Origin of the sequence: Nonomuraea sp. NPDC049709, assembly GCF_040674815.1 — a bacterium.
In the GTDB taxonomy this organism is placed as follows: Bacteria; Actinomycetota; Actinomycetes; order Streptosporangiales; family Streptosporangiaceae; genus Nonomuraea.
Genome location: NZ_JBFANM010000015.1, coordinates 57,672 through 168,575, shown reverse-complemented (window position 1 = coordinate 168,575; position 110,904 = coordinate 57,672). Strand labels below are relative to the sequence as shown.

Genomic DNA, 110,904 nt, shown 5'->3' with positions numbered 1-110,904 from the left:
AGGGCGGTCGCGGAGGCGAAGGACTTGAAGCCGCGCAGGGTGAGGGTCTTCAAATACAAGCGCGACCCCCTTCTCCCTGAACGGACTTCGGAAAAGCCTACTGGTCATCACTGCCCCACGTGGGCATCTACAGTCGCGACCACGCTTGACCAGGAATTTCCGTTTCAGGGCAAATAACAAGGGACGCCTCTCAGAGACGTCCCTGGGTCTTGCGCTCCGATCACTCTCAGGTGAGTGCCGGCTCGCGCTCTTGCATGCGGCTTAGCGCCTCGTCGCGGGTTTGCGCCGCAAGAGCGTCATTGGTGGCCTGAAGTCGGATGAGTTCTGCCTCCAGATCCCGGATACGCTGCTGCAGGCGGCGCATCTCCGAGACCATTCGAGGGTCAGGACCGCCGACGTGGCCGAGTAGAGCCTTCGCCATGGTAAAGGGTCCTCCACGCTGAGTGACCAGACTGGTTCGCGCACTTCTATTCCGCGGGAGGGGTGCGCGTGGTACCTAACAAGAGTCGCACCGGCAGTGTGGGCGGTCAAGTCGAACGAACCGCTGCGCCCTACTGATGGGCACTCCCGACATACAACTATACCCTATTTGGGCGGTTTAACGAAAGCGGCTACCTCTCTACAAAACCGGCCAAACTACCTCGTGGTTCGCTCCAGCGTTCCACTACTCCATCCACCCTGCCCGGCGTGTCGCAACCTCTGAGCAGCTCCAGCAGCTTGACGCACGACTCACGCGGCCCCTCCGCGACCACCTCGACGCGGCCGTCGGTGGTGTTGCGGGCCCACCCGGTCAGGCCGAGCTCCAGCGCCCGCGCCCGGGTCCACCAGCGGAAGCCCACCCCCTGGACCCGGCCCCGCACCCAGGCGGTCAGCCGGGCACTCTCCCCGTCGCTCTCCGGCATCTCGTCTCCTCACGCCACCAGGGCCTCGACCGTGGCCGCCTGCCCGACGGCCGCCTCGTTGAACGCCCGGACGGCGGCCGTCTCCCGGCCCTTGACCCAGGCCAGCCCGAAGATCGACGCGGGCAGCCCGGTGACGGGCACGAACCTGATGTCGGGCCGGCTGTGCTGGGCCGCCGTGGGCGTGCAGAACAGCATGCCACCCCTGTTCAGCGCCACCTGGGTCAGGCCCTCCTGAGTGGTGGCCACCCGACCGGCCAGCGGAATCGGGCGTCCCGAAGGGGTCACGGAGGGTGCGATCCGCTCCTGCCACGAACGCGGCGCCGGGCCGTCCAGCCCGATCAGGGGTACGGAGGCCAGCTCCTCCACCCCGATGCCCGCCCGGCCCGCCAGGGGATGGCGGACGGACAGGCCGAGCCGGTGGGAGACGTGGTTCAGGCCCCCGCCCGTCGCCAGGTCGGGCTCGTCCACCGGCAGCAGCGTGAACGCGATGTCCACCTGCCCCGCCCGCAGCCTGCTGAAGGGGTCGGCGAGCGGGATCTCCACCAGCTCGACCGCGCAGCCGGGGTTGCGGCGCTCGAACGCGCGTACGCTGCCCGTGACGACGTCGGTCGGCGTGGCCAGGAACCCGACCCTGATCACCCCGGTCACCTCGCGGGCGGCCGCCTTGGCCCGGCTCACGGCGCCCGCCAGGCCGTCGTAGGAGGGGCGCAGGTCAGCCAGGAAACGTTCGCCGAGCGGGGTGAGCCGCACCCGCCTGCTCGTCCGGTCGAAGAGCCGCCCGCCGATCCTGGTCTCCAGGGAGCGCATGAGCTGGCTCACGCGGCCGGGCGACAGGTAGAGGCGCTCGGCCGTACGCGCGAAGTGCAGCTCCTCGCTGAGCACGATGAAGCACTCCAGCTCCCTGAACTCCATTCCCGCCTCCGGCTCGATCGCTTAGCTCACCTAAACCAAGCCTTCGGCCTTCGCCATTGTTCCCGCGCGGGCGCCGGCCAGAGGCTGGGCCGCATGACCATGACTGACGTTTCCAGCCCCGTACGGGCGCGCTGGCTCGCCGTGACCTCGGTCGCGGTGGGCACCTTCACCGTTGTGACCAGCGAGATGCTGCCGGTGGGCCTGCTCACCTCGATCGCCTCGGATCTCGGGGTGTCGGCCGGCACGGCCGGGCTGTCCATGTCGGCCCCCGGGCTGGTGGCCGCCGTCTCCGCGCCCGCGCTGGCGGTCACCGCGCGCCGGCTCGACCGGCGCGTCCTCCTGCTGGGGCTGATGGCGCTGCTGGCGGTGGCCAACCTGGCCGCCGCGCTCGCTCCGAACCACCCCGTCATGCTGGCCGCCAGGGTGCTGACCGGGGTGAGCATCGGCGGGTTCTGGGCCTTCGCGGCCGGGATCGGGACGCGGCTGGTGCCCGGGCGGTCCGTGGGGCGGGCCACGTCGATCATCCTGGCCGGGGTGTCGGTGGCGTCGGTGCTGGGGGTGCCGTCGGCGACGTTCGTGTCGTCGTTCGCGGGGTGGCGCAGCGCGTTCGCGGCCACGGGGGTGCTGGCGCTCGCCCTGCTCGCGCTGCTGGCGGCCACGCTGCCGCCGCTGAGGCCGTCGTCCGGGCCCGAATCGTCCCCCGCGCCGGAAAAGCGCTTCTCGTGGCTCTCAGGGCCGCTCAAGGTCGTCCTCGTCCTGACCACCCTGACCGTCTCCGGCCACTTCGCGGCCTACACCTACGTGCGCCCCTTCCTGGAGCAGGTCTCGCACGCCGGCCCCGCCCTCGTCGGCACCGCGCTCCTCCTGTACGGCGCCGCGGGCGTGGCGGGCAACTTCGCCGCCGGGGCGCGGGCGGCCAGGAGCCCCCGGGCCACGCTGATCGTGCTGGCCACGCTCATGGCGCTGGCCACGGCCGCCCTCGCGCTGACCGGCCTGCCGCCCCTGGCCGCGCTCGTGGTGTGGGGGCTGGGCTACGGGGGCGTCGGGGTGACCCTGCAGCTGTGGATCATGCGGGCGGGCGGGGGCGAGCTCGCCACCGCGCTCTTCGTCGGCGCCTTCAACGTCTCCATCGCGCTGGGCGCCTTCGCCGGGGGCCGGATCGTGGACGGCGTGTCGATCTCCGCCGTCATGTGGACGGGCGCCGGGCTCGCGGTGCTCAGCGCGGCCGTCGCTGGCATCTGGGGCAGGAGTAGGACGACCGGTTCATGAACGCCTCGCGCATGATGGCCGTGCCGCAGCGGGAGCAGGGCAGGTCGCGGCGGCCGTACACCTCCAGCGAGCGCTCGAAGTATCCGCTCTCGCCGTTGACGTTGACGTACAGGCTGTCGAACGACGTGCCCCCCTGCTCCAGCGCGGCCGCCATGACCGTGCGTACGGCGGCGAGCAGCTCGGCCACCTTGGGCCGGGTGAGCGTCTCGGTGGGGCGGGCCCAGTGCAGCCTGGCGATCCACAGGGCCTCGTCGGCGTAGATGTTGCCGACGCCGCTGATCAGGGACTGGTCGAGCAGTGCCCGCTTGATCTCGGTGCGCTTCGCCCTGAGCCTGCGGGTGAACTCGGCCTCGTCGAACACCGCCTCGAACGGGTCGGGCGCGATGTGCGCGATCGGCTCCGGCACGCCGTCCACCAGGGGGCTGAGCATGACGTGGCCGAACGTGCGCTGGTCGATGAAGCGCAGGTCGGGGCCGCCGTCCTCGAAGCGCAGGCGTACCCGCAGGTGTTTCTCCAGCGGCGAGTCGGAGTCCACGACCAGGAGCTGGCCGCTCATCCCCAGGTGAGCCATGAGCGCGTCCTCGCCGCCGGACAGGGGGAGCCACAGGTATTTGCCGCGGCGCTCCGCGGACAACACCGCGCGGCCCTTGAGCCGCGCGGTGAACTCCTCGGGACCGGGCACGTGACGCCTGATGGCGCGGGGGTGCAGGACCTCCGCCACGGCGATCTCGCGCCCGACCACCCATTGCGCGAGGCCGCGCCTGACGACCTCGACCTCAGGCAGCTCAGGCACTTCGGACCTCGCCCTCTGAAGAACTCTGGGGGAACCTAAATCTCACCTTTTGGACAACGTTCGGCGGCCTTCCCCGCTTCCGGGACACGCGTCCCGGGCGATGCCTCCAGGACCGGCCGGAAGGCCCTTGCCGGACACTTCCGGACCGCTGTCTCCGCGGCTTCGATGGCTGTCCGGCCGAAGGGATCGCGCAGAGTCTCCGGGCGTCTCCGGGCGGGCGTTCAGCCCGCCGGCTGGCTCTCGCGCTGCTCCCGGCGGGCCCGGATGCGGGTCCACGCCGCCTCGGCCGCCTGCTGCTCGGCCTCTTTCTTGCTGCGGCCGGTGCCGGAGCCGTAGGACTCGCCACCGACCCGCACCATCGCCGTGAACGACTTGGCGTGGTCGGGGCCGCTCTCCTCGACGTGGTATTCGGGCACGCCGAGCGCCTCGGAGGCGGTCAGCTCCTGCAGCGAGGTCTTCCAGTCGAGCCCGGCGCCGAGCGAGGCGGAGCGCACGATCAGCGGGTCGAACAGCACGTGCACCACCCGGAACGCCTCGTCGAGGCCCTTGTCGACGTAGATCGCGCCGATCAGCGCCTCGAGGGTGTCGGCCAGGATGGAGGACTTGTCGCGCCCGCCGGTGCCCTCCTCGCCTCTGCCCAGCCGCAGGAACCGGCCCAGGCCCAGGTCTCTGGCCACGTCGGCCAGCGCACGCATGTTGACCACCGCGGCGCGCAGCTTCGCCAGCTGGCCCTCGGGCAGGTCGGGGTGGTTGCGGTAGAGAGTGTCGGTGACCACCAGGCCCAGCACCGAGTCGCCGAGGAACTCCAGGCGCTCGTTGGTGGGCAGGCCACCGTTCTCGTACGCGTAGGAGCGGTGCGTCAGCGCCCGCTCGAGGATGTCGGAGTCCAGGCCGACTGACAGGACCCGCTCCAACTCGTCTCTGGCGACCTCGACGGCCACCGGCTTAGGACCTGCGCCCACGTGCTTCCTCCTCGGACATCTTCACATGGCGCGTCGGCTGCGAATGATGCCCGAAAACGTGGTGGGCGTCGGGGTAACGCGTAGCCCCGGCGTCCACCACGACCGCGGGCGAACCGCCGCCGCACGCATCTGAGACGGTAACGCCGACCGAGGCACTTTGGCACCCGGTCGGCATCACGTCAACTGGCGGATCAGGCGGACGGCTCGATGACCTGACGACGGTTGTAGGTGCCGCAGGTGGGGCACGCGATGTGCGGCTGCTTGGGCGAACGGCACTGCGGGCAGCTCACCAGGGCGACAGCAGTCGTCTTCCACTGGGAGCGACGGGCGCGGGTGTTGCTCCGCGACATCTTTCGCTTCGGGACGGCCACGTCACTTCTCCTGATCGTTATCTTTGTCGGAAATCAGACCCTGCAACGACGCCCAGCGGGCGTCGATCTTCTCGTGCCGGTGGTCTTCGCCGGCCTCGGCCAGCTTGACCCCGCATTCCGTGCAGAGCCCCGCGCATTCCTCTCGGCACACGGGACTCAGCGGCAGTGCGAGCACCACCGCGTCGCGGAACGTCGGCTCGAGGTCGAGCAGCTCACCGTCGAGCAGTGAGTCCTCCTCCGAGGCGTCCTCGTCGGAGTAGAAGAACAGCTCCTGCAGGTCGACCTCGATCTCCGAGGTGACCGGGTCGAGACACCGCGCGCACTCCCCGGCGAGCGGGGCCTGCGCCGTGCCTGACACGAGCACGCCTTCCATCACTGCTTCGAGCCGGAGATCCAGCTCGACTTCGGCATCCTTGGGGACACCGATCATGTCGACGCCGAGATCCGCCGGTGCCGGGAGGGTCAGGGTCATCTGCCGCATCGTCCCCGGCCGCTTTCCCAGGTCGTGAGTCGAGATCACCCAAGGGGAGCGGGGGTCGAGGTGCTGAGTCATCCTGCTCTCGCTAGGCATGGCGAAAACGATCGCCGTCTTACAAGGCCGAAATGAAAGGATAGCAGGTCGCGCTCAGCCCCTGAGCCGCTCGATGAGCAGCTTGTGGACGAGATCGGGCACGAGGCCCGAGACGTCCCCACCGTATCGGGCGATCTCTTTCACCCGGGAGGAGGAGAGGAACGAGTATTCGGGGTTCGTGGGCATGAACAGCGTCTCCACCCCGGACAGGCGGTAGTTGAGCTGCGCCATCTGCAGCTCGTAGTCGAAGTCGCTGACCACCCTGATGCCCTTGACGATGGCGGGGATGCCGTTCTGCCTGCAGAAATCGACCAGCAGGCCGTGGAACTTCCGGACCTTGACGTTCGGAAATTCCTTGGTCACGGTCTGCAGGATCTCGATCCGTTCGTCCACCGTGAACAAGCTGCTCTTCTCGACGTTGATGAGGACTGCCACGGTCACCTCGTCGTACAGCCGTGCTGATCGGCCGATGATGTCGAGGTGGCCATTGGTGATGGGGTCGAACGACCCCGGGCAGACTACGCGGCGCAAGACGCCTCCCAGGTCTACGGGTTCCCGGCGGCGCGACCGTACCAAACGGACGCTTCGCCATATCGACGGACCCTCTCCTCAACGTACCCTTCGGGCCACATCAGCGGCTTTCCCCTGCTTTCCCTCTCGAACGCCACCAAGCCCCCATCAACCAGCCACCCGTTGTCCCGCAGCAGCTCAAGCGCCCTCTGGACCTCGTCGTCGGACACGGCGTAGGGCGGATCGGCGAAAACGATGTCGTACGGCGCGTCGGGCGCCTTCACGAGCATCCGCTCGACCTTGTCGGCCACCACGCGGGCGCCTTCGAGGGCGAGCGACTGGACGTTGGCCTTGATCGTGCGGACCGCCTTGGGGTCCGACTCGACCAGCACGGCCTCGGCCGCGCCCCGCGACAGCGCCTCCAGGCCGATCGCGCCCGAGCCGGCGTACAGGTCGAGGACGCGGGTCCCGTGGAGTCCGTACAGCGAGTCGAGCGTCAAGAAGATGCCTTCTCGCGCCCTGTCGCTGGTAGGTCTCGTGCCGCGCCCCGGTGGCACGGCCAACCGCCGCCCACCCGCCGTGCCTGCGATGATCCGCGTCATGTGACCCATTGTTCCGCATGTTCGCGCAGGTCAAGAGTGGACAAGTGTCTGCCTCGACTACGCAAGGGTGATTCACATCGGGCCGGTGGGCCCGCATGATGAGTCTGCGGCCTTCAAGGTGACCCACATGAAGGCCGACCGGCGTGATCGTGAGCCCTTCCGCACGCCGGTTCCCTCGGCACCTGACCCGAGGGTGGGCCCAGCCGGGGACGGCATTCGGGGGGAGGCCGTCCCCGCGGCTGGGGCCCATTTTTCTTTCTTCCGTCACGCGCTGCCGTGGCCGGCCACCCGCCGCACTTCGGCTGATGGCCCTCCAGGAAACGGCCGCTGACCCTTCACCGGCCGAGCGCCGTTACGCGAGCCCACCTTGACCGGCCACGTGGTTCATCCCGCATCCGCCGTAAGGTCCCGGCGCTCCGCCTCACCCGTCAGGTCTTCTCCAGGTATTCCGCCCGCTCGTCCTCCAGCAGCCGGTCGATCTCCGCCCGCAGTCCCGCGTTGCCGGTCAGCTCCGGGTCCTCGGCCAGGAGCTCCGCCGCCTCGTCCCGGGCCGTGGCGATCACGTCCTCGTCGCGGAGGAGTTGCAGCAGCTTCAGCGACGACCGCTTGCCCGACTGCGCCGCCCCCAGCACGTCGCCCTCGCGCCGCTGCTCCAGGTCCACCCGCGACAGCTCGAACCCGTCCAGCGTGGCGGCCACCGCGTCCAGGCGGGCCCGGGCCGGGGTGCCCTCGGGGAAGTCGGAGACCAGGAGGCAGAGGCCGGGCAGGCCGCCGCGGCCCACGCGGCCGCGGAGCTGGTGGAGCTGGGAGACCCCGAAGCGGTCGGCGTCCATGATGATCATCACGGAGGAGTTGGGGACGTCCACGCCGACCTCGATCACCGTCGTGGCCACCAGGACGTCGAGCTCGCCCCGCGTGAACGAGCGCATGATCGCGTCCTTCTCCTCCGGCGGGAGCTTGCCGTGCAGCGTGCCCACCCGCAGGTCGTGGAAGGGGCCCTGGGTCAGCAGGTCAGCCACGTCGAGGACGGCCAGCGGCGGCCGGCGCTCCTCGCCCGCCGTCGTCTCCGAGGCCGCCGCCAGGTCGCCCTCGTCGCCCTCCAGGTCGCCGATGCGGGGGCACACGATGTACGCCTGCCGGCCCAGCGCCACCTCCTCCCTGACCCGCTGCCAGGTGCGCTCCAGGTAGTGCGGCTTCTCGGCGGCCGGGACGACGTGGGTGGTGATGGGCGCGCGGCCCGACGGGAGCTGGGACAGCGTCGAGACCTCCAGGTCGCCGAACACCGTCATGGCGACCGTGCGCGGGATCGGGGTGGCGGTCATGACCAGGACGTGCGGCCGGCCCCCGCCCGCCTTCTCGCGCAGCGCGTCACGCTGCTCCACCCCGAACCGGTGCTGCTCGTCCACCACGACCAGCCCCAGGTCGGCGAACTGCACGTGCTCCTGCAGCAGCGCGTGCGTGCCGACGACGATGCCCGCGGTGCCCGACGCCGCGTCGAGCAGGGCCGAGCGGCGGGCGGCGGCGCCCATCGAGCCGGTCAGCAGCGTGACCGCCGTGCCCCCGAACATGCCTCCCTGCGCCAGGTCGCCCAGCATGTTCGTGATCGAGCGGTGGTGCTGCTGGGCCAGCACCTCCGTGGGCGCCAGCAGCGCCGCCTGACCTCCGGCGTCGACCACCTGGAGCATCGCGCGCAGCGCCACCACCGTCTTGCCCGCGCCGACCTCGCCCTGCAGCAGCCGGTGCATCGGGTGCTCGAGAGCCAGGTCGGCGGCGATCTCCTCGCCCACCTGTGCCTGCCCCTCGGTCAGCGAGAACGGCAGGCGCGTGTCGAAGTCGGCCAGCATCCCGTCGGAGCGCCGGGGACGGGCCTTGGCGGGCCAGGCGGTGGCGGCCTGTCGGCGCTGGAGCAGCACGGCCTGCAGCACGAACGCCTCGTCGAACTTCAGCCGCCGGCGCGCCCGCCCCACCTCCGCGAAGTCCTTCGGCCGGTGGATGGCCACCAGCGCCTCGCCCAGATCCTGCAGCCCGTGGCGGGCCCGCAGGTCCGCGGGCAGCGGATCGTCCAGGGGCCCGAGCGTGTCGAGCACGACGCCGACCGCGCGCCTGATCGCCCACGGCGTCAGGTCCTTGCCCGCCGGGTAGATCGGCACCGGCGCCGACGCGAACTCCTCCGCGCTCGCCTCGCTCTCCTCGAACAGCTCGAACTCCGGGTGCGCGAGCTGCCAGCGCGGGCTGGTGCGCGACCCGAACAGCCCCACCTTCCCGGCGAACATCCCGCGCCGCCCCGGCTTGAGCCGTGACTCGGCCACGTGGGAGCCCTTGCCGAAGAACGACAGGTAGATCTTGTTGCGGTTGCCGTCGACGACCTCGACCTCCAGCCAGGTGCCGCCGCGGTTGCGCATGGGTTTGCGCATGAGCCTGGTGACCTCGCCGACCACGGTGACGTGCTCGTCGACCTCCAGCGCGTCCAGCGAGGTCAGCTCGCCGCGCTCGGCGTAGCGCCGCGGGTAGTGGCGCAGCAGGTCGCCGACCGTCTCCAGGTCGAGCACGCTGTGCAGCAGCTTGGCGGTCTTCGGGTCGAGCGCCTTCGTCAGAGGCTCGTCGAAACGGCTCACGGCAATAAGTTCTACCGCCTGCGGCCGACAGGAATCCCCGATGACGCCGCCGGTGTCGCTCCGGGCCGCTCAAGAGCGGGTGGCGGCGGCTCAGCAGCCACGGCTCATGGGGGTGGGCGCCGTCACTCCACGCCGATCAGGAGCGGGTAACCGCCCTGCTCGCCGTCGTACACGACCAGGTCCACGTCCGGCCGCGTACGCCCGAGGTGCTCCTCCACGAGACCCGCCAGCCCCTCCGGGGCCTTCGCCCCCGTGACCAGCGTGACCATCTCGCCCCCGCCCGCCAGCATCCGGTCCACCACCATGACGGCCACGCCGTCGACCGATCCGCCGATCAGCGCCACATCCCCGTCGATCATGCCCAGCACGTCACCCGGCCGGCACACCCCGGCGCTCGTGAACGCGGCCCTGTCCGCCACCGTCACATGCCCGTACCGCGTGTGCCCGGCCGCGTCCGTCATCGCCACCACGTCGTCGTCGAAGCGGCGCAGCGGGTCGTGCACGGCCAGGGCGGCCAGGCCCTGCACGGTCGCCTTCGTGGGCAGCACGCTGACCGCCACCCCGTCCTCACGGGCGACCTCCGCCGCCGCGGCGGCGACCGAGCGGACGCCCTCGTCGTTCGGCAGGACCGCGACCTCGGTGCCCGCCTGCCTGATCGCGACCAGCATGGCGGGGAGCGTGGGACGGGTGCCGGGCGCGCGCCGTACGACGACCGCGCCGCATTCCTCGAACAGCGCCGCGATCCCGTCCCCCGCGGCCACCGCCACCACGCCCCGGCCCGCGCTCGCCCGGTGGGTGCGCTCGGCCAGGTACGTGATCCTGATCCGGTGCGGCCGGCCCGCCCGGATCCCCGCCTCGACGGCCGGACCCGCCTCGGGGACGTGGACGTGCACGTTCCACAGCCCCTCGCCGCCGACCACGACCAGCGAGTCGCCCATGGCGTCGAGCTCGTCGCGCAGCCCCGCCACCGCCCGGTCGTCGGCGTCCAGCAGGTACATCACCTCGTAGCCCGCCCCCACCTCGGTCATCGGCGAGACCCGCGCGGTCGGCGCGGGCACGTCGTAGTGGCCGACGCCGGAGCCGGTGATCACCGCGGCCAGGGTCTCCAGCACGATCGCCGCCCCGGCGCCGCCCGCGTCCACGACGCCGCTGCGGGCCAGCACCTCCAACTGGTCGGGCGTACGGCGCAGCGCCGCCCGCGCCTCCCCCGCCGCCTGCCGCGCCACCTCGGGCAGGTCGCCCTCCACCTCCTGCACGGCCCGCGCCGCCGACTCCAGCACGCTCAGCACCGTGCCCTCGACCGGCCTGGCGACGGCCTCCCTGGCCAGCAGCGCCGCCCTGAGCAGCCCGGCCCGCAGGTCCTGGCCGTCCTTCAGCACCTCGGCGAGGCCGCGCAGCGCCTGGCTGACGATCACCCCGGAGTTGCCGCGCGCGCCCACCAGCGCCCCGTACGAGAGCGTCTGCCACACCACGGCGACGTCCACGTCCTCGGGCAGCGACTCGACGGCCTCGGCCGCGGACAGCATGGTCAGGTGCAGGTTGGTGCCGGTGTCGCCGTCGGCCACCGGGAAGACGTTGAGTGCGTCGATCTCCGTCCTGGCCTGGCCGAGCGCGTCGGCGGCCAGGCGGGCCCAGCGCCGCACGGCGGGTGGGTCGAGGATCTTCATCTGCGCCCTCCGACTGTCTCCCCGACCGAACCGGGCCAACCGGGCCGACCGAACTCCAGCCCCGGATGCGCTACCGTTGTCCGAGGAGGATATCCCCGCTCGGGGCCCGGTCCAGGTGCTCTGGTTCGCGCCCATCGGGGTGGATCAGATATTCTCGTCTGGCTGGCCGGTTGTCCCGGCATGCCCTCCGCCCGGAAAGCATCAGCGGACAGGGCTACATCGACTGTTTTAAGGAGCGATACCGTGGCTTCCGTCTGCGATGTCTGCCGCAAGGGGCCGACCTTCGGCAACAACGTTTCCCACTCGCACCGCCGCACCCGCCGTCGTTGGAACCCCAACATCCAGACGGTTCGCGCGGTCGTCGGCGGCACGCCGAAGAAGCTGAACGTGTGCACCTCGTGCATCAAGGCGGGCAAGGTCACCCGCTAGTTCTCACTTCCACGAAGGCCCGCCTCCCCTAGGGAGTGCCGGGCCTTCGTCATGCCCGGAGGCTCCTCGCTCCCCCACCGAATTCCGGTGCAGGTCCTTGGCGAAAGGGACGGCCGATGGACCACAAGCGGCCGGGTTCCCTGGCGCCGGCTGCTCACCGTGGTGGCCCGGGGCCGTTGGGGCCAGCGCCAGGCGTGGTCCACCGGGCCGATGCGGGTCAGCGCCAGCGCCAGGCGTGGTCCACCGGGCCGATGCCGGCGCCCAGGGGGAAGCCTCTGGCGATCGCGCCCGTCACGTACTCCTTGGCCTTGCCCACCGCCTCCGGTACGTCGTCACCCTGGGCGAGGCGGGAGGCGATGGCCGAGGCGAGCGTGCAGCCCGTGCCGTGGGTGTGGCGGTTGTCGAGGCGGTCGGCGGCGAAGCGGTATTCGCTGGTGCCGTCCGTGAGCAGGTCGACCGGCGGTCCCGGCAGGTGCCCGCCCTTGATGAGCGCCCACGCCGGCCCCAGCTCCAGCACGGCGTCCGCGGCCCGCCTCAGGTCGTCCTCGCCCTCCACCTTCACCGACGTGAGCTGCTCGACCTCCCACAGGTTCGGCGTCACCACGGTGGCCAGGGGCAGCAGGCGGGTCCGTACGGTCTCGACGGCCTCGGGGGCGAGCAGCGAGTCACCGTGCTTGGACACCCCGACCGGATCCACGACCAGCGGAGCCGCGTACGAGGCCAGCACGTCGGCGACCGTCTCCACGAGCGCGGGCGAGGCCAGCATGCCGGTCTTCACCGCCTGCGCGCCGATGTCGCCGAGCACCGAGTCGAGCTGCGCGCGCACGGCCTCGGGCGGCAGCTCCCAGTAGCCCTGGACGCCCAGCGAGTTCTGCGCCGTCACCGCGGCGATGACGCTCATGCCGTGGACACCCATGGCCAGCATGGTCTTCAGATCAGCCTGGATGCCCGCGCCGCCCCCTGAGTCGGAGCCGGCGACGGTCAGCACGCGTGGAGGGGTCGAAACCGTCATGTACCCCATCCAACCACTCAGACGACGGCGCACTCCCCGCTGACCAGCCCGCAGTTCTGGGCCTTGGAGCCCCTCCCCGTGGCCGTGAACGTGACCTGGACCGAGTCCCCGGCCGCCACCGGCGCCGTGAGGTCCAGGATCAGCAGATCACCGTCCTGCGTCCATTCGGCGCCGTCCACGTCCACGACCGTGCCGTCCACGGGCACGGAGACCGTCGGGGCCGGCAGGGTCTCGGCGGAGGTGTTCGAGAGCGTGATGTCGGCCTTGTAGGTCGTCAGGCGCTGCCGGATCGTCTGCTTGACGTTGACGGAGGCGCCGCTCGCCGACTCGATCGTGCCCGTGGCGGTGGGGACCGGGGTGGGCTCGGTGCCCGATGCGCCGCCCGTGTCGTCCTCGTCCAGCGTCGAGGCCTCCTCGCTCGGCGCCTCCGACGCGGTCTGGTCGGCCGGCGGCTCGTCCGTCGGGTCCTCCGTGGGCTCCGCCTGCTTCTTCGCCCGGGTCTTGGTGGGCGTCGGCGTGGCGGAGGCGGTACGGCTCGGCTGGCGGGCGCTGAACGTGGGCGTCGGCGTCGGGGTCTCGGCTGCGGGGTCGCCCTCGCCTTCATCCGACGGCTCCTCCTCGGGGGCGGCCTCCGCCTCCTCCTCGGCGGGGTCGGAGACGCTGGGGCCGGGCTGGCTGGTGGTGGCCTGTACGGCCGCGCAGCTCGTGCCCTCGCACTTGGCGGGCTCGCCGGAGCTCATGAACTTGACTCCGGCCACGGTGCCGCCGAGCACGACGGCCACGGCGGCGACCGAGAGCAGCGCCACCCGGCCCTTGCCGGCTCCCGAGGGAGCGGCCAGCACGTCGTCGCCGCCTCCGCCGCCGCCACGTCCCGACCTGCGGCGGCCGCGGCGGCCCCGGGGCTCGTCCGGCTCGTCCGCACCGTCGTTCGACCAGCCGGAGCCGAGGAAGCCGGTCTCGGCGTCCGCCCAGGCCGGGGCCTGCACGGCCGTGGGCTCGCCGGCCACCTTGATGTCGCCCGGCTCGGGCGGCACGCCGTGGACGGGGTTGGGGCCGGAGGGGGCGTCGAACCTCGCGGTACGGTCCGCGGGCCCGTCAAAGGGGTCCGGGCGGCCGAACGGGTCGCCGAGGGGCTCCTGGCGGCCGAAGGGCGCGTCGAACCGCGCTGTGCCGTCGGCGGGCCCGTCGAACCGCGCCGTCTGATCGGCGGGCCCGTCGAACCGTGCCGTCTGGTCCGCGGGTCCGTCGTACGGCCCGCGCCGGCCCGGCTCGTCGAACAGCCCACGGTCGCCCGGCCCGTCGAAGGCTCCGGGACGATCGGCAGGGCGATCGGCAGGGCCGCCGAAGAAGCCCGTCTGGTCGGCGGGGCCGTCGAAGAAGCTGTTGTGGGGCGCGGGGCCGTTGAAGGGGCCCGGTTCGCCGAAGGGGCGGTCCGAGGGCTGGTCCCACTCGGGCGGGCGGGCGAACGCGCCCGTCGTCTCGAACGGCCCGACCTCAGGACCCCTGGGAGCCGGTGGTGGCGGGAAGGCGCCCGCTGGGTCGTTGGCCGGTGGAAAGCCGCTGGCGGAGTCGGTGGGCAGCGCGAAGGCCCCGGTGGTCTCGTACGGCTCCGACTGCGGCGCGCGCGGCGGCGGCCCGTCGGTGCGCCGTGGCATGGGAGCCCACTGGCCCGTCACCTCGGGCCGGTCGGGCAGCGAAGGCCAGCCCGGTGCCTCGTCCGGCTCGTCAGGACCCCAGAATGCGCTGCCGTTCCCCCGTTCATCCCCGTCGTCGGATCCACCTGTGCCGTGGCGGCCCATGGCTGCCCTTTCTGCCGGTTACAGTGGCCGCCAATCTTCATAACACCTTTGCTACGCCGTTGTCACAGCAATCCCACTAGTCATACCCCAAACGGGGAAAATATCACGTAAATCGGGACATCTCATCACCGAAAGTGATCCCATCCGCGTTGCCCGATTTCGCGCCCATACACCACAACGCCCGCACCTTCGACCACGCGGCCCACCACCTGCCAGGTCGCCGGCAGCCGTACCTCCGCAGGGAACACGGCCGCCAGGGCGTGATCCTCGCCACCCGTGAGCACCCACTCCAGCGGGTCGGCCCCCAGCTCCTTGGCCGCCGCCGCCACCGGCTCCCCCACCGCGAACGCCTGGGGATCCAGCTCCACGCGTACGCCGCTGGCCTCGGCGATGTGGCCGAGGTCCTGCAGCAGCCCGTCGCTGACGTCCAGCATCGCGCTCGCGCCCAGCTCGGCCGCCGCGGGCCCCATCGCGTACGGCGGGCACGGCCGCCGGTGCCCGGCCACGGCCTCCTGGAGCGCGGGGGTCTCCACCGGCACGCCGGCCTCCAGCAGCGCCCATCCGGCGGCGGCGTACCCCAGCCGGCCCGCCACCGCCACCACGTGCCCCGGCCTGGCCCCGGAGCGTTTGACGGGAGCCCGCCCGCCCAGGTCGCCCAGCGCGGTCACCCCGATGACGACCAGGTCGCAGCGGGTGACGTCGCCCCCGGCCACGCTCGCGCCGACCGTCGCGCACTCGTCCCTGAACCCGTCCGTCAGCGCGTCCAGCCAGTCCAGCGGCAGGTCGGCCGGAACGCCGAGCCCGACCACGATGGACGTGGGCGCCGCGCCCATGGCCGCCACGTCGGACAGGTTCTGGGCGGCGGCCTTGCGGCCCACGTCATAACCGCTGGACCAATCGCGGCGGAAGTGCCTACCCTCGATCAGCAAGTCCGTTGAGACCACCACGCGCCCGTCGGGCGCGCCGATCAGGGCGGCGTCGTCACCCGGGCCGAGCATTACCGCGGCGCCTTGGGGCAGACGTCCGGTAATACGATTTACCACACCGAATTCGCCGAGATCTCCGACTGTGATGACGCACCTCCTGACGCACACAGGGTACGGTGGCCCTTCGGCGTGATCGAATCGCCCGGGAGGACGTGATGGTGCAGGCCTACATCCTTATCCAGACCGAGGTCGGCAAGGCCGCTGCCGTGGCCCGCGAGATCTCCGGGATTCCGGGGGTCACACAGGCGGAAGACGTGACGGGGCCCTACGACGTCATCGTGCGCGCGGAGGCCAACAACGTCGATGAGCTGGGCAAGCTGGTCGTCGCGCAGATTCAGGCGGTGGAGGGGATCACGCGTACTCTTACGTGTCCGATCGTCCACATTTAAAGGTAGTCGTCGCATGCGTGCCGCCGCCGTCCTGCTCGTTCTCCTAGCACTCGCCGGTTGCGGCGGCACCGTACAGGTCGATCCGCCCGTCCCGCAGGGCGAGGCGGTCGCGGCCTGCGACAAGCTGGCCACCTTGCTGCCCTCGACGCTCGACGGCGACGAGCGTGGGACGTCCACGCCCGAGTCGCCGTACGTGGCCGTCTGGGGCTCCGGCACCATCGCGCTGCGCTGCGGGGTGGGCCGTCCGGTCAGGATGGCGCCCACCGACACCCTCCAGGAGATCAGCGGCGTGGGATGGTTCGCCGACCCCGACAGGCCCGCGCTGTTCACGGCCGTGACCGACACCGCCTACGTGGAGGTCACGGTCGGCGGCGAGCACGTCGCCGCCGAGGTGCTGGCCGACCTGTCGAAGCCGATCGCCGAGATCTCACCGCAGACCCGGTGACCGCCGCAGCGCGAGCTGGACGAGCCGGTCCACCAGCGCCGGGTAGGACAGGCCGGAGGCCGCCCACAACTGCGGGGCCACCGACAGCGACGTGAACCCCGGCATGGTGTTGATCTCGTTGAAGATCACCTTGCCGTCGGGCGTGTAGAAGAAGTCCACCCGGGCGAGGCCCTCGCATTCGAGCGCCTCGAACGCGCGCACGGCCATCGCCCGCAGCTCCTCGGCCGTCTCCTGCGGGATGTCGGCGGGCACGGTGAGCGACATCTGGTCGGGGTAGTACTTCGCCTCGAAGTCGAAGAACTCCTGCCCGCCCTCGACCTTCACCTCGCCGGGCATCGACGCGGTCGCAGGCTCGTCGCCGAGCGACTCCAGCACCGCGCACTCGATCTCGCGGCCGACGATCGCGGCCTCGATGAGCACTTTGGGGTCGTGCTGCCTGGCGAAGTCCACGGCCGCCTCCAGCTCGGCGCGGTCAGAGGCCTTGGAGATGCCCTGCGAGGAGCCCGCCCTGGCCGGCTTGACGAACACCGGGTAGCCGAGCTCCTCGGCCTCCTTGACCACGCACTCGCGGTTGAGCCGCCAGTCGCGGTCGCGTACGACGACGTAGCGGCCCGTCGGCAGCCCCGCGGCGGCCATGACGGTCTTCATGTGGGCCTTGTCCATGCCCACGGCGCTGGCCAGCACGCCGGAGCCGACGTAGCGCACCCCGGCCATCTCCAGCAGCCCCTGGATGGTGCCGTCCTCCGCGAACGGCCCGTGCATCACGGGGAACACCACGTCCACCGAGCCGAGCTCCACCGGGATGCTGCCGGGGTCGTAGGCCACCAGCGAGCTGCCGCCCGAGGGCAGCGCCAGCGCCGCGCCCGTGGTGTCGACGACCGGCAGCTCGCCTTCCTCGATGGCGAACCGCTGGTCGGAAGCGGCCAGCACCCACCTGCCGTCCTGGGCGATCCCGATGGGGATCACCTCGTACTTGCTCCTGTCGATCGCATCCAGCACGCTGCCCGCGCCCATCAAGGACACGGCGTGCTCCGAATTGCGACCTCCGAAAACGACGGCGACGCGTGGCTTGCTCATGGTGTCCGAATCTACCGGGGTGTCCCTGTCAACAGCGAGTCGAGCACGCCGTATTCAGGTCTTTCTCACAACCCGTACCGCTCGGGTTTGGGCGAGCGGGACATGAGCAGCATGCCCGCTTCCGACGGAGACATGCCGTCGTGCACGACTCCGACGACGACCTCGGTGATCGGCATCTCGACGTCGTGTTTCCTGGCCAGTTCGAGCACCGACTCGCAGGACTTCACGCCCTCGGCGGTCTGCTTGGTCGCGGCGACGACCTCGGCCAGGGTCATGCCCCTGCCCAGGTTCTCCCCGAACGTACGGTTGCGCGACAGCGGGGACGTGCACGTCGCCACCAGGTCGCCCATGCCCGCCAGCCCCGCGAACGTGTGCGGATCGGCCCCCAGAGCCGCGCCCAGGCGGGAGATCTCGGCCAGGCCCCTGGTGATGAGCATGGCGCTGACGTTGTCGCCCATGCCCATGCCCGCGGAGACGCCCACGGCCAGGGCGATCACGTTCTTCACCGCGCCGCCCAGCTCGACCCCGACCACGTCGGGGTTGGTGTACGGGCGGAACCACGGCGGCAGATGACAGATCGCCTGCAGCCGCTCGGCGACCGACGCGTCGGTGGCGGCCACCACGGTCGCGGCGGGCTGGCGCTGGGCGATCTCCAGGACCAGGTTCGGCCCCGAGACGACCGCCACCCGCTGCTCGGGCACCTCCGCCACCTCGCGGATCACCTCGCTCATCCGCTTGGTGGTGCCGAGCTCGATGCCCTTCATCAGGCTCACCAGCACCGCCTCGGACGGGATCAGCTCCCGCCAGGCCCCCAGGTTGGTGCGCAGCGTCTGGGACGGCACGGCGAGCACCACGAAGTCGGCCCCGTCGAGGGCCTCGGCCGGGTCGGTCGTCGCCCGCAGGCCGGCCGGCAGCACCACGCCGGGTAGGTAGTCGGGATTGGTGTTCGCGTCGTTGATCGCGTCCACCACCTCCTGCCTCCGGCCCCACAGCGTGGTCCGGTTGCCCGCCTCCGTGAGGATCATGGCGAACGTGGTGCCCCACGAGCCCGCACCGAAAACGGCCACCTTTGTCATGCCATCACCGTCCGGCGGGGTCGTAGGGAGTCTCCGGGGCCTTCTCGCCCCGCAGCTCGGCGAGCTGTTCGGTGACCGCCGCCATGATGTCGGCGGTCGCCTCGCGCAGCACGTCGCCGTGCGGCGGCCGGCCCGCGTATTTCGACAGGTTCACCGGCGGCCCCACGGTCACGTGGAACGTCTTGCGCGGGAACAGCCTGGGCTTCTTCTCACCGTACGGCAGCAGCTCCTGTGCCCCCCAGTGGGCCACCGGGATGACCGGCGCGCCGCTCTCCAGCGCCAGCCGGGCCGCGCCCGTCTTGCCCACCATCGGCCACAGGCGGGGATCGCGGGTGCAGGTGCCCTCGGGGTAGAACAGGATCGCGCATCCGTCGTCGAGCCGCTCGGCCGAGATGCGCAGCGACTTGGCGGCCTCGCTGCTGCCCCGGTCGACCGGGATCGCCAGCAGGCTCGACACGGCTCGGCCCAGGAAGGGCACCCTGAACAGGGCCGACTTCGCCAGGATCACCGGCCAGCGGCCGTTGTTGTACAGGAAGTGCGACAGCAGGACGGGGTCGGCCCAGGACAGGTGGTTGGCTGCGATGATCACCCCGCCGGTGCGGGGGATGCGGTCCCCGTTGCGCCAGTCCTTCTTCACCAGGAGCCGGGACAGCGGCTTCACCACCGCTACTGCGAAGGTTTCCCAGGAACGCGATGGTCGCGTGGGGCGGCTCATGGTCTCCTCCAACACGTACGGGATGCGCCCCAAGTCTCCCGGTTGGCCGCATGGGATGTCGAGGCGCGATGCTTACCCTATGAGCATCCGCTGGTCCCTGGTCATTCCGGTGAAGACGCTGGTCGCGGCGAAGACCCGGCTGGCCGCCGCCACCGGCCCCCATCGCACCCGGCTGGCCGTGGCCGTGGCCGGTGACACCGTGGCGGCCGCGCTCTCCTGCCCCCGGGTCGCGCGGGTAATCGTGGTGACGGCCGACCCGGCCGCCGCGGGGCCGCTGTCCGCCCTGGGCGCCGACGTGGTGCCCGACCCCGACCGGGGCCTGAACACGGCCCTGCGTACGGGGGCCGCGCATGCCGTACGCCTGGCGCCCGGCGACGCCGTGGGCGCTCTCCAGGCGGACCTGCCCGCCCTGCGGCCGGCCGAGCTGGCCCGCGCGCTGGAGGCGGCGGCCGAGTTCGACCAGTCGTTCGTGCCCGACGCGCTGGACGTGGGGACGACGTTCTACGGGGTGTTGCCCGGGAGGCCGTTCGCCCCGAGGTTCGGCGGCGAGTCGCGGGCCAAGCACCTGGCCGGCGGGGCCAAGGAGCTGTGCGTGCCGGGGATCGACTCGGTCAGGCGCGACGTGGACACCCCCGACGACCTGCGCGCGGCCATCACGCTGGGGCTCGGCCCGCACACGGCCGCCGTGGTCAGGGAGCTGTGGCCGGACACGTGAGCGTCAGCCGCTCCGCGTGCGGCTGAGGCGGGGAGCCGTGATGACCGCGAGGTACGACAGTCCGAGCGTGGCGACGCCGGCGGCGAAGGCCCCGTAGCCGCCCAGCCACTCCCCCAGCAGCCCGCCCGCCAGCCCGCCCAGCGGCATCGCGCCCCACATCAGGAAGCGCATGCTGGCGTTGACGCGGCCCAGCAGGCGCTCCGGGGTGACGCGCTGGCGGTAGCTGAGCTGGGCCACGTTGAAGACCGTCCCGGCGGCGGCCGCCAGGGCCGAGGCGGCCGGGAAGGCCAGCAGCCGCCATCCGGGGCCGGTGGCCAGGGCGGGCAGTTGCAGGGCGGCGGTGAGCAGCGCCGAGCCGTACAGGGTGGGGCCGAGCCCGTGGCGCGCCGCCACCCGCGCCGCCACCACCGCCCCGGCCAGCGCGCCGACCGCGGACGCCGACAGCAGCAGGCCGTAGCGGGTGGCGTCGAGGCCCAGGTCCACGACGAGGTAGAGCGGGTAGCCGACGGCGCAGACGCCCAGGGCCACCCGGGTGAGCGCGCCGCCGATCGCGACCCGGCGCAGCACCGGATCGCGTACCACGAAGCCGATCCCCTCCCCCGCCTCCGCCCGCCATCGCCCCCGGCCGGCCGGCGCGGCAGGCCGCTCCCCGGCCCGGACGCCGGCCAGGAGCAGGCCCGAGGCGAGGTAGGCCACGGCGTCGGCCAGCAGCGCGAACGGCGCCGTGAACCCGGTCACCAGCCAGCCGCCCAGCCCGGGCCCGGCCAGTACGGACACCTGCCGGGTGACCTCCAGCCGCCCGTTGGCCCGCTCCAGCCGCTCCTTGGGCACGATCACGGGCAGGAGGCTCATCTGGGCCACGTCGAAGAACACGGTGCCCACGCCCAGCACCAGCGCGACCGCGTACAGGTGGGGCATGGTGAGCACGCCCAGCCAGGCGGCGACGGGGACCGTCAGCAGGGCCGCGCCCCTGACCAGGTCGGCCCCGACGAGGATCGGGCGGCGGCGCCACCGGTCCACCCAGACCCCGGCGGGCAGGCCGATCACCAGGAACGCGGCCATCTGGACGGCGGACAGCACCCCGAGCTGGAAGGCGCCCGCCTGCAAGGTCAGCACGGCGGTCAGCGGCAGGGCGACGACCGTGACCTGGGTGCCGAGCTGGGTGATGCCGTTCGCCCAGGCGAAGCGCCAGAAATCCCTCCGCGGGCCCATGACGTGATCGTGCGCTCTCGTCCGGCGCGCGGCAAACGGTTTAGGCTGGTCGCGTGCAGGCGACGGTACGCAGCTTCGACGAGGGCACTCGCTCGGGCACGGTCTTCCTCGACGACGGGACCGTGCTGGAGTTCGGCACCTCCGCCTTCGACGCGGGCCCGCTGCGGCTGCTGCGCACGGGCCAGCGGGTCAATCTCGGCATGTCCGGCGGGGAAATCAGCTACATCACGCTGTCGACTTTCCCGGTGCCGGACGCCTGAAATGCGGACGCCCGGGCCGTGGCCCGGGCGCACTGGTCCGCTGCGTTTACTTCTTCTTGCCGATTTTCTTGCCGCCCTCGTTCACCAGCTCTTTGAAATCGGAGCCGGGACGGAACTTGGGCGCCCAGCTCTCGGCGACGTTGATTTCCGCACCGGTCGACGGATTCCTGGCCGTGCGAGCGGGCTTGTTCACCATCTCGAACGCGCCGAAGCCCGTGATCGAGACCTTGTCGCCGCCGGCCACGGCCTTCTGGATGGCGTCGATGACCGCGTTGACGGCCTCGGTGGCCGTCTTCCTGTCGCCCACCCGATCCGCGATGGCCTCGACGAGTTCTCGCTTGTTCATGAAAGTCCTGCTCCCCCAGTTACGGCACGGGGTTCCAGCTCACGACTTCGACGTAGAAACCCCTTACGCGCTCGAAAGTAGGCGGGATCGCGGGGGAACTCAATCACCCAGCGTGTTTTCCTCCTTTCGTGGCGTGTCGAAGGCGTCGTCAAGGGAGGCCAGAAACGCCTGGAGACGTACCGCCGCTCTTTCCGGATCGCGTTTGGCCAGGTCACAGATCGCAAGATAGCGGCGCGAAAGGCGTTCCTTCTCGGTGGCGGGGAGCATGCGGACGCGGCGGTGCGCCTCGCGCAACCGCCGCGCCAGTTCGTCGTCTTCTAGACGGTCGTCGGCAGCCATGGCTGCCGACCATTCTCGTACGCCGCCACATCCTCGGCGTGACGCAGGGTCAGGCCGATGTCGTCGAGGCCCTCCATGAGCCGCCAGCGCGTGTAGTCGTCGATCTCGAACGGGATGACCTCATCGGCCCACCGGACCTGGCGTTCGGCCAGGTCGACGGTCACTTCCAGCTTCGGGTCCGCCTCGACGGCCGCCTGCAGGGCCTCGACCTTGTCAGCGGGCAGGACGACCGGCAGCAGGCCCATCTTGGTGGAGTTGTTGCGGAAGATGTCGCCGAAGCGGGCGGCGATCACGGCGCGGAACCCGTACTGCTGCAGCGCCCACACGGCGTGCTCGCGCGAGGAGCCGGTGCCGAAGTCGGGGCCGGAGACCAGGATCGAGCCGCCCTCGTAGGCGGGGTCGTTCAGGACGAAGGTCGGGTCCTCGCGCCAGGCGGCGAACAGGCCCTTCTCGAAACCGGTGCGGCTGACCTGCTTGAGCCAGACGGCCGGGATGATCTGGTCGGTGTCGACGTTGCTGCGGCGCAGCGGCACCGCCGTACCGGTGTGGGTGGTGAAGGCTTCCATCTGCGTTGTCTCCTTACAGGTCGGCATAGGGCGATCACGTCGGTGCGGCGGCCTGGCCGCCTCACCGTGACCGCGCTAGAGGTCCGCGGGGGCGGTGAGGCGGCCGGTGACGGCGGTCGCGGCGGCGACCTGCGGCGACACCAGGTGGGTGCGGCCACCCTTGCCCTGGCGGCCCTCGAAGTTGCGGTTGGAGGTGGAGGCGCTGCGCTCGCCCGGCTGGAGCGTGTCGGGGTTCATGCCCAGGCACATCGAGCAGCCGGCCTCGCGCCACTCGGCGCCCGCGGCCTTGAACACCTCGTGCAGGCCCTCCTGCTCGGCCTGCAGCTTGACCAGCATCGAGCCGGGCACGATCAGCGTGCGGGTCCTGACCTGGCGGCCGCGCAGGATCTCGGCGGCCGAGCGCAGGTCCTCGATGCGGCCGTTGGTGCACGAGCCGACGAACACCGTGTCGACCTCGATCTCGCGCAGCGGCGTGCCGGCGGTCAGGCCCATGTACTCCAGTGCCCGCTCGGCGGCCGAGCGCGCGACCGGGTCGGCGAAGGACTCGGGGCTCGGGACGGACTCGCCCAGCGGCAGGCCCTGGCCGGGGTTGGTGCCCCACGTGACGTAGGGGGTCAGCGTCGAGGCGTCGATCTCGACGACCTTGTCGAACACGGCGTCGTCATCGGTGCGCAGCGACTTCCAGTATTCGACCGCCTGGTCCCAGGCGTCGCCCTGCGGCGCGTGCGGGCGGCCCTTCAGGTATTCGAACGTGATCTCGTCCGGGGCGATCATGCCGGCCCGCGCACCCGCCTCGATCGACATGTTGCAGACGGTCATGCGGCCCTCCATGGAGAGCTTGCGCACCGCCTCACCGCGGTATTCCACGATGTAGCCCTGGCCGCCGCCCGTGCCGATCTGGGCGATGATCGCCAGGATCAGGTCCTTGGCCGTGACGCCCGGGGGCAGCTCGCCGGAGACCTCGATGGCCATCGTCTTGGGACGGTAGGCCGGCAGCGTCTGCGTGGCCAGCACGTGCTCGACCTCGGAGGTGCCGATGCCGAACGCGATGCCGCCGAACGCGCCGTGCGTGGAGGTGTGAGAGTCGCCGCAGACGATCGTCATGCCGGGCTGCGTCAGGCCGAACTGCGGGCCGATGATGTGCACCACGCCCTGGCCGGCGTCACCCATCGGGTGCAGCCGGATGCCGAACTCGGCGGCGTTCTTGCGCAGCGTCTCGACCTGCGTCTTGGACACCGGGTCGGAGATCGGGCCGAGCACGGTCGGGACGTTGTGGTCCTCGGTGGCGATGGTGAGATCGGGTCGTCGCACCTTCCGGCCGGCGAGCCGCAGCCCGTCGAACGCCTGCGGGCTGGTCACCTCGTGAATGAGGTGCAGGTCGATGTAGAGCAGGTCCGGTTCACCCTCCGCGCGACGGACTACGTGTTGCTCCCAGACCTTCTCGGCCAGTGTGCGACCCATGATCTCCTCCTTGAGAATCCTCCGACTTGCTTTCTCATATGTCGAGACTGCAGTATCGGTGTATGGACAACTCTAGCGGAGTCGGAGTACTCGACAAGGCAGTTCTTGTACTCAATGCCCTCGAAGCGGGACCCGCTTCACTTGCCCAGCTCGTCCAGGCGACCGGCCTGGCCCGGCCCACGGCCCATCGGCTGGCCGTCGCCCTCGAGCATCACCGAATTGTGAGTCGTGACACGCAGGGCCGGTTCGTGCTGGGCCCGCGGCTTTCCGAGTTGTCCACCGCGGCCGGCGAGGACCGGCTGCTGGCGGTGGCCGCACCCGTGCTGATGCAGCTCAGAGACCTTACCGGCGAGAGTGCGCAACTCTACCGCCGCCAGGGCGACGAACGCGTGTGCGTGGCCGCGGCGGAGCGGGCCAGCGGCCTGCGTGACACGGTTCCCGTCGGATCGGCGCTGCCAATGACGGCTGGTTCGGCGGCGCAGATCCTGCTGGCGTGGGAGGAGCCCGACCGGCTGCACCGCGGGTTGCGAGGGGCCAAGTTCACCGCCGCCACGCTGGCCTCCGTACGCCGCCGGGGCTGGGCCCACAGCGTGGGCGAGCGCGAGCAGGGGGTGGCCAGCGTCTCCGCGCCGATAAGGGGCAGCGGTGGCAAGGTGATCGCGGCCGTGTCCGTCTCCGGGCCGATCGAACGGCTGACGAGGGCCCCCGGGCGGCTGCACGCGGTGCCCGTCATGGCGGCGGCCGAACGGATCACCGAGGCGATGCGTCGCACGTCATGATCAGCAAAAGGATGTATTTGGGGAGCCGAGTGCCTCGCGGGCGCACTAGCCTGAGTGCGTGACAGATCGCATCGAGGTAGCCGCCACTGAGCTGCGACCCCTGCTCGAAGAGTTCATCATGTGGGCGCGTGCGAACGCCCCCGGAAGCGACCCCGAGCTCGTGGGGCCCGCCGCCCTGTGGCACCGTCTCGCCTTCTCGCAGGACCTCGGCACGTGGAAGCGCGCCGACCTGCGTAACCTGCTGCTCGACCGCATGCCCAAGGTCGTGGAGGATCCCGACGCCGCCGCCGACGGGATGCTCCCGGCCGTCGACGCGTACCTGACGTTCCTCTCCCAGACCGGCCGGCTGGCCAACGGCTCGGACTCCCTCGCCGATCTGCAGGCCGAGCTCGACGACGTCGAGGACGAGTTCGTCGATCTCATGGAGGAGTTGCTGGACGACGCTGACGGCGACGAGGAGGAGGACGAGACCGGCGACCTCGGCGATTTCGAGCAGTTCGCCGAGGAGCTGGCCGAGCTCGACACGATCAGGTTGCGCCCCGACTCGGAGCTCGCCGCGGCGGCCCGCCAGGTGCCGCTGGTCGCCAAGGCCCGCGATCTGGCCGTGTGGGTCGGCTCCGGCCGGCGGGTGGGCGAGGACACGCTGCTCACCGACGCCGAGGTGGAGGAGGCGCTGACGGCCACCGGGCTGCCCAGGCCCGAGACCGACGGGCCCGTCTCCGAGGCCGTGCCCCAGCTCTGGAACGTCTGGAACCTGGCCGTCGACCTGGAGTTCCTGGAGCCGGGCGAGGGCGGCACGGTGGCGGTGCAGGACGACACCGCCGAGTGGCCGTTCGACGACGACGAGGACGTGCTCGACGCCTGGATGCTCGGGCTGCACTCGGTCGACTACGGCGACCCGGAGCTGGACGACGACGACCTGACGATGGCCCTGGCGGGCCTGACCCGGGGCCTGCTCGTCCGGCTGCTGCTCGCGGGCGGCTCGCGCGACCTCGCCGAGCTGGCGCAGGAGCTGTCCGAGGCCGCCGCCGACCTCGACGAGCTGGGAGCCGACGCGTGGGAGGCGGCGGGCGACCCGCTGGCGTCCTCGATCGACTGGCTGACCGGCTACGGCATGGTCGAGGTCGAGGACGGCACCATCCGCCTCACCCCGCTCGGCACCGAGGGCGTCGTCCACCTGGTCGACGACGCCGACATCGAGGTCGACGCCCGCCCGGCGATCGAATCCATGAGCGCCCACGAGCTGCTCGCGCTGAGCGCCGAGCTGCCCGAGGACGAGGCCGACGCGGAGTTCGCGGCATGGATGCGGCTGCGGGAGCCGAGCAAGGCCGCCGAGGAGCTGCTGGACGCCGCCGCCGAGGACGAGAGCGACGCGCTGATCAGGGTGCAGGCGGCCAGCGTGGTCGGCACGCTGGGCGAGGCCGCCGTCCCGGCCTGGCAGGCGGCGCTCAAGCAGGCGTCGCTGCGGCCGTACGCGGCGACGCATCTGAGCCAGCTCGGGGTGGAGGGCGCGCCCGAGCCGACGCAGGACGACACGCACTGGCTGATCCTCGACATGTGGACGATCTCGGCGGGGCTGGGGCGCTCGGAGTTCGTGAGCAGCCTGCGGGACATCGGGCCGGACATGGTCAACAGCCTGCTCGAGGTGATCTGGAAGATCCCGCACGCGCATGTGGAGGAGCTGCTCGACCTGATCTCGCAGGTGCACCCGGACAAGCAGGTGGCCAAGGCCGCCCGCCGAGCCCTGTTCAAGGCCCGCTCGATGTGACACGCCCGCGCGGCGGCGCATTGGCTCGCTTGGGTGTTTTGAAGCGCTTTAGGTGCTTTGAAGCGCTTGGGCGCGTTGGATCGCCGGGTCTGGCGCGGGAGTCGGGGCGCCGGATGTGGGACGCCCCCGCCGTTCGTGGCGGGGGCGTCCAGCTTTTACGCTGGCGGCGGGCGACCCCACCCGCCGCACATGGCCGGGCCCCGTCCAGGGAAACGCTCCTCCGGTTCACGGGGCCGGGCGCCGTTACGTGCGCATCGCCGGCCGACGACGTGAGAGTCGGGAACCAGCGAGAAACGAGAGCGCTGTTACCCGATGGGCGACACGAGGGCCGACTACAGGCGGGAAAACCGGAGATTCGGCAACCACCGGAAAACCCGGAAAATCAGCACCCGGCGAGCAACGGAAGTCCCAGCACCCGCGGAAAAGCAAAACGCTCCGGGGCGCTGAGCGCTCCGGAGCGGCAGTTGCAGACGTAGTCCCGACCGGATTCGAACCGGCGCTACCGCCTTGAGAGGGCGGCGTCCTGGGCCACTAGACGACGGGACCTTCACACGCTTGTGACAGTGGTAGTCCCGACCGGATTCGAACCGGCGCTACCGCCTTGAGAGGGCGGCGTCCTGGGCCACTAGACGACGGGACCCTGTCCACAAGCTGGTGTGCCGGGCCTCCCCGGCAACGCAGGTAACTCTACCGCACCCGGAAGACCACACCAAACCGCTTATCAGCCCACCAGATCGGCTCTGTAGCGACGTACCCAGTCCCCCATCGGCCCGCGTTCCCAGAGCGGATCGAACTCCCCGAGCGGGATCGCCACCTCCGGCCTGCCGGTGGCGGGGTCCACGGGCACGCGGGCCATGCGGTTGCGCATCCAGCCGGGGATCCGGGGCGGCACCGTACGCTCGCCCCAGCCGATGAGGCCCACGGAGCGCGACGGCTGAACGCGCGCCCGCACCCCACCCGGCCGGCCGAGGCGGCGGGGGTTGGCGAGCTGGGTGTCCACGACGTCGACCCTGGTGATGTCGGGCCAGCGGAGGCGGACGCGGAAGCCGTACGAGTCGGTCAGCTCGACACCGTCGGCGGAGAAGCGGATGACGGTGCCCGAGGCCAGGCGGCGGTGCTTGGCGGCCAGAACGGCCACCAGGACGCCGGTGGCCAGCGCACCGAGGACGGCGCCCAGCGGGGTGCTACCGGTGAAGATGGCGCCCAGGAGGAGGCAGACGGCGAAGAACAGGACGAGCGGGGCGAGGAACGGGGCGAGGAAGCGCGGGAAGCTGCCCGCGCGAATACGGAATTCAGCCATAAGTGCGGCGGGACTCTACCCGATACCCCGGCCCTCAGGCAGGGGCGCACCCCCAGGCGAGCGGCATCCGACAGGCGACCAGCCTCAAGCTCCCAGCCTCAGGCGGGCGACCTCAAGCGGAGGGCGACCTCAACCGGCGGGCGATCTCAACCGGCGGGCGATCTCAGCCACGCGGCATCCGACGGGCGACCCCCTCAGGCGGGCGACCTCAAGACCGGTGGAGCCAACTGCTGGAGCCAGCGGGCGGACTCGGGTGAGCAGGCTCGGCTGGCAATCCCAGGTGGCCGGGCGGAAGGCTGGGGTCAGTCGGTGAGGAGGCCGCGGCGGTAGGCCTCGCCGACGGCGGCGGCGCGGTCGCGGACGTCGAGTTTGGTGTAGATGTGCAGCAGATGTGTCTTGATGCTGGCCTCGCTGATGAACAGGCTGGCCGCCGCCTCCTTGTTCGTGGCTCCTCCGGCCACCAGGCGCAGCACCTCCAGCTCGCGCTTGCTCAGCCTGCCCCTGGCGGGCCTGCGCAGGTGGTCGGCCAGGCGGCCGGCTACGGCGGGGGCGAGGACGGTCTCGCCGCGGTGGGTGGCGCGCACGGCGCTGACCAGTTCCTCCGGCCGGGCGTCCTTGAGCAGGTAGCCGCTGGCGCCCGCTTCGAGCGCGGGCAGGACGTCGGTGTCGAACGTGGTCAGCACCAGCACTCGCGGGCCGGTGCCGCTGAGCCGGCGGATGGCGCTCACCCCGTCCAGGCCGGGCATGCGCAGGTCCATGAGGACGATGTCGGGGGTGAGCTCGGCGGCCAGGCGCACGGCTTCCTCCCCGTCGGCCGCCTCTCCGACGACCTCGATGTCCGGCTCGCCGTCGAGGGCCGCGCGCAGGCCGTCGCGCACGATCGGGTGATCGTCGGCTATCAGGAGCCGTAGTGGCATCGAGCCTTCCCCTCTGAACGAACCTTCCGCCTCTGAGCGGGCCTCCTCGTCAGGACCGGGCCCTCCTCTTTGCGCGGGTCTTCCCCTCGGGCGAACCCCCGGGCCGGTCTCCGCCTTGGGCGAGTCCCCCTCGGGCGGGTCCCCTTCCGAGCGGGTCTTCCCTTCGGACGGGCGTCCCTCTGCACTCCTCAGGACGGGTGTCCCTCTGAACGGACGTCCCCTCAGAACGGGATCGTCTCATTCCTCGTCGTCCACGGGGATCGCGGGTACGGCGGCGGCGATGGTGGTGCCGTGGCCCGGCTCGGACTCGATCTCCAGGGTGCCGCCGACGCTGCGGAGTCGTCGGCGCATGCCGTCCAGGCCGAAGCCGTCAGCGGGCTCCTGCGGGGCGAAGCCGGCTCCGTCATCCCGAATGTCGAGAAGGAGGTCTTCGTCCGTGTACGACAGGGTGAGCGCCGTCCTGGTGGCTCTGGCGTGCTTGGCGACGTTGGCCAGTGCCTCCTGGGCCACGCGGAAGAGGGCGGTCTCCACGTCGGCGGACAGGGCGACCGGGGTGCCGGTGATCTCGAGCCGGAGTTCCACGCCGGCCGCCTCGGCCCACGATCGGGCCATGTGGCCGATCGCCTCCGGCAGTCTGGCGTCCTCCAGCGGCCGGGGGCGCAGCGCGCGTACGGATCGGCGGGTCTCGGCCAGGCCGCGGCGGGCCAGTTCGGCGGCGCGGTCGAGGTGGCCGCGGCGGGACTCGTCCCGGGTGGCGCGGCCGGCGGCGTCGAGTTGGCCGATCAGCGCCACGAGGTCCTGCGCGACCGTGTCGTGGATCTCGCCGGCCACGCGGTGCCGCTCGTCGAGTACGCCCGCGCGCCTGGCCTGGTCGAGGAGCCTGGCGTTGAGGTCGGCGTTCTCGTCCATGGCGGTGCGCAGCCGCTGGACCAGGCGGCGGCGCTTGTCGTGCTCGGCGGAGACGTACCAGCCGGCCACGATCAGCGGCAGGGCGACACCGGCGATCACGGTGAGCAGGGCCGTGCGGTCTCCGGGGGCGGACTGGGCGGCCACGTTGACGATGGCGGTGACCGTCACGCCGGCCATGACCAGCCGGGCGGGGAGCATGGCGATGGCGAGCGGGTAGCCGACCGAGGCGAACACGATGAAGGCCGCGTTCTCGGCGGTCAGGGCGCCGGCGAGGGCGATGAGGACGAGGTAGTGGGCCACGACCAGCACGCTTCGGGTGTCGCGGCGTGGGTGGAGCCAGACGATCGGGGCCAGCCATAGGGTGGCGGCCGCGGCGAATACGGGCCAGGGCAGGCCGGTGATCAGCGAAACGATCCCCGCAACGGGTCCCGCCTCATGCCCCGTGCCGGGTCCCGTGGCGGGTCCCGTGGCGGGTTGCGAAGTAGGCCCGGTGGCGGGTCCCGTGGTGGGGCCGGTCAGCCAGGTGATGATCGGGTCGGCCAGGCTGCGCAGCGCGGCGGGGCCGCCCCCGTCGATGAGGGCGGCGGCGATCGAGGAGACCGCGAGCAGGGCGTAGGCGAGTCCCAGGAAGGCCCAGCGTTCGCGGCCGTCGAGCCGGCTCATGGGGTCCAGCCTGGCACGGCATCCACCGATCGGTTGATGTCCGGTGTCAACCGCTTCTCCGTCCGGGCGGGCGATGTGGGGCGACCCCGGGCTCGGCGAGCATCGAGGCATGAACGAACTGACCCGCAGAACCGCCTTCCAACTCGCCGCCGCCGGAGCCGCCGGCACAGTCACCGCAGGCGGAGTCGCCGGTGCCGCCACGGCCGCCGCCAAGCGGAAGGACGTGACCACGTTCGTCTTCGTGACCGGCTCGAACGGCGTGGCCACCGGGGACTCGGAGCTGTCGCTGCGCGGCCACCGCACCGTGGGCGTGAGCCTGCCGGGGCACGGCCCCGAGGAGCAACTCCACCGGGCCTACCAGGCGCCGCAGGACCTGGCGAAGCTCGCCGCGCTCCCCTCCCCGATGGCCGGGGTGACGCTGGACGACTACGTGGAGGCCACGGTGGACGTCGTGCGCCGGGTCTCCCGGTACGGCCCGGTCATCCTCGTGGGCGGCAGCCTGGGCGGCTCGACGATCACCAAGGCGGCCGACGAGGTGCCCGACCTGATCGACCGCCTGGTCTACGTGGGCGCCTACTGCTGCACGAAGCTGAGCTCGCCGGCCGCGTACCTGGAGACGCCGGAGGGCAGGACGAGCCTCGGGAGCGCCATCCTGCCGGGTGTCGTCGGCGATCCGAGGGTGCTCAGGGCGATCCGGATCAACTGGCGTACCAACGACAAGAAGTTCCTGGACGCCGCCAAGGCGGCGTTCATGGCAGAGGGGACCGACGGGGAGTTTCTCGCGATGCTCAACTCGTCGCTGCCGGACGAGAGCCTGCAGGTCTCCAGCGCGGACGCCCGGGGCCGCAAGGACGCCTGGGGTCGGGTGCGGCGGGTGTACGTCAGGCAGACGCTGGACCGGGTGATCCCGCCGGCCCTGCAGGATCGCATGATCAGGGAGGCGGACGAGGCGACGCCGGAGAACAGGTTCAAGGTCTTCACGGTGGAGGGCCCGCACGCGCCGACCCCCAGGACCTATCGGCAGATCACCGAAATCCTCGACCGGCTGGCGAAATGAAAAAACGGACGCCTCCATGAGGAGACATCCGTTCAATGCTGGGGTACCAGGACTCGAACCTAGACTAACTGAACCAGAATCAGTCGTGCTGCCAATTACACCATACCCCACCGTTGCGAGCTCCTCGCGGAGCGCGCTTGGCGACGTCCGAAAGAATAGCCCAGCTCGGGGGGTAAGACCAAAACGATTGCCCAACCCGCCCTCCGCCGCGTCAGGGAGGCACTCGGTCGTGCCAAGCTGAAGGGGACAAAACACCACGTGGAGGAGCCCGAGCGTTGGCCGAGAATCCGTTCTTCGCACCAAGCGACCTGCCGTACGAGCTGCCCCCCTTCGCGGACGTCCGCGAAGAGCACTACCTGCCGGCGTTCCAGCGCGGCATGGCCGAGCAGCTGGCCGAGGTCGACGCGATCGCGAGCGGCACGGAGCCGCCGACGTTCGCCAACACGATCGCCGCACTGGAGCGATCCGGCCGGATCCTCGACCGCACGGCCACGGTCTTCTTCAGCATCGCCGCGTCCGACTCGACCGACGGCATCATGGAGATCGAGAAGGAGATCTCACCCCAGCTGACCCGGCACAGCGACGCGATCCGGCTGAACCGGGCGCTGTGGGCCCGGATCAAACAGGTGACCACCGAGGACGCCGAGGAGTCGTGGCTGCTGGAGAAGTACCGCGACGACTTCATCAGGGCCGGCGCCGACCTGTCCGAGCCGGAGCAGGAGCGGCTGCGCGCGCTCAACGAGGAGCTGTCGAAGCTCTCCACCGAGTTCGCGCAGAGCCTGCTGAAGGCGTCCACCGAGTCGGCGCTGGTGGTGACGGACCCGAAGGAGCTCGACGGCTTCGACGAGGCCAAGATCGAGTCGCTGCGCAAGGACGACGGCACGTACGTCCTGCCGCTGCTGAACTACACCGCCCAGCCGGGCCTGGCCCAGCTGACCGACCGTGACGTGCGCCGCCGGCTGTACGAGCTGAGCGTCGGCCGGGCGCCCGGCAACTTCGACCTGGCGGCCAGAATGGCGATGCTGCGGGCCGAGCGGGCGGCGCTGCTCGGGTTCCCCAGCCACGCGGCCTACTCGGTGGCCGACCAGACGGCCAAGACCGTCGAGGCGGTCGAGGAGATGCTCGGCCAGCTCGTCGGCCCCGCCGTGCGCAACGCCGAGAAGGAGGCCGAGGCGCTGGCGGAGCAGGCCGGGTTCGCGATCGAGCCGTGGGACTGGTCCTACTACTCCGAGAAGGTGCGCCAGGCCCGCTACGAGTTCGACGGCTCCGCGATGCGGCCGTACTTCGAGCTGAACCGGGTCTACCGCGACGGCGTGTTCTTCGCGGCCACCAAGCTGTACGGGATCACCTTCGCCGAGCGGCCCGACCTGGGCGGCTACCACCCCGACGTGACCGTGTTCGAGGTGTTCGACGAGGACGGGAGCCGGCTGGGGCTGTTCGTGCTCGACCCGTACGCCAGGGACACCAAGCGCGGCGGGGCGTGGATGAACAACCTGGTCGACCAGTCGTTCCTGTTCGGGCTGCGGCCGGTGGTGATGAACAACCTCAACGTCACCAAGCCGGCCTCCGGGCCGACGCTGCTGACGTACGACGAGGTGAACACGGCCTTCCACGAGTTCGGCCACGCGCTGCACGGGCTGTTCTCGCAGGTGCGCTACCCGCGCGTGTCGGGCACCAGCGTGCCGCGCGACTTCGTCGAGTACCCGTCGCAGGTCAACGAGATGTGGGTGACCTGGCCGGAGATCCTGGCCAACTACGCCAAGCACCACGAGACGGGCGAGCCGATGCCCGCCGAGCTGGTGGAGAAGCTGCAGGCGGCCGAGAAGTTCAACCAGGGCTTCCAGACCGTCGAATACCTGGCCGCGACGCTGCTCGACTGGGCCTGGCACAAGCTGGCCCCAGGAGAGACCGTGGCCGACCCCGAGGCGTTCGAGGCGACCGCTCTCGAGGCCGCCCGGATCGCCTTCCCGCTGGTCAGGCCGCGCTACCGGACCAACTACTTCGCGCACATCTTCTCCGGCGGCTACAGCGCCGGCTACTACTCCTACATCTGGAGCGAGGTGCTCGACGCGGAGAGCGTGGAGTGGTTCAAGGAGAACGGCGGGCTCACCAGGGAGAACGGCGACCACTTCCGCCGTGAGCTGCTCTCCCGAGGCGGCAGCATCGACCCGCTGACGGCCTTCCGCAACTTCCGGGGGCGTGAGGCGAGCATCCAGCCGCTGCTCGCCCGCCGCGGCCTCATCTGAATCCTGTACGGCCTCAGCTGGTCCTTCAGCGGCCTCAGCTGAACCGGTCGACGTGTTCGGCGGCCCACTGCGCGAAAGTGCGCGGTGGCCGCCCCGTCACCTGCTCGACCGTGGGCGTGACCCGGTAGGCGTCCGCGGGCACGTTGCCGAAGACGTCGATCTGGAACTCGATCATCTCCTCCGGCACGCCCTGCGCGCGGTAGCGCTCGCGCATCTCGTCCACGGTGAGCTCGACGAAGGCGATCTCGCGGCCGATCGCCTCGGACAGGATCCTGACCTTGGCCGGCACGTCGAGCAGCTCGGGGCCGGTGAGGCCGTAGGAGTGGCCGCGGTGGCCGTCCTCGGTGAGGGCGGTGGCGACGACGGCGCCGATGTCGGCCTCGTGCACCATCGCGGTCCTGGTGGCGCCGAAGGGCTCCTCGACCACACCCCGCGTACGCACCGGCTCGGCCCAGGCCAGGGCGTTGGCCATGAACTCGGTCGGCTGCACGTACGTCCAGTCGAGGTCGCTCCCGATCACGGCCGGCTCCAGCGTGCCCGCCGACCAGCCGCTGAGCAGCGTCACCTTGCGCACGCCCGCGTCCCGGACCAGCTCGACGATCTCCCGGCCGTTCTGGAGCGGCGCGTACGCGGAGTCGGCGACGTCGATCAGGTGCACGCCCGTGACGCCCCGGAGGGCGGGGACGAGGGTGTCGGTACGGGCGAGGTCACCCCGGACGACCTCGACCTCCCGGGGCAGCCGGGCCCTGCCGGGATCCCGGGTCAGGGCGCGTACCCGGTGGCCCGCCCGCAGGAGGTGGGCGACGACGTGCCTGCCTACGGAGCCGGTGGCTCCCGTCACCAAGTAAGTCATGACGGTGACGTTAGGAGCCATCGCGGAACGTCCGGTTCCGCGATGGCTCGGCGATCGAAAGTCAGCCGCGCAGGCGGGCCAGGGCGGCGCGCAGGCGGTCCTGGGCCCGCTCGCGGCCCAGCACCTCGATCGACTCGAACAGCGGCAGGCCGACCGTCCGGCCGGTGATCGCCACCCGCACCGGGGCCTGGGCCTTGCCGAGCTTGAGCCCGTGGGCCGTGCCGACCTCCTCCAGCGCCTCCTTGAGCGACTCCGGGTCCCAGCTCACGGCCTCGATGCGCTCGAGGTAGCCGGAGAGGATCTCCTCCGGGGCGTTCTTCATCGCCTTGTCCCAGGACGCCTGGTCGAAGACCGGCTCGTCCAGGAAGAGGAAGTCGACGTTCTGCCGGATCTCCGACAGCACCGCGATGCGGGTCTGGGCCAGCGCCGCGACCTTGCTGAACAGCTCGTGGTCCCAGGAGGGGTCGAGGTAGGGGGTGCAGCGCTCCTCGAACGTCTCCAGCGGCAGCGCCCGGATGTATTCGCCGTTGAACGCGCGCAGCTTCTTCTCGTCGAAGAACGCGTTGGACGGGTTGACGTCCTCCAGCCTGAACAGCGGCACCATCTCCGACCACGGCAGGATCTCGCGGTCCTCGCCGGGGCCCCAGCCGAGCAGCATGAGGTAGTTGACCATGGCCTCGGGCAGGTAGCCCTCCGCGCGGTAGTCCTCCAGCGCCACCTTGTCGCGGCGCTTGGACAGCTTCTTGCGCTGCTCGTTGACGATCACCGGCAGGTGCGCCCAGACCGGCGGGGTCGCGCCCAGCGCGGGCCAGAGCAGCTCCTGCCTGGCGGCGTTGGGCAGGTGCTCCTCGCCGCGGGCCACGTGGGTGATGCCCTGGGTGATGTCGTCGACGGCGTTGGCCAGCACGTAGAGGGGCGAGCCGTCGCTGCGCGCGATGACGAAGTCCTCCTGCGCGTTGTTGGGGAACTCCACCCGGCCGCGCACGAGGTCCTCGACCACCGTGACGCCCTCGTCGGGCGTGCGGAAGCGGACGGCGCCCGCGCTCAGCCCGCGCTCGCGGCAGTGACCGTCGTAGCCCTTGTCCTTCGAGCCGGTGCGCTCCTGGACCTGCTCGCGGGTGCAGTCGCAGTAGTAGGCCTTGCCGTCGGCCAGCAGCTTGGCCACGGCCTCGCGGTGCTGCGGCTCATAGGCCGACTGGAAGTAGGGGCCCTCGAACACCGGGTTGGTGCCGTTGATGCCGATCCAGTCGAGCGCCGAGATGATGCCCTCGGTCCACTCGGGCCGGTTGCGGGTGGCATCGGTGTCCTCGATGCGCAGGATGAACCGTCCCTTGGACTGCTCGGCCACAGCCCAGTTGAACAGCGCGGCGCGGGCGCTGCCCACGTGGAACATGCCGGTTGGAGACGGGGCGAACCGCACCCGTACGTCAGTCACGGGAGACCACCTTGTTCGTGAGTGTGCCGATGCCTTCGATGCCGACGCTGACCTCGTCGCCGATCTCGAGCGGGCCCACGCCCGCCGGGGTGCCGGTCAGGATGACGTCGCCGGGGATCAGCGTCATGACCGCGCTGACGTGGGCGACCAGCGCGGGGATGTCGTGGATGAGCTGGCTCGTGCGTCCGCTCTGCCGGATCTCGCCGTTGACCGTGGTCGTCAGCGCCAGGTCGCTCGCGTCGAGATCGGTCTGGATCCACGGCCCCAGCGGGCAGAACGTGTCGAACCCCTTGGCCCGGGTGAACTGCACGTCCTTCTTCTGCAGGTCGCGCGCCGTGACGTCGTTGGCGCACGTGTAGCCGAAGATGACGTCCTTGACCCGCTCGACCGGCACCTCCCGGCAGAGCCTGCCGATCACCACGGCCAGCTCCCCCTCGTAGTCGACGCGGTCGGACAGCGACGTGGGGTAGGCGATGTTCTCGCCGTGGCCGATCACCGTGGTGGACGGCTTCATGAAGATGAGCGGCTCCTCGGGCACCTCGTTGCCCAGCTCGGCCGCGTGCTCGGCGTAGTTTCTGCCGATGGCGATCACCTTGCTCGGCAACATCGGGGCCAGCAGCTTCACCTGGGACAGCGGGAACCGCTCGCCCGTGAACTGCACCTGGCCGAACGGGTGACCGGAGACCGTGGAGATGAACTCCTCGCCGGGGCCGCCCTCGACCACGCCGAACGAGACGCCTTCGCCTGTGGAGAACCTCGCTATACGCACCCGACAAGGCTATCGCCGCCGCCGGAACGGTCCGCCCACCTCTGGCACCCCCTGCCCCGGACAAGTCAGGAACCGTCCATTAATGAACCTAGAGTCCGTTTTGTTGGGCTTCAGTCGTTTAGCAGCGGTTATCTGCCTTCTAGTGAGACATCTAGGGGGTGACGGATCGTGTCGGACACGATGTCTAATCGGCCCACGGGAGCCGGTGCGACGGGAACCGTGCCACGGGCCAGGACCCAGGAGGGCGTCGGCTCGGCGACCTCGCTGGTCACGGACAAGGGCACCACGAGCATCGACGACGGGGTCGTCGCCAAGATCGCCGGGCTGGCGGCCCGGGAGGTGTCCGGCGTGTACGCCATGGGCGCGGGCGCGGCGCGGGCGCTCGGCAGCATGCGCGGCATCGTCGGCGGGGACCCGAGCGTCTCCCAGGGCGTGACGGTCGAGGTGGGCGAGCGGCAGGCCGCCGTCGACCTCGATCTGGTGGCCGAGTACGGGACCGCGATCCCGGACCTGGCCGCCGCCGTACGGAAGAACGTGATCGGGGCGGTCGAGCGGATGTGCGGCCTTGAGGTGACCGAGGTCAACATCCGGGTGGACGACGTCCACCTGCCCGACCAGGACCGGGACAGAGACAGGGGGCACGACGGGCAGAGGACGGACGCGGGGCAGGAGCCCCGGGTCCAATGACAGGCGGCCCGGCCGACGCCGGCGCCCCACCCGGCGCCGGGGGGCCGTCCCATGTCGGGGGGCCATCCCACACAGGCGGGCCGTCCCACACTGGCGGGCCCTCCCACACAGGCGGGCAGGCCCACGCCGGAGGGGCGTCCCGCGCTGGGGGGCGGTCGCGCGCCGGTGGGCCGGCCGGGGCCGTGGGTGAGGCGCGGCTGATCGCCGAGCGGGCGCGGGGGTGTCCGGGGGTGGCCGGGCTGTCCGGCGGGCCGTTCGGGACGGTGGCCACGTACCTGCCGGGCGAACGGCTCACGGGCGTGTCCGTGGACGAGCGCGAGGTGGAGATCGCCATCGTCGCGACGCTGGCCCGCCCGCTGCCGGAGACCGCCGAGGGCGTCCGGCGGGCCGTGGCGGACCTGGCCGGGGACCGCCCGGTGAACGTGCGCATCGACGACATCATCGACGGCGCCATCGACATCGTGGAGGGATCATGAACAACATCCAGTGGACGCCGCTGATCGGGATGGCCGTCGGCATCGTGCTCGGGCTGGTCGGGGCGTTCGGCGGGCTGGGCCCGTTCCTGCTCGTCCTCGTGCTCGGCGCGATCGGCTTCCTGGTCGGACGCATCGCCGAGACCGGCGAGGTCAACCTGTCGGGCCTGTCCGTGAGGCGGAAATGACCGCCCTGTCCACGGTTCCCGCGCAGCGCCCCGCTCCCCTGCCGGCTCCCGAGGGACGCGGGCGCACCGAGGTCGCCGACCGGGTGGTCACGAAGATCGCCTGCTGTGCCGCCAGGGAGGTGCCCGAGGTGCGTGAGGTGAACCTGCGCGGGCTGCCGTGGGCGCCCGCGTCGAGCGGCGAGGTGCACGGCGGGCAGGCCGTGGTCCGGCTCAACGTACGCGTGGCCTACCCGGCGCCGCTGCGCGCGGTGGCGGGGCGGCTCAGGGAGCACGTGATGCGGCGCGTCGCCCTCCAGACCGGCCTGCGCGTCACCCGCCTGGACATCACCATGACCGACCTGGACGTCACCACGTCCGGCCAAGGCGTCGTCCCCACCGGCCCGGACCGCACCCCGGTCGATCAAGGCGCGACCGATCGAGGCGCGACCGATCGAGGCACCGCCGATCGAGGCGCCGCTGCCGATCTGGACAGCGCCGCGGCCGGCCGGGGTGTCGTCGTGAGCGATCCCGGCCGGGAGTTGCCATGAGCGCGCAGGAGGTGTGCGCGGTGCCGCCTGAGCCGTCGGGCGCGCATCGGGCCGTGGTCGAGCCACCGCGTTCGAGGGCCGCCGACCGGGCCGCGATGCGGGCGTTCCGGCCGCAGCGGAGGACGCCGGCGATCATCGTCGCCGCCCTGCTCGCGCTGCTCGGCCTGCTCGTGGCCGCCGAGACGATCTCGGCGCTGGCCGGCCGGCCGCTGCGCTGGATCCCGTACGACGCCCTGCTGTCCTGGGCCTCCTCGACGCTGTGGTCGGACCCGCTGGCCCTGCTGGGCTCGCTGGTGGTGACGCTGGTGGGGCTGGCCCTGCTGCTGACCGCGCTGGTGCCGGGGCGGCCGAGCATGGTGCCGGTACGCAGCGGCGACCCGGACCTGATCATCGGCCTGCGCCCGAAGAGCGTCACCCGGGCCCTGGCGCACGCGGCCGAGGAGGTGCCCGGCGTGCGCTCGGCACGGGCCACCATGCGCGGCCACACGGTCGCCGTCACGCCCACCACGTACGGGCACGACCCCGACGGGTTCGGCCACGACGTACGCGGTGCCGTGCTGGCCCGGCTGGCCGGGCTGGACCTCGTGGAGCCGTACCGGGTGGCGGTGAACGTGAAGGAGCGGACGCGATGAACAGGAAGACGGGCCGGGGCAACCGGTGGGGGCTGGCCCTGGTCGGCCTGGTGCTGACGCTCCTGGGAGGCTCCGCCCTGGCCCGCGGGCTGGGCGCGTTCCCGCAGGACTGGGCCGCCGCGCGGACCACAGTTGTGGACGGCAACGTGGTGGGGTTCTTCGCCCGCAACAGCCCCTGGATCTGGTGGCTGGCGGCCCTGGTGTCGCTGGTCGTCGCGCTGCTGGCGCTGCGCTGGCTGTTCGTGCAGGGGCGCAGGCAGACGCGCAGGACGCTGCGCGTCGAGGACGGCCCGACCGGCGTCACGGAGGTGTCGGCGGGCGGCATGGCGCAGGCGGTGGCCGCCGACGTGGAGTCGAGCCCCGCCGTGCTGAGCGCCGACGCGAACCTGGTGGGCCCGCAAACCCGCCCCGAGGTACGGCTGCGCGTGGTCGCCGACGAGTCGGTGCCGATCGGCGAGCTCAGCCGGCACCTGTCCACGGTGGCGCTGCCGCACATGCGGGACGCGCTGGACCGGGATCAGGTCCCGGCGGTGGCCCGCGTTAGCCTGGAGCCCGCACCTTCACCGCACCGAGCCGTGCGCTGACGAGAGGGGTCCTCTGTTGTCCGTCGTGAAGATCAACGTGCTGACCGTGCCCGCCGGGATGCGCGAGGAGCTCGAGAAGCGCTTCTCCAACCGGGCCGGGATGGTCGAGTCGGCCGACGGGTTCGAGTGGTTCGAGCTGCTGCGCCCGGTGGAGGGCACCGAGCGCTACCTCGTCTACACGCGCTGGCGCAGCGAGGCGGACTTCCAGAAGTGGCAGGAGGGCGAGGCCTTCCGGCGCGGCCATGCGCAGGCCGCCCAGGCCGCCGGCGCGCAGGGTCACGGGCACGGGCAGGGGCCCGCGGCGACGGGCTCGGAGGTGTGGACCTTCGAGGTCGCCGAGAGCACCGGCCCGAAGGAGTAGCGGCCTCAGCCGTCGAGCGGGTTGCGCAGGATGCGGTCGACGATGCCGTCGCGTACGAACGCGGCCGCGAAACTCGACTCCTTGCGCGCGCCCTGGTCGGCGATGCACACGCTGAACTCCTTGACGATGTCCAGCCGCGGATAGCGCTCCAGCACCTCCTCCCGCACGAGGGCGGGGAGCTCGTCGGTGCGGCGGCCGGAGATGTCCATGCCGGTCGAGAGCTCCAGCAGGTGGCCTTCGGGGTCCTCCTCCAGGGGGACCTCCTCCCACATGTGCCTGATGATCACCTCGCAGGCGCGTGACCGCCGCTCGGGCGACCAGCCGGCCCCGGCGCAGAACGCCCAGGCCACGTGCCCCCCGGCCTCCTCGTAGGGCACCGTGTGGCTGTCGAACTCGGGCACCAGCCCGATGTCGTGCAGCATGGCCGACACGTACAGCAGCTCCGCGTCGAACGCGATGCCGTTGTCCTGCGCGTACGCCACCGCCCACAGGTAGGCGCGGATCGAGTGGTTGAGCAGCGAAGGCGTGTGGTAGCGGGTGGCCACTTCGAGCGCGCCCCGGCAGGCGGGCGTGTCGGGGATCACCAGGTCGTCGAATCTCACGAGTACCAGCATGTCGCGGCGGGCACGCCCTCGCCAGCCGGGGTGCGGCACAGCATCGGGCGGCTAACGAATCGGGAACTCAACTTGACCAGTTGATCGCGATTCCGAAAGCATGTCCCGCCCTCGTCTTTTTGTCCCGGAAGGAACTGGCGTGCGCCGGCTTGCGATTCCTCTTGCCCTCACGCTCGCACTCGGCGCTTTCGTGAGCCCCGCGCAGGCCGACAAGGTGGCCCGCACCGCGGAGTGCCAGGGCGACTGGCTGCCCGGCACGCCGACGGCCGAGGACGTCATGAAAGGCGAGATCTCGCTGGTGGGGCTGCCGGCGTACAAGTTGGGCAAAGACATCAACTGGGCTGCGAGCCCGTACAAGAACCGGTCGTGGGAGTTCGTGTTCCAGTCGCTGCGCTGGATGGGCACGCTCGTCGTCGAGTACGAGAACACCGGCGAGCGCCGCTACCTCGACCGCGCCGCCGAGATCGCCAAGGACTGGGTGGCCGGCAACAAGTACGGCGCCCGCGGCACGCAGCCGTACGTCTGGAAGGACCACCCGGTCTCGCTGCGCACGCAACCGCTGCTCTGCCTGAGCAGGCACGTGAACGAGGGCTGGCTCAAGGACAGCCTGGCCGTGCACGCCAAGCTCCTCTCGGACGCCCGCCTGTACAAGAAGGGCCACAACCACGGCATCGACCAGGACATCGCGCTCATGGGCATCGGCTGCCGGTACGGCCGCAAGGACTGGGCTAACCTGGCCTCCAGCCGGTTGACCGGCACGGTGAAGCTGGACGTGGACGCGCAGGGCGCGCTGATGGAGCAGGCCCCCCGCTACGCCGTCTACGTGTACGGCCGGCTCCAGGTCGCCATGACCAACATGAAGGCGTGCGATCGCAAGGTGCCCGGTGAGATCGCCGAGCGCGCCGAGGCCCTCAAGGACTTCATCGCCCACTCGACCATGCCCAACGGCTACATGGTGCCCATCGGCGACGGCAGCGCCGAGACCGAGCCGAAGATGGACACGGGCACGCCGAAGGAGGAGGTCAAGGCCTACCGGGCCGGGTACGTCTTCGGGCGCACCGCGTGGGGCAAGCCCGAGTCGGCCTACTACTCGATCAGGTTCGGGCCGGGCATGAAGTTCCACGGTCACGAGGACCACCTGGGCGTGACGTACTACGCGCAGGGGCGCGACATCCTGGTGGACGGCGGGTTCCACTCCTACGAGAAGAGCTCCTACCGCTACTGGACGCTCTCGCCCGAGGCGCACAACGTGCCGACCGTGGTGGGGGCCACGTTCAGGCCGCGCACGGCCAGCAAGCTCGTCGAGACCGACTACGGCAAGGGTCGGCAGGCGTTCAAGGTGACCGACAAGGCGTACGGGGTGAGCCGTACCAGGTCGGTGCTGGTGAACCACGGCGAGGACCTGATGGCGGTGCTGGACACGGCGTCGGGCGGCAAGAAGGTCCGGAACGTGTGGCGGTTCGCCCCGTCGCTCAAGGTCGTCTCCAAGGGCGGCGGCAAGGTGGTCCTGGCGGACGGGAAGTTCAAGGTCACGCTGCTGCAGCTCGCGTCGTGCGACCGGGCCGGCGGGCAGAAGGTGGAGCGGGGCGGCAAGCTGGGCTGGGTGTCGCCGACGTACCTGTCGAAGCAGGCGACCAACGTGGTGGTGTCCCCGGCGGCGAAGTCGCTGCTGACGATCATCGTGCCGGGGACGGACTCGCCCAAGGTGTCGTGCTCGGGCGGGAAGGTCACGGTGGACGGCGTGACGTTCTCCGCCGGGCTGATCTAGCCGCAGTCTCGGCCGGCGCGGAGCAGGCCGTACGTGACCGCCTGCTCCAGGGCCTGCCACGACGCGTCGATGATGTTCTCCGCGACCCCGACCGTGGCCCACTCCGTGGTCTCGTCGCTGGAGGTGATGAGGACCCTGGTGATGGCGTCGGTGCCGTGCGTGCCCTCGAGTATGCGGACCTTGTAGTCCACCAGCTCCAGCTTCGCCAGCTCGGGGTAGAGCTTCTCCAGCGCCAGGCGTACGGCCTTGTCCAGGGCGTTCACCGGCCCGTTGCCCTCGCCGGTGGCGACGATGCGCTCACCCTTGGCGTGCAGCTTGACCGTGGCCTCGCTGACCAGCTCGCCGCCCTTCGTGCGCTCCACGATGACGCGCCAGGACTCGACCTCGAAGTGGCGCCTGCGCTCGCCCTCAACGGTGTCGCGCAGCAGCAGCTCGAAGGAGGCGTCGGCGGCCTCGAACGTGAAGCCCCTGGACTCCAGGTCCTTGACCCGCTCCACCAGCGTCTTGGTGTGCTCGGGGGTCAGCTCGTAACCCAGCTCGCGGCCCTTGAGCTCCACCGACGCGCGGCCCGCCATGTCGGAGACCAGCATGCGCATGTCATTGCCCACCCGGGCGGGGTCGATGTGCTGGTAGAGGTTGGGGTCGACCTTGATGGCGCTGGCGTGCAGGCCGGCCTTGTGGGCGAAGGCGGACATGCCGACGTAGGGGGCGTGGGAGTTGGGGGTGACGTTGGTGACCTCGGTGATCGCGTGGGCGATGCGGGTCATGTCGGCCAGCGCGTCCTGGGGCACGAGGTCGAAGCCGCGCTTGAGCTGCAGGTTCGCCACGACCGTGAAGAGGTTGGCGTTGCCCGAGCGCTCGCCGTAGCCGTTGGCGCAGCCCTGTACGTGCGTGGCGCCCGCCTTGACGGCGGCCAGCGTGTTGGCCACGGCGCAGCCCGTGTCGTCGTGGCAGTGGATGCCGACCCGGGCGCTGGTGCGTACGGCGTCGAGGACGATCTCGGCCAGCTCGTCGGGGAGCATGCCGCCGTTCGTGTCGCACAAGGCGATGACGTCGGCCCCGGCTTCCGCCGCGGTCCTGAGGACCTCCAGCGCGTAGGCTGGGTTGGACTTGTAACCGTCGAAGAAGTGCTCGGCGTCGAGGAAGACTCGCTGTCCCTCCGCACGAAGGTGGGAGACCGTGTCGCGGATCATCGCGAGGTTCTCCTGGAGAGTCGTGCGGAGGGCCAGCTCCACGTGCCGGTCGTGACTCTTGGCGACAAGGGTCACGACCGGCGCGCCGGATTCGCGCAACGCGGCTACCAATGGGTCGTCGGCTGCCTTGACACCTGCCCGGCGGGTCGCGCCGAACGCGGCTAGTTGCGCGTGCTTCAGATCGAGCTCTGTTCGAGCTCGTCTGAAGAACTCTGTGTCCTTGGGGTTGGCGCCCGGCCAGCCCCCTTCGATGAAGCCGACGCCCAGGCTGTCCAGGTGACGCGCGACGGCGAGCTTGTCGGCGACCGTGAGGTTGAGGCCCTCTTGTTGTGCGCCGTCACGCAGCGTCGTGTCGTATACGTGGAAGCGGTCGTCGGCCATGAGTCTCTCTTCTCTCTGGAAGAAGGTTTGTGGTGTCCGGGAAAACAAAAAGACCCCTCACGGACGTGAGAGGTCTGCGCGCTGGCGGTGTCCCTGTGTCAGCCAGCGCGCCTGCCGATAATGAGCAGACCGTAGAACATGGTGCCGCCCAGTCTGCCACATGAATTCACCATTCGGCACACCGGTCTCACGTCCTGGGACACCGCACGTCACACCTGGGCCTCAGACCTGGACCCCGTCGCCTCCCGTGATGGCCTGCTCGAGCGCCACCGGGTCGAACGCCTCGTTGCCCAGCAACTGCCCGTCGAGCAGCACGGTCGGCGTGCCCTCCAACCGGATCTTGGCCGTCTCCGCCACGTGCGCCTTCGCGTACGACTGCGACGTCACGCACGAGTCCACCGAGGCCCCGGCCTTCCTGGCGGCCCTGGCCAGCTCCTCGACGGTGAACCCGGAGGCCTCGCCGTGCGGCGCGGGCTGCATGGCGTACACCTCGTCCCTGAACGCCAGCCAGTTCGCCTCCGGGACGCAGCGGGCGGCCGCCGCGGCGCGGATGGAGTTGGAGCGCATGGGCTCGTCCTGGAAGATCGTCACGGTGTGGAAGACGACCTTCACCTTTCCCTCCCGCGCCAGCTTCTGGATCGTGCCGTCCACCTTGGCATGCATGTCCTTGCAAATGGGACAGTCGAAGTCCTCGAACACGTCCAGCACGGGAGCCTCGCTCGCCAGGTCGGCCAGGATCATCGAACCGTCCGCCTGCCGGGTCAGCGTCACCCCCTCGGACGACACACCGGTCCCCGAGAAGAACGACAGCGCCCCGAGCACGACGATCGCCACGAACGCCGCCGCCACCGCCATCAACCGCTTCATCATCAGCCCACTCTCACCTCGTCGATCGCGCAGACCCTATCCGAAGGGGAAACAATGGCCGCATGAAGGCATACCTCCTTGACCCTGCCGTAGCGAGATACGTGTTCGAGCACACCACTCCGCCCGACCCTCTGCTGGAGGAGCTGGAGAAGGAGACGGCCGAGATCGCGGGCGAGAACGCGGCCATGCAGATCTCCCCCGACCAGGGCCGATTCCTCACCATGATCACGCAGCTCATGGCGCCCCAGGTGGTCGTGGAGGTGGGCACGTTCACCGGATACTCGTCCGTGTGCATCGCCCGCGGGCTGTCCGGCGGCACCCTGCACTGCTTCGACATCAGCGAGCGGTGGACGTCCGTGGCCCGCCGCTACTGGCACGAGGCGGGGGTGGCCGACCGGGTGACGCTCACGATCGGGCCCGCCAAGGAGACGCTCGCCACCTTCGACCAGACGGTCGACCTGGCCTTCCTCGACGCCGACAAGGGCAACTACCCCGCCTACTACGAGCTGCTGATGGACCGGCTGCGGCCGGGCGGGCTGCTGCTGGCGGACAACACGCTGCGCCGGGGCTGGGTGGCCGACCCGGCGCACGAGGAGACCACGACGGTCGAGATACGGCAGTTCAACGACCTGGTGATCGCGGATCCCCGGGTGAGCGTGCTGATGCTGCCCGTGGCCGACGGGATGACGATGATCAGGAAGAACTAGCGCGGGCCCTCGGGGCGGGCCCGCCGCCCCGGGGGAACACGATCAGACGATCTTGTGGACCCAGTTGTGGGCGTCGGGGCGGGCGCCGTACTGGATGCCCACCAGCTCCTCGCGCACCCGCATCGTGACCGGGCCGGGCGTGCCGTCGGCGACGGTCCAGGAGCGGTCGGCGCCCTTCACCACGCCCACCGGCGTCACCACGGCGGCCGTGCCGCACGCGAACACCTCCGTGAGCTCGCCCGACTCGCACGCGGACTGCCACTCGTCCACCGAGATGAGGCGCTCCTCGGTCTCCAGGCCCAGGTCGCCGGCCAGCTCCAGGATGGAGTCCCTGGTGATGCCGGGCAGCAGCGTGCCGGTGAGCTCCGGGGTGACGAGCTTGTTGCCGAAGACGAAGAACAGGTTCATCCCGCCCATCTCCTCGACGTACTTGTGCTCGCCCGCGTCCAGCCACACCACCTGGTCGCAGCCGTTCTCCACCGCCTGCCGCTGCGCGACGAACGCCGCGGCGTAGTTGCCGCCGCACTTGGCGAAGCCGGTGCCGCCCGGGGCGGCCCGCGTGTACTCGGTGGACAGCCAGACGGAGACGGGCTTGATCCCGCCGGTGAAGTAGGAGGCCGCCGGCGAGGCGATGACCATGTACTTGTACGTCTTCGACGGGTAGTTGACCCCGAGCCCCGCCTGGGTGGCGATCATGAAGGGGCGCAGGTAGAGGCTGTGACCCTCGGTGGTGGGCACCCACTCCTTGTCGGTCTCGACGAGGAGTTCCAGCGAGTCGACGAACGTCTCCTCGGGCAGCTCGGGCATGGCCATGCGCAGGGCCGAGCGGTTGAAGCGGGAGGCGTTCGCGTACGGTCGGAACGTCACGATCGAGCCGCTGATCTGGCGGTAGGCCTTCAGGCCCTCGAACAGCTCCTGCGCGTAGTGGAAGACCGAGGTTGCCGGGTCGAGCGAGAGCGGCCCGTACGGCATGAGCCTGGCGTCGTGCCAGCCCTGCCCCTCGGTGTAGTCGATCGAGATCATGTGATCCGTGAAGGTCTGCCCGAAACCGGGGTTCGCCAGTACCTGCTCCCGCTCGGCCGCGGTGCGAGCGTGGTCGGATAGCTGCACGTCGAAGCTGAGCTTCTGAGCGATGGTCATGACGGAGGTCCTTCTCTCTGCGATCTACCGAAATCTACCGGAATCTGCCCACTGTCTGCGGATCTGCGAGCCGGTGGCGGTGAGCAGCCGTGGCCGGGAGGGCAGTCCGTACTTCCTATTGTCTCGCCATATGGGATGGCAAGCGGCCAATGGGGGTGATAAGCCCATTCCACGGCCGGAACGCGGACGCGAAAAAGCGCCTGGCGAGTCCTCTCGGACCGCCAGGCGCTTCTTCGGGGCTAGGCGGTCCTAGCCGGATACTCGCGCGGTGATGTCGTCGCCGATCTCGGTCGTGGTGCGGCCGGCCCAGCCGGCGAGGCGCTCCACGATGTCGTCGGCGACCGCCTGCTCGACCTTGGCCGCCTCGGCGTGCAGGCCCAGGTGGTCGAGGAGCATGGCGACGGACAGGATGGTCGCGGTGGGGTCGGCCTTGCCCTGGCCGGCGATGTCGGGCGCGCTGCCGTGGACCGGCTCGAACATGCTGGGCGTGGTCCGCTCAGGGTTGATGTTGCCGCTGGCGGCCAGGCCGATGCCGCCCGCGACGGCCGCGCCGAGGTCGGTGATGATGTCGCCGAACAGGTTGTCGGTGACGACCACGTCGAAGCGCTCCGGCTGGGTGACGAAGAACATCGAGGCCGCGTCGATGTGGCTGTAGTCGGTGGTGACCTCGGGGTATTCCTCGGCCACCCGGTTGACCGTGCGCTGCCACAGGTCACCGGCGTAGGTGAGGACGTTGGTCTTGTGGACGAGGGTCAGCTTTCTGCGCGGCCGCGACTTGGCCTTCTCGAACGCGTAACGCACCACGCGCTCGACACCGTGGGCGGTGTTGAGCGACTCCTGGGTGGCGATCTCGTGCGGCGTGCCGCGCCGCATGGTGCCACCGGTGCCCGCGTAGAGGCCCTCGGTGCCCTCGCGGACGACGATCATGTCGATGTCCTCGGCGGGCGTGTCGGCCAGCGGGGTCTCGACGCCGGGGAACAGCTTGACCGGCCGCAGGTTGACGTAGTGGTCGAACTCGAACCGGAGCCGCAGCAGCAGGTCGCGCTCGAGGATGCCCGGCGGCACGCTGGGGTCGCCGATGGCGCCGAGCAGGATCGCGTCGTAGCCGCGCAGCTCGTCGAGCACCGCGTCCGGCAGCGTCTCGCCGGTGCGGTGATAGCGTGCGGCGCCCAGGTCGTAGTGCGTGGGCTCGATCTTCGTGCCTACGGCCTCCAGGACCTTGAGTCCTTCGGTTACGACCTCGGTGCCGATGCCATCCCCGGGGATGACGGCCAAGCGGATGTTACGCGACTCCATGGGCGGTACCTTACCGGCTCGTCTCGTCTGACGAACACATCATCTCATTTTTCGGACGTCCAGTTTTGAGCCATTTGCGACCTTTTGACCGTTTCGTTAGAGTCCGTCGGGCCTAATCCACGCAGCCGCTGCGTGGAGCCGGGGACCCAACTTTCCCCCAGGGGCGAATCGGCACCGCCGTAGGGCCGTCTTCCAGGCCCGAGCCCGTCAGCTAACCCGGTCGGCCGCATGGAAGGACAGTGTTCTGTCTCGCATCGCCATTGCCCTGGCGGCCGGTGTCGCCGGGCTCATCCTGGCCACCCCAGCCGCCCAGGCCGCCACCGACGAGGCCCGGGCCACCACGGACAAAGACACCACCACCCTGACCGGCGCCGAGATCAAGCGCATCCAGGAGGCGCAGGCCCCCACGCCCGCCTGGAAGGTCGCCCTCGACTACGCCATGGACAAACGCGGCACCCCGTACGTATGGGGCGGGACCAGCAGGAGCGGGTACGACTGCTCCGGGCTCATGCTCAGGTCCTACGAAGCCGCGGGCATCGAACTGCCGCGCACCGCCCGCGAACAGTACGGGGCATTTTCCAGGAAAATCGCATGGAACGATCTAAAGCCAGGTGACCTGGTGTTCTTCAGCAACCTGGGTCACGTGGGAATGATCTCGAAGCCCGGCTACATGGTGCATGCGCCGCGCACGGGCGACGTCGTGAAGGAGGAGAAGCTCTCGACCTGGCGCAGACAGGCGTTCGTGGGAGCGGTCCGGCCGGATCCCAAGGGCGTGCGCCAGTGGACCGAGGTGCTGAAGCAGCGCCGGTCCTCCGCCCCGGCCACGCTCACCGCCACCCTCTGAGAAGCCGAGAGCGGCCCCGCGAGCCCGGGGCCGCTCTCTTTCAGGTCGCCTCAGGGGCTCTCTTCCAGGTCGTCAGGGCACGATCGGGGCGGCCAGGCGCTCCACGAAGCAGGGGTTCGGGTACTGCTCGGCGAGGTCCAGCGGCTCGCCGTGGAAATGACCGTGGATCTGGACCTCGACGGGGTCGAAGATCCGCGGGCACGGCACGTTCGGGCGGAACCGGATCTGGTCGAGGTCACCGCCGATCTCGCGCAGCCTGTCGCAGCCGGCGAACGGGTCGGGGTGGTTGCCGTCGTCCGGGTCGCAGGTCAGGACCCAGCGCTGGGCCACACCGCCGTGGTACTTGGTGATGGTCAGCTCGGCCGCCTGCGCGTGGGCGGGAGCGGCGAGCAGGGCCGCGGTGGCCAGCGCGGGGACGGCGACGGCGGCGGCGCGGCGGATCGCGGTCAGGGAAGCGTGCATGGGGGGACCTCCTCATGGAATGGATACGGAGCGCGACGTTATCAGCACTCTCCGTATCCATAACGGCAGGTCTCCGTACCCCCTGCCCCAGGCGTAGCGTGGCGGCGGATCGGCCACGACTTCACCAGGCGGGCATCGGACCCGGCGGTACCAAGGCCGTGGCGCTCAGGGCCCGCTTCATCGACAGGTGGGCCGGCGAGTTCCTTGACGCCCGCCCCGGGGCCACCGTGCTGCACCTGGGCTGCGGGCTCGACACCCGCGTCCACCGGATGGACCCGCCGCCGTCGGTCCGCTGGTACGACGTGGACTACCCGGAGGTCATCGAACTGCGCGGCAGGCTGTTCCCCGGGCGCGCAGGTTGCGCCACGATCGGGTCATCGGTCACCGATCTGGCGTGGCTGGAGCGGGTCCCCGGCGACGCTCCCGCGCTGGTGGTCGCCGAGGGCCTGCTCTACTACCTCGACCCGACCGGGGGCGCGGCGGCCTGTCGATCACGCACCGCATCTCGGCCTGGATCGTCGGCGCCCTGCCGGCGATGAGGCGGACGGCCGTGTGCTACCGGCTGGAGTTCTGAGGGGCGCCGCCGTTGTCGCGGCGGTCCAGCGCGGTCTGGACGGCCTCGGCCGCCTCGTCGTCGTGGTCTTCGGCACGGTTCCAGGCATACATCTCGTACATGGGACCCATCTCTTCTCGCGGGCGCGTTCCAGAATTTCCTGAAGGGGGAAGCCGGACTCCGGTCGCGAATCCGACCGGGCCTGATCTCGTGGTCCGGGTCACGGACCGGACGAAGGGACTTAGTGGCCGACGCCAACGCCGCTCTCCGCGGCGGGTCGTCGACCTGCCCTAACAGGCCCCGCCGCGGCAGGTAATGAGTACGAGAACCTGGCGCATTACTCGACACAGTACCCGAGCATGCTGCTTGGATGTCCTACTATCTCGCATCGTGAGACGCAAAAGGGCCGCCACCCAAGACGGGTGACGGCCCCTCGGCCGGTGTGGGAGGTCAGTCCTCCAGGTCCACCGAACGGCCGCTCTCGGCGCCGATCTCGGCCCCGATCTGCTCGACGACCTCGGCGGGGATGGCGGAGTCGACGGTCAGCGCGATGAGCGCCTTGCCGCCCTTGACGTCACGGGCCACCTGCATCGAGGCGATGTTGATGTTGTACTCGCCGAGCAGCCTGCCCACCACGCCGACGATGCCGGGGCGGTCGGTGTAGGTGTAGAAGCACAGGTGGGCTGTCGGCTCGATCTCCATCTCGTAGCCGTTGACCTCGACGATCTTGGTGATCTGGCGCGGCCCGGAGAGCGTGCCGGAGACCGAGACCGTACGGCCGTCGGCGAGCACGCCGCGCACGGTCACCACGTTGCGCCAGTCGGGGCTCTCGGAGCTGGTCACCAGCTCGACGGTGATGCCGCGGTCCTTGGCCAGCAGCGGGGCGTTGACGTAGGTGACCTGCTCCTCGATCACGTCGGCGAACACGCCCTTGAGGGCGGCCAGCTCGATCACCCGCACGTCCTGGGAGGCGATCTCGCCGCGCACCTCGACGTCGAGCTTGGTGGCGACCTCGCCGGCCAGCGCGGTGAAGACCCGGCCGAGCTTCTCGGCCAGCGGCAGGCCCGGCTTGACGTCCTCGGCGACCGCCCCGCCCTGGACGTTGACGGCGTCCGGCACGAACTCGCCCGCCAGCGCCAGCTTCACGCTCCGCGCGACCTGGGTGCCGGCCTTCTCCTGGGCCTCGTGCGTGGAGGCGCCCAGGTGCGGCGTGGCGACGACCTGGTCCAGCTCGAACAGCGGGCTGTCGGTGCACGGCTCCTTGGCGAACACGTCCAGGCCGGCCCCCGCGACCCGGCCCTCCTTGATCGCCGAGTAGAGCGCGCCCTCGTCCACGATCCCGCCGCGCGCGACGTTGATGATCCGGACGGACGGCTTGACCTGGTGCAGCTCCCGGTCGCCGATGAGCCCGAGCGTCTCCTTGGACTTGGGCAGGTGAACGGTGATGAAGTCGGCCTGCTTGAGCACCTCTTCGAGGCTGAGCAGCTTGACGCCCATCTGCGCGGCGCGGGCCGGCGGCAGATAGGGGTCGTAGGCGATCAGCTCGACGCCGAACGGCTGCAGCCGCTGCGCCACGAGCTGGCCGATCTTGCCCAGGCCCAGGATGCCGATGACCTTCTCGTCGAGCTCGACACCGGTGTACTTGGAGCGCTTCCACTCCCCGTTCTTCAGCGCGGCGTGGGCCTGTGCCGTGTTGCGGGCGCTGGCCAGGATGAGGGCGATGGTCTGCTCGGCGGCGCTGGTGATGTTGGAGGTCGGCGCGTTGACGACCATGACACCGGCCTTGGTGGCCGCCTCGACGTCGACGTTGTCGAGGCCGACGCCGGCGCGCGCGACCACGCGCAGCTTGGGCGCCGCGGCGATGGCCTCGGCGTCGACCTGCGTGGCGGAGCGGACGATCAGCGCGTCCACGTCGGCGAGGGCGGGCAGCAGCTGGGAACGGTCGGCGCCGTCGGTGTGGCGGACCTCGAAATCAGCTCCGAGTACGGCGAGGCCAGCCTCGGACAGCTCCTCTGCGACCAGAACGACGGGCTTGTTCACTGGTGTGGATCCTTAAGGCACGGCGGGCTTGGGGGGGACACGTCCACGGATCCCCCCGGCGGTCCCACTGAGTCTATCCGGCGCTTGTGAACGCGTTCACGAGGGACTCACGATGTGAGACGAGGACCGCCGTACCCAGCGCTCGGCAAACTCATCCACTCTGCGCACATCTTTGTCTTGATCGGGAGATTTATTCGCCATTAGCCTGATAAGCCGTGGCCGACTACCTATGGTTCGTCATATGAGCATCGGGAATCCTGCGCTTGCCGACGTGCTCGCTCAGCATGGCACGCCGCACCGCCTGCTGGGCGCACTTGCCGACGGTGGAGTCCTGGTGGCAGTGCGACCAGATCGTTCCGTCGTCCTGGGGACGACCCAGGCCGGTGACCGGGTGCTGCTCGGATACACCGGCCCCGCTACCTATGCCAGGCACCGCGGCAGCCATTCCCTGTCGGCCTGCGACGCCGACACCATCCTGGACATCCAGCGCGTCACCGGGGTGCGCGAGATCGTGATCGACGCGGCCGGACCAGCCGCCGCGGCCGTGCCGATCGACGATCTGCAGCGCTTCCTCACCACGACGCGCACGGGGCCCACGCCCGTCCTGTCGGGGGCGGTGCCCGCCGCCTACGCGACGGGGGCGATGGCCACCGTGTCGCGCGGTGCCGCGCTGGCCCAGGTGGCTCCCCCGGCTCCGGAGGCTCCCACGTTCCCCTGGGTGCCCGCGCCCAGGCCGCATCTGTCGGGGCCGATGCAGCAGGTGGACCCGGGTTACCGGCGGTGCACGCATCCGATCCTGCCCGCGCTGCGGCAGGCGATCGCGTACCTGCTCATGGACTTCCCGCTCGTGCACCACGTCTGGATCTCCGAGGCCCGCACGGCCTCCGGGGCGCCGGGGATCATGCTGCACGTGAAGGTGCACATGTCGGCCGCCGAGGACGTCGTACGCGACCTGCACCGCCTGGTACGCGCCCGGCTGCCGCAGTTCGCCGCCTCCGGGGCGCCGATCCTCATGGCCAGGGTGGCGGACGCGCGCAGCGAGCGGCGGATGATCGAGATCGGCGCCCACGTGGTCTGCGCGAACGTCAGCGACTGACGGAGGGCCCGCGGAAAGTGGGCCCTCCCGAACAAGCCCTCGCTCGGCTTCAATGAGGGCATGATCGCACCGGCGGTGCCCGCGACCACCGTCCCCAGGGGCGTGCGGGTCGGCTACGGGGTGGGCTCGTTCTGCACGGCCACGGTCAACGCCGTGCCCGGACTGCTCCTCCTGTACTACATGACGAACTTCCTGGCCGTGCCCGCGTGGCTGGCCGGGGTGGTGGTCACCGCGCCCAAGGTGTGGGACCTGGTGATCAACCCCCTGGTGGGGCGGTGGTCGGACCGGACCCGCTCGCGCATGGGGCCGCGGCGGCCCTGGATGCTGGCGGGCGCCTGCACGCTGCCGATCGCGTTCTTCCTGGTGTTCGCCGGCCCGCCGCTGACGGGCTACCCGGCCGCCGCGTACGTGGGCGTGTGCTTCCTGGCGACGGCGACGGCGTACGCGCTGTTCGAGGTGCCGTACAAGGCGATGCCCGGCGAGATGACGCACGACTACCACGAGCGCACGTCGCTGCTGCAGTGGCGGATGGTGTTCATCGGCGTGGCCACCGCCATCAGCGGCGTGCTCGCGCCGGCCATCGCCACCGGCGAGGGCGAGGACGGCACGCTGGGCAGCTACCGGCTGATGGCGCTGACGATCGCGGTCATCCTGCTGCTGGCCATGCTCGGCTCGTTCTTCGGCACGGCCCGCGCTCCCATGACCGGCGCCCCTGAGCCGGATCGCGGCGGGTGGCGCGAGCAGTTCGCCGCGATCAGGAGCAACCCGCCGTTCCTGTGGCTGACGGTGCTGGCCTGCACGCAGATGCTGGCCGTCAGCATGATGCTGGCCGCGGCGCCGTACTTCGCGACGTACACGCTCGGGTCGGCCGGGGCCACGCAGACGCTCTTCGCCGCGCTCGTCGGCCCGATCCTGCTGACGATGCCGCTGTGGGTGCGGCTGGCCAGGCGCTTCGACAAGCGCGGTGCGATGGTGCTGGCGGCGGCGCTGTTCGGGGGCGGCACGACGGCGGCCATGGCGACGCCGCTGTTCGGCCCGGTGTGGGCGCACGTGATGATCCTGCTGGTGGGCATCGGGTACGCGGGCGTGCAGCTCATGCAGTTCTCGATGCTCGCGGACGTGATCGCGGCGGACGCGGCGCGGACGGGCAAGCGGCGGGCCGGCGTGCTGACCGGGTTGTGGACGGCCATCGAGAGCGGGGTGAGCTCGTTCGGGGCGCTGATCTTCGGGGTGACCCTGTCGATCAGCGGCTTCATCGAGTCCGAGCCCAGCACGCCCGTCCAGCAGCCGGACAGCGCGGTGACCGCGGTCCTCATCGGGCAGACCGCGCTGCCCGCGGTGATCATCTTCGCGTCGGTGCTGATCACGCTGAAGTACCGCCTCCCGCCACCCGTCGCGCCGGACCCGGACACGGCCGCCTGAACAGCCCCGCCAGGGCGGCGGCAGGCCGAGCACGACGCATGCCTATCGCAACTGATCCGCGTATTCTGGACACGGGGCGAGGTTCAGGCCGATACTCGCTACATGAGCTCCACGCATCCGCCCTTTCGCGCCTCAGATGGGGAACGTGACCGTGCGATCGACGAGCTCAGAGACCGTGCCGTGGAGGGCCGGATCTCACACGACACGTTCGTGGGCCGGGTGGACCAGGCGCTGCGCGCACGCAACCGGCACGAGCTCGACGAACTGGTGGCCGACCTGCCGCAACGGCAGACTTTCCGGCAACGGCTGACCGACGCGGTGGCGTCGGTCTCCGAGTTCACCACCCGGCTGCAGTCGGCGTGGCGGCGGCCGCGCCTGCCCCGGCTGGCCCTGCCCGACGACGACCGGCTGCGTTACGTGGTGGGCCGCGGGTCGGCCTGCGACCTCGTCCTGTCCGACCTGACGGTCTCCCGCGTGCACGCCGAGCTGCGCCGCGAGGGCGACGGCGGATGGATGCTGGTGGACCTCGGCTCGCTCAACGGCACCCGGCTCAACGGGTGGCGGCTGGTGGGGCCGGCCAGGGTGAAGTCGGGCGACGAGATCTCGTTCGGCGACTGCGGGTTCATGGTGACGTCGCACCAGCCGTCCTGACGACTCCCGCCACACCCGATAAATACGGATATTTGCGGATTACAGGCTGACTGCGCTGATCCATGCTCTCATGCGATCCCCCAGTCACTTGGAGACCCCATGCGGCGCACCTCAGCCTCCCTCGTCGCGGGCGCGCTCGTCGCGGCCCTCGCGTGGGCGTCCGGACCCTCCTCCCCGGCCGTCGCGCTCGACCCCTCCGTGGGCGTGGCGGACCTGACCCAGGACCTCAACCAGATTCTCAGCGACTCGCGGCTCACGATCGCCAGGGCCGGTGTCGTGGTCAAGAGCGCGCAGACCGGCGAGGAGCTCTACGCCACCGACGCCGGCAAGCTCCTGCTCCCGGCCTCCAACACCAAGCTGTTCACCGCCGCCGCGGCGGCGGAGACGCTCGGCCTCGACTACCGCTTCCCCACGACCGTGCTCAACACCGGCCGCAAGGCGGGCTCGGTGCTGGCCGGCGACCTGGTGCTGCGCGGCACCGGCGACCCGACCATGCTGGCCGCGGACTACGACGCGCTGGCCGCCGAGGTCGCCGCGGCCGGCGTGAAGGTGGTCACCGGCAAGCTGGTGGCCGACGACACCTGGTTCGACACGCAGCGGCTCGGCAACGACTGGGCCTGGGACGACGAGACCGCGTACTACGCGGCGCCGATCTCGGCCCTGACCGCCTCGCCGGACCGGGACTACGACGCCGGCTCGGTGATCGTGGCCGTGGCGGCCGACGGGGACGAGGTCAAGGTGTCGACCACGCCCGAGACCGACTACCTGAAGATCGTCAACCGGGCCACGGTGGGCGCCGAGACCGACGTGCTCATCGAGCGGCAGCACGGCACCCGGACGGTGGTCATCACGGGCACGGTGGCGGACCCGTACCAGGAGTGGGTGGCGGTGGACGACCCGACGGCGTACGTGTCCGCGCTGTTCCGCAAGGCGCTGGCCGGGCACGGCGTCAAGGTGCTCGGCCCGACCGTCGCGGGCGCGGCGCCCGCGGGGGCCAAGGAGCTGGCCAGGCACGAGTCGATGACGCTGGGCGAGCTGCTGGTGCCGTTCATGAAGCTGAGCAACAACATCCACGCCGAGATCCTCACCAAGGCCATGGGCCGCAAGGTCGCGAACCAGGGCACCTGGTCGGCCGGGCTCAAGGTCAGCACCGACTTCGCCAGGGCGAACGGGGTGCAGGTGATCAACATGCGGGACGGCTCCGGGCTGTCGCGGCGCGACGGGTTCTCGCCGGGCTCGATCGTGCAGCTCCTGTCCGCCGTACGGGGCAAGCCGTGGTTCACCACCTGGTACGAGTCCCTGCCCATCGCCGGCAACGCCGACCGGTTCACGGGCGGCACCCTGCGCAGCCGGATGCGCGACACGCCCGCGGCGAACAACGTCCACGCCAAGACCGGCTCGCTGACCGGGGTCACCGCGTTGTCCGGCTACGTCACCAGCGCAGACGGCGAACCCCTGATCTTCTCGATCATGCTCAACCAGTACCTGTCGGCCTCACCGAAGGACATCGAGGACAAGATCGCGATCCGGCTCGCCCAGTTCTCCCGTACGGCGGCCGCCGGCGACGCCGCCGCCCAGCTCCGGGCCGCGGACCCCGGCGCGGCGGGCGATCTGGAGTGCTCGTGGCTCAAGCCCGCGCAGTGCTGACGGTCCGCTGACCCACCTTGCGGCCCCCTGACGCTCAGGGGGCCGTTCTGGTTTACCGAGTCTCAGACCAGGTCATATTACGATTCAGCGACTTGGAGCTCCAGGTAACGGCGGGAATTTCCGTACAAAGCCGACTTGGGCGGGCCAGAATTCGGGTTCGACGCAGTGTCGAGCCCCGAACCGGAGGACATAATGCGCGGACAGCTCAAGGCGATGGCCTGCCTCGGGAGTCTGGCGGCATTGAGCATCCCCGCGCCCGCCGCGGCCTCCAGCGCGGCCGTACAGCCCGCCGTACAGCCCGCCGCCCAGCCCGTCACGCAGAGCGCGCGGCTGGCGTGCCGCGTGGTCGCGTCCAAGCCGTTCGTCTCCAAGGGCACCGTACGGGGCACGGTCGCCCGGACGGGCTGCGCCGACCAGGCCCGGCTCAGGGTGCGCGTCCAGGTCGCCGTGAAGGGCACCGATCCGGTGGTCAAGAGCGGCTCCAAGGTCATCGGCAACGGGCGGATCACCGCCAACGTGCGCTGCACCAGCACCCCGCGCCGCTACTACGTCGTCGCGCTCGACTCGCAGGGCCGCGTCAACACCTCGCGCTCGGTGAAGCTGTCGTGCGGGCGCCCGGCCTCGGCCGGGGGCTTCGCCTCCGCCCCCGAGACGGCGGTCGTCACCCTCACCAACCAGGCCCGCGCCAAGAACGGCTGCCGGCCCCTCGTCCACGACGCCAAGCTGCACCTCGCCGCTGAGCGGCACTCGTCGGACATGGCGCGCAACAACTACTTCTCGCACGACTCGCGCGACGGCCGCACGTTCGACCAGCGGATCAAGGCAGCCGGTTTCGCCTTCCGGATGGCCGGCGAGAACATCGCCAAGGGCCAGCCCAGCGCCGCCGCCGTGGTCAAGGCCTGGCTCAACAGCCCAGGTCACCGGGCCAACATCATGAACTGCTCCTACACCCACATCGGCGTCGGTCACAACGCCAAGGGACCCACCTGGACGCAGGACTTCGCCGCCCGCTAGGGCAGCCCCCCGAACCAAGGGAGCGTCGGGCTTTCACCGGCCCCACCCCGAGCCGGTTTCCCACCGCACGCCCAAGCGCTCCCCTCCGGGCGGACCCGGTCGCGCCTCCCCCCGCACACAGGACCGCGACCGGGTCCGCACACACCAACCCGCCGCTCCGCCCCTTCCCACCGCACTTCGGCTGAGGTCCTTTCGGGAGGGGGAAAGGGCGCCCAAGATCGCACGCGGGCAGCCAGAAGCCCAGCGCTCAGCACAGGACCGCGACCGGGTCCGCACACGCCAGCCCACCGGCCCGGCCCTACCCACCGCACTGCGGCTGAGGTCCTTTTGAGGAGCGGTCGAGACCACGCGCGGGCTCCCGTGCTGGTGCCTCGGCAAGTCCCGGGCGTCGAGCGGAGAGGCCGAAGCTCGCGCAGGACCCGGGCGCCGTGCGCCGGGGAATGAAGCTCACGTGGGACCGGGCGCAGGGCGTCGGGGGGCGGGCGCTCAGGACGGGATCGCGCCGGAGGCGGTCAGGGTTGTGCGGAGGCGGTCGTAGCCGGGGGCGAGGCGGCGGAGGGTTACCGCGACGGCCGGGTCGTCGCCCGTGACCAGCGGGTGCTGGAGGGCGCCGAGCAGGCGGGCCTGGTCGGCGGCGGTGGCCGCTGCCGGTAGGCCCAGGTTCTGGAGGCAGGTGGCGGCGTCGGCCAGGCGCCGCGCGCCCACCCGTACGCCGAAGTGCACGAGCATCCCCCGGACCGCCTCGTCGAGCCCCGCCTCCACCAGCTCGCCCAGCCGCAGCGCCGCGGCGGCCCCGCCCAGCGTGCCGGGCGGCACCGGCAGGTCGTCCCGGCCCGCCAGCCAGCGGACGGCGGCGGGCAGCGAGGCGCGCAACGCCCGCGGCACGGACGTCCGCCTCGCCCGTACGAAGCCGGTACGCATCACGTAGGACGTGTCCAGATACTTCACCGCGTCAGCCCGCCAGGCGGCCAGGAAGTCGGCGGTGGGCAGCGTGGCGCAGGGGTGCCCGTGCGGGTCGTGCAGCACGACGGTGTCGCGCTCGACGGCCAGCGCCACCAGGTAGTGGTCGCCCTCCCCGCCGGGCACGTACGACAGCTCCCTGCGCGACCACATCCTGCCCGCGATGCTGGACGAGGGGCTGGTCGTGACCGTCAACTCGGACGACCCGGCCTACTTCGGCGGCTACGTGGAGGACAACTACGCGGCGCTGCGGCGCGAGCTGGGGATGACGGACGAGCAGCTCGACCGGATCGCGCGCCACTCCTTCGAGGCCTCTTTCGCGTACGAAGCGTGAGCACGGGAAAGGGCCCGCCCTGTAGGCGGGCCCTGGGCTACGCTTCTCGGCCGCTGAGGATTTGCTTCAGCCGATCGTGCAGTTCCGCTGTTCGCCCTTGATGCCGAGGATCTGGCTCAGGATGTCGCCGGTGTTGAGAACGATGACGCCGCTCGTGCCCTGGTTGACATCGCCCTTCGCGAGGGTGAGGTCGCCGTTGGAGCAGATGTCGACGGTCTTCACGCTGCTCAGAGCAGCGTGCGCGTGCTCCTGGTCGATCTCGGTCTGGTCGTCGTTGGCGAACGCGGCGCCGCCGGACATGAGCAGCCCTCCGACGAGGCCAGCCAGAATGAGCTGTTTCCTGTACATATCGATTCTCCTCTGATAACTCTCGACTACTCTCCGTAGCTACCGGAGAAAGATCTGCCCCTCGCCCAAGTTTGACAAACACCTATATTTCGCTCTTGACCCGCGGAAATACCGGACCCGGGAGAAAAGATGACGAAGATCGTGCTACTTGGCGATCAGCTGCGGACGGCAGGCGAGTCGGCCGCCCCAGTGAGCGCGGGGAAGGGGCCCGCCCTGCAGGCGGGCCCCTGGGTTACGCTTCTCGGCCGCTGAGAATCGACTTCAGCCGATCGAGCAGTTCCGCTCTTCCTTCTTGATGCCGAGGATCTGGCTCAGGATGTCGCCGGTCTCAAGAACGAGAACGCCCTCCGTGCCCTGGTTGACATCGCCCCCGGCGAGGGTGAGGTCGCCGTTGGAGCAGATGTCGACGCTCCTCAGGCTGCTCTGAGGAGCGTGCGCGCGGTCCTGGTTGATCTCGGTCTCGTCGTCGTTGGCGAACGCGGCGCCGCCGGACATGAGCAGCCCTCCGACGAGGCCGGCCAGAATGAGCCGTTGTCTGTACATATCGATTCTCCCCTGGATAACTCTCGACTACTCTCCGTAGCTATCGGAGGAAGATCTGCCCTCTGCTCAAGTTTGACAAACACCTATATTTTCGCTCTTGACCTGCAGAAATGCACGCATGGTCGAACGGTGGACGAAGATCGCTCAACTTGACGATTATGTGTGCGCAGGGGGAAAGCGACCGCCTCGATCCTTACCAGCTCATGACCATGGATCACGTTCTGGTACGGCGTCACTCCGGTGCGTGCCACGGGAAAGCAGAGGATCATAACCACACATATCGGGCTATCCATCCAGGCTTCCGAACGTCGCCCCGAACTCGACGCGATGCGCGCCGCCGTTCCTCATCGCCGGACCCGGGGTCGTGGCACTCGATGCGACGGCGCGGGGCGGGGTTCCGCGCGACCGGGCGCGGCGCACGCCCGACCGTCCTGACCGTCGACGTCCGCGACGTCCGCGACGTCCGCGACGTCCGCGACGTCCGCGACGTCCGCGACGTCCGCGACGTCCGCGACGTCCGCGACGTCGCGGAACGGCGGACCAGGGGCACGAGGTTCCCGTTCGGGATGCGCGGACCTACGGCAAGGTCAGGATGACCGGGCCGTCCGCGGTGATGGCCACCGTGTGCTCGACGTGCGCGCTCCTGCTGCCGTCGCCCGAGCACACCGACCAGCCGTCGTCGGCCATGTAGTAGTCGTCGCCGCCCCCGGCCATCAGGCTGGGCTCGATCGCGATCACCAGGCCCGGCTGCAACCGCAGCCCGCGGTCCCGGCGGGCCTCGTTGGGCACGAACGGCGACTCGTGCATGGCCCGGCCGATGCCGTGGCCGCCGAAGTCGTTCTGCATGCCGTATCCGGCGCCGCGCCCGACCGTGGACATGGCGTGCCCGATGTCGCCCATCCGGCCGCCGGGCAGGGCCGCCTCGATGCCCGCGGCGAGCGTCTCCTCCGCGACCCTGATCAGCTTGAGATCCTCCGCGCGGGCCTGCCCCACCGCGAAGCTGATCGCGCCGTCGGCGTGCCACCCGTCGATGTACGCGGCGCAGTCCACGCTGATCACGTCCCCGTCCCGCAGGCGGTACGGCGTCGGCAGCCCGTGCAGCATGACCCCGTTGACGGACGTGCAGATCACCCCCGGGTACGGCATCGCCCCGAACGACGGGTGGTACCCGAGGAACGACGCCCCCGCCCCCGCCTCCTCGATGACCGTCCTGGCCACCTCGTCGAGCTGTTCCAGCGACACCCCGACCGCCGCCCGGTCCCGCACCGCGGCCTGGACTGCGGCCACGACCCTGCCCGCCTCGCGCATCGCCGCTATCTCACCGGCTGACTTGAGCTCGATCACGACCCCTCCTCGTCGATAACTATACCGGTATTATTATCACGGATCGACGAGTCCTCGCCCCGGTCAGTCCATGCCTTTCCTCCCCGGGGTCCAGAACGGCTTCGTCCGCACGTCCCTGCGGTTCCACCCGCGCTCGCCCACCAAATGCGCGCGCACGGCCTGGATCGTACGGGCCTCCCCCGCCAGGTACGCAACCCCCGGCCCGGCGGGCAGGTCCAGCTCCCTGACCGCGTTCACCAGCACCTCGGAACGCGCCGCGGGCGCGCCGCCCCGGCTCACCCGCACCAGGCCGCCGCCGGGCAGGTCCAGATGCTCACCCGGCCCCTCGGCCTCCACCACGCCGCACGCGCGCGCACCCTCGGGAAGGGCCCGCAACATCGCCCCGAACGCCACCGAGGCCGTCTCCTCGCCGGCGAACAGATGATAGGAAGCCTCGGGCCGCACCACGAAGCTCCCGTCCGGGCGGTTGAAGGCGATCTCCTGGCCCGGTCGCGCGTTCCTGACCCAGGACGCGCCCGGCGAGTCGCCGCCGTGGTCGTAGCCGATCAGCTCGACGGCCTCCCAGGCGGGGTCGTACTGCCAGATCGAGTAGGTGCGCAGGACGCCGCCCAGCGGGCCGCTCCCGTCGCCGACCAGCAGCCGTACGTGCTGGCCCGGGGTCCACCGCAGGCCCGACAGCTCCCCGCCGCCGATCCGGACCCGCCGCATGCGGGCGGTGAGCTGCTCGACCTCGACGACCTCTCCCGTGAGGAACATCCGGTCGAGCAGCCTGCGGGCAAGAGTGCGCCTCACACCTGCCTCCTGAGGTCCTCGATCCGGTGGCGGGCGTCCACGAAGATCTCCTGGATGCGCTCGATCACCCGGGGATCCCCGTGGGAGTGGGCGAGCGTCTTCACGGCCGCCTTGACCAGGCGCAGCGCGGGACCGATGATCTCCGCCGCCTCGGGCTCGCGGAACATCCCCCACTCTCCCCTGCTGGCCGCGCGGCCCCACAGCCGCTCGATCTCCGCAGCGTGCTCCTCGGCCACGCGCCTGCCCTCGTCGGTGACGTGGTGGACCTTGCGGCCGTCGACGGGCTCGACCCGGACGAGGCCCTCGTCCTCCAGCAGCTGCAGGGTCGGGTAGATGGAGCCGGCGCTCGGCTCGTAGGTGCCGTTGAAGCGGTCGGCGAGGCGGCTCATGACCTGGTAGCCGTGGCCGGGCTGCTCGGCGATCAAGGCCAGGACGGCCAGGCGCAGCTCGCCCGGCCCGAAGAAGCGCCCCGTGGGACCCGTCCCTGGACTGCGACGTGCGTTCATCATGTATCGCAGGCTATATCGAACGATATATCGGAGTAAACACGTCGTATCGTGAGTTTCGTGAACCGGCGGCTTCAGCACGCGGCGCGAGCCGTTCCTGGCCCCGCGGCCAGTCCCTGATCTCGGCGGCCAGGCCGGCGAGGGACTCGACCGGGCGCTCGACCTCCCTCCACGGCGGCGTCAGGTCGGTGGTCTCGTAGCGGGGCACCACGTGGACGTGGAAGTGGAACACGCTCTGCCAGGCGGTCTCCCCGCTGGCGTGCCAGAGGTTCACGCCCGGCGCGCGCAACGCGCCGGTGAGCCGGCGGGCCACCTCGACCGCGGCACGCATGACGTGCGCCGCCGTGTCCCCCTGGACGATCCGGCAGAAGACACAGCTCATCGGGCGATGATCACCCGCCGGCCGCACACCCTCAACCGGTTTTCACCCCTCGAACAGCCGATGCGGGCGGGCGTCAGACGGTGATGACGACCTTGCGCCCGCCCGAGGCGCCGTTCACCAGCACCTTCTGCCCCGCCTTGAGCCGCCCCTTGTCACGCAGGGCCTGCAGGGCGGTCAGCGCCGACGTGGGCACGGCCGCCGCCTGCTCGAACGTCAGCCCGGCCGGCTTCCTGGCCACCGGGCCGCCCTCGGGCACGGTGACGTATTCGGCGAAGGCTCCGGGGGCGCAGCCGTACACCTCGTCGCCGGGCTGGAAGGCGGTGACGTCCTTGCCCACCGCCTCGACCTCCCCCGCCAAGTCGGCGCCCAGCCCGTGGGACTTGGGCCGGGTCAGCCCGGCCATGGCGCGGAAGATGTAGGGGCTGCCGCTGAGCAGGTGCCAGTCCCCCGGGTTGACCGAGGCGGCCCGTACGCGGATGAGCACGTCCCCGGCACCGGCCGTGGGCTTGCCGACGTCCTGCAGCTCGATGACCTCAGGCGGCCCGTAAGCGTGGTAGCGGATGGCCTTCATCGTCATGGCGCTCCCTCTTACACCTGAAAGAAATTTCTGACATATGAAAACCATGCCTCGCACCACCCTTCGGCGAGCGCCCCGCGAACGGGTCACCGCATTCCCCGCCCGGGCATGAAAAAGCGCGACGGGCGGGAGCAACTCCCGCCCGTCGCGCGTGTGGAACTCAGGCCTTGAGCCAGCTCATCATCGGACGGAGCTTGGCACCGGTCTTCTCGATCGGGTTCTCGGCCAGCTCGTCACGGTAGCGCTGGAACTCCTTCTGCCCGCTGTCGAACTCCTCGACGAGCTGCTGGGCGAAGGTGCCGTCCTGGATCTCACCGAGGATGCGGCGCATCTCCTGGCGGGCCTCGACACCCACGACGCGCGGGCCGCGGGTGTAGCCGCCGTACTCGGCGGTGTCGGAGACCGACCAGTACATCTTGGAGATGCCGCCCTCGTACATGAGGTCGACGATGAGCTTCATCTCGTGCAGGCACTCGAAGTAGGCGACCTCGGGCTGGTAGCCGGCCTCGATGAGCGTGTCGAAGCCCGCCTTGATGAGCTCGGAGACGCCGCCGCACAGCACGGCCTGCTCGCCGAACAGGTCGGTCTCCGTCTCCTCCTTGAACGTGGTGCGCAGCGCGCCGGCGCGGGTGCCGCCGATGCCCTTGGCGTACGAGAGCGCCAGGTCGAGCGCCTTGCCGGAGGCGTCCTTCTCGACGGCCACGAGACACGGCACGCCGCGCCCGGCCTCGAACTGGCGACGCACGAGGTGGCCCGGGCCCTTGGGGGCGACCATGCAGACGTCGACGCCCTCGGGGGCCTCGATGAGGCCGTAGCGGATGTTGAGGCCGTGGCCGAAGAACAGCGCGTCGCCCTCGACCAGGTTGGGGGCTACGTGCTCGGCGTACAGGTGACGCTGGATGTGGTCCGGCGCCAGGATCATCGTGAGGTTGGCCTCCTCGACCGCCTCCGCGGGGGTGACCACGCGCAGGCCGTCGTTCTCCGCCTTCTCGCGGCTCTTGGAGCCCTCGGGCAGGCCGACGCGCACGTCCACGCCGGAGTCACGCAGGGAGAGCGCATGGGCGTGGCCCTGGCTGCCGTACCCCAGCACGGCCACGTGGCGTCCCTGGATGATCGACAGGTCGGCCTGGTCGTCGTAGTAGATCTCGGTCACTTGCTCAAACCTTTCAGGCGGTACGGTCCAGTGCCCTGAGGGACCGGTCGGTGATGGAGCGGGCGCCGCGGCCGATGGCCACCATGCCCGATTGGACGAGTTCTTTGATCCCGAACGGCTCGAGGACCTTGACGAACGCCTCGAGCTTGTCGGGAGTGCCGGTGACCTCGATGGTCACCGCGTCGGCCGCCACGTCTACGCAGCGGGCGCGGAAGAGCTGGACGAGCTCCAGCACGTGGGAACGGCTCTCGGCGTCGGCCTTGACCTTGATCAGCATCAGCTCGCGCTGCACCGACTGCGACGGGTCGAGCTCGACGATCTTGAGCACGTTCACCAGCTTGTTGAGCTGCTTGGTGACCTGCTCCAGCGGCAGCTCCTCGACGCTGACCACGATGGTCATGCGGGAGATGTCGTCGTGCTCGGTCGGTCCGACCGCGAGGGAGTCGATGTTGAACCCCCTGCGGCTGAACAGCGCCGACACGCGCGCCAGGACACCGGGCTTGTTCTCGACAAGCACTGACAGCGTGTGCCTACTCATCCTCGTGCTCCCACTTCGGCGCCATGTCACGGGCGATCTTGATGTCGTCGTTGCTGGTGCCTGCCGCGACCATGGGCCAGACCATGGCGTCCTGGTGGACGACGAAGTCGATCACCACAGGCACGTCGTTGATCTCCATGGCCTTTTTGATCACGGCGTCCACGTCCTCGGGACGCTCGCATCGCAGGCCCACACAACCATAGGCCTCGGCCAGCTTGACGAAGTCCGGGATGCGGCGCGCCTTCTGCAGATCCGTGTTGGAGTAGCGCTCCTCGTAGAAGAGCGTCTGCCACTGACGGACCATCCCGAGGTTACCGTTGTTGATGACGGCGATCTTGACCGGCACGCCCTCCAGGGCGCAGGTGGCCAGCTCCTGGTTGGTCATCTGGAAGCAGCCGTCACCGTCGATGGCCCACACGGTGGCGTCGGGCCGGCCCATCTTCGCGCCCATCGCGGCCGGGACGGCGAAGCCCATCGTGCCCAGGCCGCCGGAGTTGATGAACGTGCCGGGGTTCTCGTAACCGATGAACTGCGAGGCCCACATCTGGTGCTGCCCGACCCCGGCCACGTAGTAGGCGTCGGGACCGGCGATCGCGCTCAGCCGCTCCATGACGTACTGAGGGGCCAGCGAGCCGTCCTCGAACGTCTCGTAGCCCAGCGGGTACGTCTGCTTGTAGCCGTTGAGCACCGTCCACCAGTCGGCGTAGTCGCCCTTCTGCCCGGACGCCTGGATGGCGGCGATGAGGTCGCTGATGACCTCCTTGCAGTCACCCACGATCGGCACGTCGGCGTGGCGGTTCTTGGAGATCTCCGCCGGGTCGATGTCGGCGTGCACGACCTTCGCGTACGGCGCGAACGACGGCAGGTGGCCGGTCACCCGGTCGTCGAACCGCACGCCCAGGCCGATGATCAGGTCGGACTTCTGCAGCGCGCCCACGGCCGAGACGCTGCCGTGCATGCCCGGCATGCCCATGTGCTGCGGGTGGCTGTCGGGGAACGTGCCGCGCGCCATCAGGGTGGTGATGACCGGGATGTTCGTCAGCTCGGCCAGCTGCAGCAGCTCGGCCGAGGCGCCGGCCTTGTGGACGCCGCCGCCGACGTACAGGATCGGCCGCTTGGCCTCGGCGATCAGCTTGGCGGCCTCGCGGATCTGCTTCGAGTGGGGCCGGGTGACGGGGCGGTAGCCAGGGAGCTGCATGGTGGGCGGCCAGCTGAAGGTGGTCTCGGACTGCAGCGCGTCCTTGGAGATGTCCACCAGGACCGGCCCGGGACGGCCGGTGGAGGCGATGTGGAAGGCCTCCATGATCGTCCGGGCGATGTCGGCGGGGTCGGTGACCAGGAAGTTGTGCTTCGTGATCGGCATGGTGATGCCGGAGATGTCGGCTTCCTGGAAGGCGTCCGTGCCGATCATCGGAGCGGCCACCTGGCCCGTGATCGCCACGATCGGCACCGAGTCCATGAAGGCGTCGGCAATCGGCGTCACCAGGTTCGTGGCACCGGGGCCGCTGGTCGCCATGCACACCCCGACCTTGCCCGTGGCCTGCGCGTAGCCTTCGGCCGCGTGCCCCGCGCCCTGCTCGTGCCGTACAAGCACGTGCCGGACCTTGGTCGAGTCGTAGAGAGGATCGTAGGCCGGCAAAATGGCACCGCCCGGGATCCCGAACACGGTGTCGACTCCAACGTGCTCCAGCGCCCTCACCAGGGCCTGTGCACCTGTCATCCGTTCGGTCATCGGCTCGTTCCTTGCGTGGCTACTCGCTTAAGGACATAAAAAAGGCCCCTTCCCACCAGGTGGCGGGTCTGGGGCGGCGCGCAGGTCGTCGTGCTTCGCTATCGGCCTGCGCGCCGGCGAAGTACTACGAGAATCTCACTGCGAAGCATGGCTTACACCATAGCCGCTCGGAACGCCCCAGTGTCAACTTGCTGGACACAAGTCTCAAACAGTGAGACTCGTCCGCCGCAAGGAGTCGACCCCGCGCGCCGCCATCGGCCGTGCCACCAGGAAGCCCTGCCCCCTCGTGCAGCCCATCTGCTTCAGCAGTTCGAGCTGCTCGGGACGCTCGATGCCCTCGGCCACCACGATAAGCCCGAGGTCGTGCCCGAGCCGGACGATCGTGCGGGTGAGCAGTGTCAGCGTGTCGTCCCTGCCGAGGCCGGAGACGAAGGACGGGTCGATCTTGATCATGTCCACGGGGAGCTGCCTGAGGAAGGCCAGCGACGCGTAGCCGGTGCCGAAGTCGTCGATCGCCAGGCGTACCCCGAGGGCGCGCAGCTCGGACAGCCGCTTCATCGTCTCCTCGGCGTCCTCGACCAGCATCTCCTCGATCACCTCAAGGGTGAGCGCGGAGGCGGGCAGCCCGCTCTCGCTCAGCGCCTCCTCGACGGTCTCGACGAACCTGGGCGCCATGATCTGGCGCGCCGACAGGTTCACCGACAGCCCGATGTCCCAGGACGAGGCCCGCCAGGCGGCCACCTCGCGGCACGACTCGCGCAGGATCCACTCGCTCAGCGGCACGATCAGCCCGGTGTCCTCGGCCGGGCCGAGAAACTGCTCGGGCGGCACGAACACCGACCCGCGCCACCACCGCACCAGCGCCTCGACCGCGGTCACCCGCGACGTGGCCAGGTCCACGACCGGCTGGTACTCGATCGCGAACTGCTGCTCGATCAGCGCGCGCTGCAGGTCGGCGGCCAGCTCCAGGCGGCGCACCACGTCGGCGTGCATCTGCGCGGCGAACACCTCGACCCGCCGCCCGCCGAGCTCCTTGGAGCGCGCCATCGCCACATCGGCGTTGCGCATGAGGTCGCCGGCCGGCATGTCGTCCTCGGTGAAGGCCACGCCCACGCTCGCGGTCAGCGCCACGTCGCGGTCGGCGACGCGGAACGGCTCCTGCGAGACCGCGCGGACCAGCCGCTCGGCCAGGTCCACCGCGACCTGCGCCTCGCCGCCGGTCTCCACGAGCACCGCGAACTCGTCGCCGCCCCACCGGGCGAGCGTGTCGTCGGCGCGTACGGCCCCGCGCAGCCGGCGGGCCGCCTGCCCGAGCAGGTAGTCGCCGCTGGCGTGCCCCACCGAGTCGTTGACCGAGGTGAACCCGTCGAGGTCGAGGAAGATCACCGCCACGTTCCCCGACGTGCGCCCCGAGAGCACCTCGCGGGTGCGCTCCTCGAAGTAGGCGCGGTTGGGCAGCCCGGTGATGCCGTCGTGGAAGGTCAGGTGGGCGACCTGGTTGCGCAGCGCCTCCTGGTCGCTGACGTCCCTGGTCGTCACGAGCATCAGCTCGGCGCCGCCGACGTGGCGGGTGGCGACGGACTCGGTGGGCCGCCAGGTGCCGTCGGCCGCGCGTACGCGGCAGGCGATCAGGCAGGCGCCGGGGGCGGCGTTCTCCTCGTCCTGGTGCATGGCGCGCATGGCTTCCTGGATGCCTGGCACGTCCTCCGGATGGATGTAATCGAAGATCGACCCGTCGACCAGGTCGTCGGGGCGGTAGCCGTAGGTGACCTCCACCCCGGCGCCGATCTCCCGGACCACGCCCTCGTAGTCGCAGGTGAACACCACGTCGCCGGTGCTCTCCGCCAGCTCCCTGAGCTGCCGGGCGCCCAGCTTGACCAGGCCGCGCATGCGTACGTTGGCGACCGAGGCCACGAACAGCCGGACCAGCAGGAGCAGCACCACGGAGGCGGCGACCACCACGACCCCGGACACCGGCGGCCCGGCGTTGCCGCCCGCCTGGTGGGCCAGCAGCGTGATCGTGGCCACGCCGACCAGCGCCAGCGGCGCGAGCCCGACCACGTGACCGGCGGCCGGCCTGCCGCTCTCCCCGAACCGCGGGCCCCACGGGACGGCGGCCACCAGCAGGAAGGCGACGGGAGCGAGCATGACGCTCCAGAGCTGCGGGTCGCCGTCGAGGAGCCGCGCCACCGCCGTGCCCACCCCGGCCAGGGTCATGGTGGCCAGCACGCCCACCCCCGCCAGGCCGAGCAGCCACGAGGGCGACCGGCTCATGATCACCGACGGGATGACGGCGCACGTCACGAGCAGCGCGATCATCGGCGGCAGCATGACGAGCGTGAACGTGGGCGGGTCGGCGGACTCGGCGTAGACATGCCGCAGTGCCACGACCCAGCCGATCATGAAGAGCGAGGCGGCGCACAGGTAGGCGTCGGTGAGATGCCGCAAAGCGACCCTGGCCGGGAACCTGCGGTCGGCGGCGATCAGCGCCCCGCCCGCCGTGACCACCGTGCCGAGCAGGACGAACATGTCGGCGAAGCTGACCACGAAGCCCTCGGCGAACGACCTCAGCGCCACTCCCGCGGCCCAGATGACGGCGCCGCCGCCCATCCAGCGCGCGCCCATCGCCGTCGGGCGATGCGTGGCGACCTGCTTCACCGAGGCGACCAGCAGAGAGGCAGCGGCGATCACCGCCGCGAGCCCTCCGGCGACCGCACCGGTGATCGTGGCCGGGGCCTGCGCCAGAAGGACGGCGGCGAACGCCACCGCACCTGCCGCCGCCGCGGCGGCCGGCGGCACCCGTGGATCACGCCAGCGGATCACAGTCGTTGCCCATCCCGTCTCGAACTCTGCACCAGCGACCGCCGAAGCCCGGTCGATCACTTCGCCAGTGTGTGCTGTCGCGGGTGCGCGGGTGGTGACAACGCCGATGTCGTCACCGATCTGATAACCAGACAGACCAATTGCCGCCAAGAGCTCCTTGACAGTGAGTCAGGAACTCCCTGCAAACGCAACCGTACGCACCGGAGGTCACGGACCAGCCACGTTCCGGGATCCTCTCAATACGAGTCGGTTATGACGTTGATCAGCGGCTCACCTGCGAGGTAACGCTCCAACTGAGCCCGGATGAGGCGCAGCAGGCGCCGCACGGACGCGGGGGTGCTGCCCGCGATGTGCGGAGTGATCAGCACGCCCGGCGCGCTCCAGAGGGGGTGCCCCTCGGGCAGCGGCTCGGGCGCGGTCACGTCGAGCGCGGCGCGTAGCCTACCCGTTTTGAGCTCCGCGATCAGTGCGTCCGTGTCGACGATCCCGCCCCTGGCGGCGTTGACCAGCACGGCGCCGTCCTTCATCCGCGCGAGGAAACCGGCGTCGACCATCCCGGCGGTGTCGGCCGTGGCGGGCACGAGCAGCACGACGACGTCCGCCCCGGGCAGCAGCGCGGGCAGCTCGGCCATGGCGTGCACGCCGTCGCGGGCGCTCCTGGCCACGCGTACGACGTCCACCTCGAACCCCTCCAGCCGCCTTTCGAGCGCGGCGCCGATGGAGCCGTAGCCGACGATGAGGACGGTCGAGTCGGCCAGCACGTCGGTGTGGTGGTAGGTCCACTCGCCCCTGCGCTGCGCGTCCACGAACCCCGGGAACTCCCTGAGCACCGCCACCATCGCCCCGACCGCCCACTCGGCGGTCCCCGCGTCGTGCACGCCGCGCGCGTTGCACAACAGCGCACCCTCGGGCATGTGCGGACGGTACGGATCCACCCCGGCCGTCACGGTCTGCACCAGCCGCAACGAGCTCATCCTGGCCAGCGTCCCCGGCACGTCGGGCACGGTGACCAGCGGCGGGACCCATACCTCTACCTCGTCCATCCCTTCCGGCATCGAGGACGTGCCGTCATAGACAGCACATTCGACGCCGGGAAGGTCGGACAGTACATCAGCCACCGAATCGAACGGAACCCAGGTCTTCATGCCGAGAACCTTACGACTCCAGGGGAAGTATGGAACACATGAAGAAGCTCCTGACGATCATGCTTCTGACCACCCTCACGGCCTGTTCCGGCGCCGGCTCCAGCGGCGGTGAGGTGCTCCCCACGGCCGCCGTGCCCGCCGGCGCCGCCCCCGGCGATCCGAAGGACGTGGCGACCGGGCTGTCCGTGCCGTGGGCGATCGCGTTCCTGCCCGGGGGCGACGCGCTGGTGACCGAGCGGGACTCGGCCCGGCTGCTGCGGGTGAGCCCGGCCGGCAAGGTGACGGAGCTGGCGACGATCGAGGGGGCGCGGCCGGACGGCGAGGGCGGCCTGATGGGCGTGGCGGCCAAGGACGGGCAAATCTTCCTTTACTACACCGCCGAACAGGACAACCGGATCGTCCGCTACCGCCTGTCCGGCGACAGCCTTTCCGACGAGCGACTCCTCGTGCGGGGCATCCCGAAGGGCGGCATCCACAACGGCGGCCGGCTCGAGTTCGGCCCCGACGGCTACCTGTACGCCACCACCGGCGAGACCGGCGACCGCGACCTGGCCCAGCAGCGCGACTCGCTCGGGGGCAAGATCCTGCGCATGACCGTGGACGGCGCCCCAGCGCCCGGCAACCCGTTCGGCACCCTCGTCTACAGCTACGGCCACCGCAACGTGCAGGGCCTGGCCTGGGACGGCTCCGGCCGCCTGTACGCCTCGGAGTTCGGCGCCAACACCTACGACGAGGTCAACCTGATCAAGCCCGGGGCCAACTACGGCTGGCCGGAGGTCGAGGGGCGCGGCGACGACCAGCGCTTCGTCAACCCGATCCTCACCTGGTCCACCGGCGAGGCGTCGCCGTCGGGGATGGCGTACGCGAGCGGCTCGCTGTGGGTGGGCGCGCTACGCGGGGCCCGGCTGTGGCAGATCCCCCTCGGGGAGGACGGCTCGGCCGGCACCCCCGCGGCCCACTTCACCGACCGCTACGGCCGCCTGCGCGCGGTCACGGCGTCCCCTGACGGCACACTGTGGGTCGGCACCAGCAACAAGGACGGCCGCGGCTCCCCCCGCCCCGGCGACGACCGCATCCTCTCGGTTCCCCCGTCCTGACCCGTTCTCCGAAGCCCCTACGGCACGACCAAGGACCTCAGCCCGCTACGCCGCCGTTGCCGGCTGAGGTCCCTCAGGAATCCGGGTCTTCACCAGCGGGCGAAAACCCTTCGCGTCAACGGCACCCGCCCGAAGCCAGGAGGCGGGCTCGCCCACCGCCGCCCGAGGGACCCCGGCGTCGCACCGCCGAAGGGCCCTCCGCCCGACAGCGCCGCACCCCGCGCCGAAACCCCGAAGGACCTCAGCCCGCTGAGGTCCTTCGGATGGAGTCATGGGTTGACGCGGCGAAGCCAGGCGCCGGAGACGCAGCCCCTAGCCGGGAAGGCCGGGGCGGCCACAACCCGCCCCGAACCCCGGGGGCCTCAGCGGGTTACGGCGGTGCAGGTCATCTGGGCCTGGGGGCGGTACTTGGTGGTCAGCTTCTTGTCCTTCTTGACCACCTTGCCGTCCTTGTGGAAGACCCGGGTCACATCGATCGTGAACCCCTGCTCCCCCACAGTAGGCAGGCAGTCAGCCGCAGAGCTGCTCTCCCGCCGGAACGGCGTGAAGTTCCGGCGCTCCGACTCCACAACCGTGATCTCGTCGTACCGCTTCGTGCTCCACAACGCCACCGTCACCGACGTCTCGGTGAAGGCCGTCTTGATCAGCACACCGCTCTCGGAGTCGTTACGCCACTTCAGATCCAGGTCCGGATACAGCAGCGCCGCATCCCGCCCGGCCGGGTAACGCGGCGCGTAATAGTCCATCGGCTGGTGCGCCACGTCCTCGAACCCGCCGAAGAACGCCGCGTTGTACATGGTGGTCGCGAACTGCGAGGCCCCGCCGCCGATGATGTTCACCATCCGCCCGCCGACGATCTGCCCCGCCTCGACGTACCCGTCCTCGGCCGTCCGCTCGCCCACGACGTCGTTGAGCGAGAACGTCTCCCCCGCCTTCACCACGTGGCCGTCGAGCTCCTGCGCCATCCGCTGGATGTTCTTCACCCGGGGCTGGCAGCAGTCGAAGTTCGTGGTGAACGTGCTCACGAGCTCCTTGATGCCGAGCCCCTGGATCTGCGAGGTCTCCACGAGGGGCGCGACCGTGCCCAGCCGGACCGGGATCGTACGGCTCCCGCCCTGGTCGAACACCTTCTCCGCGTCCCTGGCCAGCAGCTTGTCGTTGACCCCCCGACCCGCGCGGGCGGGCACGAGGACCGGCTTGCCGTCCACGATCTCGTACGTGGCGTCGCGCGGCTGCTGCGCGGCGTCCACCAGGCTGCTCTCCACGACCTCCAGCACCGCCTTGGCGTTGAACTGGGGCACGAGGCCGCCGTCGCCGTCGGCGATGTACGTCAGGTTCGCGGCGATCATGGCCGGGGAGATCTGCGCCTGCTTGGCGCCGAGGGTCAGCGTCAGGGGGGCGGAGACCGCGGCCCTCGCCTTGGTCAGCGCGGCCTCGACGGCCTCGGGGGTGGTGGCGGGCTTGGCGGGCCTGAGCGTGAGGACGACCGTGCCGCCCCCGCTGAGGAACGCGGCGCTGATCCTGCGTACGGCGTCGTCTCTGTCGAGCAGCACGCCGTCCTCGGGCTGCCGGGCCCTGGGCTGCAGCCCGATGAAGGTCACCCGGCCCTCGTGCGCGCGCTTGTCGGCGGCCTCGGCCATGCCCTCGACGGTCCTGGTGAGCTGGGAGGAGTCGACGGTGGTCTTCGGCTGGAGCTCAGTTGTGCCGGTCAGGCCGCGCCACACCTCCTCCGGGCTGGGGAAGCCGCTGGGCGCCTGCCCGATCGTGCCGACCACGTCGAGTTCGAGCCCGGCCTCGTCGGCCTGGATGGTCTCCTTCTTGCCGCCGATGTCCACCACCACGGGCTTGCTGAGCTTGGTGGCCAGCTCGCCGCGCAGCTTGTCGGCCGCCTGCGTCACGGTCAGCCCGCCGATGTCCACACCGGAGACGCGCGTGCCGCGTAAGACCGATCCCGACATGAGCACGGCCGGGATCACGTACGCCAGGGCCGCCAGCAGCAGCACGAACACGATCAGGCCGGGCAGCAAGCGCCGGCGCCGGGGCGACTCGGGCTCGTACGAGGCGGGCCGCTCCGGCGAGCCGCCACCGCCGAACACGGGGGCGGGCGGGATCGGCGGCTCCTTGCCGGCCATCGGCCAGGGCTGTGCGGGCGACGCCACCGGCGGCAGCCCGCCCTTGCCCGACGAACCGCCCTGGTTGCTCGGGCCCTGGCTCCCCCGGGACTCCTGCCGGTCCGGCGGGCCGAAGATGTCCCGGGAGACACCTGGAGGCAGCCCTTCGATCCGCGGCTTCTTGGAGACGCCCGACGTGGGTAACGGCACCGAGGCGAACGGGTCGGTCGGTGACTCGATCGGTCCGGCGTTTCGCACGCCTCAATCTCCTCCCGGTCCGCAGCCAAGTCTCAGGCAACAGTAAGGCACGGGGATCCGCATATGTCACGAGAAATGACTACGGAAGTGTGTCAACCTAGCCACCGGTAGCGATGTTCCGGTCGGCCGGCCGTGCCGTAACGCGGCCGGAGTTCGGCCTGCCCGGCCGCGCACAGGTATTCGAGATAGCGGCGGGCGCTCACCCGCGACAGGCCCGTGAGCTGGGCGGCCTCGGTGGCTGACAGGTCGCGGCCCGCCTCCCGCAGGGTATCGGCGACCAGCGCGCACGTGGCCGAGGACAACCCTTTCGGCATGGGGGCGGCGGTCATGAAGGTGCCGAAGAGCCGGTCCACGTCGTCCTGGCGGGCCTCGGGGCCGATGGCGGTCAGGCGCTTGCGGGTGTCGGCGTACTGCTGGAGGCGTTCCGTCAGCGCGGCGGCGGTGAACGGCTTGATGAGGTAGTTGACCGCGCCGCCGCGCATGGCCTCCCTGACGGTGGGCACGTCGCGGGCGGCACTGATCATGATGACGTCCACGTCGTGGAGCGCCTTGAGCACCTCCAGGCCGGACATGTCGGGCAGGTAGATGTCGAGCAGCACGAGGTCGGGCCGGAGCTCCGCGACCGCGGCCAGCGCGTCGGCCGCGCTGTGCGCGACGGAGACGACGCTGAACCCGGGCACGCGGCTCACGTAGCCGCTGTGGATGCGGGCGACCATGAAGTCGTCGTCGACCACCAGCACCTGGATCACGGGTGCCCCCTGACCGGGAGCAGGGCGGTGAAGACGGCGCCGCCCGAGTTCCGTACGCGTACCCAGCCGCCCCTGCGCAGGCACGCCTGCCTGGTCAGCGCCAGGCCCAGCCCGCGCGGCCCCGAGTGCGCGGCCTTGGTGGTGAACCCCTCCCTGAAGACCTCCTCCACCAGGTCGGGCGCGATGCCCGGGCCGGAGTCGCCGACCCGTACGTGCAGCCCGCCGTCGTCGGCCCGCACCGACACCTCGATCGTGCCCGCGGCCCCGTCGAGGGCGTCGATGGCGTTGGCGACCAGGTTGCCGACCACCAGGACCGCGTCCCTCGGGTCGCCGAGCAGGCCCGAGGGCACCGAGGAGTCCTCCGACAGCACGAGCGTGGCCCCGCGCTCGGCCGCCTCGGCGGACTTGGCCAGGAGCAGCGCGGCGAGGGTGGGGTCCTGGATGCGTTCGGGCAGGTCGGTGGCGTACGCGCCGCCGGTGGTGCGGGTGATGAAGGAGATGGCCGCGTCGTGCTCACCCAGCTCCAGCAGGCCGACGACGGTGTGCATGCGGTTGGCGAACTCGTGGGCCTGCGCCCGCAACGCCTCGGTGGCGCTGCTGCTGTCGTCGAGCTCGCGGGCCAGCCGGACCAGCTCCGTACGGTCGCGCAGGGTGACCACCCAGCCGCGGTGGCGCCCGCGTACCCAGACCTGGGTGCGGTTGAGCACCAGCACGCGATCGCCGTGCAGCACCACGCGGTCCTCGCCCGGGTCGGCGCCGCTGAGCACGTCGCGCATGCGCTCGGAGACCGGCATCTGGGTGAGGTCCTCGCCCACCTCGCCGAGCAGCTCGCGGGCGGCGTCGTTGACCAGGGTCACCCGGCCGGCCAGGTCGAGCGCGAGCACGCCCTCCTTGACGCCGTGCAGCACGCCCTCGCGCTGCTCCAGCAGCGCGGCGATCTCGCGCGGCTCCAGGCCGAACGTCTGCTTCCGCACCCGTGCGGTGATCAGCGCGGCCAGCGCGAGCCCCGCGAGGAGCACCGCCAGCGCGGTCCAGACGAGCGGCGGCAGGGCCCGGGAGACCTGGCTGATGACCGTGGTCTCCAGCACGCCGACGGAGACGAGGCCGATGACGGTGCCATATTCGTCGCGGATGGGCGTCTTGCCGCGGACCGTGGTGCCGATCGTGCCGGTCTCCGTGCCGACCCAGCTCCGGCCCGTACGCAGGACCGTGGTGCCGTCGGTGGACAGCTGCTTGCCGATCAGCGAGGCGTTGGGGTGGGCGTAGCGCTTCTGGTGGATGTTGGCGATCACGACGTAGTCGGCGCCGGTCTCCTGCTGGACGCTCATGGCCAGCGGCTGCAGCACCGTCTCGGGGTGCTCCAGCTCGAACGCCTCGCGGACCTGCGGCAGCCCGGCCACCGACTGGGCGATCGCCAGGGCCCGCTGCTGGTGCAGCGAGTCGAGCTGGTCGCGCGTGTGCTCGGCCCACACGCCTCCGGTGCCCCCCACGGCGAGCAGCACGATCACCATCTGGAGCACGAACAGCTGGGTCCCGAGGGAGGCGTCACGAACCCGTCTCACCCTGCACATGGAAACAAACGGAGGTCACGTCCAGGTCGCGACCAATACGACCACTACGACGGCAACCGCGCAAAGCCTCGACGCCGCGGGGAAGGAACTTCACCATGCCAGTTCCATAGACGTGAAATCCCCCTTGGAGTGATCATGCGCTTGCGCGTATTCGCCGCCCTCGCGGCACTCTCCCTCGGCGCGCTGACGGGTTGTGGCGAGTCGGGCACCTCCGCCAACGCCTCGTTGCGCATCATGGCCCCGGCCGCGCCCGGCGGCGGCTGGGACCAGACCTCCCGTACGGCCGAGCAGGCGTTCAAGGCGGCCGACCCGAAGCGCAAGGTCGAGGTGTTCAACGTACCCGGCGCCGGCGGCACGATCGGCCTGGCCCAGCTCGCCGGCGAGAAGGGCAACGGCAACCTGCTGATGACCATGGGCCTGGTCATGGTGGGCGCCATCGAGCAGAACAAGTCGAAGGTCACGCTGGCCGAGACCACGCCCATCGCCAAGCTGACCGAGGAGTACGAGATCGTCGTGGTCCCGGCCGCCTCCCCGTACAAGTCGCTGGCCGACCTGGTCGCGGCCTGGAAGGCCGACCCGGCGAAGGTGTCCATCTCGGGCGGCTCGGCGGGCGGCACCGACCACATCGTGGCCGGCCTGATGGCCAAGGCCGCGGGCGTGGACCCCAAGCAGGTCAACTACATCGCCCACTCCGGCGGCGGCGAGGCGCTGAACGAGCTGCTCGGCAACAAGGTCAGCGCCGGCATCTCGGGCGTGGGCGAGTTCGCGGAGCACGTGAAGTCCGGCAAGCTGCGCGCCCTGGGCGTGAGCTCCGGCGAGCGGCTGCCCGACCTGGACGCGCCCACGCTGAAGGAGGCCGGACTGGCCGTCGAGCTGGCCAACTGGCGCGGCTTCGTCGCCCCCGGCGGGATCTCCGACGCCGACAAGAAGGCCCTGACCGACCTGGTCACCAAGATGCACGACTCGCAGCCGTGGAAGGACGCGGTGGCCAAGAACGGCTGGATCGACTCCTTCCAGACCGGGCAGCAGTTCGCCGACTACCTCAACTCCGAGCAGACCCGGGTCAAGGGGATCATCGCCGAGATGGGGCTCGTCTCCTGATGACTCGGTGGTGGCGGCCCGAGCTCGGGCTGGCGGTCGTCGTGCTGGTGCTGGGCGTGCTCGTCGTGGTCGGGACGCTCGACGTCTCCGCGGCGGCCTCCCGGCTCGGCATCGGGCCGCGGTTCTTCCCCATGCTGGTGGGCGGCGCCATGGTGCTCATCGGCCTGTTCTACGTCGCCGACGTCGTACGCGGCGGGCACGGCGACCCCGAGGAGAGCGAGGACGTGGACGCCGCCGCGCCCACGGACTGGCGCAGCGTCGGCCTGGTCAGCGGCATCTTCCTGGCGTTCGCGGCCCTGCTGAACGTGCTCGGCTGGATCATCGGCGCGAGCCTGCTGTTCTTCGGCCTGTCCGTGGCCCTGGGCGCCGAGCACAAGCTGCGCGCGGCGGGGATCGCGGTGGTCATGGGGGTGGCGACGTACCTGCTGTTCGTCAAGGGCCTCGGCGTGACGCTGCCGGGCGGGCCGCTGGAGGGGGTGATCTGAGGTGACGTCGTTCCAGCTCCTGCTCGACGGGTTCGCCGCCGCGCTCACCCCGGTCAACCTCCTGTACGCGCTCATCGGCGTCACGCTCGGCACCCTCGTCGGCGTGCTGCCCGGCATCGGTCCCGCGATGACCGTGGCGCTGCTGCTGCCGATCACGTTCACGGTGCCGTCGACCAGCGCGTTCATCATGTTCGCCGGGATCTACTACGGCGGCATGTACGGCGGCTCCACCACCTCCATCCTGCTCAACACGCCCGGCGAGTCGGCGTCGATGATCACGGCGCTGGAGGGCAACAAGATGGCCAGGCGTGGCCGGGCCGCCCAGGCGCTGGCCACGGCGGCCATCGGCTCGTTCGTGGCCGGCACCATCGCCACGGCGCTGCTGGTCGTGGCGGCGCCGGCGGTGGTCAGCTTCGCGATCTCGTTCGGCCCGGAGGACTACTTCGCCCTGGCCGTCCTGGCGTTCACGGCCGTGTCCTCGGTGCTGTCCCGCTCGATCGTGCGCGGCCTGGCCTCGCTCGGCCTCGGCCTGGCGATCGGGCTGGTCGGCATCGACCAGCAGACCGGCCAGGCCCGCCTGACGCTCGGGATCCCGCAGTTGCTCGACGGCATCGACGTGGTGATCGTGGCGGTCGGCCTGTTCGCCCTCGGCGAGGCCCTGTACGTGGCCTCCCGGCTGCGCCACGTACCGCCCGAGGTGATCCCGGTGGGGCGGGCGTGGATGGGCCGGGCCGACTGGGGGCGCTCCTGGCTCCCGTGGCTGCGCGGGACCGCGCTCGGCTTCCCGTTCGGCGCGCTGCCGGGCGGCGGGGCGGAGATCCCCACGTTCCTGTCGTACGCGGCCGAGAAGCGCCTGGCGCGCGGCGTGGCCCGCGAGGAGTACGGCAAGGGCGCCATCGAGGGCGTCGCCGGCCCGGAGGCCGCCAACAACGCCTCGGCGGCCGGCACCCTGGTCCCGCTGCTCACGCTGGGCCTGCCCACGTCCGCCACGGCCGCGATCCTGCTGGCCGCCTTCCAGCAGTACGGCCTGCAGCCCGGCCCCCAGCTCTTCGACCACAACCCGGCGCTGGTCTGGGGCATGATCGCCTCGCTGTTCATCGGCAACGCGATGCTGCTGGTGCTGAACCTGCCCCTGGCCCCGCTCTGGGCCCGGATCCTGCACATCCCCCGCCCGTACCTCTACGCCGGGATCGTCCTGTTCGCCGCCCTCGGCGTCTACGCGCTGAACGGCACCGTGGTGGACCTCTTCGTCCTGTACGTGCTGGGCCTGCTCGGCTACGCCATGCGGCGCTTCGGCCTGCCCGTCGCCCCCGCGGTGATCGGCATGATCCTGGGCCCGATGGCCGAGATCCAGCTCCGCCGGGCGCTGGCCATCGGCGCGGGCGACGTCAGCGTGCTCGTCCGCAGCCCGATCGCGGCCGTGCTGCTGGTGCTGGCGGCCCTGGCACTGCTCACGCCCCTGTTCAGGAAGCTCCTGGCCCGCCGGGGACTCGCACCGTCACGTGAGGAGTAACCGCGGCTCCGGCCGGGAACCCCGATAAGCGGTTCTTGGCTGACCGGCCCCGCCGATTTGTCCGAATCGACGGGGCCCACCGGACGGCCTGCCTACTCGGAGACGCCCAGCTTCTCCAGGATGAGCTGCCGGGCGCGGCCCGCGTCGGCCTTGCCCTTGCTGGCCCGCATGACCCCGCCCACCAGCGCACCGGCGGCGGCGATCTTCCCGGACCGCACCTTCTCGGCCGCGTCGGCGTTGTCGGCCAGCACCTGGTCGATGATCGCCGACAGCTCGCCCTCGTCGTTGACGATCTGCAGCCCGCGCCGCTCGACCACCTCGTCGGGGGTGCCCTCACCGGCCAGCACGCCTTCGAGCACCTCGCGCGCCAGCTTGTCGTTGAGCGCGCCCGAGGCCACCAGCTCGGTCACCCTGGCGATCTGCTCGGGGGTGATGGGCAGGTCGGCCAGCGGCGTGCCGGTCTCGTTGGCCCGCCGGGCCAGCTCGCCCATCCACCACTTGCGCGCGTCGGCCGCCGGGGCGCCGGCCGCGACCGTGGCCTCGACCAGGTCGATCGCGTCGGCGTTGTGCATGGCCTGCATGTCGAGGTCGGACAGCCCCCACTCGGCCTGCAGCCGCTTGCGCTTGACCGACGGCAGCTCGGGCAGGGCCGCCTTCAGCTCGGCCACCCACGCCGTGTCGGGCGCGATCGGCACCAGGTCGGGCTCGGGGAAGTAGCGGTAGTCCTGCGCCTCTTCCTTGGACCGGCCGGACGTGGTGGTGCCGGTGTCCTCGTGGAAGTGGCGGGTCTCCTGGACGATCTTCCCGCCCGCGGCGAGGAGCCCCGCCTGCCGCTCGATCTCGCTCCGCACGGCGCGCTCGACGCTGCGCAGGGAGTTGACGTTCTTCGTCTCCGTACGGGTGCCCCACTCGGACGAGCCGCGCGGCATCAGCGAGACGTTGACGTCACACCGCAGCGAGCCCTCCTCCATCCGCACGTCGGAGACGCCGAGCGAGCGCATGATCTCCCGCAGCTCGGTGACGTAGGCCTTGGCCACCTCCGGCGCGAGCCGGTCGGTGCCCGGGATGGGCTTGGTCACGATCTCGACCAGCGGGATGCCGGCCCGGTTGTAGTCGACGATCGAGTAGTCGGCACCGTGGATGCGCCCGGTCGCGCCGCCCACGTGCGTGGACTTGCCGGTGTCCTCCTCCAGGTGCACCCGCTCGATCTCGATCCGCACGGTCTCGCCGCCGACCTCGACGTCGACGTAGCCGTCGAAGCAGAGCGGCTCGTCGTACTGCGAGATCTGGTAGTTCTTCGGCATGTCCGGATAGAAGTAGTTCTTCCGGGCGAAGCGGCACCACTCGGCGATCGAGCAGTTCAGCGCCAGGCCGATGCGGATCGTCGACTCGATGGCCGCGGCGTTGGCCACCGGCAGCGCCCCGGGGAACGCCAGGCAGGTCGGGCAGACCTGAGTGTTGGGCGGGGCGCCGAAGGTCGTCTTGCAGCCGCAGAACATCTTCGACTTGGTGCCCAGCTCGACATGCGTCTCCAGGCCGAGCACCGGCTCGAACCGGTCGAGCGCTTCGTCGTACGGCATGAGCGTACCGGCAGTCATGGTGAGGTCCTCAGTTCAGATCGTTGCGTTTGCGTGAGCACGCCGCAGTCCCCTCCTACCCCTGCAGCTCCGGCGCCTTGGCCAGCAGCCCGCCGCCCCAGCGGCTCTCCAGGGCCTGCTCCACGGCCGCGCCGACGCGGTAGCAGCGGTCGTCGGCCAGGACCGGGGCCATGATCTGCAGGCCCACCGGCAGGCCGTCCTCGTCGGCCAGGCCGCACGGAACGGACATGGCCGCGTTGCCCGCCAGGTTGGACGGGATCGTGCACAGGTCGGCGAGGTACATCGCGATCGGGTCGTCCGTGCGCTCGCCGAGCGAGAACGCCGTGGTCGGTGTGGTCGGCGACACCAGCACGTCCACCTGCTGGTAGGCGGCCTCGAACTCGCGGGAGATGACCGTGCGGACCTTCTGTGCCTGGCCGTAGTAGGCGTCGTAGTAGCCGCTCGACAGCGCGTACGTGCCCAGCATGATGCGCCGCTTGACCTCGGGACCGAACCCGGCGGCCCGGGTCAGCGCCATGACCTCCTCGGCGCTGCGGGTGCCGTCGTCGCCCACGCGCAGGCCGTAGCGCATGGCGTCGAAGCGCGCCAGGTTGGAGGAGCACTCCGAGGGGGCGATCAGGTAGTAGGCGGGCAGCGCGGTCAGGAACGACGGGCAGGAGACCTCGACGACCTTGGCCCCGAGCGACTCCAGGAGTTGGACGGCCTCGTGGTAGCGGGCCAGCACGCCGGCCTGGTAGCCCTCGCCGGCGAACTCCTTGACGACGCCGATCCGCATGCCGGCGATGTCGGCGTTCTTGGCCGCCTCGACCACCGAGGGCACGGGCGCGTCGACCGAGGTGGAGTCCATCGGGTCGTAGCCGGAGAACGCCTCGTGCAGCAGCGCCGCGTCGAGCACGTTGCGCGCGAACGGGCCCGGCGTGTCGAGCGAGCTCGCGAACGCGATCAGCCCGTAGCGGGACGAACCACCATAGGTCGGCTTCATCCCCACGATCCCGGTCACCGAGGCGGGCTGCCGGATGGAGCCGCCCGTGTCGGTGCCCGTGGACAGCGGCGCCTCGTAGGCGGCCACGGCGGCGCTCGAACCGCCCGACGAGCCTCCGGGCACCTTCGTCAGGTCCCAGGGGTTGTGGGTCGTGTGGTAGGCGGAGTTTTCCGTGGAGGAGCCCATGGCGAACTCGTCGAGGTTCGTCTTGCCCAGGATGACCAGCCCGGCCTCGCGCAGGCGCGCGGTGACGGTCGCGTCGTAAGGGGGCCGCCAGCCCTCGAGGATCTTGGAGGCGGCGGTCGTGGGCATGTCGCGCGTGGCGAAGATGTCCTTGTGCGCGATCGGCACCCCGGCCAGCGGGCCGAGCCGATCACCGGCCCTGAGCCTGGCGTCCACGGCGCGTGCCTGCTCCAGCGTCGTCTCGCGATCGACGTGCAGGAAGGCCTTGACCTTGGGCTCGACCTCGGCCATGCGGTCGAGATGCGCCTCGGCCACCTCGACGGCCGACACCTCGCCATCGGCGATCATCGAACCCAGCTCGGCAGCGGTCTTGCGGATCAAACTCATGCCTCCTCCCCGAGGATGCGCGGCACCCGGAATCGGTCGTCCTCGACGGCGGGGGCGCCGGAGAGCGCCTGGTCAGGCGTCAGGGACTGTCGCACCTCGTCGGCACGGAAGACATTGGTCAGCGGAAGCGCGTGCGACGAAGGCGGCACGTCCTCGGCGGCGACCTCGGCCACCTTCGCGACCGCCTCGATGATGGCATCGAGTTGGGTGGCGTAGTGATCGAGCTCGTCGCCGGTCAGCGCCAGCCTGGACAACCGGGCCAGGTGTGCGACCTCGTCGCGGGTTATGGCGGACATGAGTCGTTGAACCCGTTTCGTGGATGGAGTCTTTGGACACTGCCATCCTAGGGGCCTTGACCGAGCAGCCCCGAACCATTAAGCCCCTGGGGCCACCTCACCCGTAGAGCTCGTCCAGCCCCACCGCCCGCACGTCCCGCTCCCCGGACAGTGAGGCGTCGAACCCCACGCCGCTGTAGCAGGTCAGCACGGTGTCGCGCACGTCGTACCCCTTGGCGTCGAGCAGGTCCCTGGCCCTCCTGAGCCGCGCCACATGCCCGGAACCCATGGCCTTGCCCCACTTCACCTCTCCCAGGGAGAGAACCCGCCGTTGCTCGCCGGGCATGGCAGGCGCGAAGACGACGACGTCTACCTGAATCTGCTCCCGCCGTACGGGATCCGTGACGGTCCCGGATCCCACTTCACCGGGAAGCCCGCCGAAGAAGTCGGGCTCCATCATCACGAACTGCCGGCACATCTCCTCGAAGTGCGGGCCAAGCACTTGATCGCTGAATCTGGCGCGGGAGTCCTCCCAGACGTTGGCCGCCCGGCCGACCTCCAGCAGCGACCAGCGTGGCCGCATCACCACGTGGTAGAAGTTGATCAACGGCTCGCAGACGTGGTAGACCGAGCCCGACGGCCGGAACACGTCCGGCTCCCGCCGGAGCAGGCAGCTGTCTTCGAGCACGTTGAGATGATGGCCGATGTCGGCCGCCTTACGCCCGACGTAGGCAGCGATCGCGCCTCGCGTGCCGTTGCCGGTCGCCACCGCCGCGAGGACCGAGTGGTACAGCGCGGAATCGCGCACGTCGGCCTCCTCCTCGAGGAGATAGCGCGCCTCCCTGAAGAGGGAACTGCTCGGCTCGAGCACGGTTCGCCGAACCCAGTCGTCGAAGTCCTCCGGCCCCTTGGGCGTGTCACCGTGCACGAACCGGCGGTAGGCGGGCGACCCTCCGACCACCGCATGAGTCCGCACGGCCAGTTTCCGGTCCGTCACGCGCCAATAGTCCGCGGCTGTGCGGTAATCGAAGGGGCGGATGACGAGTTCCAACGACGCCCGGCCACGCAGTGGCGCGTTCCCCGCGAGCAAGCGCCCCATCACGGACATCGCCGACCCGCAGAGAATCAGGGACACCGGGGCATCCCTGGAAACCGCCCGATCGATCTCCCTTTGCACGATGGAAGGCAGAGCGGGCGCCGCCTTGCTCAAGTACGGAAACTCGTCGATCACCATGAGCTGGCGCCGCTCGGCGCTGATCGCGAAGAGACGCCGGATCGCTTCATCCCAGTCGGCGAACCGGTATGAATGAGGTTCCCCTGCGTACGCGGCGAGCGTCGCCGAGAACATGCTCAGCGATTCCGCCACAGTCGCTTCCGTCGCTCCGAAGTAGAAGCCCCCCAACTCCTCGGCGAGGCTCTCCACCAGAAGGGTCTTCCCCTGGCGACGTCGCCCGCTGACGACACCCATCTGCGGAGTGCGCCCGACGCGGTCGGCGAACCTGGCCAAGGCCCGCCACTCGGAGTCCCTGCCGAAGATGTGATCAGGCTTCGCGATCAAGTCGCCCCCAAGATATCGAAGTGTACTTCGACGAAGTGTACTTCGACGAAGTACGTTTCGATGCTTCTCAGGCCGAGCTGCTGACCTCGGGCTGGTAGCCGTACTCGACCGCCGTCCCCGCCCGGTCGCGCAGCCACACCGCCGCCTCGGCGGCCGGCATCGGCCGGCCGAACAGCCAGCCCTGGCCCACCTCGCAGCCCATCTCCACCAGCCGCATCGCCACGTCGTCCGACTCCACGCCCTCCGCGACCGATCTCAGCCCGAGCGAGCGGACCAGGTCCACGATCGAGCGGACGATCCGGTAGTCGTCCTCGGACTCGGCGATCCGGCGGACGAACGAGGCGTCGATCTTGACCTCGGACACCGCCAGCCGCTGGAGCCGGATCAGCGAGGAGTAGCCGGTGCCGAAGTCGTCGAGCGCCAGGGGGACACCGAGCGTGGCCAGGGCCTTGATGGTCTCCTGGGTGTAGGCCTGGTCGCCGGTCAGGATGCGCTCGGTGACCTCCAGCTGGATGGCCGCGGGCGGCAGGCCGTACCGGGCCAGTCCCACCTCCAGTTGCTCCGGCAGGGCGGAGGCGAGCAGGTCGCGGGCGGAGATGTTGACCGAGATCTGCACCCGCAGCCCGGTGTGCCACCAGGCGGCCGCCTGCTCCAGGGCCTCCTCGACCACGTACGCCGTGAGCTGCCGCATCAGGTACGACTGCTCGGCCAGCGGCACGAACTCCGACGGCGGGATCGGCCCGTGCACCGGATGCCGCCAGCGCAGCAGGGCCTCGACCCCCTGCACGTCGCCGGTGCCCAGGGCGACCTTCGGCTGGTAGTGCAGGCGCAGCTCGCGGTTGTCGATGGCGCGACGCAGGTCGCCGAGCAGGGTGAGGCGTTCGGGGGAGTTGCGATCCTTGTCCGGCTGGTAGAGCTCGACGCCCGTACGGCCCTCCTTGGCCAGGTACATGGCCACGTCGGCGCGCTGCAGCAGGAGCTCGAAGTCGGGGGCGTGGTCCGGATAGAGCGCTATCCCGACGGAGGCGTCGAGGTCGAAGGTCATGCCCTCCAGCCGTACCGGCTCGGTCAGCGCCGCCCGCAGCCGGGCCGCCACCTCCCTGGCCGCGTGGGCGTCCCTGATGGACGGCAGGAGCACCGCGAACTCGTCACCGCCGAGCCGGGCCACGACGTCGCCGGGCCGTACGGAGTGGGTGAGCCGGTGCGCCACCATCTGCAGCAGCCGGTCGCCCACCGGATGGCCCATCGTGTCGTTGACCTCCTTGAACCGGTCGAGGTCGAGCAGGAACAGGCCGACCCGCTCGTCCTGGCGCACCTCGGCCAGCGCCTCCTCGGTGCTGACGATGAGCATCTTGCGGTTGGGCAGGCCGGTCAGCTCGTCGTGCAGGGCCTGGTGGTCGCGGCGCATGGAGAGCGTGGCGGTGAAGTAGACGGCGGCCAGGGGGGCGACGAAGAGGGGCACGAGCCCGGGAGAGTGGTTCATGACCACGACGACCAGGGGGGCCAGGCCCAGCAGCCCGGTGTAGACGAGCCCCTGCGGGCCCACGGTGGCCTTCAGCACGCGCATGATCGAGCGCCGCTCGTGCAGCGCGACCGCGCCGGAGACGAGGGTGGCCCTGGTGGCGAAATAGGCGACCCCGGCCAGCGCGATCGCCAGCAGGTCGGCCCCGCTCGGCACCCAGGGGGCGGCCGGGCTCGGAACGATCCCGAACGTCCCCAGCACCACGGCCGCCGCGGTCAGCGCCAGGGTGGACTGTGCGATGTTGAACATGACCCGGTGCCACGCCTTGCGCGTCACCACGCCGTTCATGGCCACGGCGACGGCCTGCATCAGCACCGCCACCGGCAGCCCGAAGTGCAGCAGCACGGCGAAGGTGAACATGGTGGACGGATATGTGCCGCCCACGGTCGTCGCGGACGACACCATCACGGGCCGCAGCTCACCCAGGACCACCAGCACCCCGAGCACCCAGAACAACGGCATGCGGGCGAGCTCGACGAGACCGGCCGGGTCCAGCCTGAGCATGGCCACCACCAGGGCGGTGAAGCCGATCACGGTGATGCCCGCGAGGAACGCCCACAGTGGCGTGCCGACGCGTGGTCCAGTGTCGCGGGTGTCGGTTGGGTCAGTCATCGGTAACAGAACCCCCATTAGGTCACTATGGGAGGGTACGACCTTCACCCCACTTCGCGAAACCAAGCGCGTACGTTCCGTCACTTCTCCTTTCCGACATATACCCAAAAAGCACCCTCAGTAGCAAACCATGCACGCTAAGATCCGAGCGATCCGCGACACGACCCATGACGGGGCACATGACGGGGCACACGACGGGGCACACGACAACGGGGCCCGCTCGTCCACACGAGCGAGCCCCGGCAGAACGGGGATCAGGCCTCCGGAGTTACCACCGCCCCGGCCGCGGCCTCCGGCCCCTCCTTCAGCAGCACCTCGAACCCGGCCCCGTCGAGGATGGGCACGCCGAGACTCACCGCCTTGTCGTATTTCGACCCCGCGTTCTCCCCCGCCACCAGGAACGAGGTCTTCTTCGACACCGACCCCGACACCTTGCCGCCCCGGCTGGTGAGCGCGTCGGAGGCCGAGTCACGCGTGTAGCCCTCCAGCGTGCCGGTCACCACGAACGTCAGCCCTTCGAGGGTCTGCGGCCCCTTCTCGGGAGCCGGCTCGTCCTCCATCCGGACCCCGGCGGCCCGCCAGCGCTCGACGATCTCCCGGTGCCAGTCGACCTCGAACCACTCCTTGACCGTGGCCGCCACCCTGGGCCCGATGCCCTCGACCGCGGCCAGCTCCTCCTCGGAGGCGTTCATGATGGCGTCGATCGACCTCATGGCGTCGGCCAGGGCGCGGGCCGTGGGCGGGCCGATGTGCCGGATCGACAGGGCCACCAGCACCTGCGCGAGCGAGGACTGCTTGGCCCGCTCCAGCTCCTCCATCAGCCGCAGCGCGTTCTGGCTGGGCTCGCCGTTGATGTTGGAGAAGAAGGTGACGACCTTCTCCTCCCCCGTCTTCGGGTCGATCTTGGGCAGGCCGGTGTCCTGGTCACGGACCACCGACTTGATCGGGATGAGCTGCTCCAGCGTCAGGTCGAACAGGTCGGCCTCGGTGCGCACCACCGGCTCCTGCGGCGGCAGCGGCTGGCTGAGCGCGGTGGCCGCGACGTAGCCGAGCCCGTCGATGTCGAGCGCGCGCCGGCCGGCGGCGAAGAAGATGCGCTCGCGGATCTGGGCCGGGCAACTGCGCGCGTTGGGGCAGCGCAGGTCGGCGTCGCCCTCCTTCTCGTACGCCAGCTCCGTGCCGCACTCCGGGCAGTGCGTCGGCATGACGAACTCCCGCTCGGACCCGTCACGCAGCGCCGTGACCGGCCCGACGATCTCGGGGATGACGTCGCCCGCCTTGCGCAGCACCACGGTGTCGCCGATGAGCACGCCCTTCTTGACCACGATCGCCGCGTTGTGCAGCGTGGCCCGCACGACGGTCGAGCCCGCCACGACGACCGGCTCCATCACCGCGAACGGCGTGACCCGCCCGGTGCGCCCGACCCCCACCTGGATGTCGAGCAGCTTGGTGTTGACCTCTTCCGGCGGGTATTTGTACGCGATGGCCCACCGCGGCGCCCGCGAGGTCGAGCCCAGCTCCCGTTGCAGCCGGAAGTCGTCGACCTTGACCACGACGCCGTCGATCTCGTAGGGCGGGTCGTGCCGGTGCACGTGGTAGTGCTCGATGAACTCGTTGATCTGGTCGAGCCCCGGCAGCACCTGGTAGAGGTCGCTCACCGGCAGGCCGAACTCCCGCAGCCGGTCGTAGACGTGCGACTGTGCCCGCGGCTCCGCCGCGCCCTCCCAGAGGCCGATGCCGTGCACCAGCATCCGCAGCGGCCGCTGGGCCGTGATGCGCGGGTCCTTCTGCCGCAGCGTGCCGGCCGCGGAGTTGCGCGGGTTGGCGAACGGCGTCTTGCCCTGCTCGATCAGCTGCTCGTTGAGCTTCTTGAAGTCCTCGACCGGGATGTAGACCTCGCCGCGCACCTCGACCAGGCACGGGATGTCGTCGCCCTTGAGGCGGTGCGGGATGCCCTTGATCGTGCGTACGTTGGCCGTCACGTCGTCGCCCGTGCGCCCGTCGCCGCGCGTCGCGCCCCGCTCTAGCTTGCCGTCGCGGTAGACCAGCGCGATCGCCAGCCCGTCGATCTTCAGCTCGCACAGGTAGGGGCCGGGGTCGCGCTCGGCCAGCCGCTCGGCCCGCGCCTGCCAGGCCGACATGTCCTCGGCGTCGAAGGCGTTGTCGAGGCTCTCCATCCGGTTGAGGTGCTGAACCTTGGCGAAATCGCCCGAGACCGGCGCGCCCACCTTCTGCGTGGGCGAGTCGGGCGTCTGGAGCGTCGGATGCGCCGCCTCCAGCGTGAGCAGCTCCTTGAACCACTCGTCGAACTGGGCGTCACTCACCGTGGGCTGGTCGAGCACGTAGTAGCGCCAGCGTGCGTCCTCGACCAGCTCGCTCAGCTCCGCATGCCGCTTGAGCGCGGTCACCGGCACGCCTCCGACCTCGGTGTCAGCCTCACTCACGCCGACCCTCCTTCCATCCGACAACCTGAGCAAACGCTACCGCCGGGCACCGACGGTGACACGTTCAGTCGCCCCGCATCCCGTTCGCCGGATCGTCCCTGAGCACCTGGGCCGCCTTCCTGCAGGCCGCCAGCGCCGCCCGGGCGTACGCGGGAGAGGCCCCCGCCAGCCCGCACGCCGGGGTCAGCACGACCTGAGCCGCCAGCCGGTCCGGCTCGAACCCCAGCCGCCGCCACAGCTCCACCGCCGGCTTGGCCACCACCGCCGGCCCGGCCAGCCGTACGTCCCTGCCCGGCACGACGCCCAGGAACAGCGCCATCCCCGCCTCGAACAGCTCCCCGAGCGCGTCGTCGTCCCTGCGCCGCAGCAGCGCGGCGTCCACGGAGACCCCGCGAACCCCGGCCCGGCGCAGCACGGCGAACGGCACGGCGGGGGCGCAGCAATGCACCACGGGCTCGTCGAACAGTCGCAGCGACTCCTCCACCCGCCACTCCTCGACCGCCGCCAGCCGCCCGAACCCCGACGCGGTCGGCACGTTGCCCGCCAGCACGCCCGGCAGCCCGGGCTCGTCGAGCTGCAGCACGATCTCCGTCACCCCAGGCACCCGCCGCCGCACCTCGGCGCAGTGATCCGCGACCCCCTGCGCCAGCGAGGCGGTCAGGTCGCGTACGGCCCCGGCGTCGGAGAGCATCTTGTCCCCGTACTTGAGCTCGATCGACCCCGCCAGCGTCCACGGCCCGCAGACCTGCAGCTTCAGCGGCCCCGAGTAGTCGTGCCCGATCTCCTCCAGCCCGTCGAGGTCGCGCCGCAGGTGGTCGACGGCCCGCTGGTGGTCGCGCCCCGGCCGGTCGCTCAGCCGCCACCCGGAGGGCTGCACCTCGACATGCAGGTCGACCAGCAGCCCCGCCGTGCGCCCGACCATGTCGGCCCCGACGCCCCTGGCGGGCAGCTCTGGCAGGTACGGCAGGCCGGGCACCTCGCCGAACACGATCCTGATCGCCTCAAGATGATCCTCACCCGGATGCGAACCAACCCCGGTGGCTTCCCACGTAGACATGGGCACCAGCGTAGGCTCTGCCGAATGAAGCTCACGAAACTCGACCACGCCTGCGTCCGGTTGGAGAAGAACGGCAAGGTCCTGGTCATCGACCCCGGCACCTTCAGCAAGGGTCCGGTGCTCGACGGCGCCGACGCGGTGCTCATCACCCACCAGCACTTCGACCACGTGGACGTCGAGAAGCTGAAGGCCGCCTCGCCCGACCTGGAGATCTGGACCTGCGAGGGCGTCGCTGCGGAGCTGACCGAGGTGACGGGCAGGGTCCAGGTGGTACGGCACGGCGACGGGTTCGAGACGGCCGGTTTCGGGGTGAAGGTGTTCGGCGAGTGGCATGCCAAGAACCACCCTGACATGCGCATCGTCCAGAACGTCGGTTTCCTGGTCGACGACGAGCTCTTCTACCCGGGTGACGCGCTGACCGTGCCGGACGTGGAGGTCTCCACGCTGCTGGTGCCGACCGGCGCGCCGTGGCTGAAGCTGATGGAGATGGTGGAATATCTCCGTACGATCCGCCCGGCGCGCGCATATTCCACCCACGACGCCCTCTACAGCGAGATCGGCCTGACCCTGGTCGACAACTGGCTGCGGATGGAGGCGGAGAAGCAGGGCGCCGACATCCGCCGCCTCGCGGTCGGCGAGTCGACCACCCTCAGCTAGTCGGCCACCCTCAGCTGGTCAATCAGCTTCAGCCGGCGGACACGATGGTCGCCGATCCGATGACCGTCGAGCCGGAGTAGAGCACCGCGGCCTGGCCGGCGGCGACGCCCGTGGCCGCCCGGCCCAGGTCGATCCGCAGCCCGCCCGCGATCTCCTCGAACGTGCACGGATAGACCTCGCCGTGGGCCCGCAGCTGCACGGTCACGTCGTCGGAGGCGGCCGGCCCGTTCCGGACCGGCCCGTTCGAGACGGGCCCGTTCGAGACGGGCCCGTTCGAGACGGGCCCGTTCCAGACCGGGCTGCCGCAGACGATCGAGGTGACCTGCAGCGCCGCACGCGGGCCGACCGTGACGGTGTTGGACACCGGCTCGATGGACAGCACGTAGCGCGGCCGGCCGTCCGCGGCCGGCCGGTCGATGTGCAGGCCCTTGCGCTGCCCGATCGTGAACCCGTGAGCGCCCTGGTGGCTGCCCACGACCGCGCCGCTCTCGTCGACGATCGGCCCCTCGGCCGAGCCGAGCCGCTCGGCCAGGAAGCCGCGCGTGTCGCCGTCGGCGATGAAGCAGATGTCGTGGCTGTCGGGCTTGTCGGCGACGGTCAGGCCGCGCCTGGCGGCCTCCTCGCGCACCTCGGCCTTGGTCGAGTCGCCCAGCGGGAAGATCGCGTGGCCGAGCTGCTCGCGGGTCAGCACGCCGAGCACGTAGGACTGGTCCTTGCCCGCGTCGACGCTCCTGGACAGCACCCCGTCGACCAGCTTGGCGTGGTGGCCGGTGGCGACCGCGTCGAAGCCCAGGGCCAGCGCCCGGTCGAGCACCGCCGCGAACTTGATCTTCTCGTTGCAGCGCAGGCACGGGTTTGGGGTGCGACCGGCCGCGTATTCGGCCACGAAGTCCTCGATCACGTCGCGCTGGAAACGCTCGGCCATGTCCCAGATGTAGAACGGGATGCCGATCACGTCGGCGGCGCGGCGAGCGTCGCGCGAGTCCTCGATCGTGCAGCAACCCCTGGCTCCCGTGCGATGGGATTGGGGGTTGGCGGACAGGGCGAGATGGACACCAGTGACGTCGTGACCGGCCTCGGCTATCCGAGCGGCGGCCACGGCGGAGTCGACGCCGCCCGACATGGCGGCAAGCACACGCAGTCCCATGACCTGTCCAGCGTACTGTCCGGACAGGAGTGCACGACCATGGCCCGGGTCTGCGAGGATTCGGGCATGCGACTGTTCGGGCGCAAGGACGCAGACGAAGGGGCCGAAGGGCCTGACGAGGCCATCGCCGGTTTCTGGGCGTGGTGGCAGGAGACCAGGCCGCAACTCGACTCGATGGTGGCCGCGGGCGAGCCCGAGGGGCTGGAGGAGCGGCTCTCCCCCGCGGTCGCCGCGATCGACCCCGGCCTGGCCTACGAGGTGGCCCCCGGCAAGGAGGCCGCGCACGCCCTGGTGGTGACCGCCGCGGGCGACGCCGAGCTGCGCTCGCTCGCGCACCGCTGGGCCAAGGCCGCGCCCCCGGCCGACCTGCTGTGGGAGTTCCACCCGTCCCGTCAGGCCAACCCGATGGCGATGGAGCTCACCCTCGACGTGGCCGGCTTCGAGTTCGCGCTCGACAAGTTGCAGCTCGGCCTGCGCGTGCCGCGCAACCAGCCCCGGGTCGACGTGGCCGCCTACCATCCGATCTTCAGCGAGCTCGACGAGGAGTCCAGGCTGGAGGCCACGCTGCTGGCCCTCGACTGGCTGCTGGGCGAGGACGACGTGGCCAGGTGGGTGGGCGAGATCACGGCGGTCACCTTCGAGCCGATCGACTCCGTGGCGGCGGTGCACCTGCCGGCCGTGGTCGCCGACGTGGCCTCGGGCTACACCGAGGAGGAGTGGCTGCTGCTGGAGGGTCAGACCGCCGGCGGCGCGCCGCTGGTCGCCACGGCCCGCCATCCGCTGCGGCCGGTCGACCATCCGCTGTTCGACCAGCACATCCAGGTCACGCTCCCCTACGCGCACCGCGACGAGAACGGCCTGCCGGTCGGCGACTCGCTGGCCGCGCTGCGCGACTTCGAGGAGCGCCTGGCCGCCCGCCTGCTCAAGCTGCGCGACGACGCCGTGCTGGCGGCGCACCTGAGCTCGCAGGGGCATCGCGTCATCCACGTGTACGCCGACCCGACCGGCGACGCCGCGATCCACGCCAAGGAGCTGATCGTGGGCTGGGAGGAGGGCGAGCCGAGGGTCGACGTCTCCGCCGACCCCGCCTGGACCGCCGTCGCCCCCTTCCTCACCTGAGCCCGGCCTTCCGACCCGAGCCCGGCCTCCTGGCCTGAGCCCCGCCTCCTGAAGCCCGGCCTTCTGTGACGTGAGCCCAGCTTCTGTGACCTGAGCCGGGCCTTCTGCGGTCTGGGCTCAGCCTCCTGGCGGCCTGGGGTCAGCCGAGGCCGGCGCGGCGGGCGCGCTCGACGGCGGCCGGGAGCACCTCGATCAGGCGGTCCACGTCGTCGCGCGTCGAGGTGTGGCCCAGCGTGAACCGCAGCGACCCGCGCGCCGCCGCCGCGTCCGCGCCCATGGCCAGCAGCACGTGGGACGGCTGCGCCACGCCCGCCGAGCAGGCCGAGCCGGTCGAGCACTCCACGCCCTTGGCGTCGAGCAGCATGAGCAGCGCGTCGCCCTCGCAGCCGGGGAAGGAGAAGTGGGCGTTGCCGGGCAGCCGGTTGCCGGGGTCGCCGTTGAGCACCACGTCGGGCACGGCCTCGCGTACGCGGTGGATGAGCTCGTCGCGCAGCGACGCCAGGTGGCGGCCGAGGGCCTCCTGCTCGCGTACGGCGGTGCTGACGGCGGCGGCGAGCCCCGCGATGGCGGGCGCGTCGAGCGTGCCCGAGCGCACGTCGCGCTCCTGGCCCCCGCCGTGTTGCACGGAGACCGGCGTGAGCCCCCTGGTCAGCAGCAGCGCGCCGACCCCCATCGGGCCGCCGACCTTGTGGCCGGTCAGCGTGAGCGCGTCGGCCCCCGAGCCGCTGAACGAGACCGGCAGCTGCCCGATCGCCTGCACCGCGTCGGTGTGGAACGGGATGCCGTGGTCGTGCGCGATGGCGGCCAGCACGTGGATGGGCTGGATGGTGCCGACCTCGTTGTTGGCCCACATGATGCTGATCATGGCCACGTCGCCGGGGTCGCGCTCGATGGCGGCGCGCAGCGTCTCGGGGTGCACGCGACCGTGCTCGTCCACCTCCAGCAGCTCCACCTCGGCGCCCTGGCTGTCGGCCAGCCACTGGGCCGGGTCGAGCGCGGCGTGGTGCTCCACGGAGCTGATCAGCACGCGCCTGCGGGGGCGGCGCGCCCAGTAGAGGCCCTTGATCGCCAGGTTGTCGGCCTCGGTGCCGCCCGAGGTGAACACGACCTCGCTGGGCCGGGCGCCGAGCGAGTCGGCGATCGTCTCCCGTGACTCCTCGACCACCCTGCGCACCTGACGGCCGGCCGCGTGCAGCGAGGAAGCATTGCCGACGCGTTTGAGTTGCTCCGTCATGGCCTCGATCGCTTCGGGCAGCATGGGGGTGGTCGCCGCATGATCAAGGTAGGCCGACGGTCTGGTCACGTGCTCAGGGTATCTCGTTTGCAACTGTACCGTCCGGACGGTACAGTTGATCGTATGCGAAGGGACGAGCTTTTGGACGCGGCGGAGGATCTCCTCTGCGACCTGGGCTCGGGCGCGCTCACCCTGGCCGCCGTGGCGGACCGGGCGGGCGTGAGCAAGGGCGGCCTGCTCTATCACTACGGCTCCAAAGAGGCCCTGATCAAGGGCATGGTGGAGCGGTTGATCGAAGACTTCGACGTGCTGGTGGCCGGGCAGCCGGGCGAGACCTACACCGAGCGCTATCTGGGCGCGACGCTGGCCGCCGTCCGATCCGGCCGCCTGCGACGATGGGCCGTCGTCACCGGAGCGTCGGGCAACCTCTTCCTGCTCGCACCGCTGCGCGAGGCGATGGCCCGCTGGCACCGCGAAGGGCTGAGCGAGGAGCCGGACCCGGTGGCCGCGCAGATCGTCCGGCTGGCGTGTGAGGGGCTCTGGGACGTGGCGAGTCACGACCCGGAGCTCAACTCAGAGGACGATCTCCAGGCCCTGGAGCTCCGCCTCAGGGCACTCATCTCGCCCGCCCCCGCCTGATTCCATCCCTTTTCGCCCTCCGCGCCACGCGCCGGGGGCCACGTCCGACTCCCCCGAACCCCCCGGCACCACGCCGGGCCCGCGCCGCCGCGCGCTGTCCTGCGTTGCCCTGTGCCGTCCGCCGCGGTCGGCGGGGGCGCCCCGGCATGCCCGGATTCATCGCTAAGAAATACGATCCTGTGAGAGGTGTGGCCTTATGACCCGCGAGCTGAGGAGTGCCCGTTACGGGGCGGTCCTCACCTTTGTCCTTGCCGGCCTGATGGTGGGCACGATGACCGTGCGCATCCCCGCCCTGACCGACAAACTCGGCCTGACCGAGGCCACGGTCGGGGCGGTCCTGCTGGTGTGGGGCCTGGGCGCTCTGGTGACGATGCAGTCCATGCGGCGCGTCATGGCGCGCGTGGGCAGCCGGGCGGTGCTGCGGGCAGGCGGTCCACTGACGGCGCTCGGCCTCCTCGGCGTGGCCGTCGCCCCCGACCTCCCGCTGCTCCTGGTGGCCGTGGCGCTCTTCGGCATGGCCTTCGGCACCGTGGACGTCGCCATGAACGCCCAGGGTTCGGCCGTCGAGCAGGCCTACAAGCGGCCGCTGATGAACGGCATGCACGCCGGCTGGTGCGTGGGCGCCATCTCGGCGGGCGGGCTGGGCAGCCTGGCCATCGCCGCCGACCTGCCGTTCACGCTGCACGTGACGCTGATCGCGCTGGTCTCGCTGCCGGTCATGGTGCTGCTCGGCCGTACGTACCTGCCGGAGCCCCCGGCGGCGGCCACCTCGACCACGGGGCGGCGCCGCATGCCCCCGATCGTCTACCTGCTCGGCGCGATCATGTTCTTCGCCTTCATGGTCGAGGGCACGGTCGCCGACTGGAACGGCCTGTACATGCGCGACGAGCTCGGCGCCCCCGAGGCCCTGGCGGCGCTCGGGTACCCGGTGTTCGAGACCGGCATGCTGATCGCCCGGCTCACCGGTGACCGGCTGCGGGTCAGGTTCGGGGTGCGCGGGATGCTGACCGTGTCCGGGGTGGCCACGGCCGGCTTCTTCGCGGTCGTGCTGCTGGCGCCGGCGGCGCTGGTGGCGGTGGCGGCGATGTTCTTCGTCGGGCTCGGGGTGGCGACGATCTCGCCGCTGACGCTGTCGCTCGCGGGCACCGCCACCGACGCGCCGGGGCCCGCGATCGCCCAGGCGGGCGCCATGGGGTACGCGGGCCTGCTGCTCGGCCCCGTGGTGATCGGCTTCCTGTCGGACGCCACGTCCCTGCGTACGGCGCTGGGCATCGGCGTCGTCCTGGGCGTGCTGATCGCCCTGGCCGCCCGCCTGCTCCCGCGCAGCGAGCCGGCCCAGGTGAGCCCCCTCCCCGTAAGGGAGCCCGCCCAGGCCGCCGCCTGAGACCATCGCGGGATGGATCTCGAACGAAACGTGCCCTTCGACGTCGAGGCGTATGAGGCGCGGGTGAGGTCCCGCCCGTGCTTCATCTGCGCGATCGTGGCCGGCGACCCCGGCTACGCCCTCGAGCAGATCGTCCACGAGGACGACCGGCACCTCGCCTTCCTGGCCCGCTACCCCACGATGCCGGGATACGTCCTGGTCAGCCCGAAGCGGCACGTCGAGCACGTCGTACGCGACCTCGACGAGGACGACTACCACGCGATGATGGGCGTGGTCAGGAAGGTGGCGCTGGCCGTGGAGGCGGTGGTGCCGTCGGAGCGCACCTACCTGCTGTCCCTCGGCAGCCGGCAGGGCAACGCCCACCTGCACTGGCACGTGGCCCCGCTGCCGCCGGGCACCCCGTACCGGAAGCAGCAGTTCCACGCGCTCATGTCCGAGAACGGCACGATCCCCTGGAGCCAGGCCCACGCCGAGGAGCTGGCCGCCCGCCTGCGGGCGGCCCTGGCCTGAGAGTTCCCTGTGGATCGGCGCGGGCGGCGCGGCGCCACCCCACGTGGCACCGCCCCGCTCACAGAGACCTCACAGAACCCCTCAGAACATCTCCAACGAGCCACTCCACGCTGGACCCATGATCCAGCTCAACGGACTGTCCAAACGCTACGGCGAGCGGCTCGCCGTGGACGACCTCTCCTTCACGGTACGGCCGGGCCTCGTCACCGGCTTCCTGGGCCCGAACGGCGCCGGGAAGACCACGACCATGCGGATGATCCTCGGCCTCGACCTGCCCACCTCCGGCACGGTCACGATCAACGGCCGCGGCCCCCACGACCTGCCGCACCCGCTGCGCGTGGTCGGCTCGATGCTGGACTCGCAGGCCGTGCACCCGCAGCGCACCGCGTACAAGCACCTGCTCTACCTCGCCCAGACCAACCGCCTCCCGATCTCCCGCGTCGAGGAGGTACTCGACCTGGTTGGGCTGACGGACGCGGCGGGCAGGAAGGCCGGCGGGTTCTCGCTGGGGATGAGCCAGCGGCTGGGCCTGGCCGCCGCGCTGCTGGGGGATCCGCCGGTGCTGCTGCTGGACGAGCCGGTCAACGGGCTGGACCCGGAGGGCGTGCTGTGGATCCGCACGCTGGTCCGGGAGCTGGCCGCCGAGGGGCGTACGGTGCTGCTCTCCAGCCACCTGATGAGCGAGATGGCGCTGACCGCGGACCGGCTGGTGATCATCGGGAAGGGCCGGCTCATCACCGAGGCCGAGATCGGCGAGTTCACCGGCGCCGGGGCTCCCGTGCTCGTCCGCACGCCCGAGGCCGGTTCCTTCGCCCGGCGGCTGGAGCTGTCGGGCGCCCGCGTACGGGCCGGTTCCGGTGACGAGCTGCTGGTCACCGGCATGAGCGCGCCCGACGTGGGGCGCCTGGCGGCGGCCGAGGGCGTCACGCTGCACGAGCTGACCCTGCGGCCCGCGTCCCTGGAGGAGGCGTTCATGGAGCTGACCCGCGACGCCGTGGAGTACGGAGGGGCACGATGATCGAGGCGGGCGTGCTCAGGGCGGAGTGGACGAAGTTCAGCAGCATCAGGGCCACCATGGTGCTGTCGCTGGCGATCGTCGTCGTGTCCGGGCTGTTCGGGTGGCTGTTCGGCAACGCGTCGGCCGGCGACTACGCCACGGCCACGGCGCAGGAGCGGCTGGACTTCCAGCCGCTGGACATGGGCATGCGCGGGCTGTTCGTGGTCCAGCTCCTGGTCTCGGCGCTGGGGGTGCTGGTCGCCACCTCCGAGTACGGCTCCGGCACGATGCGCGCGAGCGTGGCCGCCGTGGGCCGGCGCGGTCACCTGATGGCCGCCAAGGCCGGGATGACCGTGCTGACCGCCCTGCCGGTGAGCGTGGCCGGGGTGTGGCTGATGTACACCGCCGGCCAGACCGTCCTCGCGGCGAACGGCGCTCCGTACGTCATGCCGGGCGAGCCGGGCGCGCTGGTCCTGCTCCTGCTCGGGCCGGTCGTGTTCACGCTGCTGGCGCTGTTCGGGCTCGCCCTGGGCTTCCTGCTGCGCGGCACGGCCTCGGCCGTGAACGTCAGCACCGCCTTCCTCCTGATCCCCGTGCTGGCCTCGAGCGCGCCCGGCGGCCTGCGGGAGTTCATGCACACCTACTGGCCGAACACGGCCGCCTTCCAGGCCGTCTCAGGGACGTCCGAGCTGCCGCCCGTGGTGGCTTTCGGGGTGCTCCTCGGGTTCGTCGCGGTGCTGTTGGTCGCGGCGTTCGTCCAGTTCAAGAACCGGGACGCCTGACTACCCTGGACCTCGGGAGGTGCCTCACGTGGCTCACACGGGCGAACGGCTGCTGGTGGTCGACGACGAGCCCACCGTCAAGGAGCTGCTGTCGGCGACGTTGCGGTTCGCGGGTTTCACCGTGAGCTCGGCCGACAACGGCACCCAGGCGCTGGAGGAGGCCCGGCGTGATCCGCCTGACCTGGTGCTGCTCGACGTCATGCTGCCCGACCTGGACGGCTTCGAGGTGCTGCGCCGCCTGCGCGGCCTGCCCAGGGCCGGCGGGCGGCCGGGGCCGGTGCCCGTACTGTTCCTGACGGCCCGCGACACCACGGCCGACAAGATCAACGGTCTCCGGCTGGGCGGCGACGACTACGTGACCAAGCCGTTCGACCTGGAGGAGCTGCTGGCCCGCATCAGGGCCATCCTGCGGCGCACGGGCGCGATCCCCGACGACCACACGCTGGTCGTCGGAGACCTGGAGGTCGATCCCGACGGCCACCAGGTGACCAGGGCGGGCCGCCCGGTCCGCCTGTCGCCGACGGAGTTCCGGCTCCTGCACCACCTGGTGCTCAACGCCGGGCGGGTGCTGCCCAAGTCGCAGATCCTGGAGACCGTGTGGCGCTACGACTTCGCCGGTGACACGAGCATCGTGGACACGTACGTGAGCTATCTGCGGCGCAAGCTGGACACCGGCGAGTCACCTCGGCTGATCCACACCGTGCACGGCGTCGGCTACCTGCTCCGCAAGCCGAAACCATGACCAGCCGCCTGCCACGACCCCGCGGCGGGCGCGCCCGGCTGCCGCGCATCGGCAGGGGGCTGTCGTTGCGCGCCCGGCTGCTGGCGATCACGGTCGCCCTGCTCGTCGCCGGCCTGGCGATGATCAGCTCGGTCCTCGTCCGGCAGCTGGAGACCCAGCTCAGGGCCCGCGTGGACGCCCAGCTCAGCCCGATGGGCACGGCGCTGTCGTCGGTGCCGCCCGAGCTGGCCACCGCGCTGGCGGCCATGCTGGAGAAGCGGGCGAGCCAGGCCCCGCTCGTGCTGGGCGAGCCCGACCTCGTCACCAAGGGGTACGCGGCGTACCTGTCGCCCGGCGGCGCCGTGCTGCGCGCGTACGGCGACATGCCCGGGCCCGGCCTGCCCCGCCTCGACACCGCCACCGTCGCGGCCCGCGCCGGGCGGCCGTTCACCGTGGAGGGGGCGGACGGCGCGGAGTGGCGCGCCGTGGCGCTGCCCGCCAAGCGCACGAGCACGGAGTTCGCGCACTCCAGCGTGGTGGCGGCGGTGTCGCTGGAGGCCATGCACACGACCGTCAACCGGATGCGCGCCGCCTGCCTCGTGGCCGGATCATTGCTGCTGGCCGTGCTGGCACTGGTGGGCGGGTTCGCGATCAGGGCCGGTCTGGCGCCGTTGCGCCGGGTGGAGGAGACGGCGGCGGCCATCGCGGACGGCGACCTCACCCGCCGCGTGCCCGAGCCGGCCCCGCCGGGCACCGAGGTCGGGCGCCTGGCACGCTCGCTCAACAAGATGCTCGCGCAGATCGAGCAGGGGGTCGCGGCGAAGGTGGAGTCGGAGGCCCGCATGCGCCGGTTCGTCGCCGACGTCAGCCACGAGCTGCGCACCCCGCTGTTCGGCATCAAGGGCTTCTCGGAGCTGTACCGCATGGGAGGCACGGAGGCCGGGCCCGCGCTGGCCCGCATCGAGAGCGAGTCGGGCCGCCTGGCCAAGCTGGTGGACGACCTGCTCCTGCTCGCCGGCCTCGACGAGAGCGACGGCCCGGGGCTGGAGCTGACCCCGATGGACCTGCGTACCCTCGCCGCCGACGCCCGCCACGACTTCACCGCCCTCGACCCGACCCGGCCCATCGCCTTCACCGGCCCGTCCGGCGGCCCGGCGGCCACCGCCCCGGTCCTGGGCGACGAGGCCCGGCTGAGACAGGTCGTCAGCAACCTCGTCGGCAACGCCGTCACCCACACCCCCGCCGGCACCCCGGTCAGGATCGGCGTGGGCACGGACGGCGGGGAGTCGGTGCTGGTCATCGAGGACGAGGGGCCGGGGCTGGCTGCGGAGGAGGCGGCGCGCGTGTTCGACCGCTTCTACCGCGCGGACGGCTCCCGCGCCCGCGCCACGGGCGGGGCGGGGCTGGGGCTGGCCATCGTCCGGTCCATCGTGGCCGCTCACGGGGGGCGCGTGGAGCTGCGCTCGTCCCCGGATGAGGGCGCCTGCTTCCAGATCAGGCTTCCCATCGCCGACCGCTGACCGGCCCTCGGCTCCCGCCCACGCTTGTTGAGGACGTCTGGGGGACGGTGCCCCCCAGACGTCACAGCCTGAGCTCCCCGCGCGGAGCGCCGAGAGCGGAGACCCTGCTTCCCCGGCCTACTTGCGCTTGTCGATCTCTTCGGTGAGCTGGGGCAGGACCTGGTGGAGGTCGCCGACCACGCCGTAGTCCGCCAGCTCGAAGATCGGGGCCTCCGGGTCCTTGTTGATGGCGACGATCGTCTTGGCCGTCTGCATCCCGGCCCGGTGCTGGATGGCCCCCGAGATCCCGGCCGCGATGTACAGCTGCGGCGACACCGTCTTGCCCGTCTGGCCCACCTGGAACTGGTGCGGGTACCAGCCAGCGTCCGTGGCGGCGCGGGAGGCGCCCACGGCCGCGCCCAGGGAGTCGGCGAGGGTCTCGATGACCGAGAAGTTCTCCGCCGAACCCACGCCGCGCCCGCCGGAGACCACGATCGCGGCCTCCGTCAGCTCCGGCCGGGCGCCCTTCTCCTGCTTGACCCGCTCCACGACTCGGGTGGCCTTGGCGGCGTCGGACAGGGTGACCGAAACCTCCTCCTCGACCCCGGCGCCCGCGGCCGCCACGGGGGCGGTGGAGTTGGGGCGTACGGCGATGATGGGCGTGCCCTTGCGCACCTTGGAGTGCACGTTGACGCCGCCGCCGAAGATGGACTGGTCGGCCACGAAGCCCTCGCTCAGGCCCACGGCGTCGGTGATGACGCCGGAGTCCGTCTTGATGGCCAGGCGGCCGGCGATCTCCTTGCCCTCGGCCGTGGCCGCCACCAGGACGGCGGCCGCCGAGGCGGAGGTCACGAGCTGGGCGAGCAGCTCGGCCTTGGGGGCGACCACGTAGTCCACGATGTCGCTGGAGCCGGCGACGTAGATCTTCTCCGCGCCGTACTCGGCCAGCCGGGCCTTGGCCTCGGCCGAGATGCCGGGGCCGGCCCAGACGGCGGCGGGGGTGCCGAGGGTGCGGGCCAGGGTCAGCAGTTCGAGCGTGACCTTCTTGACCTCGCCTTCGGCCTGCTCAACGAGAACGAGAATCTCCGACATTTCCGTAAAACCCCCGTTCTCAGATGAACTTCTTGGACGCCAGGAACTCGGCGGCGCTCACGCCACCGTCGCCCTCGTCCTTGACGATCGTGCCGGCCGCCCGCGGCGGGGCCGGGGCGAAGTCGACGACCTCGGACCAGGCGGCGGCCAGGCCCACCTGCGCGGCGTCGATGGAGGCGTCGCCGATGGCCAGCGTCTCGACCGGCTTCTTCTTCGCCGCCATGATGCCCTTGAACGACGGGTAGCGGGGCTCGTTGATCTTCTCGACCACGGACACGACGGCCGGCAGCGACGCCTCGACCCGGTCGAAACCGTAGTCGGCCAGGCGCTGGACCTTGATCGAGGTGCCGTCGACCTCGACCTTGTTGGCCAGCGTGAGCTGGGGCGTGCCGAGCCGCTCGGCGAGCATGGCGGCGAGCATCCCGGTGCGCGCGTCGGTGGACTCCGAACCCAGGATGACCAGGTCGAACCCGATCTTCTTGAGCACCTGGGCCATCGCGTACGAGGTGGACAGGGCGTCGGAGCCGTGCAGCGCGTCGTCGCTGAGGTGGACGGCCTTGTCGGCGCCCATGGCCAGCGCCTTGCGGATGGTGTCGGTGGCCTTGCCGGGACCCATGGTCAGGACGGTCACCTCACCGCCATGGGCCTCCTTGAGCTTCAGCGCCTCTTCGACCGCGTATTCGTCAAGCTCGTTGACCACGCCGTCAGCGGCGTCGCGGTCGAGCGTGTTGTCATCGGACCGCAGCTTGCGCTCGGTCGCCGTGTCGGGGACCTGCTTCACGCAGACGACGATGTTCATGGCCGGTGGCCGACCTCCCGTAGTTCGCGTGCGCCCCCGCCACGCTGGCGGTGGGCGCCGAATGCATCTGTCCAGACTGCCAGGTGCCCTGGGGGCCCCCGACAGAGGGTCTGCCGTGGTTCAGCGGTTATGTTACCCGTGGGTAGCTTACGCGCAAACCGGCAGCTAGTGCGATTGGCACGGAAACCACTACCACCCTCTCTACCATACCGAACTTTATTCGGTCGTCGGCTGCGGGGCTACGCCGACAGCAGGAAAACGACTCCCAGCACCAGTGCCGTACCCGCGAACAAGGCCAGTGTGAACGCGGAGAACAGCGCCGCCAGCCCGAAGCACAGCCCGGCCGCCCCCGCCACGCAGACCGCATCCGTGATCAGCCGGCTGCGTTTGTACGGGCTGCGGGAGAACAGCGCCACCCCCGCGTCGGAGACCAGGGCCAGCGCGTACGCTGCCAGCAGGAACAACGACACCTCGGGCAGCGGCTCCCGGGCCGCGGCCGCCAGCAGCGACACGAACAGGCCCGAGCCGATCAGCCAGCGCCGGCGCACCTTCTCCCGGTGCCTGGCCCGCGACTCCGCCACCGAGCGCCGATGCTGCTCCTTGCCGGGCCGCCACTCCCTGGTGCTCATGTCGTCGGCCGCCGAACGAGGGCGTACGACCGGAGCGCTCAGGTGAGGCACGTGGGAGACGGGCGCGACCTCCAGCCTGGCGCAGATCTGCGCCGCCGTCGGCCGCGCGGCGGGATCGGTGGACAGGCACTCGCGTAACAGCGGCTGCAGCCACTCCGGCGCACCCTCCAGGTCGGGCGGGTGGTGCACGACCCGGTAGGCGACCGCCGAGGCCGGCCCCTGCCCGTACGGCTGCCGCCCGGTGGCCGCGTACGCCAGCGTCGCCCCGAACGAGAACACGTCGGCCTCCATGCCCACGGGCCGCCCCTCGAGCACCTCGGGAGCCAGGTAGCCGGGCGTGCCCACCACCGCGCCCGACGCCGTGACGGACAGCGAGTCGAGCGCGCTGGCGATGCCGAAGTCGATGACGACCGGCTCGCCCTCGGTCATCATCACGTTGGCCGGCTTGAGATCGCGGTGCACCACCCCCGACTCGTGCATGGCCAGCAGCGCGTCGGCCAGGCCCGCGGCGAGCCGCCGCAGGTCGGCGACGGGCACGGGGACGGAGCTGAGCGGCCGGCCCTGCACGTAGCGGGTCACGAGGTAGGGCCTGGCACCCTCCAGCGAGGCGTCCAGCACCTCCGCCACGTGCGGCCCGCCGACCATGCGCATGGTCTCCACCTCGCGCGCCAGCCGGGCCAGGGCCATGCCGTCGGCCGCGACGTGCGGGTGCAGCACCTTGACCGCCACCGTGCGCCCCTCGGGATCCAGCGCCAGGTGCACCTCGCCGAATCCACCGGCCCCGAGACGGGAGAGAAGCTCGTACGGGCCGAGGTGCTCGCTCATACCTTCATCTCTCCCCCCGAGCGGCGGCGGGGACACTCAGGACCAGGGATTCAGGAACCCCAGCCCCAGACCGTCGAGCAGGCTGCCGATCAGCCCGGTGATCAGGCCGATCGTGCTCTGCCTGGCATCGCCGGCCAGATCGTTGATGACCGTCTCCGGCTCCTGCCACGGCGCCCACACCGGGTCCTGGCTCAGCGCGTACATGACCGCGAACAGCGCGGCGGTGCCCACCAGCACGACGGCGACCAGCGCCGCGCCCGGGCTGCGCAGCACCCCGGTGAACGTGCGCGTGACGGCCTTGCGCGGCGCGCCGCCGCCGGGCAGCACGAACAGTCCGGCGGCGAAGGCGCCCGCCGCGTAGGCGGCCGCCTCGTTGACGCCCGCCTGGCCCGCCCAGTAGAGGAAGCCCCAGACGCAGATCCCGAACAGCAGTGCCAGCGGCACGTGCACCAGCGTCACGAGGGCCGACTTGACCAGCGCCCACGGCGTGCCGACCACGATGAGCAGCGGATCGGCCGCGCTGCTCCCGCGTACCTGACGCCGCTTGACCATGTCGCCGAAGAGGTATTCGCCGATGCGCAGCACCAGCGCGAGCGCCACGGCCACCGCGCCCGCCATGACGGGCCTGGCCACGGTCAGCGCCACCAGCGTGACCAGCAGGAGCAGGCCGACGACCTGGCTGCCGAACAGGTATCTCCTGCGCTCGGACGGCCGGGTGTACTGCGACGGCGGGGTGTAGGGCCTGACCTGGGACGGCGAGGTGGGCTGCGGCGCCGGGTAGCCGGCCACCCGCTGGTCCGGGCGCGGCATCGGCGGCCTGGCGGGCATCGGCGCGGGCACGTAGGGCGGCGGCCGCTCCTCCCTGCGCGGCGGCGCGGTGCGCGCCTCGCGGCGTGGCGGCGCCGGCGGGGGCGCCGGCTTGCGGTATTCGACCGGCGGCAGCAGGTCGGAGAACGTGTCCATGGTCCGCGTGCGGTCGGCCAGCCGCTTGGTCCCCGTCGGCCCCTCGAAGGACGCCTCGTTGAACGTCGTCACCGACGGGTCGAGCGCCCTGGCCATCCGCAGCAGCTCCTGGGCGCCGGGCCGGACCGACGGGTCGACCTGCAGGGCCCGGTTGAGCCAGCCGCGCAGCCACGCGGGCGCCTTGTCGAGCTGCGCCCGGCCTTCCATGATGTTGAAGCAGACCGCCTCGAACGTTCCCGTGCCGAACGGCGGCGCCCCGGTCGCGGCGAAGAACACCGTCGAGGCCAGCGCGTGCACGTCGGCCGCCTGGGTGATCTCCGAGTCGCGGATGATCTCGGGCGCCAGATAGCCCGGCGTGCCGACGAACATCCCCGTCTGCGTCAGCCTGGTGGCGTTCACCAGGTGGGCGATGCCGAAGTCGATGACCAGCGGCTCGCCGTCGACGAGCATGACGTTGGACGGCTTGAAGTCGCGGTGGATCACGTCGGCCGCGTGGATGGCCACCAGCGCCTGGCAGAGCCCCTGGGCGAGCCTGATGAGGTCGCGCGCCTCCAGCGCGCCCTCGGCCAGGACGGTGTCCTCCAGCGTGCGGCCGGGCGCGAAGCGGGTCACCACGTACGGCTGCCCGCCCACGAGCTCGGCGTCGATCACCTCGGCGACGTGCGGGCTGCGCACCCTGCGCATGGTCTCGACCTCGCGGGTGAGCCGGTCGCGCGCCTTGAGGTCGGCGGCCACGTGCGGGTGCAACACCTTGATGGCGACCTCGCGGCCCTCGCCGTCGAGACCGAGGTGGACGACCCCCATGCCACCTTCGCCGATCTTCCTGACCAGACGGTACGGGCCCAGACGTTCTGGTGCTTGGGTGCTCATCGCCACCTTCCCCGCGTCATCCCCCGGAATTCCCCCTCAGACCTTTCAGTTGCTCGACCACTGGATCGACGTTCAGCGGAGTCCATACGGCCTCCCCCTTAGGCTTGTCCCCGAACGTGCCGTAAGCGAGGATCAGCGAGAGCGCGGCACCCGCCGCGAGGATTCCCGCCGTCACCATCGCCGCTGTTCTCGAGGGTACGAGCGATGAGAGCGTTCTGCGCATCTGTTTGCCGGGACCCTCCACTCCGGGACCTGCGCAGACGGTCCAGAGCGCGATCGCGGCACCCCACGCCAGGGCGTTGGCCGGGTCCATCCGCGCCACCACGGTGAGCAGCAACGTCACCGGGAGACCGAGGATGAGCGCGTAGAGCACGAGCGCCAGCGTGATGCCGGCCGATTTGGCCAGCGCGGCCGGGTGGGCGAACACCCTCAGCACGTCGAGCGCCGCGGCGCCCGCCGCCCTGCGGGCCGTGAGCTGCGGCTGGGCCAGGTCGGCCGCGCGCAGCAGGATCGCGAGCGGGACCGCCACGACCGCCACGAGCACCGGCGCCTGCACGGCCGCCACGATCATCAGGATCAGCAGCATCGCGCTCGCCACGGCGTACGCCCTGGAACGCTGCAGCACCTTGCCCGGCTGGACGCTCGGGATGTAGGGCTCGCGCTTGGTCGACAGGTCCGGCTGCGGATATTGCTGCTGGGCCGGGATGTAAGGGGGTGGCTGCACCGGGATCGGGTTGGGCCGGCCGTAGTCGGGCATGTCGGGACCCGCACCCGGGCGGCCATAGTCGGGCATGTCGGCACCCGCACCCGGGCGGCCGTAGTCGGGCAGGTCGGAGCCCGCGCCGGGCCGGCCAGAGTTGGGGGTCTGCTGCTGCGGCGGGTTGAGCCTGCGGTAGTCGGGCGAGTCGGGGCGCACCCGCCTCGTGGGCACGTCGGCCTCGGGGTGCGGCGGGACCGCGGGGCCGTTGCCGGCCGCCGGCGGCGGGTAGCCGAACGCCTCGCGCTGGATCTGCCGCAGCTCCTCCGGCGGCACCCTGCGGGTCGGCCACGGGTCGGGCTGGTTGGGCAGCAGCGAGACGTACTGCTGGTCCTGCGGCGGTGAGGCGGGCTGCTCCTGGCTCTCCAGCAGCCGCTTGGGCGTCACCGGCGGCGTGGAGACGTCGTAGGACGGCTTGTCCGCCAGCCGCGGCGGGGTCGGCAGGGCGGCCGGCGGCGGCGCGTCGGGGCGCGGCACCGTCGAGACCTCGTCGGGCGAGGAGCCCGCGCCCGCCACCGGCTTGGGCAGCAGCCTGGCGGCCCGTTCGGCCAGCTCGGCGGCCTTGGGCCGCTTGGCCGGGTTGCGCTGGAAGGCCGCCTTCAGCAGCGGCTGCAGCTCCGCGGGAGCGGCGCTGATGTCGGCCTTGCCCGCGGTGATGTTGTAGAAGATCATCTCCAGCGTGCCCTTGCCGAAGGGCGGCTGGCCCGTGCCGGCGTAGAGCAGCGTGCCCGCCCACGCGTGGATGTCGACCTCGGGCCCCGCCTCCTGGCCCTCGATGATCTCGGGCGCGAGGTAGCCGGGCGTGCCGATGAACATGCCGGTCTGCGTGAGCCGCGTCGCGTCGACCGCCTGGGCGATGCCGAAGTCGATCAGGACGGGCTCGCCGTCGAGGAGCAGCACGTTGCCGGGCTTGAGGTCGCGGTGGATCACGCCCACGGAGTGCACGACGGCCAGCGCGGAGGCCACGCCGTGCGCGACCCTGACCAGCGCGGGCAGGTCGAGCGGCCCGTCGTCCTTGACGATCTCGTCGAGACCGCGGCCGGGGACGTAACGCGTGACGATGTACGGGCGATGACCGGTCACGTCGGCGTCGAGCACCTCGGCGATGTATTTGCTGCGCACCCTGCGCATGGTCTCGACCTCGCGCGAAAGCCGCCGCCTGGCGACCTCGTCACCGGCGACCTCTCCGCGCAGGACCTTGACCGCCACCTGCCGACCCTGCGGGTCGACAGCGAGGTGGACAACGCCCATCCCGCCTTCACCGAGCCGCCTGAGCAGCCGGTAAGGGCCTAGTCGGTCATCGTTCATGGCATGAAGCACCATACCGGCTTAATCCCCGCCCACGAGATGAACCATGAGGCCACATTCCCACTCGTACAACGTCCAGAACGGCCTCATCGGTTTCCCATCCAACGGTCTCGAATCGGCTTCAGTTTTGCGTCATCCGGCCAAGGAGAGGACCTCGGCCCTCTTCAGCCCGGCCAGCGTGGCACCGGAGACGGCGAGCTTCGACCTGCGCAGGCCACTTCCGATCACCACCCTCGGGTGCTCCGCGACGTGCGTGTCCACCAGGACCGGCCACTCCTCGGGCAGGCCGAGGGGCGTGATGCCGCCGTATTCCATGCCGGTGAGCTCGACCGCGTCGGCCATCGGCGCGAAACTGGCCTTGCGGGCGTCGAGGTGTTTGCGTATCACGCCGTTCACGTCCACTCGCATCGTCGCGAGCACCATGCACGCCGCGTAGCGCGTCTCGCCGCCCCGTTTGGCCGCCACGACGACGCAGTTGGCCGACTCGTCGAGAGTCACGCCGTACTTCTCGCAGAACGCCGCCGTATCGGCCAGATCCGGGTCGATCTCGGCCACCTCGACGCCCTCCAGGTTCGGTACGGCACGGGCCACCGGATCGGCCAGCAGGTCGATCCGTTCGGTCGCGGGCACCCAGTGCAACGTCATCCCATCTCCTCGATCGCTTCTCCCACGAGCCTAATTGCCGTCATGGGAGCAGCGGGCGACGTCACGGAGACTGCAACACTCGCTGATGCAGCTGGGTGACGGCGCCGCGGGCGGACTCCATGGCCCCCGCCTGCCAGGCGATCAGATGGGTGAGCCAGTCGCCCGCGAAGTACACCCTTCCGGCGGGGCGTTGCAGAAGAGTGAAGGACGAATCAAAGGACGGCCAGCGCACCCATGCCCCCTGGATGTGCTCCTGGCGTTCCCAGGCGATGGAGGTGCTGGACAGGAGGTTCTGGCGGTACTTCTCGCCGTGGATCTTCTTGCCCTGGGTGAGCGCCCGGCGCCTCCTGTCCTCCGGGGTGAGGGCCGCGTACAGCTCGGCGTCGCGCTCGGTGTTGTAGTAGCCGACGAGGAGGCCGCGCTCGGAGTGGTAGCCGTGGGAGGGGTACCAGATGTGGGTGATGTCGAGGTCGGTCTCGGTGATGCCGCCGTAGATGCGGTCCTCCAGCTCCCACCAGCGGCGGCCGTACTCTAAGCCGATCTTGCCGGCGGCCGCCGGGACCGGGGTGGCCAGGGCTGCGGTGACCGGGGCGCCGAGGTTGTGCGGGATCCTGGCGAGGAGGTGGGGCGGGAGGGTGGCGATGCAGTAGTCGGCCTTGACTGTCCCGCCGGTGTAGGCGACCTCGACGCCGTCGGCCAGTGTGGTGATCTTGGTGACCTTGGCGCCGGTCCTGATCCGGTCCTGGCCGACGGCCTCCTGGAGCTTGGCGACGATCGCGTCCATGCCGCCGACCGGCTGGAACATGGGGGTGGCCTGCTCGTAGCCGAAGTCGTTGGTGATGGCGCGGCCGGTGCCGGCGGCGAGGATCTGGTGGAGGGAGCCGGGGGCGGGGACGGGGATGCCGGTGTCGATGGCCGGAAATTTCGTGAAACCGCGCCTCGGGGAGCCCTCGTACTCGAGCTTCGGGCCGAGGTCGCCGAACCGCCGCAGGAACTCCAGGAGCCGGTCCTGGTCGTCCTCGGTGATGGCCTTGTCCAGGGCTCCGAGGTTCGTGGCCTTGGCCAGGAGTTCGGCGACGTAGCCGTACATGTCGGCTCGGGCCGTCCTGGCCCTGACCGTCTGGCCGTTGGTGTGGACGTAGGCGGCGGCGTTGTTGTTGATGAAGGTCTCGATGGGGACGCCCAGCTCGCGGCAGTAGTCGAGGGTCACCATCCACGGGGCGATCCGGCCCGGGCCCGCGTTGAAGTAGACGCCCTCGCCGAACGTCACGTCCTGGGCGGGGCCGTTCAGCTCGGTCAGGCGGTCGCCGCCGCGCAGCGTGAGGTTCCGGCCGCCCGCCTTCTGCCTGGCCTCGAGCAGCGTGCAGTCGTAGCCGGCCTTGCCCAGCTCGTACGCGGCCGTCAGCCCGGCCACGCCCGCGCCGAGGATCACCACCTTGGCCGTGCCCTTGCCGCGCAGCGTGAAGTCGCCTGGCCGCGGGGGTGTGAACTCCTTGTCCTGATCGGCGGGGGCCAGGCCGAGCGCGCCCATGGCGGCGTACATCGCGCCCGCACCGCCGGCCGCGCCGATCCCGACGAGCAGCCCCCGCCGGGTCAGGGTCGCCCGGTCAGCCATAGGGGCCGCTGCCGCACGCCACCTGGCCGCCGATCGTGGCGAAGATGCCGAACAGGGCCATGATCTGGGTGAAGTCGTCCGTCGTGAACTCCGTGTGGCGCGATCCCGCCGACTTCACGCCGGGAACCAGCGACACGGCGGCGGCGATGGCGGTGGAGTTCCACTCCACCCCCAGCGTGTACGGCGCC

General features: G+C 70.9%; 110 protein-coding genes, 3 tRNA genes and 1 riboswitch (2 of these 114 running past the window's edge). Of the genes, 41 read left to right on the top strand and 72 right to left on the bottom strand.

What is annotated here, in order from left to right; translation table 11 throughout:
* From smc to AB0J69_RS17515, 4 genes are all read right to left on the bottom strand, one after another.
* On the bottom strand, positions 1–59 hold the beginning of the coding sequence (gene smc / locus AB0J69_RS17530; RefSeq protein ID WP_364117992.1) for a chromosome segregation protein SMC. Its footprint begins 3,655 nt before the window's first position; only the first 59 of its 3,714 coding nucleotides appear in the window; its start codon is at positions 57–59; the stop codon falls past the left edge of the window.
* A gap of 167 nt (positions 60–226) precedes the next feature.
* A complete protein-coding gene (locus tag AB0J69_RS17525; RefSeq protein ID WP_090938435.1) occupies positions 227–421 on the bottom strand; it encodes a hypothetical protein in 195 nt (64 codons plus the stop codon).
* 190 nt (positions 422–611) lie between these two features.
* Complete coding sequence (locus AB0J69_RS17520; protein ID WP_364117990.1) at positions 612–902, bottom strand: acylphosphatase; 291 nt, start codon at positions 900–902, stop codon at positions 612–614.
* A gap of 9 nt (positions 903–911) precedes the next feature.
* Positions 912–1,814 (bottom strand): LysR family transcriptional regulator, encoded by a 903-nt coding sequence (locus tag AB0J69_RS17515; protein WP_364117988.1) that lies wholly within the window; start codon positions 1,812–1,814, stop codon positions 912–914.
* 93 nt (positions 1,815–1,907) lie between these two features.
* On the opposite strand from AB0J69_RS17515, the gene AB0J69_RS17510 reads away from it, so the two are divergent.
* Positions 1,908–3,083 carry an MFS transporter gene (locus tag AB0J69_RS17510; protein WP_364117987.1) on the top strand — a complete coding sequence of 392 codons (1,176 nt, stop codon included), beginning with the start codon at positions 1,908–1,910 and terminating at the stop codon, positions 3,081–3,083.
* Here AB0J69_RS17510 and mutM read toward each other — a convergent pair.
* From mutM to AB0J69_RS17470, 8 genes are all read right to left on the bottom strand, one after another.
* Positions 3,031–3,876 (bottom strand): bifunctional DNA-formamidopyrimidine glycosylase/DNA-(apurinic or apyrimidinic site) lyase, encoded by an 846-nt coding sequence (gene mutM / locus AB0J69_RS17505; RefSeq protein WP_364117985.1) that lies wholly within the window; start codon positions 3,874–3,876, stop codon positions 3,031–3,033. The two genes, AB0J69_RS17510 and mutM, sit on opposite strands and share 53 nt — an antisense overlap.
* 221 nt (positions 3,877–4,097) lie before the next feature.
* Positions 4,098–4,817, bottom strand: coding sequence for a ribonuclease III (rnc, locus tag AB0J69_RS17500; RefSeq protein ID WP_364118032.1), 720 nt, complete (start codon positions 4,815–4,817; stop codon positions 4,098–4,100).
* Between the two features lie 212 nt (positions 4,818–5,029).
* The gene (gene rpmF, locus AB0J69_RS17495; RefSeq protein ID WP_033409409.1) at positions 5,030–5,209 is read right to left on the bottom strand and encodes a 50S ribosomal protein L32; all 180 of its coding nucleotides are present in this window, start codon (positions 5,207–5,209) and stop codon (positions 5,030–5,032) included.
* Between the two features lies 1 nt (position 5,210).
* A complete protein-coding gene (locus AB0J69_RS17490) occupies positions 5,211–5,762 on the bottom strand; it encodes a YceD family protein (protein WP_364117983.1) in 552 nt (183 codons plus the stop codon).
* A gap of 72 nt (positions 5,763–5,834) precedes the next feature.
* Positions 5,835–6,311, bottom strand: a complete 477-nt coding sequence (coaD, locus tag AB0J69_RS17485) for a pantetheine-phosphate adenylyltransferase (RefSeq protein WP_364117981.1) — start codon at positions 6,309–6,311, stop codon at positions 5,835–5,837.
* 14 nt (positions 6,312–6,325) lie between these two features.
* Complete coding sequence (gene rsmD, locus AB0J69_RS17480; RefSeq protein WP_364117979.1) at positions 6,326–6,892, bottom strand: 16S rRNA (guanine(966)-N(2))-methyltransferase RsmD; 567 nt, start codon at positions 6,890–6,892, stop codon at positions 6,326–6,328.
* Positions 6,893–7,320: 428 nt separating this feature from the next.
* On the bottom strand, positions 7,321–9,507 hold the full coding sequence (gene recG / locus AB0J69_RS17475) for an ATP-dependent DNA helicase RecG (RefSeq protein WP_364117977.1): 2,187 nt from the start codon (positions 9,505–9,507) through the stop codon (positions 7,321–7,323).
* A gap of 122 nt (positions 9,508–9,629) precedes the next feature.
* Positions 9,630–11,174: a DAK2 domain-containing protein gene (locus tag AB0J69_RS17470; protein WP_364117976.1), complete on the bottom strand. Its 1,545-nt coding sequence runs from the start codon at positions 11,172–11,174 to the stop codon at positions 9,630–9,632.
* A 243-nt stretch (positions 11,175–11,417) separates the two neighbouring features.
* Here AB0J69_RS17470 and rpmB point away from each other — a divergent pair, with 243 nt between their 5' ends.
* Complete coding sequence (gene rpmB, locus AB0J69_RS17465) at positions 11,418–11,603, top strand: 50S ribosomal protein L28 (RefSeq protein ID WP_043618345.1); 186 nt, start codon at positions 11,418–11,420, stop codon at positions 11,601–11,603.
* 217 nt (positions 11,604–11,820) lie between these two features.
* Here rpmB and thiD read toward each other — a convergent pair whose 3' ends face one another.
* The 3 genes from thiD to AB0J69_RS17450 all read right to left on the bottom strand — a co-directional run bounded on the left by thiD (position 11,821) and on the right by AB0J69_RS17450 (position 15,508).
* Complete coding sequence (gene thiD, locus AB0J69_RS17460) at positions 11,821–12,615, bottom strand: bifunctional hydroxymethylpyrimidine kinase/phosphomethylpyrimidine kinase (protein ID WP_364117974.1); 795 nt, start codon at positions 12,613–12,615, stop codon at positions 11,821–11,823.
* A 17-nt stretch (positions 12,616–12,632) separates the two neighbouring features.
* A complete protein-coding gene (locus AB0J69_RS17455) occupies positions 12,633–14,270 on the bottom strand; it encodes a hypothetical protein (protein ID WP_364117972.1) in 1,638 nt (545 codons plus the stop codon).
* A 269-nt stretch (positions 14,271–14,539) separates the two neighbouring features.
* Positions 14,540–15,508, bottom strand: coding sequence for a thiamine-phosphate kinase (locus AB0J69_RS17450; RefSeq protein ID WP_364117970.1), 969 nt, complete (start codon positions 15,506–15,508; stop codon positions 14,540–14,542).
* 47 nt (positions 15,509–15,555) lie between these two features.
* Here AB0J69_RS17450 and AB0J69_RS17445 point away from each other — a divergent pair, with 47 nt between their 5' ends.
* Positions 15,556–15,789: an Lrp/AsnC ligand binding domain-containing protein gene (locus AB0J69_RS17445; protein WP_106249262.1), complete on the top strand. Its 234-nt coding sequence runs from the start codon at positions 15,556–15,558 to the stop codon at positions 15,787–15,789.
* 13 nt (positions 15,790–15,802) lie between these two features.
* A complete protein-coding gene (locus AB0J69_RS17440; RefSeq protein WP_364117968.1) occupies positions 15,803–16,234 on the top strand; it encodes a DUF3515 family protein in 432 nt (143 codons plus the stop codon).
* Here the strand turns inward: AB0J69_RS17440 and AB0J69_RS17435 are convergent.
* The 3 genes from AB0J69_RS17435 to AB0J69_RS17425 form a co-directional block, all read right to left on the bottom strand.
* A complete protein-coding gene (locus AB0J69_RS17435; protein ID WP_364117966.1) occupies positions 16,217–17,311 on the bottom strand; it encodes a D-alanine--D-alanine ligase family protein in 1,095 nt (364 codons plus the stop codon). The genes AB0J69_RS17440 and AB0J69_RS17435 overlap by 18 nt on opposite strands.
* A gap of 65 nt (positions 17,312–17,376) precedes the next feature.
* A complete protein-coding gene (locus AB0J69_RS17430; RefSeq protein WP_364117964.1) occupies positions 17,377–18,387 on the bottom strand; it encodes an NAD(P)H-dependent glycerol-3-phosphate dehydrogenase in 1,011 nt (336 codons plus the stop codon).
* A gap of 4 nt (positions 18,388–18,391) precedes the next feature.
* Positions 18,392–19,048 (bottom strand): lysophospholipid acyltransferase family protein, encoded by a 657-nt coding sequence (locus AB0J69_RS17425; RefSeq protein WP_364117962.1) that lies wholly within the window; start codon positions 19,046–19,048, stop codon positions 18,392–18,394.
* Between the two features lie 133 nt (positions 19,049–19,181).
* Between AB0J69_RS17425 and cofC the strand changes: the two genes are divergently transcribed.
* Positions 19,182–19,817, top strand: coding sequence for a 2-phospho-L-lactate guanylyltransferase (cofC, locus tag AB0J69_RS17420; RefSeq protein ID WP_364117960.1), 636 nt, complete (start codon positions 19,182–19,184; stop codon positions 19,815–19,817).
* Positions 19,818–19,820: 3 nt separating this feature from the next.
* On the opposite strand, the gene AB0J69_RS17415 is transcribed toward cofC, so the two are convergent.
* Positions 19,821–21,029: an MFS transporter gene (locus tag AB0J69_RS17415; RefSeq protein WP_364117959.1), complete on the bottom strand. Its 1,209-nt coding sequence runs from the start codon at positions 21,027–21,029 to the stop codon at positions 19,821–19,823.
* A gap of 53 nt (positions 21,030–21,082) precedes the next feature.
* On the opposite strand from AB0J69_RS17415, the gene AB0J69_RS17410 reads away from it, so the two are divergent.
* On the top strand, positions 21,083–21,289 hold the full coding sequence (locus AB0J69_RS17410) for a hypothetical protein (RefSeq protein WP_364117957.1): 207 nt from the start codon (positions 21,083–21,085) through the stop codon (positions 21,287–21,289).
* Positions 21,290–21,335: 46 nt separating this feature from the next.
* Here the strand turns inward: AB0J69_RS17410 and AB0J69_RS17405 are convergent, their stop codons facing one another.
* The 4 genes from AB0J69_RS17405 to leuC form a co-directional block, all read right to left on the bottom strand.
* Positions 21,336–21,635 carry an HU family DNA-binding protein gene (locus tag AB0J69_RS17405; protein ID WP_355428372.1) on the bottom strand — a complete coding sequence of 100 codons (300 nt, stop codon included), beginning with the start codon at positions 21,633–21,635 and terminating at the stop codon, positions 21,336–21,338.
* Between the two features lie 99 nt (positions 21,636–21,734).
* Entirely contained in the window at positions 21,735–21,974 is a 240-nt protein-coding gene (locus AB0J69_RS17400; protein ID WP_364117955.1) for a hypothetical protein, read from the bottom strand.
* Positions 21,953–22,540: a 3-isopropylmalate dehydratase small subunit gene (gene leuD / locus AB0J69_RS17395; RefSeq protein WP_364117953.1), complete on the bottom strand. Its 588-nt coding sequence runs from the start codon at positions 22,538–22,540 to the stop codon at positions 21,953–21,955. Before leuD ends, AB0J69_RS17400 begins: the two co-directional genes overlap by 22 nt.
* Before the next feature lie 75 nt (positions 22,541–22,615).
* Entirely contained in the window at positions 22,616–24,001 is a 1,386-nt protein-coding gene (leuC, locus tag AB0J69_RS17390) for a 3-isopropylmalate dehydratase large subunit (protein ID WP_364117951.1), read from the bottom strand.
* 62 nt (positions 24,002–24,063) lie between these two features.
* On the opposite strand from leuC, the gene AB0J69_RS17385 reads away from it, so the two are divergent.
* Together AB0J69_RS17385 and AB0J69_RS17380 are read left to right on the top strand one after the other, a co-directional pair.
* Entirely contained in the window at positions 24,064–24,780 is a 717-nt protein-coding gene (locus tag AB0J69_RS17385; protein WP_043618626.1) for an IclR family transcriptional regulator, read from the top strand.
* Positions 24,781–24,838: 58 nt separating this feature from the next.
* Entirely contained in the window at positions 24,839–26,548 is a 1,710-nt protein-coding gene (locus tag AB0J69_RS17380) for a hypothetical protein (RefSeq protein WP_364117949.1), read from the top strand.
* 473 nt (positions 26,549–27,021) lie between these two features.
* On the opposite strand, the gene AB0J69_RS17375 is transcribed toward AB0J69_RS17380, so the two are convergent.
* The 5 genes from AB0J69_RS17375 to AB0J69_RS17355 form a co-directional block, all read right to left on the bottom strand.
* Positions 27,022–27,094: transfer RNA gene (locus AB0J69_RS17375), tRNA-Glu, on the bottom strand.
* A gap of 18 nt (positions 27,095–27,112) precedes the next feature.
* Positions 27,113–27,188, bottom strand: a tRNA-Glu gene (locus AB0J69_RS17370).
* Positions 27,189–27,269: 81 nt separating this feature from the next.
* A complete protein-coding gene (locus AB0J69_RS17365) occupies positions 27,270–27,848 on the bottom strand; it encodes a hypothetical protein (protein WP_364117947.1) in 579 nt (192 codons plus the stop codon).
* A 302-nt stretch (positions 27,849–28,150) separates the two neighbouring features.
* Positions 28,151–28,765 (bottom strand): response regulator transcription factor, encoded by a 615-nt coding sequence (locus AB0J69_RS17360; protein ID WP_364117945.1) that lies wholly within the window; start codon positions 28,763–28,765, stop codon positions 28,151–28,153.
* 237 nt (positions 28,766–29,002) lie between these two features.
* Positions 29,003–30,337 carry a sensor histidine kinase gene (locus AB0J69_RS17355; RefSeq protein ID WP_364117943.1) on the bottom strand — a complete coding sequence of 445 codons (1,335 nt, stop codon included), beginning with the start codon at positions 30,335–30,337 and terminating at the stop codon, positions 29,003–29,005.
* Between the two features lie 109 nt (positions 30,338–30,446).
* Between AB0J69_RS17355 and AB0J69_RS17350 the strand changes: the two genes are divergently transcribed.
* On the top strand, positions 30,447–31,394 hold the full coding sequence (locus tag AB0J69_RS17350; RefSeq protein ID WP_364117941.1) for an alpha/beta fold hydrolase: 948 nt from the start codon (positions 30,447–30,449) through the stop codon (positions 31,392–31,394).
* Positions 31,395–31,432: 38 nt separating this feature from the next.
* On the opposite strand, the gene AB0J69_RS17345 is transcribed toward AB0J69_RS17350, so the two are convergent.
* Positions 31,433–31,504, bottom strand: a tRNA-Gln gene (locus tag AB0J69_RS17345).
* A gap of 165 nt (positions 31,505–31,669) precedes the next feature.
* Between AB0J69_RS17345 and AB0J69_RS17340 the strand changes: the two genes are divergently transcribed.
* Complete coding sequence (locus AB0J69_RS17340; protein ID WP_364117940.1) at positions 31,670–33,640, top strand: M3 family metallopeptidase; 1,971 nt, start codon at positions 31,670–31,672, stop codon at positions 33,638–33,640.
* Between the two features lie 34 nt (positions 33,641–33,674).
* Here AB0J69_RS17340 and AB0J69_RS17335 read toward each other — a convergent pair whose 3' ends face one another.
* The 3 genes from AB0J69_RS17335 to AB0J69_RS17325 all read right to left on the bottom strand — a co-directional run bounded on the left by AB0J69_RS17335 (position 33,675) and on the right by AB0J69_RS17325 (position 36,697).
* Entirely contained in the window at positions 33,675–34,493 is an 819-nt protein-coding gene (locus tag AB0J69_RS17335) for an NAD(P)H-binding protein (RefSeq protein WP_364117938.1), read from the bottom strand.
* Positions 34,494–34,554: 61 nt separating this feature from the next.
* Positions 34,555–35,928 carry a glutamate--tRNA ligase gene (gene gltX / locus AB0J69_RS17330; protein WP_364117936.1) on the bottom strand — a complete coding sequence of 458 codons (1,374 nt, stop codon included), beginning with the start codon at positions 35,926–35,928 and terminating at the stop codon, positions 34,555–34,557.
* Positions 35,921–36,697 carry a fumarylacetoacetate hydrolase family protein gene (locus tag AB0J69_RS17325; protein WP_364117934.1) on the bottom strand — a complete coding sequence of 259 codons (777 nt, stop codon included), beginning with the start codon at positions 36,695–36,697 and terminating at the stop codon, positions 35,921–35,923. Before AB0J69_RS17325 ends, gltX begins: the two co-directional genes overlap by 8 nt.
* A 219-nt stretch (positions 36,698–36,916) precedes the next feature.
* Between AB0J69_RS17325 and AB0J69_RS17320 the strand changes: the two genes are divergently transcribed.
* The 7 genes from AB0J69_RS17320 to AB0J69_RS17290 all read left to right on the top strand — a co-directional run bounded on the left by AB0J69_RS17320 (position 36,917) and on the right by AB0J69_RS17290 (position 40,149).
* The gene (locus AB0J69_RS17320) at positions 36,917–37,384 is read left to right on the top strand and encodes an Asp23/Gls24 family envelope stress response protein (protein ID WP_364117932.1); all 468 of its coding nucleotides are present in this window, start codon (positions 36,917–36,919) and stop codon (positions 37,382–37,384) included.
* A gap of 182 nt (positions 37,385–37,566) precedes the next feature.
* The gene (locus AB0J69_RS17315; RefSeq protein WP_364117930.1) at positions 37,567–37,860 is read left to right on the top strand and encodes a hypothetical protein; all 294 of its coding nucleotides are present in this window, start codon (positions 37,567–37,569) and stop codon (positions 37,858–37,860) included.
* Positions 37,857–38,045 carry a hypothetical protein gene (locus tag AB0J69_RS17310; RefSeq protein ID WP_364117929.1) on the top strand — a complete coding sequence of 63 codons (189 nt, stop codon included), beginning with the start codon at positions 37,857–37,859 and terminating at the stop codon, positions 38,043–38,045. The genes AB0J69_RS17315 and AB0J69_RS17310 overlap by 4 nt, the downstream gene beginning before the upstream one ends.
* Positions 38,042–38,572 carry a hypothetical protein gene (locus tag AB0J69_RS17305; protein WP_364117927.1) on the top strand — a complete coding sequence of 177 codons (531 nt, stop codon included), beginning with the start codon at positions 38,042–38,044 and terminating at the stop codon, positions 38,570–38,572. The genes AB0J69_RS17310 and AB0J69_RS17305 overlap by 4 nt, the downstream gene beginning before the upstream one ends.
* Positions 38,569–39,204, top strand: a complete 636-nt coding sequence (locus AB0J69_RS17300) for a DUF6286 domain-containing protein (protein WP_364117925.1) — start codon at positions 38,569–38,571, stop codon at positions 39,202–39,204. The genes AB0J69_RS17305 and AB0J69_RS17300 overlap by 4 nt, the downstream gene beginning before the upstream one ends.
* Entirely contained in the window at positions 39,201–39,788 is a 588-nt protein-coding gene (locus tag AB0J69_RS17295) for an alkaline shock response membrane anchor protein AmaP (RefSeq protein WP_364117923.1), read from the top strand. Before AB0J69_RS17300 ends, AB0J69_RS17295 begins: the two co-directional genes overlap by 4 nt.
* 16 nt (positions 39,789–39,804) lie before the next feature.
* Positions 39,805–40,149, top strand: coding sequence for an antibiotic biosynthesis monooxygenase (locus AB0J69_RS17290; RefSeq protein ID WP_364117921.1), 345 nt, complete (start codon positions 39,805–39,807; stop codon positions 40,147–40,149).
* Positions 40,150–40,154: 5 nt separating this feature from the next.
* Here AB0J69_RS17290 and AB0J69_RS17285 read toward each other — a convergent pair whose 3' ends face one another.
* Positions 40,155–40,751, bottom strand: a complete 597-nt coding sequence (locus AB0J69_RS17285; protein ID WP_364117919.1) for an HD domain-containing protein — start codon at positions 40,749–40,751, stop codon at positions 40,155–40,157.
* A gap of 151 nt (positions 40,752–40,902) precedes the next feature.
* Between AB0J69_RS17285 and AB0J69_RS17280 the strand changes: the two genes are divergently transcribed.
* Positions 40,903–42,531 (top strand): heparinase II/III family protein, encoded by a 1,629-nt coding sequence (locus AB0J69_RS17280; protein ID WP_364117917.1) that lies wholly within the window; start codon positions 40,903–40,905, stop codon positions 42,529–42,531.
* Here AB0J69_RS17280 and cimA read toward each other — a convergent pair.
* Both cimA and AB0J69_RS17270 read right to left on the bottom strand, forming a co-directional pair.
* Positions 42,528–44,105, bottom strand: a complete 1,578-nt coding sequence (gene cimA, locus AB0J69_RS17275) for a citramalate synthase (RefSeq protein WP_364117915.1) — start codon at positions 44,103–44,105, stop codon at positions 42,528–42,530. The two genes, AB0J69_RS17280 and cimA, sit on opposite strands and share 4 nt — an antisense overlap.
* Positions 44,106–44,327: 222 nt before the next feature.
* Complete coding sequence (locus tag AB0J69_RS17270; RefSeq protein WP_364117914.1) at positions 44,328–44,975, bottom strand: thioredoxin domain-containing protein; 648 nt, start codon at positions 44,973–44,975, stop codon at positions 44,328–44,330.
* A gap of 59 nt (positions 44,976–45,034) precedes the next feature.
* Here AB0J69_RS17270 and AB0J69_RS17265 point away from each other — a divergent pair, with 59 nt between their 5' ends.
* Positions 45,035–45,679 (top strand): O-methyltransferase, encoded by a 645-nt coding sequence (locus AB0J69_RS17265; RefSeq protein WP_364117912.1) that lies wholly within the window; start codon positions 45,035–45,037, stop codon positions 45,677–45,679.
* A 42-nt stretch (positions 45,680–45,721) separates the two neighbouring features.
* On the opposite strand, the gene AB0J69_RS17260 is transcribed toward AB0J69_RS17265, so the two are convergent.
* On the bottom strand, positions 45,722–46,819 hold the full coding sequence (locus AB0J69_RS17260; RefSeq protein ID WP_364117910.1) for a branched-chain amino acid aminotransferase: 1,098 nt from the start codon (positions 46,817–46,819) through the stop codon (positions 45,722–45,724).
* Between the two features lie 249 nt (positions 46,820–47,068).
* A complete protein-coding gene (locus tag AB0J69_RS17255) occupies positions 47,069–48,115 on the bottom strand; it encodes a 3-isopropylmalate dehydrogenase (RefSeq protein ID WP_364117908.1) in 1,047 nt (348 codons plus the stop codon).
* 99 nt (positions 48,116–48,214) lie between these two features.
* A riboswitch (cyclic di-AMP (ydaO/yuaA leader) is annotated at positions 48,215–48,356 on the top strand.
* Between the two features lie 198 nt (positions 48,357–48,554).
* Between AB0J69_RS17255 and AB0J69_RS17250 the strand changes: the two genes are divergently transcribed.
* On the top strand, positions 48,555–48,959 hold the full coding sequence (locus AB0J69_RS17250) for a C40 family peptidase (RefSeq protein ID WP_364117906.1): 405 nt from the start codon (positions 48,555–48,557) through the stop codon (positions 48,957–48,959).
* A gap of 72 nt (positions 48,960–49,031) precedes the next feature.
* Here the strand turns inward: AB0J69_RS17250 and AB0J69_RS17245 are convergent, their stop codons facing one another.
* Positions 49,032–49,421 (bottom strand): SSI family serine proteinase inhibitor, encoded by a 390-nt coding sequence (locus AB0J69_RS17245; RefSeq protein WP_364117904.1) that lies wholly within the window; start codon positions 49,419–49,421, stop codon positions 49,032–49,034.
* A gap of 14 nt (positions 49,422–49,435) precedes the next feature.
* On the opposite strand from AB0J69_RS17245, the gene AB0J69_RS17240 reads away from it, so the two are divergent.
* On the top strand, positions 49,436–49,960 hold the full coding sequence (locus tag AB0J69_RS17240) for a class I SAM-dependent methyltransferase (protein ID WP_364117902.1): 525 nt from the start codon (positions 49,436–49,438) through the stop codon (positions 49,958–49,960).
* A gap of 464 nt (positions 49,961–50,424) precedes the next feature.
* Here AB0J69_RS17240 and serA read toward each other — a convergent pair whose 3' ends face one another.
* Positions 50,425–52,014, bottom strand: a complete 1,590-nt coding sequence (gene serA, locus AB0J69_RS17235; protein WP_364117900.1) for a phosphoglycerate dehydrogenase — start codon at positions 52,012–52,014, stop codon at positions 50,425–50,427.
* A 241-nt stretch (positions 52,015–52,255) separates the two neighbouring features.
* Here serA and AB0J69_RS17230 point away from each other — a divergent pair, with 241 nt between their 5' ends.
* The 5 genes from AB0J69_RS17230 (at position 52,256) to AB0J69_RS17210 (ending at position 57,844) form a co-directional block, all read left to right on the top strand.
* Positions 52,256–53,110 (top strand): hypothetical protein, encoded by an 855-nt coding sequence (locus tag AB0J69_RS17230; RefSeq protein ID WP_364117899.1) that lies wholly within the window; start codon positions 52,256–52,258, stop codon positions 53,108–53,110.
* A 60-nt stretch (positions 53,111–53,170) separates the two neighbouring features.
* Positions 53,171–54,532, top strand: coding sequence for an MFS transporter (locus AB0J69_RS17225; protein ID WP_364117897.1), 1,362 nt, complete (start codon positions 53,171–53,173; stop codon positions 54,530–54,532).
* A 102-nt stretch (positions 54,533–54,634) separates the two neighbouring features.
* Positions 54,635–55,183, top strand: coding sequence for a DUF1707 and FHA domain-containing protein (locus AB0J69_RS17220; RefSeq protein WP_364117896.1), 549 nt, complete (start codon positions 54,635–54,637; stop codon positions 55,181–55,183).
* A gap of 99 nt (positions 55,184–55,282) precedes the next feature.
* On the top strand, positions 55,283–56,830 hold the full coding sequence (dacB, locus tag AB0J69_RS17215) for a D-alanyl-D-alanine carboxypeptidase/D-alanyl-D-alanine-endopeptidase (RefSeq protein ID WP_364117894.1): 1,548 nt from the start codon (positions 55,283–55,285) through the stop codon (positions 56,828–56,830).
* Between the two features lie 192 nt (positions 56,831–57,022).
* Positions 57,023–57,844, top strand: a complete 822-nt coding sequence (locus tag AB0J69_RS17210; protein ID WP_364117893.1) for a CAP domain-containing protein — start codon at positions 57,023–57,025, stop codon at positions 57,842–57,844.
* 486 nt (positions 57,845–58,330) lie between these two features.
* Here AB0J69_RS17210 and AB0J69_RS17205 read toward each other — a convergent pair whose 3' ends face one another.
* Positions 58,331–58,957, bottom strand: a complete 627-nt coding sequence (locus tag AB0J69_RS17205) for a hypothetical protein (protein WP_364117891.1) — start codon at positions 58,955–58,957, stop codon at positions 58,331–58,333.
* Positions 58,958–58,967: 10 nt separating this feature from the next.
* Between AB0J69_RS17205 and AB0J69_RS17200 the strand changes: the two genes are divergently transcribed.
* On the top strand, positions 58,968–59,138 hold the full coding sequence (locus AB0J69_RS17200; RefSeq protein WP_364117890.1) for a hypothetical protein: 171 nt from the start codon (positions 58,968–58,970) through the stop codon (positions 59,136–59,138).
* 66 nt (positions 59,139–59,204) lie between these two features.
* On the opposite strand, the gene AB0J69_RS17195 is transcribed toward AB0J69_RS17200, so the two are convergent.
* Both AB0J69_RS17195 and AB0J69_RS17190 read right to left on the bottom strand, forming a co-directional pair.
* Entirely contained in the window at positions 59,205–59,486 is a 282-nt protein-coding gene (locus AB0J69_RS17195) for a hypothetical protein (protein ID WP_364117888.1), read from the bottom strand.
* Between the two features lie 261 nt (positions 59,487–59,747).
* Entirely contained in the window at positions 59,748–60,029 is a 282-nt protein-coding gene (locus AB0J69_RS17190) for a hypothetical protein (protein WP_364117886.1), read from the bottom strand.
* Positions 60,030–60,403: 374 nt separating this feature from the next.
* Here AB0J69_RS17190 and AB0J69_RS17185 point away from each other — a divergent pair, with 374 nt between their 5' ends.
* Positions 60,404–60,625, top strand: coding sequence for a hypothetical protein (locus tag AB0J69_RS17185; protein ID WP_364117885.1), 222 nt, complete (start codon positions 60,404–60,406; stop codon positions 60,623–60,625).
* On the opposite strand, the gene map is transcribed toward AB0J69_RS17185, so the two are convergent.
* The 10 genes from map to AB0J69_RS17135 form a co-directional block, all read right to left on the bottom strand.
* Complete coding sequence (map, locus tag AB0J69_RS17180) at positions 60,606–61,373, bottom strand: type I methionyl aminopeptidase (protein WP_364117883.1); 768 nt, start codon at positions 61,371–61,373, stop codon at positions 60,606–60,608. The genes AB0J69_RS17185 and map overlap by 20 nt on opposite strands.
* Positions 61,374–61,436: 63 nt before the next feature.
* Positions 61,437–62,165 carry a siderophore-interacting protein gene (locus AB0J69_RS17175; RefSeq protein ID WP_364117881.1) on the bottom strand — a complete coding sequence of 243 codons (729 nt, stop codon included), beginning with the start codon at positions 62,163–62,165 and terminating at the stop codon, positions 61,437–61,439.
* Positions 62,162–62,674 (bottom strand): PadR family transcriptional regulator, encoded by a 513-nt coding sequence (locus AB0J69_RS17170; protein ID WP_364117879.1) that lies wholly within the window; start codon positions 62,672–62,674, stop codon positions 62,162–62,164. The genes AB0J69_RS17175 and AB0J69_RS17170 overlap by 4 nt, the downstream gene beginning before the upstream one ends.
* Before the next feature lie 10 nt (positions 62,675–62,684).
* Entirely contained in the window at positions 62,685–63,053 is a 369-nt protein-coding gene (locus AB0J69_RS17165; RefSeq protein ID WP_364117877.1) for an HIT family protein, read from the bottom strand.
* Between the two features lie 73 nt (positions 63,054–63,126).
* Positions 63,127–63,630 carry an NAD(P)-dependent alcohol dehydrogenase gene (locus tag AB0J69_RS17160; RefSeq protein ID WP_364117875.1) on the bottom strand — a complete coding sequence of 168 codons (504 nt, stop codon included), beginning with the start codon at positions 63,628–63,630 and terminating at the stop codon, positions 63,127–63,129.
* A gap of 160 nt (positions 63,631–63,790) precedes the next feature.
* Positions 63,791–64,774, bottom strand: coding sequence for a ketol-acid reductoisomerase (gene ilvC, locus AB0J69_RS17155; RefSeq protein WP_364118030.1), 984 nt, complete (start codon positions 64,772–64,774; stop codon positions 63,791–63,793).
* Between the two features lie 22 nt (positions 64,775–64,796).
* The gene (ilvN, locus tag AB0J69_RS17150) at positions 64,797–65,321 is read right to left on the bottom strand and encodes an acetolactate synthase small subunit (protein WP_364117873.1); all 525 of its coding nucleotides are present in this window, start codon (positions 65,319–65,321) and stop codon (positions 64,797–64,799) included.
* Positions 65,314–67,053 (bottom strand): acetolactate synthase large subunit, encoded by a 1,740-nt coding sequence (locus tag AB0J69_RS17145; RefSeq protein ID WP_364117871.1) that lies wholly within the window; start codon positions 67,051–67,053, stop codon positions 65,314–65,316. The genes ilvN and AB0J69_RS17145 overlap by 8 nt, the downstream gene beginning before the upstream one ends.
* A 204-nt stretch (positions 67,054–67,257) precedes the next feature.
* Positions 67,258–69,876 (bottom strand): EAL domain-containing protein, encoded by a 2,619-nt coding sequence (locus AB0J69_RS17140; RefSeq protein ID WP_364117870.1) that lies wholly within the window; start codon positions 69,874–69,876, stop codon positions 67,258–67,260.
* A 236-nt stretch (positions 69,877–70,112) separates the two neighbouring features.
* Complete coding sequence (locus AB0J69_RS17135; protein WP_364117868.1) at positions 70,113–71,021, bottom strand: 2-hydroxyacid dehydrogenase; 909 nt, start codon at positions 71,019–71,021, stop codon at positions 70,113–70,115.
* Positions 71,022–71,059: 38 nt separating this feature from the next.
* Here AB0J69_RS17135 and AB0J69_RS17130 point away from each other — a divergent pair, with 38 nt between their 5' ends.
* Positions 71,060–72,118: a PQQ-dependent sugar dehydrogenase gene (locus AB0J69_RS17130; protein WP_364117866.1), complete on the top strand. Its 1,059-nt coding sequence runs from the start codon at positions 71,060–71,062 to the stop codon at positions 72,116–72,118.
* A gap of 362 nt (positions 72,119–72,480) precedes the next feature.
* On the opposite strand, the gene AB0J69_RS17125 is transcribed toward AB0J69_RS17130, so the two are convergent.
* The 3 genes from AB0J69_RS17125 to AB0J69_RS17115 form a co-directional block, all read right to left on the bottom strand.
* Entirely contained in the window at positions 72,481–74,487 is a 2,007-nt protein-coding gene (locus AB0J69_RS17125; protein ID WP_364117864.1) for a VanW family protein, read from the bottom strand.
* A gap of 92 nt (positions 74,488–74,579) precedes the next feature.
* Positions 74,580–75,236: a response regulator gene (locus tag AB0J69_RS17120; RefSeq protein WP_364117863.1), complete on the bottom strand. Its 657-nt coding sequence runs from the start codon at positions 75,234–75,236 to the stop codon at positions 74,580–74,582.
* Complete coding sequence (locus tag AB0J69_RS17115) at positions 75,233–76,807, bottom strand: sensor histidine kinase (protein WP_364117861.1); 1,575 nt, start codon at positions 76,805–76,807, stop codon at positions 75,233–75,235. The genes AB0J69_RS17120 and AB0J69_RS17115 overlap by 4 nt, the downstream gene beginning before the upstream one ends.
* A 135-nt stretch (positions 76,808–76,942) precedes the next feature.
* Here AB0J69_RS17115 and AB0J69_RS17110 point away from each other — a divergent pair, with 135 nt between their 5' ends.
* From AB0J69_RS17110 to AB0J69_RS17100, 3 genes are read left to right on the top strand one after another with little or no spacing between them, the layout of a single operon-like run.
* Positions 76,943–77,908 (top strand): tripartite tricarboxylate transporter substrate binding protein, encoded by a 966-nt coding sequence (locus AB0J69_RS17110; RefSeq protein WP_364117859.1) that lies wholly within the window; start codon positions 76,943–76,945, stop codon positions 77,906–77,908.
* A complete protein-coding gene (locus AB0J69_RS17105) occupies positions 77,908–78,393 on the top strand; it encodes a tripartite tricarboxylate transporter TctB family protein (RefSeq protein ID WP_364117857.1) in 486 nt (161 codons plus the stop codon). The genes AB0J69_RS17110 and AB0J69_RS17105 overlap by 1 nt, the downstream gene beginning before the upstream one ends.
* Position 78,394: 1 nt before the next feature.
* Positions 78,395–79,906, top strand: coding sequence for a tripartite tricarboxylate transporter permease (locus tag AB0J69_RS17100; RefSeq protein ID WP_364117855.1), 1,512 nt, complete (start codon positions 78,395–78,397; stop codon positions 79,904–79,906).
* 92 nt (positions 79,907–79,998) lie between these two features.
* On the opposite strand, the gene gatB is transcribed toward AB0J69_RS17100, so the two are convergent.
* The 7 genes from gatB to AB0J69_RS17065 all read right to left on the bottom strand — a co-directional run bounded on the left by gatB (position 79,999) and on the right by AB0J69_RS17065 (position 90,524).
* On the bottom strand, positions 79,999–81,504 hold the full coding sequence (gene gatB, locus AB0J69_RS17095) for an Asp-tRNA(Asn)/Glu-tRNA(Gln) amidotransferase subunit GatB (RefSeq protein WP_364117853.1): 1,506 nt from the start codon (positions 81,502–81,504) through the stop codon (positions 79,999–80,001).
* Between the two features lie 55 nt (positions 81,505–81,559).
* Positions 81,560–83,056 carry an Asp-tRNA(Asn)/Glu-tRNA(Gln) amidotransferase subunit GatA gene (gene gatA / locus AB0J69_RS17090; protein WP_364117851.1) on the bottom strand — a complete coding sequence of 499 codons (1,497 nt, stop codon included), beginning with the start codon at positions 83,054–83,056 and terminating at the stop codon, positions 81,560–81,562.
* Positions 83,053–83,352: an Asp-tRNA(Asn)/Glu-tRNA(Gln) amidotransferase subunit GatC gene (gatC, locus tag AB0J69_RS17085; protein ID WP_364117850.1), complete on the bottom strand. Its 300-nt coding sequence runs from the start codon at positions 83,350–83,352 to the stop codon at positions 83,053–83,055. Before gatC ends, gatA begins: the two co-directional genes overlap by 4 nt.
* A gap of 97 nt (positions 83,353–83,449) precedes the next feature.
* A complete protein-coding gene (locus AB0J69_RS17080; protein WP_364117848.1) occupies positions 83,450–84,889 on the bottom strand; it encodes an ATP-binding protein in 1,440 nt (479 codons plus the stop codon).
* 67 nt (positions 84,890–84,956) lie between these two features.
* Positions 84,957–87,023, bottom strand: coding sequence for an EAL domain-containing protein (locus tag AB0J69_RS17075; RefSeq protein ID WP_364117846.1), 2,067 nt, complete (start codon positions 87,021–87,023; stop codon positions 84,957–84,959).
* A 254-nt stretch (positions 87,024–87,277) separates the two neighbouring features.
* Positions 87,278–89,467, bottom strand: a complete 2,190-nt coding sequence (gene ligA / locus AB0J69_RS17070; RefSeq protein ID WP_364117844.1) for an NAD-dependent DNA ligase LigA — start codon at positions 89,465–89,467, stop codon at positions 87,278–87,280.
* Positions 89,468–89,531: 64 nt separating this feature from the next.
* The gene (locus AB0J69_RS17065) at positions 89,532–90,524 is read right to left on the bottom strand and encodes a methionine synthase (protein ID WP_364117842.1); all 993 of its coding nucleotides are present in this window, start codon (positions 90,522–90,524) and stop codon (positions 89,532–89,534) included.
* Positions 90,525–90,548: 24 nt separating this feature from the next.
* Here AB0J69_RS17065 and AB0J69_RS17060 point away from each other — a divergent pair, with 24 nt between their 5' ends.
* Positions 90,549–91,181: an MBL fold metallo-hydrolase gene (locus AB0J69_RS17060; RefSeq protein WP_364117840.1), complete on the top strand. Its 633-nt coding sequence runs from the start codon at positions 90,549–90,551 to the stop codon at positions 91,179–91,181.
* Between the two features lie 28 nt (positions 91,182–91,209).
* Here AB0J69_RS17060 and mnmA read toward each other — a convergent pair whose 3' ends face one another.
* A complete protein-coding gene (gene mnmA / locus AB0J69_RS17055; RefSeq protein WP_364117838.1) occupies positions 91,210–92,328 on the bottom strand; it encodes a tRNA 2-thiouridine(34) synthase MnmA in 1,119 nt (372 codons plus the stop codon).
* 66 nt (positions 92,329–92,394) lie between these two features.
* Between mnmA and AB0J69_RS17050 the strand changes: the two genes are divergently transcribed.
* Positions 92,395–93,447: a DUF695 domain-containing protein gene (locus AB0J69_RS17050; RefSeq protein ID WP_364117836.1), complete on the top strand. Its 1,053-nt coding sequence runs from the start codon at positions 92,395–92,397 to the stop codon at positions 93,445–93,447.
* A 139-nt stretch (positions 93,448–93,586) separates the two neighbouring features.
* On the opposite strand, the gene AB0J69_RS17045 is transcribed toward AB0J69_RS17050, so the two are convergent.
* Complete coding sequence (locus tag AB0J69_RS17045) at positions 93,587–94,750, bottom strand: cysteine desulfurase family protein (RefSeq protein ID WP_364117834.1); 1,164 nt, start codon at positions 94,748–94,750, stop codon at positions 93,587–93,589.
* A 54-nt stretch (positions 94,751–94,804) separates the two neighbouring features.
* On the opposite strand from AB0J69_RS17045, the gene AB0J69_RS17040 reads away from it, so the two are divergent.
* The 7 genes from AB0J69_RS17040 to AB0J69_RS17010 all read left to right on the top strand — a co-directional run bounded on the left by AB0J69_RS17040 (position 94,805) and on the right by AB0J69_RS17010 (position 101,234).
* Positions 94,805–95,320, top strand: coding sequence for a TetR/AcrR family transcriptional regulator (locus tag AB0J69_RS17040; RefSeq protein ID WP_364117832.1), 516 nt, complete (start codon positions 94,805–94,807; stop codon positions 95,318–95,320).
* A 196-nt stretch (positions 95,321–95,516) separates the two neighbouring features.
* Positions 95,517–96,704 carry an MFS transporter gene (locus tag AB0J69_RS17035; protein WP_364117830.1) on the top strand — a complete coding sequence of 396 codons (1,188 nt, stop codon included), beginning with the start codon at positions 95,517–95,519 and terminating at the stop codon, positions 96,702–96,704.
* A gap of 12 nt (positions 96,705–96,716) precedes the next feature.
* Positions 96,717–97,214 carry an HIT family protein gene (locus AB0J69_RS17030; protein ID WP_364117828.1) on the top strand — a complete coding sequence of 166 codons (498 nt, stop codon included), beginning with the start codon at positions 96,717–96,719 and terminating at the stop codon, positions 97,212–97,214.
* Positions 97,215–97,332: 118 nt separating this feature from the next.
* Positions 97,333–98,232, top strand: coding sequence for an ABC transporter ATP-binding protein (locus AB0J69_RS17025; RefSeq protein WP_364117826.1), 900 nt, complete (start codon positions 97,333–97,335; stop codon positions 98,230–98,232).
* Entirely contained in the window at positions 98,229–98,993 is a 765-nt protein-coding gene (locus AB0J69_RS17020) for a hypothetical protein (protein WP_364117824.1), read from the top strand. Before AB0J69_RS17025 ends, AB0J69_RS17020 begins: the two co-directional genes overlap by 4 nt.
* Before the next feature lie 28 nt (positions 98,994–99,021).
* On the top strand, positions 99,022–99,735 hold the full coding sequence (locus tag AB0J69_RS17015) for a response regulator transcription factor (RefSeq protein ID WP_364117822.1): 714 nt from the start codon (positions 99,022–99,024) through the stop codon (positions 99,733–99,735).
* Positions 99,732–101,234, top strand: coding sequence for a HAMP domain-containing sensor histidine kinase (locus tag AB0J69_RS17010; protein ID WP_364117820.1), 1,503 nt, complete (start codon positions 99,732–99,734; stop codon positions 101,232–101,234). Before AB0J69_RS17015 ends, AB0J69_RS17010 begins: the two co-directional genes overlap by 4 nt.
* A gap of 117 nt (positions 101,235–101,351) precedes the next feature.
* Here AB0J69_RS17010 and AB0J69_RS17005 read toward each other — a convergent pair whose 3' ends face one another.
* From AB0J69_RS17005 to AB0J69_RS16970, 8 genes are all read right to left on the bottom strand, one after another.
* The gene (locus AB0J69_RS17005; RefSeq protein WP_364117818.1) at positions 101,352–102,305 is read right to left on the bottom strand and encodes an electron transfer flavoprotein subunit alpha/FixB family protein; all 954 of its coding nucleotides are present in this window, start codon (positions 102,303–102,305) and stop codon (positions 101,352–101,354) included.
* Positions 102,306–102,324: 19 nt separating this feature from the next.
* Positions 102,325–103,104 carry an electron transfer flavoprotein subunit beta/FixA family protein gene (locus AB0J69_RS17000; protein WP_364117816.1) on the bottom strand — a complete coding sequence of 260 codons (780 nt, stop codon included), beginning with the start codon at positions 103,102–103,104 and terminating at the stop codon, positions 102,325–102,327.
* Between the two features lie 239 nt (positions 103,105–103,343).
* Complete coding sequence (locus AB0J69_RS16995) at positions 103,344–104,558, bottom strand: serine/threonine-protein kinase (protein WP_364117814.1); 1,215 nt, start codon at positions 104,556–104,558, stop codon at positions 103,344–103,346.
* A 36-nt stretch (positions 104,559–104,594) separates the two neighbouring features.
* The gene (locus AB0J69_RS16990) at positions 104,595–106,391 is read right to left on the bottom strand and encodes a serine/threonine-protein kinase (RefSeq protein ID WP_364117813.1); all 1,797 of its coding nucleotides are present in this window, start codon (positions 106,389–106,391) and stop codon (positions 104,595–104,597) included.
* Between the two features lie 16 nt (positions 106,392–106,407).
* Positions 106,408–108,456 carry a protein kinase gene (locus AB0J69_RS16985; protein WP_364117811.1) on the bottom strand — a complete coding sequence of 683 codons (2,049 nt, stop codon included), beginning with the start codon at positions 108,454–108,456 and terminating at the stop codon, positions 106,408–106,410.
* A gap of 132 nt (positions 108,457–108,588) precedes the next feature.
* A complete protein-coding gene (locus AB0J69_RS16980) occupies positions 108,589–109,101 on the bottom strand; it encodes a YbaK/EbsC family protein (RefSeq protein WP_364117810.1) in 513 nt (170 codons plus the stop codon).
* Between the two features lie 61 nt (positions 109,102–109,162).
* Positions 109,163–110,716, bottom strand: a complete 1,554-nt coding sequence (locus AB0J69_RS16975; RefSeq protein WP_364117808.1) for a flavin monoamine oxidase family protein — start codon at positions 110,714–110,716, stop codon at positions 109,163–109,165.
* On the bottom strand, positions 110,709–110,904 hold the 3' portion of the coding sequence (locus AB0J69_RS16970) for a M55 family metallopeptidase (RefSeq protein ID WP_364117806.1). The gene runs 647 nt beyond the window's last position; the window shows 196 of its 843 coding nt (coding positions 648–843); its start codon lies beyond the right edge, outside the window; its stop codon occupies positions 110,709–110,711. The genes AB0J69_RS16975 and AB0J69_RS16970 overlap by 8 nt, the downstream gene beginning before the upstream one ends.

What these genes read in the sequence shown, in the direction of transcription:
- AB0J69_RS17295 (WP_364117923.1), top strand. Translation starts at nt 39,201, where the DNA reads ATGAACAGGAAGACGGGCCGGGGCAACCGGTGGGGGCTGGCCCTGGTC.
- AB0J69_RS17060 (WP_364117840.1), top strand. Translation starts at nt 90,549, where the DNA reads ATGAAGCTCACGAAACTCGACCACGCCTGCGTCCGGTTGGAGAAGAAC.
- AB0J69_RS17510 (WP_364117987.1), top strand. Translation starts at nt 1,908, where the DNA reads ATGACCATGACTGACGTTTCCAGCCCCGTACGGGCGCGCTGGCTCGCC.
- cimA (WP_364117915.1), bottom strand. Translation starts at nt 44,105, where the DNA reads ATGGCCGACGACCGCTTCCACGTATACGACACGACGCTGCGTGACGGC.
- AB0J69_RS17250 (WP_364117906.1), top strand. Translation starts at nt 48,555, where the DNA reads ATGGACAAACGCGGCACCCCGTACGTATGGGGCGGGACCAGCAGGAGC.
- AB0J69_RS17350 (WP_364117941.1), top strand. Translation starts at nt 30,447, where the DNA reads ATGAACGAACTGACCCGCAGAACCGCCTTCCAACTCGCCGCCGCCGGA.
- AB0J69_RS17470 (WP_364117976.1), bottom strand. Translation starts at nt 11,174, where the DNA reads ATGAAGATCCTCGACCCACCCGCCGTGCGGCGCTGGGCCCGCCTGGCC.
- AB0J69_RS17270 (WP_364117914.1), bottom strand. Translation starts at nt 44,975, where the DNA reads ATGATGAAGCGGTTGATGGCGGTGGCGGCGGCGTTCGTGGCGATCGTC.
- AB0J69_RS17145 (WP_364117871.1), bottom strand. Translation starts at nt 67,053, where the DNA reads ATGACCGAACGGATGACAGGTGCACAGGCCCTGGTGAGGGCGCTGGAG.
- AB0J69_RS17520 (WP_364117990.1), bottom strand. Translation starts at nt 902, where the DNA reads ATGCCGGAGAGCGACGGGGAGAGTGCCCGGCTGACCGCCTGGGTGCGG.
- AB0J69_RS17365 (WP_364117947.1), bottom strand. Translation starts at nt 27,848, where the DNA reads ATGGCTGAATTCCGTATTCGCGCGGGCAGCTTCCCGCGCTTCCTCGCC.
- AB0J69_RS17030 (WP_364117828.1), top strand. Translation starts at nt 96,717, where the DNA reads ATGGATCTCGAACGAAACGTGCCCTTCGACGTCGAGGCGTATGAGGCG.
- AB0J69_RS17360 (WP_364117945.1), bottom strand. Translation starts at nt 28,765, where the DNA reads ATGCCACTACGGCTCCTGATAGCCGACGATCACCCGATCGTGCGCGAC.
- AB0J69_RS16990 (WP_364117813.1), bottom strand. Translation starts at nt 106,391, where the DNA reads ATGAGCACCCAAGCACCAGAACGTCTGGGCCCGTACCGTCTGGTCAGG.
- AB0J69_RS17385 (WP_043618626.1), top strand. Translation starts at nt 24,064, where the DNA reads ATGGACAACTCTAGCGGAGTCGGAGTACTCGACAAGGCAGTTCTTGTA.
- cofC (WP_364117960.1), top strand. Translation starts at nt 19,182, where the DNA reads ATGAGCATCCGCTGGTCCCTGGTCATTCCGGTGAAGACGCTGGTCGCG.
- AB0J69_RS17185 (WP_364117885.1), top strand. Translation starts at nt 60,404, where the DNA reads ATGCGACGGCGCGGGGCGGGGTTCCGCGCGACCGGGCGCGGCGCACGC.
- AB0J69_RS17165 (WP_364117877.1), bottom strand. Translation starts at nt 63,053, where the DNA reads ATGAGCTGTGTCTTCTGCCGGATCGTCCAGGGGGACACGGCGGCGCAC.
- AB0J69_RS17130 (WP_364117866.1), top strand. Translation starts at nt 71,060, where the DNA reads ATGAAGAAGCTCCTGACGATCATGCTTCTGACCACCCTCACGGCCTGT.
- AB0J69_RS17000 (WP_364117816.1), bottom strand. Translation starts at nt 103,104, where the DNA reads ATGAACATCGTCGTCTGCGTGAAGCAGGTCCCCGACACGGCGACCGAG.
- AB0J69_RS17405 (WP_355428372.1), bottom strand. Translation starts at nt 21,635, where the DNA reads ATGAACAAGCGAGAACTCGTCGAGGCCATCGCGGATCGGGTGGGCGAC.
- AB0J69_RS17190 (WP_364117886.1), bottom strand. Translation starts at nt 60,029, where the DNA reads ATGTACAGACAACGGCTCATTCTGGCCGGCCTCGTCGGAGGGCTGCTC.
- AB0J69_RS17525 (WP_090938435.1), bottom strand. Translation starts at nt 421, where the DNA reads ATGGCGAAGGCTCTACTCGGCCACGTCGGCGGTCCTGACCCTCGAATG.
- AB0J69_RS17025 (WP_364117826.1), top strand. Translation starts at nt 97,333, where the DNA reads ATGATCCAGCTCAACGGACTGTCCAAACGCTACGGCGAGCGGCTCGCC.
- AB0J69_RS17040 (WP_364117832.1), top strand. Translation starts at nt 94,805, where the DNA reads ATGCGAAGGGACGAGCTTTTGGACGCGGCGGAGGATCTCCTCTGCGAC.
- AB0J69_RS17160 (WP_364117875.1), bottom strand. Translation starts at nt 63,630, where the DNA reads ATGACGATGAAGGCCATCCGCTACCACGCTTACGGGCCGCCTGAGGTC.
- AB0J69_RS17115 (WP_364117861.1), bottom strand. Translation starts at nt 76,807, where the DNA reads ATGTGCAGGGTGAGACGGGTTCGTGACGCCTCCCTCGGGACCCAGCTG.
- AB0J69_RS17435 (WP_364117966.1), bottom strand. Translation starts at nt 17,311, where the DNA reads ATGAGCAAGCCACGCGTCGCCGTCGTTTTCGGAGGTCGCAATTCGGAG.
- AB0J69_RS17170 (WP_364117879.1), bottom strand. Translation starts at nt 62,674, where the DNA reads ATGATGAACGCACGTCGCAGTCCAGGGACGGGTCCCACGGGGCGCTTC.
- AB0J69_RS17135 (WP_364117868.1), bottom strand. Translation starts at nt 71,021, where the DNA reads ATGAAGACCTGGGTTCCGTTCGATTCGGTGGCTGATGTACTGTCCGAC.
- AB0J69_RS17220 (WP_364117896.1), top strand. Translation starts at nt 54,635, where the DNA reads ATGAGCTCCACGCATCCGCCCTTTCGCGCCTCAGATGGGGAACGTGAC.
- mnmA (WP_364117838.1), bottom strand. Translation starts at nt 92,328, where the DNA reads ATGGGACTGCGTGTGCTTGCCGCCATGTCGGGCGGCGTCGACTCCGCC.
- gatB (WP_364117853.1), bottom strand. Translation starts at nt 81,504, where the DNA reads ATGACTGCCGGTACGCTCATGCCGTACGACGAAGCGCTCGACCGGTTC.
- AB0J69_RS17255 (WP_364117908.1), bottom strand. Translation starts at nt 48,115, where the DNA reads ATGGAGTCGCGTAACATCCGCTTGGCCGTCATCCCCGGGGATGGCATC.
- AB0J69_RS17200 (WP_364117890.1), top strand. Translation starts at nt 58,968, where the DNA reads ATGCTGGACGAGGGGCTGGTCGTGACCGTCAACTCGGACGACCCGGCC.
- AB0J69_RS17245 (WP_364117904.1), bottom strand. Translation starts at nt 49,421, where the DNA reads ATGCACGCTTCCCTGACCGCGATCCGCCGCGCCGCCGCCGTCGCCGTC.
- AB0J69_RS17230 (WP_364117899.1), top strand. Translation starts at nt 52,256, where the DNA reads ATGAGCATCGGGAATCCTGCGCTTGCCGACGTGCTCGCTCAGCATGGC.
- gatA (WP_364117851.1), bottom strand. Translation starts at nt 83,056, where the DNA reads ATGAGTTTGATCCGCAAGACCGCTGCCGAGCTGGGTTCGATGATCGCC.
- rsmD (WP_364117979.1), bottom strand. Translation starts at nt 6,892, where the DNA reads ATGACGCGGATCATCGCAGGCACGGCGGGTGGGCGGCGGTTGGCCGTG.
- AB0J69_RS17265 (WP_364117912.1), top strand. Translation starts at nt 45,035, where the DNA reads ATGAAGGCATACCTCCTTGACCCTGCCGTAGCGAGATACGTGTTCGAG.
- AB0J69_RS17515 (WP_364117988.1), bottom strand. Translation starts at nt 1,814, where the DNA reads ATGGAGTTCAGGGAGCTGGAGTGCTTCATCGTGCTCAGCGAGGAGCTG.
- AB0J69_RS17415 (WP_364117959.1), bottom strand. Translation starts at nt 21,029, where the DNA reads ATGGGCCCGCGGAGGGATTTCTGGCGCTTCGCCTGGGCGAACGGCATC.
- AB0J69_RS17310 (WP_364117929.1), top strand. Translation starts at nt 37,857, where the DNA reads ATGAACAACATCCAGTGGACGCCGCTGATCGGGATGGCCGTCGGCATC.
- AB0J69_RS17260 (WP_364117910.1), bottom strand. Translation starts at nt 46,819, where the DNA reads ATGACCATCGCTCAGAAGCTCAGCTTCGACGTGCAGCTATCCGACCAC.
- leuD (WP_364117953.1), bottom strand. Translation starts at nt 22,540, where the DNA reads ATGGAAGCCTTCACCACCCACACCGGTACGGCGGTGCCGCTGCGCCGC.
- dacB (WP_364117894.1), top strand. Translation starts at nt 55,283, where the DNA reads ATGCGGCGCACCTCAGCCTCCCTCGTCGCGGGCGCGCTCGTCGCGGCC.
- AB0J69_RS17210 (WP_364117893.1), top strand. Translation starts at nt 57,023, where the DNA reads ATGCGCGGACAGCTCAAGGCGATGGCCTGCCTCGGGAGTCTGGCGGCA.
- ilvN (WP_364117873.1), bottom strand. Translation starts at nt 65,321, where the DNA reads ATGAGTAGGCACACGCTGTCAGTGCTTGTCGAGAACAAGCCCGGTGTC.
- thiD (WP_364117974.1), bottom strand. Translation starts at nt 12,615, where the DNA reads ATGACGGTTTCGACCCCTCCACGCGTGCTGACCGTCGCCGGCTCCGAC.
- AB0J69_RS17050 (WP_364117836.1), top strand. Translation starts at nt 92,395, where the DNA reads ATGCGACTGTTCGGGCGCAAGGACGCAGACGAAGGGGCCGAAGGGCCT.
- AB0J69_RS16985 (WP_364117811.1), bottom strand. Translation starts at nt 108,456, where the DNA reads ATGAACGATGACCGACTAGGCCCTTACCGGCTGCTCAGGCGGCTCGGT.
- AB0J69_RS16995 (WP_364117814.1), bottom strand. Translation starts at nt 104,558, where the DNA reads ATGAGCGAGCACCTCGGCCCGTACGAGCTTCTCTCCCGTCTCGGGGCC.
- AB0J69_RS17225 (WP_364117897.1), top strand. Translation starts at nt 53,171, where the DNA reads ATGATCGCACCGGCGGTGCCCGCGACCACCGTCCCCAGGGGCGTGCGG.
- AB0J69_RS17105 (WP_364117857.1), top strand. Translation starts at nt 77,908, where the DNA reads ATGACTCGGTGGTGGCGGCCCGAGCTCGGGCTGGCGGTCGTCGTGCTG.
- AB0J69_RS17205 (WP_364117891.1), bottom strand. Translation starts at nt 58,957, where the DNA reads ATGTGGTCGCGCAGGGAGCTGTCGTACGTGCCCGGCGGGGAGGGCGAC.
- AB0J69_RS17305 (WP_364117927.1), top strand. Translation starts at nt 38,042, where the DNA reads ATGACCGCCCTGTCCACGGTTCCCGCGCAGCGCCCCGCTCCCCTGCCG.
- AB0J69_RS17440 (WP_364117968.1), top strand. Translation starts at nt 15,803, where the DNA reads ATGCGTGCCGCCGCCGTCCTGCTCGTTCTCCTAGCACTCGCCGGTTGC.
- AB0J69_RS16980 (WP_364117810.1), bottom strand. Translation starts at nt 109,101, where the DNA reads ATGACGTTGCACTGGGTGCCCGCGACCGAACGGATCGACCTGCTGGCC.
- AB0J69_RS17110 (WP_364117859.1), top strand. Translation starts at nt 76,943, where the DNA reads ATGCGCTTGCGCGTATTCGCCGCCCTCGCGGCACTCTCCCTCGGCGCG.
- AB0J69_RS17355 (WP_364117943.1), bottom strand. Translation starts at nt 30,337, where the DNA reads ATGAGCCGGCTCGACGGCCGCGAACGCTGGGCCTTCCTGGGACTCGCC.
- AB0J69_RS17065 (WP_364117842.1), bottom strand. Translation starts at nt 90,524, where the DNA reads ATGTCTACGTGGGAAGCCACCGGGGTTGGTTCGCATCCGGGTGAGGAT.
- AB0J69_RS17020 (WP_364117824.1), top strand. Translation starts at nt 98,229, where the DNA reads ATGATCGAGGCGGGCGTGCTCAGGGCGGAGTGGACGAAGTTCAGCAGC.
- leuC (WP_364117951.1), bottom strand. Translation starts at nt 24,001, where the DNA reads ATGGGTCGCACACTGGCCGAGAAGGTCTGGGAGCAACACGTAGTCCGT.
- AB0J69_RS17455 (WP_364117972.1), bottom strand. Translation starts at nt 14,270, where the DNA reads ATGCCACGGCGCACCGACGGGCCGCCGCCGCGCGCGCCGCAGTCGGAG.
- AB0J69_RS17430 (WP_364117964.1), bottom strand. Translation starts at nt 18,387, where the DNA reads ATGACAAAGGTGGCCGTTTTCGGTGCGGGCTCGTGGGGCACCACGTTC.
- AB0J69_RS17010 (WP_364117820.1), top strand. Translation starts at nt 99,732, where the DNA reads ATGACCAGCCGCCTGCCACGACCCCGCGGCGGGCGCGCCCGGCTGCCG.
- gatC (WP_364117850.1), bottom strand. Translation starts at nt 83,352, where the DNA reads ATGTCCGCCATAACCCGCGACGAGGTCGCACACCTGGCCCGGTTGTCC.
- AB0J69_RS17035 (WP_364117830.1), top strand. Translation starts at nt 95,517, where the DNA reads ATGACCCGCGAGCTGAGGAGTGCCCGTTACGGGGCGGTCCTCACCTTT.
- AB0J69_RS17335 (WP_364117938.1), bottom strand. Translation starts at nt 34,493, where the DNA reads ATGACTTACTTGGTGACGGGAGCCACCGGCTCCGTAGGCAGGCACGTC.
- AB0J69_RS17300 (WP_364117925.1), top strand. Translation starts at nt 38,569, where the DNA reads ATGAGCGCGCAGGAGGTGTGCGCGGTGCCGCCTGAGCCGTCGGGCGCG.
- AB0J69_RS17075 (WP_364117846.1), bottom strand. Translation starts at nt 87,023, where the DNA reads ATGACTGACCCAACCGACACCCGCGACACTGGACCACGCGTCGGCACG.
- AB0J69_RS17005 (WP_364117818.1), bottom strand. Translation starts at nt 102,305, where the DNA reads ATGTCGGAGATTCTCGTTCTCGTTGAGCAGGCCGAAGGCGAGGTCAAG.
- AB0J69_RS17445 (WP_106249262.1), top strand. Translation starts at nt 15,556, where the DNA reads ATGGTGCAGGCCTACATCCTTATCCAGACCGAGGTCGGCAAGGCCGCT.
- AB0J69_RS17240 (WP_364117902.1), top strand. Translation starts at nt 49,436, where the DNA reads ATGGAATGGATACGGAGCGCGACGTTATCAGCACTCTCCGTATCCATA.
- AB0J69_RS17400 (WP_364117955.1), bottom strand. Translation starts at nt 21,974, where the DNA reads ATGGCTGCCGACGACCGTCTAGAAGACGACGAACTGGCGCGGCGGTTG.
- AB0J69_RS16975 (WP_364117808.1), bottom strand. Translation starts at nt 110,716, where the DNA reads ATGGCTGACCGGGCGACCCTGACCCGGCGGGGGCTGCTCGTCGGGATC.
- AB0J69_RS17195 (WP_364117888.1), bottom strand. Translation starts at nt 59,486, where the DNA reads ATGTACAGGAAACAGCTCATTCTGGCTGGCCTCGTCGGAGGGCTGCTC.
- AB0J69_RS17490 (WP_364117983.1), bottom strand. Translation starts at nt 5,762, where the DNA reads ATGACTCAGCACCTCGACCCCCGCTCCCCTTGGGTGATCTCGACTCAC.